Source organism: Marinifilum sp. D714 (genome assembly GCF_030851345.1).
Taxonomy (GTDB): Bacteria; Bacteroidota; Bacteroidia; order Bacteroidales; family Marinifilaceae; genus Marinifilum.
In genome coordinates, this window is the sequence record NZ_JALPNU010000007.1 from 115344 (window position 1) to 201072 (window position 85729).

The following is an 85729-nucleotide window of genomic DNA, read 5'->3' on the forward strand; positions in this document are numbered from 1 at the left end:
ATATTGAAATAAATAATAGATTTTGGAGCTCCGCACAAATACACTTTCAGGTTAATAATGCTACAAATATTGCGCAGCTAAGCTGCTTATTTTATCTTTTTTAATTGAATTTTTGTATGGTGCAGAGCACCGAAAATATTTGTAGCCATCAGAAAATATTATGGAAAGAGGTACAGCGTACCGAAATATATGTTTGACTATTTAATTCATAAAAGTCAATCATGAATTTTAGATGATCTTAGAAAAAATGAAGTTTTTGCACGTTTTTATTAGGCAAAGCTGACAGAATTCTGCACTTTTTTCACCTTTCCTGTCTTAATGTCATAATTATTGTAATGGCACAGGCTTTGACCAAAGGCAAGAGTAAAATTTAAAATTAATCTTTAAAAACAATATAACTATGTCAACAGGAAAAATTGGTGTTACCAGTAACGATCTGTTTCCGATTATTAAAAAATTCTTGTATTCAGATCATGATATCTTTTTGAGAGAGATTGTGTCAAATGCAGTGGATGCAACTCAAAAGTTGAAAACTTTAGCTTCAACTGGCGAATTCAAAGGAGAATTGGGTGACCTAACTGTTCGTGTGAACATTGATAAAGAAGCTAAAACCATTACCATTTCTGATAAAGGTATTGGTATGACTCAGGAGGAGATTGAAAAGTACATCAACCAGATTGCATTCTCGGGTGCTGAGGAATTCCTTGATAAATACAAAGATCAAGCGAATGCAATCATTGGTCACTTCGGTTTAGGCTTCTATTCTTCATTTATGGTATCAGATAAGGTTGATATCGTAACTCTTTCGCACAAAGAAGGTGCGAAAGCCGTAAAGTGGAGTTGTGAAGGGAATCCAGAGTATACTTTGGAAGAAGTTGAGAAGACAGAAAGAGGTACTGATATTGTAATGCACATTTCTGAAGAGGAGAAAGGTTTCTTGGAAGAAAGCCGCATTCAGGAATTGTTGAACAAGTATTGTAAATTCTTACCTATTGAGATTGCTTTTGGTAAAAAGAAAGAGTGGAAAGATGGTAAGGAAGAAGAAACAAACGAAGATAATGTAATCAACGATACAAATCCTGCATGGACCAAGAAGCCTGCTGATTTGAAAGAAGAAGATTACAGCAGTTTCTATCGTCAGTTATACCCAATGGGCGAGGATCCATTGTTCCACATTCACCTAAATGTTGATTATCCTTTCAACCTAACAGGTATTCTATATTTCCCAAAAATTAAGAATAGCGTAGAGATTCAAAAGAACAAAATTCAGTTGTACTGTAACCAGGTTTTTGTTACTGATTCAGTGGAAGGAATTGTTCCTGAATTCTTGACCTTACTACACGGTGTAATCGATTCGCCAGATATTCCATTGAACGTATCTCGTTCATACTTACAGTCTGATGGAAATGTGAAGAAAATTTCGAATCACATTACCAAAAAAGTGGCTGATAGCTTAATGGATATTTTCAAGAAAGATCGTACTGAGTTTGAAAACAAATGGGATGATCTTCGTTTATTCGTTCAGTACGGTATGTTGACTGAAGAGAAATTTTTCGATAGAGCGAAGAAATTCTTCTTGATCAAGAATACCGAAGGAAAGTATTTCACTTTGGAAGAGTACGAAGCAATCATCAAGGAAAATCAAACTGATAAAGACAACAATATCATTAACCTTTATGCTACCGATATGGATGCTCAGTTCTCATATGTTGAGGCTGCTAAAGCTAAAGGATATGATGTGTTGTTGATGGATAGCCAGTTGGATAATCACATCATCAACCATTTGGAGCAAAAAGAAACCAACAAGAAATATGTTCGTGTAGACTCTGATGTAGTTGACAAGTTGATCCAAAAAGATGAAGTAAAAGAATCGAAATTATCAGAAGAAGAAAAAACTGATTTGATTCCTGTATTCAACTCGCAATTGCCAACCGAAGGTGTGAACTATATGGTAACTTTTGAATCGTTAGGAGAGGAAGCACAACCTTTAATGATTACTCAGGCAGAGTTTATGCGTCGTATGAAAGATATGGCTGCCATGAATGCTGGAATGGGATTCTATGGTGAAATGCCTGACTCTTACAATTTGGTTGTAAATACCGATCACGATTTGGTAGGAACCATTTTGAAAGATAAAGATGCGAAGCTAAGCGATAAGCTTACGGAAGTTTCAGCGAAATTGACTCCACTTTTCGAAGAGAGAGATGCTTTGGAAGCTTTAAAGAAAGACAAGAAAGAAGAAGAAGTTCCTCAGGAGGAAAAAGATAAAATGGCTGATGTTCAGAAGCAAATTACTGAAGTGAATGCTGAGAAAGAAGGCTTGTTGAAAGAGTTTGGTAAAGACAACCAATTGGTAAAACAATTGATTGATCTTGCATTGTTGGCCAACAACATGCTAAAAGGTGAGGAGCTTGCTAAATTCGTGAAGCGTAGCGTTCAAATGATCAAGTAATTTTATCATTCGATAAATATATTGAAAGCCGGACTTTTAGTTCGGCTTTTTTGTGCTTTCTAGACGCAGATTGTCATGATTATTTATGATTTGGCTTGTAGCCTGCGAACATTATATGTTGTAATTGAGTTAAATCATAAATGTTGAAATGCTGTCTAGATTAACGCTGATTTTACCATGATGTTTAAGCGATCAGTGTTAATCTGTAAAGTCTAATTCAAATTAATAAACTGCTATTTACAAGTAAGAGGATTGCACAGCTCGTTCCCTATCATAAAAATCAGCGTCAGTCAATGAATACAAAAGAAAAAGCCCCAAACGGAGCTTCTGTTATTTCTTTTTCAACTTATTTCTTTTTTTCTGATTTCTCTTTTGAGCTTCCAATTGTTTTTGTCGGCCTTTCGAACCTGAAGGCGTTTTCATGTTCTTGGCTTTTTTCTGATGGAAGGCTCCGGTATCACGTCTTATCGTATTTTTTACCTTGATATTTCTAGTTTGCTTTTTCTCATCTTCCAAAAGTTGCGAAGTGATCTCAACATCCAAAGGAACAGATTCTAGAGAAACAGGCTTGCGGATCAAATCCTCGATTTTTTCCATCAATTCCTCTTCGCCTTCGTTTACAAAGCTTATTGCCGTACCTTCTTTCTCCGCACGACCTGTTCTACCCACACGGTGAACATACTCTACATAGTTGGTAGGAATATCAAAGTTGATTACATGACTTACATCTTCAATATCGATACCACGAGCTGCAACATCCGAAGAAACCATCACTCTTGCTCTACCTTCTTTAAAAGCATTCAAGGCATTGATACGAGTATTTTGAGCTTTATTGGAGTGAATCACACTTAGTTCTTCTCCTAAAATATCTTCTAACCTGTCAACAATCCTGTCAGCATTTTTCTTGGTTTCGGTAAAAACCATCACTTTGTTGAATTCCTCTTTGTCTTCTAAAAGGTATTTTAACAAGTTTACCTTACTCAAAATATTAGGAACACGATATTGAATTTGATGAATATTCTTTACGGTTGTTGCCTGCGGAGCAACTTCGATTCTTTCTGGTAAGAACAAGAAATCATCAGACATTTTTGCCACTGTATCCGAGAAAGTTGCTGAGAACAATAGGTTTTGATGTTTTTCTGGCAAGATATCAAAGATGGCATTCAATTGAGGCATAAATCCAAGATCCATCATCTTATCCGCTTCATCAATCACCAAAGTTCTAACTTGAGACATTTTCAAAACTCTTGTCATGTAGATGTCCATCAAACGACCAGGAGTTGCAACCAAAATATCTACACCTTCATAAACCTTTTCTTTCTGAGTATTGATATTTACACCACCGTAAACGCCCAATGTACGAATATCCATGTATGGAGTTAACAGCTCAATGGTTTCGCAAACCTGCAAAACCAACTCTCTGGTAGGAACAACGATCAATGCACGAGGATCCATTCCTTTTGCAAAATTCAGTTTCATTAATATTGGCATTAAGTAAGCCAAAGTTTTACCTGTACCGGTTTGCGCAATACCAATGATATCTTTTCCTGAACGAACAGGAGAAAATACCTGGTGTTGAATTTCAGTAGGTTTTTCAAATCCGGCTTCATCCAAAGCCATTCTAATTTGCTTACTTAGTTTGATATCGTCAAATGAAATCATTGCTCAATTTTTTTAGAAAAAGTTCCGCAAAAATAGGGAAATTTTAGTGAATGCGTAAATTTGTTAATGTGGAAATGTTTTCCATGGACTATTAATTGTAAATCAATGGTTTACTTCCAAATCGTACTTACTTCATTTTTTAAAGTGGCTATGGCTTTATCAATTTCCGGATTCTGAATCTGCATATGTGATTCAATTACGGCTTTGCTCAAGCCAAGAGAAGAGTCGGTTACTATCAATTGTGATGCCTCTGAATTGATAAGCTGAATGATATTTTCCTTTGCGCCTTTTATTTGTTTCCACAATTCACCAGTAACATACATTTGTTGTGATAAATTGTGTTCGAATTCTGTTCTAATGGCAGCAACCAACTTTTGCTGCAATTGCTGATTGTTCATTCCAACAGCATTTTCTCTTACAATTAACGATTCAGGATGAATTCTCTCTAAAAAGATAATTAATCTTTCATAAGCTTGTAATCGAATGGGAGTGATTTCCTTTTGATTGTTTAGGAATATTTCTTGTTTTCTTTTTTGTTCATCTCTTTTAAAAAATGCTTTTATTACAAAGTATGCTGTTGCAAAAACTACCAATGATGGCAATATATATTTACTTATCTCAAGAATACCTGTCATTTTTTTAGGTTTTAGTTTAAATTTTCGTTTTTAGTACATCCCCTGTATGTTTAAAAACAGTATCTTTACGTGCAGTAAGCAAAATTTTGTAAAACCACTATATTTTGTTTACAGGGGGACATTATTTTAACAAAAGTATTAACCAAATTTTTAAATCCCTAAATTAAATTTAGAATGTTGAAAGTTTCGGACCGTATTGCAGCGATGGAATTGTCTCCAACGCTGGCAATGTCACAGAAAAGTAGAGAAATGAAAGCTCAGGGAATCGATGTGATTAACCTGAGTGTTGGTGAACCTGATTTTGACACCCCTGATCATATCAAGAAAGCAGCGCAGAAGGCAATTGATGATAATTATTCGCATTATTCGCCAGTTCCTGGGTTTCTTGAGTTGCGTCAGGCTGTTGTAAATAAGCTAAAACGTGAGAATGGATTAGATTACACAGTAGATCAGATTGTAGTATCAAACGGAGCGAAACAGTCAATTGTCAATGCCATGATGAGCATTGTGAACAATGGAGATGAGGTAATCATTCCTTCGCCATTTTGGGTTAGCTATAGCGAAATTGTAAAACTTGCCGAAGGCAGATGTGTTTTTATTCCGACAAGTATTGATCAGGACTTTAAAATTACACCAGAACAGTTAGAAAAGGCAATCACACCCAAAACAAAGGCTTTTTTGTTCAGTTCTCCAAGTAATCCAACCGGTAGTCTTTATTCAAAAGAAGAATTAAGAGCTTTAGCTGATGTTTTCGTAAAACATCCAGATATTGTCGTATTATCTGATGAAATTTATGAACATATTAATTACGTTGGTGCACATGAAAGTATGGCCCAATTTGCTGATATGAAAGACCGTGTTGTTGTGATCAATGGTGTTTCGAAAGGATATGCAATGACTGGATGGAGAATTGGTTATATTGCAGCTCCAATATGGATTGCAAAAGCATGTGGTAAGTTGCAAGGGCAGATGACGTCAGGTGCATCTTCTATTGCACAAATGGCTTCGGTATCAGCATTGGATGGTGATCAATCAAGTGTAGTATCAATGAGAACGGCTTTTAAGAAGAGAAGAGATTTGGCATTGACACAATTAAAAGAAGTGCCTGGTTTTGAAATTCGCGAGCCGAAAGGTGCTTTTTACCTATTCCCTCAGGTGAACCAGTTGTTTGGAAAATCGAATGACAATATTACCATAAATAACGCCACCGATTTGAGTTTGTATTTGTTGGAATCAGCGAATGTTGCAACCGTAACGGGAGAGGCTTTTGGTGCTCCTGAATGTTTGCGATTATCTTACGCTACCAGCGAAGAGCAAATGGCAGAGGCGATTCGAAGAATTAAATCTGCTATTGAGAAATTGAAATAATATCTTAAGCATATAAAATGGAGCCAGTACAAAATGTACTGGCTTTTTTGTATATAATCAATTGTTAAAAAATCATAAAAAATAAAGATGATAGGTAGTGAGATGCATGATCAAATGGGTTTAGTAATAAACTATAATCATGAAAAACAAAAGCTTATCAACCTTAATGATTGTCTTATTGACAAGTAATTTTTTAATGGCACAACATGTTTATCATTCCCATGATAGACCTAAAACAAGTGACAATTTGGAATTTTCGGATAAAAAAGAGAAACATCGAACAAGTGATTTAGAAGTAGGTTTTCACTATGGACCAGCTTGGACATCTGGAGAAACAAAAAATTTTGCAAGTAAAGGAAGTTCGTTTAGTATGAATTTAGGTGCTAACAATGGATTGTTCTATTTTGGAACAGAGCTCAGTGTTACTCATTGGAAGGATCATAACAGTACGCAGGAATCCAAGGATTTGAACTTTAATGAAACTAATTTTTTATGGCTGATTCATACCAGAATTTTTCTGGGTGAGGGAAAAGTTCAACCATATCTGGGTATGGGTACAGATTTACTTAGTTTTGGAGAATATTTAATTACCAATGAAGAGGATGATGATGACTATTATTCCCGTTATGAGGATGAACCCAAAAATTACAATGCTTGGGTAGTTCCTAATTTTGGTGTTCGTTGGAAAATGGGTGAGGAGATTACTGGGAATGTAGGATTTAGTGCGGATTTATCTCAAAATTATAGCTATGTTAGATTACAGTTGGGCCTGGTGTTTTAATTAAACTCAGAAAGGTATTTATAAAGAAACTCCCCCAAAGGTTGGAGGAGTTTTGTATATCAGGTATTGATTTACTTACGAGTATAATTCTTTCAAGCGTTTTGCCATACCATCTGCTAAAGCTTCACATTGGTCGAAATCTTCTTCTCCAGGAGCACATAATGCTTCAGGAGTAATTTCGATGGTTTCCCATTTAATGTTTTCAGCAAATTTATTCAAACGCTTAAGGCCACCGCCTCCCCACGATTTAGAACCGAATACACCAAGAACGTGATCTTTAACACCCATGTGCTCTAATTCGTTGATCAAAGTTTCCATTGTTGGGAAAACATCACCATTATATGCGCAACTACCCAAAATTACTCCACGATATCTGAAGATATCATTGATAATGTATGATGGGTGAGTTTTAGATGAATCGTGAATACGGATTTTCTTGATTCCTTTTCTTACCAAATGACGCGCAATATTATCAGCCATTTTCTCTGTGTTACCATACATAGATGAATAAACGATAACACATCCTTCATCAGTTTTGTATTGGCTCCACTTGTCGTATTTGCCAACAATATCAGCAATGTGAGTTCTCCAGATTGGACCGTGAGTAGCACAGATCATTTTGATTTCCAAGCCACCTAATTTTTTCAATGCATTTTGAGTTGGACGACCGTATTTACCTACAATATTTGAATAGTAACGGCTAATTTCCTCTTCCAGGTAATCCAAATCAAGTTCATCGTCGAAAATACCACCATCAAGAGTACCGAAAGCACCAAAAGCATCACCCGAGAAAAGGATTCCATTGTTCGATTCGAATGTTACCATAGTCTCTGGCCAATGTAACATTGGAACCATGTAGAAGTTTAATTTGTGCTCACCTAAATCGATACTATCACCTTCTCTAACTTCCATTAAATTGTCTTTAACTCCGTAATAACGCTCCAACATAGGGAAGGTTTTCTTGTTTCCAACAATTTTCATTTCTGGATATCGTTCCACCAAAGAACGAATAGAACCAGAGTGATCAGGTTCCATGTGATTCACAATTAGGTAATCAGCTTTACGACCATCAAGTACTTCCTCAATATTGTCAAGGTATTCATCCATAGTACCTTTTTCAACGGTGTCAACAATGGCTACCTTCTCATCTACAATTACATATGAGTTATAAGCAACACCCTTTGGCAATGGCCAGTAGTTCTCAAAAATGTGGGTTCTACGGTCATTAGTTCCTACCCAATAAATCTTCTCAGTAATGTTGTTCTTATTGTGCATTTCTTATTGTTTTGAAATATTTTGCATTTTCAGACTTTAAAATCTTTTTGATAATCGTATTTTTTCGAGAATCAAAAAGGTTGAAAGACGAAGCAATTCTCTTAGTTAAAAACAAATAAAGAGAAGCCTTGTTTTCAGGGCACAAAATTAAGAATTAATTTTTTTCTTAAATCAGAAAAGAACATGTTCTTGAAAAAAAATGATCTATTGCTGAAGAAGTCGGATTAGTTGTTGTCTATTTAAGATTTTAATTTCTCTTCGATGAGTCTCAATTAATCCTTCTTGTTCCATTTCTTTTAAACTCCTGGCAAAGGACGGGCGGGTTACCCCAAAAAACTGTGCCATTTCTGATTGAGATTTCGGCAAGGTAACCTGTACCTTGTTCGGGGCAGCCAATTTTAAAATGTAATTGGCCAATTTACCTTTAATGGTTTTAAAATTTAAAAACATCAGTTTGTTGGCCAGAAACTGACTTCGATTTGAAATTAAATTCAGATAGTTGATAAGGAATACTTTATTCTTTTGAAACAAATCAAGAACCGACTCTTTTGCCAAAGTGAAGATTTCCACATCTTCATTTGCTGTTACATTTACTGGAAACTGATTTCTTTGGCCGAATAAAAAGGCGGAAGCAATGGGATAGGGCGCCATAATATCCTCAATTTTTATGCTCTTTCCTGATGGATCGAGCATTTCTCCTTTCACACTGCCTTTCATTACAATCATTAAATGTTCACAACGATCTTCACGAAAGGCAACCATGTCACCTTTTGAATATTTCCTAATTTTATACTGAGCACCCAGTAACAGAGATTCCATTTCTTCTGGTGTAATTCTTCTAAAAACTGGTGATTGAGAGAGTTGTTGAAATAGCATTTTGTTGTTCCAATTATTATTTTCTCAATGATACGGGTTTCCAAGCAATCTTCAAAAAATAAAAGAGGGTTTTGTCCTTTTCTGGTAAGTAAGGACCACGCTCAGAATTATCCTAAGAAAGACATATTTATTCATGCAAATTTCAATTACTCATTAATTTTTAGACCATTTTCAATAAATTTCTTCTAAAACTGATTACCGAAATCGTGGTAAGAACGGCACCAATTCCCAGTAGAATAATCATCTTAGGCAAAATATCGATAAGTGGCAATTGTCTCCAGAAAATATCAAAGAATCCTTCCATAGCCCAGTAGTTTACTGAAATTACAGCCAGTTTTTTCATGATTGCAGGCATAAAGAAAAGAGGCATCATACTTCCGCCTATAGCTGAAATCACAAGAATAATAAGAGTTGATAAACTTTCGACTTGTTTTCTACTTTTACATACCGATGCCATAAATATTCCGAAGCTTGAACAAGCTATGGCTGCACAAAGAATCATTAGAATAAGTGCGGGTAGGTTAATGAAAATATCTAAACCTAATGCCAACCAGGAATAAAGAAACATTACAGTTAATTGCAATACTGCCATGAAAAGGGTTGACAGCATTTTACCATACAAAATTCCAGAAGGACTAACAGGAGCGATTAACAATCGACGAAAGGTACCATCTTCCTTTTCTTTTAATAAGGATGCTCCACTGGCTGACACACTGAATAGCAGCATCATGATTGCTATACCTGCAATGGCTTGCACCAATCCAAGGTTTCCATTTTTCTTTTCACCAACAAGTGCTGTCATTGGAAGTTCAGAATTCTCTTCCATTTCAGACTGTTCTTCCGAATTGTTGAAGCCGTCGAATTGCTCTGCTACCTGGGCTTGTATATCTTCTAGTTCAGAATCCGATAAGTCTGGATTTTTATCTTTAATCCATGTATTTACTTTGCCTTTTATGCCTTTCTTCATGGTTATTCCAAAAAGATTCGACCATAAAGCCTGCTGCAATAATCCCATTTCAATCTCTTTGGCTTCATCATAAAACAATTCCATGGGTATTTTTTTGCCAGCTTCAACAGAATCCTGAAAGCCTTTGTACAATACTAAAACAGCAGTTCTTTTTCCTTTTTTGATTAATGTTTCGGCTTCTTCATAGCTTGTAGCTTCCAACTTTAGTCCATCTTCAGCGTCTAAAGTTGAGAAAACTTCTTGTGACAGATCAGTTTTGTCTTGATCTGAAAACAGTAAGTTAATAGGTCTCGATTTCTCTGATTCTCCTATACCGCCATACATCAGCGCAAAAATGGTAATTAATGCGATAGGTAAGAGAAGGGATAAGAATACTGCGGTTTTATCTTTAAAATATTGCTTGATATCTTTTAATGCGATTGTAAACATTTTGCTAGGTTTTAGAATGGAAAGAGATTAGTCGCGTAATGATTTACCAGTTAATTCAAGAAAAATACTTTCTAAGCTCAGACTTCTGATGTCTATCTTATCAAGCAGAAGTTCAGATTGTGAACATCTTTGAATTAACTCTGGTAACTCTGCATTAGCCTGCGATGAGGATAGAACTAAATGATTTTCATTCACAATAAGTTGTCCCTCGTATCGATCGATTAATTGATCTAATCCATTTTTATTGGGATTGGAATATTTTAAATGAATTTCTTCTTTTATGGAAGAATTGGCTTTCAGCTCATCCAAACTTCCTTCTGCAATGATTCTTCCTTCATCAATAATTCCAATTCTGTCACACAAACGCTCTGCTTCTTCCATATAATGAGTGGTATAAATCATGGTTAACCCACGAGAATGTAGTTCTTCAATGACTTCAAAAATCAAATTTCTACTTTGTGGGTCAATACCTACAGTAGGTTCATCCATAAATACGATTTTGGGGTCGTGAAGTAAAGCAGCGGCAATATTAATTCTTCTCTTCATGCCTCCGGAATAGGTTTTAACTTTGTGATTTTTTCTATCGGAAAGTCCAAGGAATTCCAATAACTCATCACATTTGTTTTGGAGCTGCTTGCCTCTAATTCCATACATGGTACCCCAGAAATTGAGATTCTCAGAGGCTGTTAAATCTTCGTATAGAGCAATTTCCTGAGGGACAACACCAATCAACCTTTTACATTCCGTTAGATTTTGATACAATGATTTCTCTTCATAGAATATTTCACCTTCATCAGGCTTTAGCAGAGAACTTAAAATACTAATGGTAGTGGTTTTACCAGCCCCATTGGGTCCAAGCATACCATATAATTCACCTTTTTGAATGTTCAGGTTTACATCAGTAAGAGCCTTAACTTCTTTGTAAGATTTTGATAGATTTTTTGCAACAAGCATAAGGTTTGTGTAAGGTTAGCGATGAACTAATTTACACAACTTAATTAGAATTATAAAATCATTTTTAGGAAATTAACGTAGCAAAGCAACATTGCCTTTCTTTAGCATTTTTTTGCCATCAAGGTAAGTAACCTCTAGTACGTAAATGTAAACATCGATATCCTGCAATTCACCTTTATATGATCCATCCCAACCAATATTTATACTATTGGTTTCGAATATTTTCTGTCCCAATCGATTGTATATTACCAGGGTTGCATTCTTGATATCTTTACCATAAATGAATAACTTATCATTATGACCATCGCCATTTGGAGAAAATGCTTTAGGTAGACCCACAAATGGATAATTTTCCAGAAACTCTATGGCTATTGTATCGTGAGCTATACAGTTGTGTTCATTTCGAACTTCCACCCAGTATTCTCCTGGTTTATTAATTGATATTTTCTGTGTAATTTCACCGGTTGACCACGTATAAATGCAATTTGGTATGCCAGCATCCAAATCTATTCCTTTATCAGGATATGAAATCAAATCCTGACCCAAATCCACATTAGGAGCTTCCTTAGTTGTTATTTCGATACAATCAGATTCTGTATTACCATTTGCATCAGTAACTTCCAGACAAAATTGTCCCTGCTTCTTAAGGTAAGTTTCAGGTGCGTCACAATTTATTCCACTCCAACGGTAAGTTAGAGGGGGAGCTGGATTTCCTTCAAGATTTACAGTGACAAATGTCGAATCCCCTTCACAAATACTTTGGTCTTCCCCAAGAAATACGCCAAACTTTTGACCATGTTTATAATCGATAAATAATGTATCTTTATTTGAACATCCATATTGATCAGAAACCTCAACAACAAATACTCCTCCAGTGTTAGCCACTATTGTTTGGTTTGTTTCTCCATTGTTCCAAAGGTAACCAGCCCCAGGGTTTTTTGCATCCAAGGTAGCAGTTTCGCCTTCCCAAAGCACCAAATCAGGACCTAAATTTACAATTGGGTTAGGATGATATTGAATAGTGGTACTTGCTGTTTTCTCAAAACCATCCGGATCTGTTACGGTAACAGAATATAATCCACCTTTTTCAATTGTTATTTCAGATTCTTTTATTCCTGTATTCCATTCATATTGATATTGCTGATCAATTGACAAACTGGGACTAAGAATCATCTTTTCATTGCCACACAGGTGAATAATTTCAGGTAATTCAATTTTAAATATCTCATTTTCAAGTTTAGCAGTAAATTCTTTAGTACTGGAACAGCCATATTCTGAGGTTTTGGTAACCGAATATTTCCCACTTTCAGAAAGGATAATTGAACTATTGGTGGAACCATCAGACCATAGGTAAGTGCAATTTTCCTCATAAATATCAATTGTATACTCCTGATTTTGAATCACCACCAAATCATCTATCAATAATAGGGGAGAGTTTTGAACTTTAACTTCTACCGATGCACTTACTTTTTGTTGGTCAGCTAAATCGGTAACAATCAATTTATATATACCAGCTTCGCTTACTTGGATGGATTTACTTGTTTCTCCATTGTCCCATTGAAAAGAATAATTCGAAGGTAAATCCATAATGGGAATCAATTCGCAGGATTCTCCTTGGCAAATATTTTGTGTTTGGCCCAAATCAACCTTAAAACTTTTTACAAATTCAATACCTGCATAAATGGTGTCGCTGTTACAACCCATAATATCTGTTTCAATTAATTTTATAATGCCTGTGCCTTCAGTTTTTGGCCATTCAATTGTTAAATTAATGTCTTTTGTAGTTGATTTAATGGCAGTGTTATTTTCGTGTAATATCGCACCATCTGGCAATACAACCTGATATGTAGAGTTTTTACCAATTTTTGCACTATAATTCAAGGTTGAACCTGTTTTGACCTTTGGAAAGTAATCATTGAATTCAGGGCCTGGTAAAGGTAATATTTGAATTGTGGCAGAGCGGGAATCTTCGGGAATATTCAGTGGGGTTAAGTCTTCTAACCAGGCTTCTTTTAATTCTATAGTGTAATACTGAGTCGAACCACTTAAGTTTCTTAACGATAGTGAAAAATCATATTTGGAAAACTCAATTGCGTTGTTATCATTAAGAATTACTGCAGGACTATTGTTTATTGAGTAACTGGCAAACCACTTTTTATCCTTAGGTCCTTCAATTGACAGATTTATTTCTTGTGTGGGTAGAATTTTTCCATTCGTTGCAGAGCAGTACATGGCTTCATAGTTAGCTATAATTTTAACCACATCAAGGGTTTCGTTATTATTATTGTCCTGGGCCAGTACAAAAAATGGCAAAATTAATGCAACAAAGATGATAGAAATCTTAGAAGAGAAATAGAATAATATGTGGCGTAAATTTGCCATGTGCAACAATTTTTCTCAAAATCAAGAAAAGTTTTCATTAAGTTTATCGATATAAAGATACTTCAAAATTATCAATCTATGAATTTTAATCAATAATTTAAATTTATTCGTCAGTAAAAATAAGGTTTTAGTCCGAAAGGAAATTTTTGTTGAGTTAAATAAAAATCTATTGTGATTGCAAAAAAATACAATGTGTAACATCGGTTACAATTTATTTTTCCTGAAGCATCTACATTTGCAATAGAAAATCAATAAAAATCGGTTTCACAATGGAGAATCAATATTTTAATAGCACAGATAGTTTGCTTGATATTTGTACCAAATATCCTGAAACAGTGAAAATTTTCGTTTCGAACGGATTCAAGCAATTAGAGGATGATAAGAAAAGAGCTCTTTTTGGAAAGTCTCTTTCCTTGGAGATGGCTTTGAAGATGAAAAAACTGAATGTGGATACTTTTTCAGCATTGCTAGTGGAAGGTATTGATTCTGTTCGTGGGCAGGTTGATGGTGACTTAAACCAGAAGACAAAAGAGAAAAAAGAAGATTCGGTTCATGTTCAAGGTTTGTTGCCTTGTCCGGTTCGAGTTCCTTTAGTAGAAGGTATCGATTCTTTCATTGCTGACTATGAGAAGAAATACAACAATGAAATTGTGTATGATTTAAAGGCTGCCTCAATGGGATTGGATTGGTTAATTGATGATGTAATCAACCAGGAGAATACCGATAAATTAGCAGATATATTTATTTCGGCAGGATTTGATTTATTTTTCGATGAAAAATTAATGGGTAAATTCAAAAAACAAGGTGTATTTAAAGATAGTACTGGCTTTGACCGATTAAATAAAGATTTTGACAATGAAGAGATTTGTTTGAAAGATCCGGAAGGACATTATTCAATGATTGGAGTTGTGCCTGCAGTATTTTTGGTGAACACAGCAGAATTGGGTGACAGACCTGTGCCACGCACTTGGGCAGATATCTTTAAGCCAGAATTTAAACGAAGTGTAAGTTTACCAATTAGCGATTTCGATTTGTTCAATTCCATGTTGTTGCATATCTACAAGGCTTATGGCGAAGAAGGTGTAAAAGGCCTTGGAGCTTGTTTACTGGAGAGCATGCACCCATCACAGATGGTAAAATCACATACCAAAAAGAACGAAAAACCTGCGGTAACCATTATGCCATATTTCTTTACCAAGATGGTAAAACAAGGTGGACCAATGATTGCAGTTTGGCCTGAAGATGGTGCCATTATTAGCCCAATATTCATGCTAACAAAGGAAGATCGTTTGGAAAAAACACAACCGGTTATCGATTTCTTTGCTTCGGAAGATGTTGGAGAGATTCTTTCTCACCAGGGATTGTTCCCAAGTATCAACCCGAATGTTGACAATAGGCTACCGGAAGAAAATAAATTTATGTGGTTGGGTTGGGATTACATTAATAATAATGACATTGGATCTTTAATAAAGAAATGTGAAGCGATTTTTAATAACTCTATTCGAGATGAATCCTTCAAAAATCTTGGACCATTGTCTTATACACCAGGTAACTAATCAGAGATTTTAATTTATTATTCAGACTTTAAACAACACAACATATGAACTTAGTTACAGTATCAGGACCTCCTTCATCAGGAAAAACAGCAGTGATTCTTAAAACCATAGATTCTTTCCAGAAGCGTGGTTTGGAAGTTGGAGTAGTAAAATTCGATTGCCTTTATACCGATGATGATATTTTATATGAAAAAGCGGGTGTTAAAGTGAAGAAAGGATTGTCTGGATCACTTTGTCCTGATCATTATTTTGTAAGTAATATCGAAGAAGTTACCCAGTGGGGAATTAAAGAAGGTTTGGATATTTTAATTACCGAAAGTGCTGGTTTGTGTAACCGTTGTTCGCCTTATGTGAAAAGTGTGACTGCAGTTTGTGTAATCGATAATTTGAGTGGTATCAATACGCCAAAGAAAATTGGACCAATGTTGAAATCTGCCGATATAGTAATTATTACCAAGGGTGATATTGTTTCGCAGGCTGAACGTGAGGTTTTTGCATCGAGAGTGAATACCGTAAATCCAGGAGCAAGCATTATGCACGTAAACGGATTAACTGGTCAGGGAGCTTACGAATTAAGTACTTTACTATACGATGAAAAAGTGGAGGTGAAAACATTGGTTGGTGAAAAACTTAGATTTTCTATGCCATCGGCTCTTTGTTCATACTGTTTGGGTGAAACCAGAATTGGTGAGAGTTACCAAATGGGTAATGTTCGAAAAATCGACATGGAAGATAAGAAAGGTAAGAAGTAATAAGTTTAAAGGAGAAAGTAAATAATCCAATGACTAGCCACTTGCTTTAGCTGGTGGGTTAAAAAGATCGACACAATGATTACAACACAAGATATACAACAACAAACAATTGCCGAGTTATTTGAGCAGTATCCTTTTCTACCTGGATTTTTCGAAGAAAACACCCTGGATGTAGATGGACAAATAAATGAAAAACTGGATGATTTTCTGAACATTTTGGATGATGAAGAGGAAAAAGAAAATCGTGCAATGGATAAGACTCAGGTAATGGAATCCATGGCCGAATACATTACCCAAATGTTGGCTTTCCTTGGCGAAGATGAGGATGAGGGAGTGAATAGCATTACACTTTTGCCTGGAACCAATAAGTCGGGGGAAAAGGAAAAATTTGAAGAGTTGACCATTAACAAAAGTGAGATTGTTTGTATTGTTGGTCCAACAGGTTCGGGTAAAAGTCGATTGTTGGCAGATATTGAATGGGTGGCACAAAATGATACGCCAACATCCAGAACCATTTTGGTAAATGGCGAGAAAGGCGATAAGAAATGGCGAGTTACTTCGGGGCATAAATTGGTTGCCCAGTTGTCTCAGAATATGAACTTTGTGATGGACCTTTCGGTTTATGAGTTTTTGGAATTGCATGCTCAAAGTAGATTGGTTGAAGATGTAGAAGGCATAATCAACAAGATTTTTGAACAAGCGAATAATTTGGCTGGTGAAAAATTTAGTTTGGATACTCCGATTACTAGCTTGAGTGGTGGGCAGTCGAGAGCCTTAATGATTGCTGATACTGCCATTTTAAGTAAGTCACCAATTATTTTGATTGATGAGATTGAAAATGCAGGTATCGATCGTAAGAAAGCATTGGAACTGTTGGTAGGTGAAGAGAAAATTGTATTGATGGCGACTCACGATCCAATTTTGGCACTAATGGGAGATCGAAGAATTGTAATCAAGAATGGTGGTATTCATAAGGTGATAGAAACCAGTGGCGATGAGCAAAACCTACTTTCAGAATTGGAAAGAATGGACAATGTGATTCAAAACATGAGAACTCGTCTTCGTCATGGTGAAATTATTCGACAGGAAGACATTGGGTTCTAACAATTAGTAATTATCAATTAAGAATTAATAATAGAAAATAATTATACTGGTTTTTGGCATTGCATACGAATGACCATTGACTAGGACGAACTAATCAGGAGGAAATAATTATGCATGACGGATGCGCAGGAAGCTTTGAGAACGGAAAACAAGTAGTTGATAAAATTAGAATGATGGGCTTTGCAGAGCAATTGATGCCAATGCCTATGGATATTGAATGTCATGGTTGTAAGGAAACTTTTACCATGGAAGAATTCGAAGGACACTGCCCTAAATGCGATATGGTGCATGGTGTAACACCTTGTCACGCTTTCGACCCTAACAATATTATGGCTGCAGGTATCGGTTACTAAGATTAATAAGAGAATATAGATTACCACGGGTTTAAACCCGTGGCAATTTAACCCAACAGAATTTCCTGTTGGGATTTTTTGTGTCAATAAATTTGTAATTTAGGTCACGTTATTCACATACAATTCTATAAAATATGAATCTTAACTTAGTTGATCAACTTACATTATTGGCATTGGATGATGAGAAAGGAAGCTTTATAGCCGACAGTTTTTCTTTTGCATATGGACTAGCGGGAGCTGTAATTCTGGAACTTTCATTGCAGGAGAGAATTGAGGTAGAAGGAAAGAAGATAAAGGTAAAATCAAAAGAAACTTGTGGTGATGCATTGTTGGATTATTTTCTGGACAAAATAAAGCACTCCAAAAAACAGAGGTCGATTCAAACTTGGGTAGAAATAATTGGAGAAAAGTTTTCCTATATTAAAGATGAAACACTTGCTAAACTTATCGACGAGGGGATTCTGAAAAAGGAGGAGAAAAAGATTCTTTGGATTTTTTCTGTAGATAAATTTCCAACTGAAAATGCAAAGCCAGAGAATCTACTCAGAAAACGCTTGAATGATATCCTTATCAACGATTGTGAGGTTGACATGAATGAAACCATGTTGATCAGCCTGATTGACATGTGCGAACTTAATCAGGAAGTTTATGGCAAGGAGAGAGCCAAAGAGTACAAGAAAAAAATAAAAGGAATTATAGAGAAAGGGCAGTTGAGCTCTTCAATAGGAAAGGCAGTAAAAGAAATACATGAAGCATTAATGGCGGTGATTGTTGTTTTAATTACCACTTCAGCGGTAACAACAACGATCTCTTCATAAATTAGATATTCTTTTTCAGCTCTGATATTCGTAAATTGAATGTCAATTCACTTAAATCAGTACAGATGAAAACAGCAAGATTAAAACCTGGAATTACACATAGGGAAATATTGATTTTTCTGATTTCCTCATTGGCAATTGTATTGTTTCTCTTTTATGTAGACGAAGGATACTATTCTTTTGATTGGATAAAAGAACCATTTGCTCTTGTGCTTGTATTGATTTGGCTCCTACATTTTTGTGTCAAATATTGCTTCATGTTTTACTGTGGAGAGTAAAAGATTCAGTAGTCAGAACAGTTTTAAGTACTTTTTTCGGAATAGTAACAGGTATTACGCTGGTTATTTCTGCTTTTTATTTTTTTTCATATTAAAGAGTTAGCTGAAGAGGTAATACAATCAGCGAAAATCATTAACATCATACGAAATCTGCGTCTGAATTATTTATCTTCACACTTCTAAAATTAAAGAATGTGAACATGAACAAAGAGCAGATCATAAATCAAACTGTAGAATTTGTAAAGCAAACATTGGCCAATGCCGAAGGAGGTCACGATTGGTGGCACATTTACAGGGTATGGAAAACGGCCAAGCATTTGGCACAAGACGAAAAAGTTGATCTGTTTGTTGTTGAATTGGGTGCCTTACTTCATGATATTGCCGATTCAAAATTCCACAATGGCGATGAGAGTGTTGGACCGAAAATGGCAAGAGAATTTTTATCTTCTCAGCAGGTTGATGAGGATGTAATTGTACATGTGGAGCAGATCATCAGCAATATTTCTTTTAAAGGAGGAGAGGCTCAAAAGTTCAAATCACCAGAGTTGGATGTGATACAAGATGCAGATAGAATGGATGCCATTGGCGCAATAGGCATTGCTCGCACCTTTAATTATGGCGGCCACAAAAACAGGGAAATTTATAATCCGGAAATTGAACCTAATCTAAATATGACAAGGGAAGAGTACAAGAACTCAACAGCTCCAACCATCAATCACTTCTACGAAAAACTATTGCTGTTAAAAGACAGAATGAATACCAAAGCTGGTAAAACCATGGCTGAACAACGCCATCAGTTTATGGTGCAATATTTAGAACAGTTTTATAGAGAGTGGGAAGGACAGTTTTATAATCTATAAATAATTTTTCCAGAGGCGGCCTTCTTACTGCCTCTGCTTGTATACAATTGGTAGAACTATACTGAAGGACAGCAAGCAAATTAAGCCATCTGTTTCTTTGTTTGCATTTTATTGTTTTGTAGATTCATAAATTTAAAACTAATAAGGCAATATTTTAAATTGTCAATATTTTATAGCTCCTAGTCTAGGAAAGCAAGGGATTTTATCATGCGAAAAAAGAAAAAAATAGAGATATTAAAAGAGTCATTTGGAGCGTTAAAAAATGATGCATTTAATTTTGATTCGATTGGTAGTTATTTTAAAAATAATAGCAATAGCGAGTCGTTTCATATTCTATCCGATAAGACCTGTAATGATCTGGATTTTGAAGAACTATTCATGTTTCTGGATCGTACAAATTCGAAAGTTGGTCAGCAGTATTTGTATAATAAATTAAGAAGCATCCCTGCACAATCGGAAGCGCTTGAGTTCAAAGAGAATTTGATTCATAAGCTTTCGCAAGATGAACAGCTTAGAGTTAATACTCAGTTACATCTTGATAAACTCAGCAAGACAGAAGCTTATTATATTGCCTCTTTATTTCAAGGAGAGTATGAGAAAGCTCCCTGGTGGTTCTTTGTTATTCGTTTGTTATCCTTTACCAGTTTGTTGTCATTATTAATGATTCCGTTTAATGCAAAAATGTTCTTTGTTTTTTTTGGAACTTTCATTGTCAACATCGGATTTCACTATTGGAACAAAAGGAATTTATACAAATACCTGGGGTCTATTCCGCAGCTTTTAAAATTGAATAGTATTGCGGCTAAGTTATTTAAAGTATCAGAATTTAAAGAAATTAATCAGGAGCTTAAAAGCTCAATTCAAGTGTTAAAGCAGGTTCGAAACAGAATGTCATTCTTTCGATTAGAAGCCAATCTGCAAAGTGAATTTGAAGCCATATTTTGGGGAATCCTCGAACTGTTTAAAATCGCTTTTCTTCTTGAACCACTGTTACTATTTGGTATTTTAAAACGATTAGATAACAAGAGAAAAGAAATTGAAAATGTTTATTGTTTTATTGGAGAAATAGATGCTTTGATTTCTATTGCCTCCTTAAGAAAAGGGATCGATTATTATTGTATACCTACAATTACCAAGTCTGAAATCAAGGCTGAAAAGGTTTATCATCCATTGATACCGTATTGTATTTCCAATACCATTGAGGTGAATGAAAAATCCATTTTACTGACAGGTTCAAATATGTCTGGAAAAACATCTTTTATCAGAACCATGGGGTTGAATATGATTTGCGGACTGACCATCAATACCTGTTTTGCAGAAGCAATGACTTTTCCTCGTTTGCGAATTTACTCTGCCATCAGAATTAACGATGATCTAATAAATGACAAAAGCTACTACTTTGAAGAAGTTTTGACCATTAAGGAGATGATTAATAATGCCTCAAATGGCAAAGCAAACCTGTTTTTGTTAGATGAAATTTTCAAAGGAACCAATACCGTTGAGAGGATATCTGCAGGGAAAGCTGTTCTTTCAGCTTTAAGCAAGAGCAATAATTTTGTATTTGTATCTACTCATGATATCGAACTTACCGATCTCTTGACAGATGAATATGAATTGTATCACTTTAGTGAAGTTGTAAACGAGAATAAGGTGGATTTTGATTACAAGTTGAAACCTGGGAAATTGAAGAATAGAAATGCAATTCGAATACTTGAAATTAACGATTATCCCGACGATGTAATAGATGAAGCAATTGCCATTTCAAAAAGTCTAGATCAATTAACAATCGAAAATAAACATACGGTATCATGAAAAACAAACTAATCATCTCACCCTTGTTTATAGCATTGGGTATCTTGATTAAATTTTTACTAAAAGAGGGACACATCCTCATTGATGAGGAAATTATGAACTTTTTAGCAGGCTTCTTTTTAGGGGTTGGAATTGGATTCTTGATAGAAAGCATATGGACCAGGTTTGGTAAGAAAAAAAAACATAAAAATAAGAACGAGGCAATTTCTTCTCGCTATTTCTTGATTTGAATTTTACTGTCAACTAAACTATATTTGAAAGGAAAGCAATTGATCATTCCAAAAATTCCAAAACACCACACCACTAAATTGAACCTTAAACTAAATTGTCATGTTTAAAACAAAACGATTAAGCTGCCTTCTGTTATTGGTATTTTGCCTTAGCAGTATCTTGGTTAAAGCCCAAGGATTAAGCTCATCTCAAATTGATTCCCTTGCCAATAAAACATTAGAATCCTTTCCAATGGCTGGATTTGCCGTATCGGTAGTTCACAATGGAGAAGTAGTACACGCCAAAGGTTATGGAGTAAGATCCATTGAAAGCAAACAAGCTGTGGATGAAAATACTTTGTTTGCTATAGCTTCAAACAGCAAATCATTTACCGCTGCAGCTTTGGCCATATTGGTTGATGAGGGAAAATTGTCATGGAAGGATAAGGTGGTGAAGCACATTCCTGAGTTTACCATGTACAACTCCTATGTGCGAGATAATTTTACTGTGGAAGACTTGCTGTGTCACCGTAGCGGGCTTGGATTGGGCGCAGGTGACTTGATGATCTTTCCTGATGGCAGCGATTTCACCATTGATGATATCCTGGATAGTTTTCAGCACCAAACACCAGTGTCGGACTTTCGTACCAAGTACGATTACGATAATTTGTTGTACATCGTAGCGGGAGAAATCATACATAGACTGAGTGGCATGAGCTGGGCAGAATTTGTAGAGGAGAAAATTATGAAACCACTGCAAATGAATGCTTCTGCAGGATCGTTCAAGAGAATTAAAAACAAGGATAATGTAGCATTGCCACATTCATCGGAGTATGGCGAGTTGGAAATTGTGGATGCCTACACCAATCCATTAATGGATGCTGCAGGTGGCATTTACGCCAGTGTAAATGATTTGAATAAATGGTTGATGATGCATTTGAATGGTGGAAAGTATGGGGAAGATGAGCAATTGTTTTCATCGCAAAACCAAAACAACATGTGGAGAGCTCACACCATGCTTCAGTTTTCGGCCAAAGGAAATGGCAAATACGAGAACCATTACAAAGCCTATGGTTTGGGTTGGGTGATCGAGGATTATAAAGGGTATACCATCATCAGTCATACCGGGGGATTGCCAGGCATGCTTTCAAAAACCGTATTGATTCCTGAGCTGAATGTGGGGATTGCGGTTTTAACCAATACACTACCTGGTGGGTATGCTTATTACATGATTCCGCAAGCCATTATCGATTCGTATATCGAAGCCAAACCAACCGATTGGAATGCCTTTGCAGCAGAGCGTCTAAAAGGAACGCAAAACAAGGTAGATTCAGTTGTGAATGCCGTTTGGAATACGGTTGATCTTGCCAAAGATGTAGCGATCCAAAAGAAAGACTACATTGGTTTGTATTGTGACAAGTGGTTTGGGAAAATGGAAGTGTATGAGAAGGATGGTGAATTGTGGATGCGCTCCCTACGATCGCCTAAACTAACTGGTAAGATGCATTATTACAAGGCCAACAGCTTTGCGGTAAAATGGGCTTATCGCGATATGAATTGCGATGCTTTTGCCATTTTTGCCCTGGATGAGGAAGGTAAAGCACAAGGATTAAAAATGAAAGGAATCTCGCCCAATATCGATTTCAGTTTCGACTTTCAGGATTTGAATTTGAAAAGGGTAGAGGAGTAAAGGAGAAAGGAGAAAGGAGAAAGGAGAAAGGAGAAAGTTGCAGTCATCCCGAGGAAACGAGGGATCTCTTTACAATATTAAAAGGCCAAGAGCCAAGGAAAAAGAGGCAAGTTACAAGGGCGGAAAAAGCATTCAGCATTCAGCAATTGATGCAGGCCCAAAGTCCCCCTTTAAATGGGATTTAGGGGGTAAGCCTAAACTAAGCCAATATGATTGACTATATAGACATTGAACCACAAGAAATCTCTTTGATTAAAGAAGTTTGGATATGCAATAAAGAATTTCATGAAGAGATTGATGAGAACTTTACCTCTCAGTATGCAAGTTTGGATTTTGAAACTCGAATGAACGCCATTGTTCAGAGTGGAAAGAACTTGAAAATAAGCATTGCAAAAAAGAACAATCGCATTTGCGCATATTGTATCTCAAGTATTGAAAATTGCAAGGGAGAAATAGAATCTTTGCATGTGTTGGAAAGTGAAAGGGGAAATGGAATCGGAAAAAAATTAACCCAGATGCACTTGGAGTGGCTAAAATCAAAGCAGTGTAAAGAAATAGGCTTGTATGTTGCTTCGTGCAACGAGAATACAATTGCCTTTTACAAAGAACTTGGTTTGCTACCCAACCTTACCTACATGCAATTAAAGGATTGGTGATGAACCTTATTTACATGTCTGGAATCTTTGAGATGCTGACATGTTCGTGAAAATATAGAGCCGCACAATGTTGTGGCTTTTTTTATTATGGAATGATTGGCTTACTTTCTATGGAATCGTAAACTGCATTTACATTTCAAGCATCTTGAAGATGCTTGACGTGTTTGTGAAATAAGAAAACAATATGCGCTTAATGGTGTTTTGATTTTAAAGCGGTAAATATCTGTGAATTAAAACGTGAGAAGTTTTTGATCAAGCTTACTTCTTTCGTAAATTATAGATTCGAAAAATCATTTTAAATTAAATATCATGGAAAATCATACAGGAAACACAGGCAAATGTCCGGTAACTGGAGCTGTAGGGAAGCACAGTCATGCAGGAGGAGGACCAAAAAATCGTGATTGGTGGCCCAATCAATTAAAGCTCAATATTCTTCGTCAGCATTCATCCTTGTCGAATCCTATGGGAGAGAAGTTCGATTATGCCGAAGCCTTTAAAAGTTTGGATTATAAAGCGCTTAAAAATGATCTTTACGAATTGATGACGGATTCGCAAGAGTGGTGGCCTGCCGATTTTGGACATTACGGACCTTTGTTTATCCGCATGGCATGGCATAGTGCAGGAACCTATCGCATTGGCGATGGAAGGGGAGGTGCTGGCGCCGGACAACAACGATTTGCGCCTTTAAATAGTTGGCCAGACAATGCCAATCTCGATAAGGCCCGTAGGTTGCTTTGGCCTGTGAAGCAGAAATATGGCAATAAAATATCATGGGCCGATTTGATGATTCTGGCAGGAAATGTAGCATTGGAATCCATGGGCTTTAAAACTTTTGGATTTGGAGGTGGTCGTGCCGATGTTTGGGAACCCGAAGAAGATGTGTATTGGGGATCAGAATCTGAATGGTTGGAAAATGACAAGCGCGATTTAGGCCTGGAAAAACTGGATAATCCACTTGCGGCAATTCAAATGGGACTGATCTACGTAAATCCCGAAGGGCCGGATGGAAATCCCGATCCTCTTGCTGCAGCAAAAGACATTCGTGAAACATTTGCTCGAATGGCCATGAACGATGAAGAAACAGTAGCCTTAATTGCAGGTGGTCATACCTTCGGGAAGTGCCATGGAGCAGCAGATGCGGAACACGTTGGGCCAGAACCAGAGGCTGCCTCGATGGAGGAGCAGGGTTTGGGATGGAAAAGCTCTTATGAAAGCGGAAAAGGAGGCGATACCATAACCTCTGGACTGGAAGTAATATGGACACAAACCCCGGCAAAATGGAGCTACTATTTCTTTAAGAATCTGTTTGAATACGAATGGGAGCTTACCAAAAGCCCGGCTGGAGCACATCAATGGGTGGCAAAAAATGCCAAGGAAGAAATGCCAGATCCTCATGATCCTTCGAAGAAACGCAAGCCTACCATGTTGACTACCGATTTGTCCTTGCGTTTCGATCCTGCTTACGAAAAAATATCACGACGATTTTATGAACGTCCGCTCGAATTTGCCGATGCCTTTGCACGGGCATGGTTCAAATTGACCCATCGCGATATGGGACCGAAAAGCCTCTACCTTGGGCCCGAAGTACCTGCCGAAGATCTGATTTGGCAAGATCCGATTCCGACAGTAGATCATGAACTGATTGATGAGAATGATATTGCAGACTTAAAATCAAAAGTTCTTGCATCGGGCTTAAGTGTTTCGCAAATGGTTTCAACGGCCTGGGCTTCGGCTTCTACTTTCCGAGGATCCGATAAAAGAGGAGGAGCCAATGGTGCCCGCATTCGTTTGGCACCGCAAAAAGATTGGGAAGTCAATCAGCCCAAGCAATTGCAAAAAGTGCTAAAAACTTATGAGGCCATTCAGGAAGAATTCAATGCCTCGCAATCGGGAAACAAGAAGCTATCAATGGCCGACCTTATTGTGTTGGCAGGTTGTGCAGGAGTGGAAAAAGCGGCAAAAGATGCAGGAGTTGATCTTGTGGTTCCCTTTGCTCCGGGACGTATGGATGCTTCGCAGGAACAAACCGATGTTGAATCCTTTGCCGTTTTGGAACCCATTGCCGATGCTTTCCGAAATTACCAGAAAAAGAAATATGCCGTATCTACCGAAGACTTGTTGATTGACCGGGCTCAGCTGCTTACATTAACAGCACCCGAAATGACAGTGCTTGTGGGTGGTTTGCGTGTGCTCAATGCAAATTACAATGGGGCGAAACACGGTGTGTTTACCGATAGACAGGAGGTGTTGAGCAATGATTTCTTTGTGAATTTATTGGATATGAATTTGGCATGGACAGCAAAGAATGAGCACTTTGAGGCTCGCGATCGCAAAAGTGGTGCAGTAAAATATACGGCTACACGCGCCGATTTGGTTTTCGGATCGAACTCGGAGCTAAGGGCAATCGCCGAGGTGTATGGCAGTGCCGATGCTCATGAAAAGTTTGTTTGCGATTTCGCTTCAGCCTGGAATAAGGTAATGAACCTGGATCGATTTGATTTGAAATAGAAGGAGCGTTCAGTATTTAGCAATCAGCTTACAGCATCCAGCAATCAGAATTTATTTGCAGCGGACAAAGTCCCCCTTTCAGGGGGGATATAGAGGGGTGTTAAGCGAAGCATCAACGAACTTGTAAATAATAAAATGCATGCACATGTCTGGTTTCTTTAAGATGCTTGGCATTTAAAAACAAAAGAGCCGCATTATTGTGTGGCTCTTTATTTATTAAAGAGTTTAAGGGAGAGAATGTAACAATTGAGGGAATGTTGATAGTACTTGTTATCTGATTAGCTGTATGTAAATGATAGTGAGGTGTATCTGTAGTTCAGTTAAGTGCATTTGGAGTAAGATTAATAGGACAAATTGATACATTAATTGAACTCGTAGGATAATTAAATGAATAGATTATAAGGCTAAAAGAATCTGGATATTGGTAAGGTTTAGCTGTAATTAGATTAAATGAATTTGAATAATTGGTAGGGTGATTTATAGGTAGTTTAAATGGACTTGTTTACCAATTAAATGTATTTGTATGATGATGAAGTGTATCTGTAAAGCAATTAAGTGTATCTGTATAACAATTTAGTGTATCTGGAGTAAGATTAAGGGGACAGGTTGACAGATTAAAAGGATCTGGAGAATGATTAAACGGACTGATTGTCAGTTGAAGAGTATCTGTATGATGGTGAAGTGTATCTGTAAACTGATTAAGTGTACCTAAATCATAGTTAAGATCATGAAATGAATGGTGAAATAAAACTGTAATATGTTTAAATGTATTTGTATGCTTATTAAGTAAGCTTGTGAATTGATCAAGCGAAATACAATTGACCTCTGGAATCCGTAATGAGACATGGAATTCAAACTTGAATGACTATCTGTTGTTGCCATAAGAATTAAGAGATGTAATTTATCTTTTATTTCGTTAAGCTATAAAAGCCTATAAATTAATCATAGGAATGCTTTGATTGAACTTTATTGTTTTGTAGATTAGAAGTTCATTATCACATTGCAATAATATAATTCTACTATTTCTTATTTTCTAATCAACTTTTTGCATGTGATTTTTACTAATGTGTTACTTAAACATACCCAAATGAAACTTGTAAAAATATTAGATCTTGTTAATTCGTTAGAGAAAAACTCTTTCCTCAAGATTATTGATTGTATTAAGTCCTCAAACCCTAAGAACGCTAAAGAGATAGATAAAATTTTATCTGATAGCAGTAATGATCTAAAGAATGTTGATAGTTTAAATATTTCAAAAGTATTTGACCTGGTCAAGTCTGAGTTTGCTGAAACTGTAAAATCAGAATTCGTTAATACTACCTCACAGCTTGATATTTTAATTGATATTATCATTAAGGATGGTAACTGTATTTTAAAGCAAGATTGGCTAGCTCGATTGTATGAAAAAGAACTAAAGAATATTAAAGAGAGAACAAAAAGTCTTAAAGTTCAACTAGAGGATGAAAAATCTGAAATTCCTGAACTGCTAAGGAGAGATTATGAGATTTATAGAGCATGTGTTGAAACAGCATATATAAATGATGGAGATAATAATCGAGATGCAAAAATCACGGATGACGAACTATCAATACTTTTGACCTTAGCTAATGCATTAGAGCTATCACAAGAAGAAGTTAAGATGATAAATTACTTAACTATTCCACCTGAAAAATTAGATATCGATTCTATAATAACATTTCTTAAAAATATTGGAGTAATCTTTTATTCAAGGAAAAACAATTTGGTTTATGTTGCGGATGAGGTTGTTGCAGTACTAAGAGAAATGAGACAAAAAGAGATTGCGGATAAATACTATAGAAGAGTATTGAAAACTTTTAAAGAATCGCAACTAAATCTTGTGTGTAGAAAGCACAATATCAATATTAAAGATTTAGATTATGAAGAAAAAGTAAATCGTATAATCACCAGTGGAATTTCATTTACAAACTTATTAAAAACGGGAATTTATAAGGATGGAGTTAATCTAACTGAGAAGAAAAAATTCTTAAATGAATTATGGGAGAATGGATTGAAAGTTGAATCTTCATTGAGAGGAACAACACTTGAGGATAAAATTGAGAATTTGATTTTATTCTTTAAGGAGCAGGAGAAAGATGAAAAAGTTGGTATTTCTATAGAAGGTTATGAGAGACTTTTAATTGATTTAATCGAAGAGTTAAAAACATTTAGAAAAACATTTCTAAAGAAGTTTGAAATGCCTGAAGAGACTGTAATAAACAGTTCTACTCTTCTGGATTGTAATATTAAACCAAGAGATATCTTAGATATACTGAATGCAGATGAACTCAAAGAGTTTGTTAATGTGAAAGGCTTAAAATCTAGAGGAGATCTAGTTTTAAATATTTTAGACGCATATAAAGATGCAGAAAACTTAATGATTGAAAATTACGAAGCTATTGGTTTCCGAAACCTGGAATTATTAAGAGAAAATGGAATAACAATTAAAGAGAGTGAATTAGGACTAAAGTTCGAAGATATCACTAAAACCATTTTTGAAAAGCTTGGTTTTAATGTTGATGAAACATTAAAGAAAAAGCTTAACAATGCAAAAAACAAAATGGATTTAGTTCTAAATCTGGGAAATGAAGATGTAATTATTGTTGAGTGTAAGACAGTAAAAGAGAGTGGATACAATAAGTTTAGCTCGGTTTCAAGACAAATGAAGTCCTATGTTAATGTTGCCAAAAATAATGGTTACAATGTTGTTAAATCACTTTTAGTAGCACCAGAATTTAGTGATGACTTTATAAACGAATGTGATTTAGAATTTGAAATAAACCTTTCACTTATTACGGCAAGTTCTATGGGTAACATTCTTGAAGGATTTAAAAATTCAAAACACAAACAATTTCCTTATCAATTATTATTAAAAGATGTGCTTATTAAAGAGGAGCGTATATTAAAGGCGATGGCTAAAAAGAATTAATCATGAAAAAAGATTATAAATCCCCATGCTGGTGCGCGATTCTATCGCGTTCCATTTTTAAACAGAGCCACATGAGAAGACTCATGCTGTAGTGAGGGGACATCAAATCACTACTAGACATCAATATGGAAATTCTATATTAATTTGATACATGACGTTTAAGTTTTTTTTATATAGCTACTTTTTTATAGTCTTTTTATTATTCGCTGTGATGCTTTGGCTTGATCGAAATATAAAGACAGTAAAGCAACGCTACATTAATAAATGGACATTATATATTCTCTTAGGCATACTGGTATCTATTATTATCTCAATGAAAATTTCAGTTAGTGCTGATATACCAGATTACTACGAGTTAGGTGCGATGGAATGGATTTTGGTTCCTCTATTCATTGGTATGATAACAATTCTAGTATACTTGGTACTCTTACTTTTCAGTAGAAAGTTGCGACTACATGCTGGAATTGGTTTGATTTTATTCAATTTAGCAGTAGGAATTTATTACTACCACTTGATATAAAGAAAAAACAGAGTAGTATAGTTGGTTATAGCTAATGCCGTGGTTCGGATCGGCTGGATACAGAAGTGAGATTTTAACGATAGAACTATAAACAAGCATAAAAGATCAAAAGCACTAAATGAAGAACTTAGATAAAATAAATAAAAATTTTACTGTGGATTCTAGTGAAGAATTAAAGGAACTTAATGTGAATAATTACCGAATTAAAAAAGAGCATCTGGCCAGCAAGTGGACTGGTGGAACAACTACCGAATTGTATATTTTTCCTGAAGACTCTCAATATAAAAATGGAGATTTCCTTTTCAGGATATCAAGCGCGACGGTGGAAATCGAAGAATCAACATTTACTCCATTGCCGGGAGTTGAACGAATCCTTATGGTACTTGATGGACAAATACAACTGGAGCATGAACATCATCACAGCAAGCTTTTAGCACCTTTGGATACGGATCATTTTCAGGGTGAATGGACAAGCTTGTCGAAAGGAAAATGTACCGACTTTAATCTGATGTGCAAATCGGACACCAAGGGCAAAATGAAAGGTTTTAATGTTCTGGAAAATACCGAGCAAAAAATTGATATGGATGGTAAAATGAATTTCATTTTCCTTTATAAAGGATTAATTGAAATTAACGGGGCCAGACTAAGCGATGGTGATTTGCTCATTGTAGAATCTCCATCCTTAAATAATACACTTAAAGCTTTGCAGCAAAGTAAATTTGTGGTGGTTAATATCACAGAGCTAAAATAAGCGTTTAAACCCGATGCTTTATAAATGATCTGGCTGGTGCGCGATTCAATCGCGTTCCATTTTTTTGAACAGAACCACACGAGAGGACTCGTGCGGTAGCCTTGGGGGTTTAATATTACAAATGATTCATTTCTTAAATAAAAAAGAATAAACTATGGAAAAAGCTTATAAATCATTAGGAATTTTACTTGTTATTTTTGGGGTAATATCCATGTTACTTTTATTAGCAAAAGGATTCAATTTTTATCAATTAGAAAATAGATATTTGTTTGGGGCCTTGGTTTTTGTGGCAATTACTTTTCCAGCTTTTGGAATCAAGTTGCTTAGGAAAAATAAATTATAATTTTTATTGTCAGTTTTAATTGAGATAAACAGACTACAATAAATGAATAATCAGGTAATAAATAACTTATACGAACTTTGGGAACAAATTGGCAATATCACCAATAGGATTTCAAAAACAAACAGTTATACCGCAGTTTCGATGGGTGATTCGGATTGGCCTAACAGAATTTTTAATTTGGAAAATAATGCTGAAACATTAAGTAAAATTGTACAATTAAGTAGGAGAGGAAAGACCCCTGAGATGATAACAATTCCAAAGCCAAATGACTTAAGTGGAAATCCCAATCTGGAATTTGTGATGGCGCAAAAAAATATGGCTCTTGATTTAAAATTATTCTCAAGTACTACAATTACCAATCCTAATATCAAACAAGTAGTAACAGAAGAGAATGCCTTAAGCTTTGCGGAAACAGCATCAAAATCTTTTGGATATAAAGTGGACGATCAAGTAATCAATGAAATCCTTAAAATCTCTAAGAGCATTAGATTATTTACATATCAAGAAAATAAGGAGAGTTTGGGCTGTGGAATTGTATTTTTTGATTCTCGTAATAATGCAGGGTTACACATGATTGGAACACTTCCGAAAGGCAGAGGAAAAGGAATCGGGAAAAATATGACAGAGTATTTATTAATGGAAGCGAAAGAAAATAATGCGAGAACATGTGTTCTTCATGCTTCAAAAATGGGAGAGCCAATCTATATAAAATTGGGCTTCAAGACCTATGGAGAACTTGAAACTTATAGGGTATTGAAGGAAAGAAATAACTAAAGCTAATACCCTTGCGGGTGCGCGATTCAATCGCGTTCCGTTTGTAAAATAGGACCATACGAGAGGACTCGTGCGGTAGCGGGGGCAATTTTTAAAATAAAACCCATACTAATGTGCAACACTAGAAGGACAAAATAAATGGAGAAACTTAAAACAATAGCCAGTTTTGATTTGCCGCATGAAGCTCATTTTGCCAAAGCGAAATTAGAATCTGAAGGAATAAAAGTCTTTTTAAAAGATGAACTTACCGTGCAGGTGGATAATTTTATTTCTAATGCCATTGGTGGAGTCAAATTACAAGTTTTTGAGAGAGATGTTATAAAATCAAATGAGATTCTGGTGGAAGCAGGATTTCTTAAACCTAAGAATATTGAATCTGATCTTTACGAATCTAATTTATCTAAGTTAACATCTAGAATACCACTAATTGGAAGATTAGGTTTTGAGATAAGAATGCTTGTAATATTGGCAGTTTTAGCGATTGCTGTATTAGTTCCTATTGTACTTTCATCTTTGCCCAGCAAAACAGAATTAATTACTCGTGAAACTTGGTATCTGAATAGGATTAGATACAACGGGAAATACTATAAGCCACAAACAAATGAATTAAAATTAGTATTGTCAAATGGATATTCAGAAAATATTAAATTCTATGAGGGAGGAACGGTTCGGATGCCTGGTTTTAATACGCCTTCAATTGAGGCAAAATGGAAATTGGAAAATAATAAACTCGTAATATTTGATTCGGACACATTAAACTACATTTATGATGGCAGTTATGATCTGAATGTGAATTCAAATTCAATTTCTCTTACATCTAAATCAACAAAAATAGTTGGGCGCATTGAGAGAGTTCATCTTTTTTGAAGAATCCCCACAGTTAGCAAAAGTTTGTAGCTCGTGTATTTCGAAAGCAAAAAGCGCTTAACGGTAAAACAAAAAACTGAGCGAAGCTAAATGCTTCGCTTTTCTTTTAAAATCTCTTAAGTAAATACTTGTATCGCAATTGGAATAGTGTGCAGCAAATGGATAAACCAACCGGAAAGCCAAACCATATTCCTACTGCACCAAAGCCCCATACAAATGCCGATAGGTAGCTAAAGGGCAAGGAAATCACAAAGTAAGATACAAAGGTGATGATTACTGGAATGCGAGCATCAGCGAATCCTCTAAGGGTGCCGGCAAGTACAATCTGAATGCCATCAACCAACTGAAAAATACTACAAACAACGAGCATTTGTGCTGCCAGGTTGATAACCGTGTGATTGTTGGTAAACATTAGTGGCAAAATGTTGCGAGCTCCTATAAATACAAGCATTAAAAGTGCACAATACAGGTACATCAGATGCATGGCCGTTTTGGTTGCTTTTTTAATTCCAAGGCTATTGTTCTCCCCCTTGTAATGACTCACGCGTATGGTGGTTCCGGCTCCCAATCCTTGATAGATCATGAAACCAAGAGTTGAAAGGGTTATGGCAACCTGGTGGGCAGCCAAACCTATTTCACTTACCCATCCCATCATAATGGCGCATAAGCCGAAAGCACTGGCTTCCATAACCAATTGACCTCCCAATGGAAGACCAAGCTTCACAATTTGTATGCATTTGTCCCAACAAAATCTGCTTTGCTGGTATAGCTTTACAAAGAATTTGAACTTCTCATTTCTATGGAAGAGTATGATAAAAGCAATGGCCATAAATGTTCTGGCCAATAAGGTTCCTACTCCGGCACCTATAAGACCCAACTCGGGTAAACCCATTTTTCCATACATAAACAGGTAATTTCCTACTACATTGATTAAGTTGGCCCAAAGCATAATCTTCATGGCTGTTTTGGTGTCACCAACCCCTTCAGCAAATTGCTTAAAACCATAAAATATCATCATGGGCACTACCGATATCATAAGAATTGCCAAATAATCTTGTGAGGCTTGCAATATAGATTCAGGTTGTCCCATATGTGGAATCAGAAAATACAGAATCAGCAATACCACAGCCAAAGCTACGCCCATAAATGTATTGGCCAGTAAGCCATTCTTAATCCATGATCCTATGGAATCATAGTCCTTCTCTCCATAGTTTTTTCCGATTAATGGAGTTAATGCAAAGGAGTAACCCATTCCAAATATCAAAACCAGGCTAAACAGGGTGTTGGTAAATGATGCCGCAGCAAAGGGAGTGGTTCCCAATTGACCAATCATTACATTATCGATTAAACCAACTGTAATTTGTCCTGCTTGTGCGATAATAACCGGAATGCTAAGCGATAGTGTTTTTTTATATTCGGTGGAATGTTGCTTCCAAAATTTCATAGTAAGTATATAATTGATTTGTGTTTCGATACTGATTGTTCAGTATTGAAATTCAGTTTTCTGATTTTCCGGCTGCAAATATATTTCGGTCAAAAGGCAAATTGCTTTACATTTGTTAAGTCAGAATCAAAAAATGTTTTTATGAGAAATGCAATTTCCGCTATCGATAGGTATTACAAACTGTCGAAACAAAGCAAAGATTTAATCATTCATGAATTCGAAGAAGTTCGGATGAAGAAAGGAGAGGTGTTAATTCATGAAAACATTCGCTCGCCTTACCTGTATTTTATCGAAGAAGGCGCAGTAAAGAATCATTATATCGATGAGAAGGGAAACAAGAAGGTGGTTTGGTTCGGATTTGAAGGCAATATCTGTTTTTCAATGAATTCATACATTGATATGAATTACATTCATGAAACAACGGAATTGCTGGAAGATAGCTTGTTTTACAGGGTGAAAATAAATCATGTAAAAGCATTGTTTAAAGATCATTGTGATTGGGCAAATTGGGGCCGATGCTTTATGGAAAGTGTTTTTATAAATACCATTCATGAGTTGGATGAATTTAAATCGCTTGCTACCAAAGAAAAATACATGAAGCTCATTGAGAACAATCAGAATGTGAAGGAAAGGGCTCCTTTAAAGGATATTGCTTCCTATTTGGGTGTTTCACCGGTAACCATAAGCAGGTTGAGAAAAGAATTGGGATTTCAGGAAAACAAGGATTTTTAATATTTGAAGCATATGCATAGAACCTATCACATTGTAAACGGTGATTGTTTAAAAGAGATGTTTCCCAAAAATATCGAGGGAGAAATAATTGTGGCTCGTGAATGTTTGGTGGATGGTGAGGTATCTGGTGACAGTTTGGATGAGTTATTGCAGGTTCGGGCAAAGTTTATTTGCAGCAAGTATCCTATAGATAGTGAAGAGGAATATCATCAGGGAACTTCAGCAGAACTGAAAAAAATACTGGAGATAAATGAGAAGGATGAGGTGAACCTATGGTTCGAAGATGATCTGTTTTGCCAGGTGAATTTTTGGTTTTGCTTGAATCTTCTGTTCGAGAACCATAAGAAACAGAACATTTTTCTGGTTCGACCCAATAAAGGCAATGAATACAGCTTTGGCAGAATGAATCAGGAGGAACTATCCGTGGCTCATGAGCACAAAATGTCAATTGAAGGCAAATCATTGGAACTGTTGGCCAAATTGTGGAGGATGTATCAGCATGAGAATTGGATGGAGATGCATGCACTTGCTGAACAATTGAAAGACCAATTCCCTTTTTTACTTCCTGCTGTAAATGCACAAATTGATCGTTTGTCAAAGGAAAAGTATGAAGGCCGACCAAAGGAAAGTTTACGAAAAATTATAAGCGATTTAGAAACTACCGAATTTGCACCCGTATTTCAGGAGTTTTGCCAAAGAGAAGAAGTTTATGGTTTCAGTGATTTACAGGTGCGTGCTCTGCTGGATGAAATCTTAAAGAATAAATAACTCTTTTTGTCACTGCTACTTATAATGATAACCCCTAAGAAGTATTAAAAAAATGCCTTAATCCCCATAAAGCCACTTTTTGTCAAGAGTGGGCTAAGAATGTGAATCTAAGTTTTAATGTCTGCGTAACAACCCCTAGCTTACTGCTACCAAAATATGTGTATGAAGAATTGTTGGGAGATAATGAAGTGTGGACGGGAAGAGAATGGTGAGAATGTGAAGGATTTGGGAGTTTGCCCAGCCGCGCTTCCCAACGAATATGATGGAGTTCACAATGGACATGCCGGAGGTCGATTTTGTTGGACGATAACAGGAACTTTATGTCATGGCAAGCCTGGTGGAACTTTTGCACAGAAATTTCTTACCTGCCTGACTTGTAAGTTTTTTAAGCATGTGCAAGAGGAGGAGGAGCGGTATTTTATGGTAACTCCAACACAGGCAAAAGCAAACGCTAAGTGTAAACTACTAAATGCGAAATAAAATCAAGAGACAAAAATGAAGAATTGACTTCTTTTTGTCTCTTTTATATTTTAGTCCAAGTTCAATCTGTATAGTCCTATTCAGAACCATTTGTAACATCCCTTAGCTAGAGAAAGATAATTAATGATTTTTTGTTCCTCTTGTAAAGATCCAAGAGGCAATGATTGCAGTAAACGGTGCAACCAATACCAATCCAAAACTACCAACCAAGGTATGAAGGATTTCTCCTGAAACATAGTTCAGGTTTAGGATGTTAATCATTGGAGTTCCCTGTGCAATAAATACCATCAAAAGAGCAGAGAAACCACCTGAGTAGGCAAGAAGAAGAGTGGTTGTCATGGTTCCTACAACAGCTTTTCCAACTTCGAATCCTGAACGACGCAATTCCTTTCTGCTAATCTCTTTGTTTGCCTGGTATACTTCTGCTTGCGAGGCTGAAATGTCCATAGCAATATCCATTACAGCACCCGAAGAGGAAATGAAAATCCCGGCAAGGAAAATTTCAGTAAGGTTCAGGTAATTGTATCCCGAGTAAAGCAAGGTTTCCGAAAAAGGTTTAATGGCACCATGAATATTAAAAAGCGTACCAAACAATATGGCCATGATACAGGTAACTGCAACTCCACTCATTGCACCTAAAAAAGCGCTTAAACCTTTTTTATTGGTACCTGCTACCAAAAATATAATTACCGATGTTAGTAAGGCTACAATAGCCAATGAAAGTGGGATAGGAGGAAAACCTTTTAGCAATCCTGGCAACAGTAATTTCCATATGGCAATGCCTGCAAACATAAAGGATAGCATGGCTTTAATGCCTGTCCATCCTGCAAAAGCTACCAAGATGATTACAAATAGAGCCAAAAGAAATGCTTCCAATCGAATGCGATAATGATCCACCACTGTGGCACTAATAATTTGTGAGTTATCCTCGTTTAAATTGAGCACAGTAAGCGTTTTGTCTTTCGGCAGAAAGAATTTGTCGAACTCCATTCTTCCTACCAGCTGATTAAAAGCATTTAGCTCTTCTCCCTTAAACTTACCGTTTAGGATTCTGATTTTTAAGCTTTGTGTGCCTGTCTTAATAATACCTGTCTCAACAATTAAACTGTTATCGGTTTCTAAAACCAATGCTCTTACACGAGTTGTGTTTTTGTCTGCTTGGGTTTCGAAACCATTTGGGAGTAGTACAATTATCGAGCTTAACACGATTAAAAGTACAATCAGAATTAAATCGGATTTTTGAGGAATGCTGAATTTAAACATTTGGCAAAGTTAGAAAAGAAAAATGTAGGAGACGCAGATCATTATGACTTTGTATGATTGTTTATGATCTGGTTGGCTGTATTCAATTGGAGCTTTTGGCTTATGGATTTGAATCATCATTGATCAAGTTGATTTGTGTATTACATAGGACGAGATTTCAGTATGAAAATGTGCATTTGGTGTTCACTTCTCCTCAAGGAGAAGGATAGGATGAGGTATATTGAAAAGGATGAAGCAGATTAATTACGATTTTGTATGATTGTTTATAACCTGGTTAGATGAACACATTCAAAGGCGTTGAAAATTTACGATTTCAAATCATAAATAATCATGATGATCTGTGTCAAAGTAAAAAAAAGCCCCGCATTTGCGAGGCTTAAGAATTATTTGTTCTCTATTAATTTCATTAAGTTTTTTGGAACATCGGTATTGTCGAAGAATCCGGTAAACAAATCGGCTCCAACCCCAATGGAACGAATTGGAATTGGCGCAGCTGTGTGAGAAAAAGATGTCCAACCAATACCAGCTTTTTGCGATAAAATATGACAGGCAGTTGTTGTGAATGGATCGTAACTACCATATAGCAAATAAAACTGATCGTCTTTCTTCATTTTCTTGTTGTAGTTCATGCTTTTTTCAAAGGCAGTTTTTAGTTGCTGCATCTCGAATTCACTTAAATCAAGACCTTTTTCAGTACAACCTAAACCAAAGTGTTTTTTCGCCAATTCCAAACCATCTTCTACTTTGTAGTTTCCTTTGTTGTTCTTTTTGTAGTCTGAAATTAAGTTGGAGAAACTTTCGTAAGAAACATTTTGGTGTTTTAGAAGTGCAAAGGCTGAATCGTAATGACTACCTGCAAATCCTAATGCCATACCTCCGGTTTCATGATCGCCGGCAACCAAAATTAAAGTTTCATTTGGATGTTTTTTGTAAAAATCCAAAGCGACGGAGACAGCATTATCGAACTGAATGACTTCCTGAATTGCAGTTGCAGCGTCGTTGGCATGACACGCCCAGTCGATTTTACCACCTTCAACCATCATGAAGAATCCATTTTTGTTATTTAATAGTTCAATTCCTTTTTCGGTAAATTCGGCAAGAGAGATATCTGATTTTCCATTTTGATCGATGAAATAAGGAAGAGATTTTCCACCAACTAATTTTGGTGCAATACTGATGATTTTATCATCACCTTTCTTTAATGCTTTAAATTCTTCTATAGAATTGGTAAATCTATACCCTCTGGCTTCTGCAATTTTTATAGAATTGCTTTCTTTTTGTTCTAAATCAACGGCTCCTCCCATGCCAAAATTGGCCATGGTGTTTTTGTTATCAATTTTGCCATCGCCTTCAGGATGCTTAATTCCTCCACCAGCAAAGTAGTTAAAACCACTTTTACTTAAATCAAGGCTTATATTATAGTACATACTTCTACTAGGTTGATGAGCATAGAAGGAAGCAGGGGTTGCATGATCAATCGAAACAGAAGATACAATTCCTACTTTATATCCATTATCTCTGGCCATTTCAGCAATTGTCTGCAAAGGTTTTTGCCTTTTTGCATCCATGCCTATTGTATTAATTGATGTTTTTTCTCCTGTAGAGAGTGCAGTTCCTGCTGCTGCAGATCCTGTAATAAATCTGTCGGTAGCATAAGTGGTATAAAAACCTTGCTTTGGTAATGTGTTTAGTTTTAATTTTTGGATTCCATTGGTATTGTTAATGGCTCCCAAATAGGCTTCAGCAGTGTTGGTTTGTGATAAGCCCATACCATCTCCAATAAAATAGAAAATGTACTTTGGAGATGCCCCCTGATAGTTGTCTCTTTCGCTAGGTTGTGCAAAAACACTGCTAATGCAGAATGTAAAAGCAAGAATCAGGTAAATAGTGATTGGTTTTAATCGTGTCATGTTTTTGGTTTAAATTTTTTCAAAACTACAAAAAAACATTTATCTGTAATGATTTTAAATAGTAAAAGAAAGTTAAATCTATATTAGATTTTATTTCATGCGTTCAATGCTTTGTTTGTTCTTCTCGTTAAAGAAGTTTTTGCCTTCTGGAGAATACAAATGGTCTACATATTCTTTGAAATAAGCAATTACCTTATCGCGAACCACTTTCATGGTAGAGTTCAATAATTTATTCTCTTCGGTAAATCCTTCAGGCAAAATGGCAACTGCAGTAGGCAACCAGCGATGCGGAAACATTTCCTCATATTTTCCACCTGGACGATATTCGTTCAGTTCTGATTGTAATAAATCCAAGGCAACTTTCTGACCTTCTTCCGAATCAGGAGTAAGATTTTGCTCTTTCAGTTTGGCTACAATTGCTGCTTTATTAGGAACTATAAGAGCTATGGTATAAGGATCCTGATTGTTATACAAGATACACTGATCCATCAATGGCGATTGATCAACAAAAGCTTCTTCGATTCCTTCAGGACTGAATTTTTCTCCGTCGTTTGCAATAAGTAAAGACTTGAATCGTCCAAGTACATGCAAGAAACCATCTTTGTCCATATAACCCATATCACCGGTATGCAACCATCCATCTCTAAGTGTTTCTGCTGATGCCTTTTCATTCTTCCAGTAACCTTTCATTACGTTACTGCCTTTTATTACAATCTCACCTTTCTCACCAACAGGTAGGGCATTGCCATCATCATCACAAATGTTTAGGTCCATATTGCTAACCAAAAATCCCGATGAACCCAATTTGTGCTTGTGATGAGCATTTGATGAAATAATAGGAGAGGCCTCTGATAATCCGTAGCCTTGGTACATTGGAATGCCGATGGCATAAAAGAATTTCTGCAATTCAATATCAAGCAATGCGCCACCTCCAACAAAGAATTTTAAGTTGCCTCCAAAGTTCTCTCTAATTTTCGAGAATAGTATCTTATCGTAGAACATGTACATTGGTTTCAGGAACATTCTGCTTCCCTTGCCTTTGTTCCATCCATGATCGTTATACTTGTAGGCCAGTTTTAATGCTTTGTTGAATAATTTCTCAACTTTAGGACCTTTGGCTTTTATTCCTTTCTCAATGTTTTTTCTGAAGTTCTTAGCCAAAGCAGGAACACTCATTAAAATGTGAGGCTTAATTTCCTTGATGTTTTTAGGAATGTTTTTCAATGCCTCCATTGGCGATTTACCTTGTTGCACGGCAGCAATAGATGCCCCTTTCAGCATAAAACTATAGATTCCGGCAGTATGAGCGAAAGAATGATCCCATGGTAAAATCAACAAGGTCTTGTAATACTCAGGAATGTGCATTAAGCTCGACGATTGAATTACATTGCTTGTGTAATTGTTATGCGTTAGAATAATTCCTTTAGGATCAGCTGTTGTACCAGAAGTATAGGAAATATTAGCGTTATCATCAGCTTGTATTTCTTGTTGAATTTTATCCAAATCATTTTTGTCATCTTCGGCAAGTATTTCACCCAAGCTCATGATATCCGAAAGGAAAACTTCAATTCCATCTACTTCAATATCTTCATCAATTACTATGATTTTTTCCAGAGTTTTGATTTCATCCTTAATCAAACGAATTTTTTCCAGATGATTTTTTGATACAATAACGTACTTTGCTTCGGAGTGAATTAATCTGAATTTTAATTCATTTTGTGCGTCAAGTTTTACAGATAAAGGCACATTTACAGCACCAGCAAATAATATTCCTAGTTCTGAAAGAACCCAAGCATTTCTTCCTTCCGATAAAAGACCAATTCTATCTCCTTTATCAATACCGGAAGCATACAAGCCATAGGCTAAAAGTTTAACTTGTTTATGCAGTTCCTTGTAGCTCAGTGATTCATATTTCTCTCCTGTATGCTCCCACAAATATGGATTGGAACCATATTTTTTTACACTTTCCTCAAAAAGTTGAATTATAGTATTCATCGATATATTATGTCAGTCTGATGTATAATGAATTAAGAAAGCCAAAAGTAATCGATTCGGGAGTCAAAACAAATAATCCATTTAAAATTAATTAATGTTTAAATTGATTGAATTCTATTCTTATGCGATTTGGTTTTAGGAATTGCTTTGCCAATACTTTTCAGAAATGTTTAAAGCCAATTGATGCTTAAATTTAGACACTGCAACTTGCAGGACAAGGACTGAAGCTTTAAATTGTATTTTTTACATGTGTTTGATAGGAGTTTAAACCTTAAATGTATCCCTGCAAGTTGTGGTAGGTCGATTAAAGATTAAAATATCTCTTTGCTAAAGGTTTTTGTATGCCTTAAGGGTTTGGAATGGGCATTGTTCTTTTTTATTGTTCATTTTGATTGGTAATTAAGGATGATTCTAATCTTTTAACCCCTTAAAAAAGCTGATATTTCTTCTTGTTTTTGCAGGTGCAAATATCTATTTTGAAGCCGATTATCAAAAAAGCAATAAGATTAATATCTAATTTCGTTTTCACCCTAAACGAATACAAGATTGTCTTAATAGAAAGAAACCTAAAAACTAACCCTAACCCAATGAGTAGTTTAGAAAAATATTTTAAAAAGTTTCGAAAGAATACAGTTGGTTACGATGCTAGCTTTTATTCCCCTTTTGGAAAGCAAAAGATTGTATATGCAGATTGGATTGCCAGCGGACGTTTGTACGCACCCTTGGAAAAGAAGATGTTAAAAGAGTTTGGCCCTTATGTTGCCAACACGCATACGGAAACCAACGAGACCGGAACTTTAATGACTCAATCTTACCATAGAGCTCAGGAATTAATCAAAGAACATGTTAATGCAGGTCCGGACGATGTAATCATTCATGCCGGATTTGGGATGACGGCTGTTGTAAATAAACTGCAGCGTATTCTTGGACTGAAAGGTTGTGGTATGATTGGTAGATATCAATGTCAAAAAGAAAGAGAAAAACCAGTGGTTTTTCTGACTCATATGGAGCATCATTCCAATCAAACTTCCTGGTACGAAACCAATGTTGATGTGGTAGTGGTTCCACCAGGCGAAGATTTAACCATTAGCCTGGATAACCTGAGAGCCGAGTTGGAAAAATATAAGGATAGAGAGATGAAAATTGGTTCATTTACGGCCTGTTCCAATGTAACTGGTATTGTTACTCCATATTATGAGATGTCTAAAATTATGCATGAATATGGTGGAATCTGCTTTATTGATTTTGCCGCATCGGCGCCATATGTTGACATTGATATGCATCCTGCCGATCCAAAAGCAAAACTGGATGGAGTTTTCTTTTCACCTCATAAATTTCTGGGAGGTCCTGGATCTTCAGGGGTAATGATTTTTGATTCGAAATTGTACAATTGTGAGGTTCCCGACAATCCGGGAGGAGGAACGGTTGATTGGACAAATCCTTGGGGAAAATACAAGTTTGTTGATAATATTGAAGCTCGTGAGGATGGTGGAACTCCAGGTTTTCTTCAAGCCATACGTACTGCTTTGGCAATTGAGGTTAAGAATCAAATGGGCACCAAGAATATTGCAGATAGAGAAGAAGAACTTTTAGATTTGGCTTTTGGTAAATTAAAGGCAGTTAAAGATGTTCATGTCCTTGCCGACAATGTTCAGAAGAGATTGGGAATTCTTTCATTTTACGTTGAGTACATTCATTACAATTTGTTGGTAAAGTTATTGAATGATCGATTTGGAATTCAGGTAAGAGGTGGCTGTGCTTGTGCCGGTACTTATGGGCATTATTTGCTGGAAGTAAGTCAGGAACAATCGGATGCCATTACCAGTGAAATTACTTCGGGCGACTTATCGCATAAGCCAGGTTGGGTGCGTTGGTCTTTACATCCAACAACAACAAACAAAGAGGTACTTTATTTTATCGACTCTTTGGAAAAGGTAATCGAAAACTATGAGGAGTGGAAAAATGATTACACTTACAATCGTAAAGTGAATGAATTTTACTACAGCGGAGATAAGAATATCAAGAAAAAAATAGAAGTGAACGGTTTATTCGATCTATAAGACAGAGTTCTTTAAAAATATTCAATGCTTATCTGATTTTTGGATAAGCATTTTTTATGTCGATTAAGTCGAAGATTCTAATTTTACATTCACTTATTACGAAAACTTCATCCAAAAATTTATAAATGTGCAAATACAAATATTTTTATATTTTTGGTAAAGATTAACCAATCAGATCAAAAAGTGTACGATATAATAGGAGACATTCACGGAGAGGCGGAAACACTAAAGAAACTGTTGAATTCCTTGGGATATACCGAAGGAGAATTGGGATATACTCACCCCGAAAGAAAGGCTGTATTTGTTGGTGATTTTGTAGATAGGGGACCTGAGATTTTTAAGACCCTAAGCATTGTGATGAAGATGGTGACATCGGGAAATGCTTACGCGGTAGTAGGAAATCATGAGTTGAATGTTCTGGCTTATTATACAAAAGATAATGATGGTATATTTTTACGCGATCATAACCTAAAGAATAAGACTCAAATCAAAAAAACTTACGAAGAATTTAAGCTTGATAAGGCAAAGCGTAAAAAATATCTGAAATGGTTGCGTTCTCTTCCAATTTTCCTGGAGTTGGATGGGTTTAGAGTGGTTCACGCTTCATGGGACGACGAGGCTGTTGAGATTATAAAGAAAGAAAATCCTGAAAACAGGCTTAGCAAGAAGTTTTTAAGAAGAATCTATTTCGAGCGTGGAAAAGTATTCAATGCTTTAATGTTATTGCTAAAGGGCAGGGAGTTTACTATGCCCGACGATATGGTGCTTAAAGATGGTTATGGTTTTAAACGTACCGCATATAGAATAAAATGGTGGGAACCAATGCAAGGAAAGGGCTTTGAGGATATTTCATTTGGGAATAAATTTCAACTTCCCAATTACACGATTCCTCGCGAACTTTGTTATGATATTCCTCTTTATCCTAAAGATGAATTACCTGTGTTTTTTGGGCATTATTGCCTAAATGGGAAAGCAGGTGTAATTCGTGAGAATCTTTGCTGTGTGGATGGTTGCATTGCAAATGGAGGCATAATGGTGGCCTATCAATGGAATGGTGGACCATTGGATTCTGAGAACATCGTAAAAATAGAAAAGGTAAAAAAAGTAGAGATTTTATAGGTATATACCGATTGTGAAAATATATGAGTCATTGCTTCGCAAGCTCACACTGCCTAACATTTTCTACATCGCCATTATACTATTTTCTATAATAGCTCATTAAATATTACATTAGGTATTACTTACCCATTTTCTTTGAATAGATTAAAAATAGGATTCCTGAAAATGACAAAGGAATCAGAATTAGGAATACCGCCCAACTCATTGTATCCAAAAATCCATAAAGAGCGATTGCCACACTGCTTACAATCATGATGTAGGCACTGATTTTGATTTTCCAGAAGGAGAGAAGAAAACCCGCACCATATAGCATAGAAAGGACGTAAAATACAAAAATCCAGAATTCGGTATACTCAGATTTGTTGTCAAGAATTTCAATAAATTCAGGAACCATAAACAACAGAAAGACTCCGGCAATTAAAAATCCTATAATCCTTGCGATCAGTAGAAAAAATCTCGATGGATGATCTTGATAATTCGTTCTTCTTTCCATGATTCGTTTTTGAATTGTTGAGAAAAATAGCAATACTTCGCGGTTACAATTAAAATTAATCAATTGTTAAGATAAAGTCAAGCAAAGCGAGTGATGTTGGATTTTATGGGATTGTTCGTAATTTCGCACAAGATTAAATACTTCTTTTATGGATAAGATTAAGGTAATTGGCTTTGATGCAGATGATACGTTATGGGTTAACGAGCCATATTTTCGTGAAACAGAAATGAGATTCTGTGAGTTGTTAACCAATGGAATGAGTCTTGATGAAGTTACAAAAGAGCTTTTCAAGATTGAAATAGGCAACATTCCTTTGTATGGTTATGGCACTAAAGCTTTTATTTTATCCATGATTGAAACAGGTTTGAAAATTACCAATGGCAATCTATCTTCGGAAAAAGTGCAAGCGATTTTAGAGTTGGGGAAGGAACAAATCAATAAACCTGTTGAATTAATAGATGGAGTAGAGTCCGTTCTAAAATCCTTGTTTGGAAAATATCGTTTGATTGTAGCAACAAAGGGAGATTTGCTCGATCAGGAGCGCAAGCTTAAGAAATCAGGATTGTTAAAATACTTTCATCACATCGAGGTATTGAGTGATAAACAAGAAAGTGATTACGAGAAACTAATCAAGCATCTGGACATTGAACCTGAGGAGTTTTTAATGGTTGGGAATTCTTTAAAATCAGATATTCTGCCTGTTTTGAATCTTGGAGGCAAGGCTGTTCATGTGCCATTTCACACTACCTGGGTACACGAAATGGTTGAAGAAGAAGAAATTTCCAATTCAGACTTTCAAAAGATCGAGAAGATTGAAGAATTGATTAGTTGCGTTTTATAGATAGGATTTTAACTCGTTTACTCAGCATTTGTCCCTGGTCTTTTTGTGTTTGGATTTTTTTGACTACATCCATTCCTTTTGTGACTTTCCCAAAAGCAGCAAAACCTTGTCCATCGGGGTTCCGCATTCCGCCAAAATCTAGTTCTGGTTGATTGCCAATACAAATAAAAAACTCGGTACTTGCCGATCCGGGTTCTAATCTGGCCATGGAGATTACTCCATTGGTATGCAGAATACCAGTTTCTTTGGTGGTTTCGTGATTTATGGTAGGCAGCTTATTCACGATTGAATCATGGAATAAGCCTCCTTGTATTACCTGAATCTTTATATCATTGTGCGGCTGATTGTCCAATCTGACAACTCGGTAAAAACAAGCATCTTTAAAAACATTTTCATCAATGTTTTGCATGAAATGTTTCGCCGTAATGGGCGCTTTGTCCTCAAATATTACCAATTCAATTTCACCCAAATCAGTATTAATGGTAACGGTTGGGTTTTGCGAATTGCAAGCAAATACCGTTAACACAAAGGCGATAATAATGATGCTATATTTTTTCATGGTTGCGAGAAATTAAATCAAACCTCTGGATTTCAATTCCAAATATTTATTCAAACTGTTTATCGTTAGATCTTTTGGATCAGTCAATATCGTATGAATACCATACTTTTCCAACTCTTTTGCAATTAGTTTTTTATCGAATAAGAACTTTTCTCCAATGGTTTTTACGTAAATATCTTCAATGCTATCAGCTGTTTTTCTAGTCATTTCTTCAATTTCCGAATTGTTAAAGAAAATCACAACCAAAAGATGATCTTTAGCCAAACCCTGTAAATAGGGCAGTTGCCTTTTCATGGAATCCAAACTTTCGAAGTTCGTGTACAGCATAAGCAAACTTCGGCCTCTAACAAAGTGCTTTACCGATGAATAAAGCAGCTCATAATTGGGTTCAGGATAATCGGTTTCCTGATTGTACAAAACCTCCATGATTTTCTTTACTTGTGTTCTTCTTCCTCCTGCACGAATATTGGAATGAACATTTTTACCAAAGCAAAGTAAACCTGCCTTATCGTGTTTTAAAATTGCAGTGTTCGATATTACCAAGCTTGTATTTATGGCATAATCCAACAGGCTAAGTCCATAAAATGGCATTTTCATGGATCTGCCACAATCAATAATCGAATATACAGGCTGTGCCTTCTCATCCTGGTATTGATTTACCATGATCTGTGATTTTCTCGCTGTTGCCTTCCAGTTTATGGTTCTGTAATCATCTCCTTTTACATACTCACGAATCTGATCGAATTCCATTTGATGCCCAATTCTGCGAATTTTTTTGATTCCAAAATCAGTTAATCGGTTCGAAATAGCCATTAGTTCGTACTGGCGCATTTGCATGTATGAAGGATAGCAAGGAACCATTTCCGAATTACCCAACTTAAACCTTCGTTTGATGATTTTTAAGAACGAATAGGCATAAACATTAATTACACCAAAATGATACTCTCCGCGACTCAAAGGTCTAAGCGAGTAATTAAGCAATTTTTCTTCTCCTGCTTTTAGCGATAGTGAATAGTTAAAATCCCTCTTTTGAAACTGAATTGGAATTTCATCAATCAAATCAATATTAACTGTAAAACTGTAGTTGTGCTGTAGCTTAATTTGAATCGGATTTTCATCTCCATTTGAAAGCTTTTCCAGGCAAATTCGTTCTGCCTGAACAGCATCTTTAGTCCGATACAACAGAAGAATATCAAAGCCCAAAGCTATCACAAAAAACAGGCAGGCAAGTTTTGCTATGGTATATAGTACTGGGATAAAAAAGCCCAATACAGATATTACAGCAATAGCACTTATCAGCCAATAGAAAAAAGGGTGTAGGTATAAAGATTTTATAAACTTCATTATCGTGGGATTTCAATACCTTCCAAAATGTGATGAATGATTTCCTTTGGTTTAATTCCTTCCATTTCCTTCTCAGGGGTTAAAATTAAACGATGATGTAAAACCGGAGCAATAATGTTTTTGATATCGTCAGGAGTCACAAAATCGCGTCCATGAATGGCAGCGAATGCCTTGGCTGCTGTCATTACCGAAACCGATGCACGAGGAGAGGCTCCCAAAATAATTCCAGGATGATTTCTGGTCTTTTGAACAATCTGCACAATGTATTTTCTAAGGTTTTCATCGATATGAATGGACTGAACTCTATCTTGCATTTCTTTAATTTGATCAGCAGATATTACCTTGTTTATGATTTGAGTCTCTATAGCACCTCTTCGTTCATGTTTGGTTTCAAGAATACTTAATTCTTCCTCTTCGCTTGGATATTCAAACTCAACTTTCATTAAGAATCTATCCAATTGCGCTTCAGGCAATCGATAAGTTCCTTCCTGTTCGATTGGATTTTGTGTTGCCAATACCCAAAATGGTTCACCCATTTTATAGGTGTTTCCATCAATACTCACCTGGTATTCTTCCATTACTTCAAACAGGGCAGATTGAGTTTTGGCAGGAGCACGGTTGATCTCATCAATCAACACAATGTTCGAGAAAATTGGACCTTGGTTGAATTCAAATTCCGATTTGCTCATGTTAAAGATGGTAGTACCCAAAACATCCGATGGCATTAAATCAGGTGTAAACTGTATTCTTGAAAAATCAGAACTGATTGCTTTTGCCAATAGCTTTGCCGATAAAGTTTTTGCAATTCCCGGAACACCTTCAATTAAAATGTGCCCTTTAGAGAATAGACCAACAAGTAGTAGGTCTATGTTTTTTTCTTGTCCAACAATTACTTTTTGGATCTCAAACTTAATTTGATTGATTAGCTGATTTAATTCACCTAAATCAATTCTATTTTCGAATTGTGTGTTTCTTTCCATATGATGTGATTGTCTTATTTGCAATTATTATAGATGTACTCAATTTTGGAGTGGAAATCTTCCAAACCCTCCTGAGTTAAATGTGTTAATGTTTCGATTGATTTGGATTGATCGAACAGCATTCGCAAGGTTTTTTCCGGTAAACCAGATCTACTGCTCAATTCTTTGATGTTTTCCTTCTTGAATTCGATGTGATATCGAGATCGAATGAATTCTTTAAAGTATTTGAGTTTCTTATCTGCAATATCTTTGTGGTTCTTCTTGGTATAATACAAAGAACCTAAAGTTTGAATAAATTCAAGAGAAGTGTTTCTCAATGGTTGTATTATTGGAATAATTCTCTGTTGTCTTTTTCCTTGAAACAGAAGCAAGAATATCAAACAGAAAAACAATAGGTAAAAACCCAATTTTAATGGCGGATGGGTTAATAGGTACCTTAGTGGCGAACTGTGTCTTAATGCTCTTGTTGGTTTGTAATACTCATCCCAAACAATTGATAGGTTAGGAAGATAGCTAAAAGCCCCTGCAATGTAATCTGCATTATTAGCTTCAACCACGTTGTAATTGGTAAATGCCAATGGTTGGCAGCTATAAAAGATATTTCCTTTGCCAAATTGTTTTTTAATAAATTGGATATTCTTATCTACATCTCTTCCCAGTACAATTAAACTGTCTCTGTTAAATTTTTCAATGCTTACAACATCAAAAGCCTTTTCGTATTTATATTTTTTATTTAAGGAGATATTCTGGTTTTCCAATTTTTGAATACGCACCGTTTTTCCTAGATTGGAAAACATTACATTGGGCGTAAGGCTAAGGTCAAGTGTATCTGCTAAGGGATGACTAATTGATGATGCTGCAATAAAAATTTGATTTCCATTCTCGGCAAGTTTCACCAACTTATCGACGTCCCATTTTTGCATTTCCAGATTGTTGGTAATGAAAATGTAGTTTTTAAGAGGATCTGATATCCCGCTTTCGGGATAATTAAAAACAGGAATTGTTTTGAATTCTACTTCATTGTTTGGAAACAATTCTGTTTTAATCAGGTCCATTAACAGATAGGAGCCAAAAGGTCTTTTGTCATCAGAATTGAAGTTTTGCGTCCAGTCGATTGGTGTTGGAGCAAATAGTTCAACAAGAAACAACACTATGAGTATGATGATAAACGGATAAGTTGATTTTGGAATTATCAGTTTCATATTATTGGTTTCTTGTATTAAACAATGAGTTAAATTTTTCGAAATCCTGCCCAATTAAGGCATATTCTTCTTGAATTATCGAAAAGTTTCCATACCAAACAGCTTCGTACAGATTGCTTAGCTTATTAAAGTCTGTTTTTACTTGCTGGTCTTTTATTTCGTTGATGTAATCGTAATTGGTTTTTTCGGCCTTCCAGTTGATGAAATTATTTTTGCTAAGTGATTTTAAAGAGGACAAGAACTGGTAACGAACTGCAAGTCTGAATTCTCCCATTTTAACGGCTTTTGCAATTTCCTCGTCCCAATTCACACTTTCAGGATTTACATCATCGGCAAAGGGAATATTCATAATTTTTTGATGCGGACTGAACAGTCCACTTGAGTTACTTTTGAGGATAATGTAAATGAGAAGAATTATTAGTCCGCCTAGGATGATGTATCGCAAATACCATACTACTCCAAGGCTTTTCACTAAAAAGACATACCACCGGTTCAGCATCAAGCGTATTTTATCGAATAGGCTGATGTTTTCAACTTCAGAAAACTCGTAGTTAAAATCCTTTTGTTGGCGATAGTTTTCAATTCTACTTTTGGTAATGTCTTTTTTATAAATCTCTACTTGACCTTTATCAAGAATTAAGGTATCTGCCTCATTGGTTTGGACAGCAAAGAGTTTGGTTCCCGATAGTATCAGGAACCAAGTTATTAAAATTAATATTCTAAACGGGTTATTCATCTGTTTATAATTAGATATTTTAGGCCAGATGTAACTTACCAATTCTAAATAATTATTTTCATGTGTGAGGTAATAATTATTTAGAAATGGACGTTTCATTATTACCAACAGTTTCCAAATCCTTTAATAAAGCCGGGCTTTGTTTTCTTTCAATTAAATTAAAGTACAATATAGAAATTGCAATCATAGGTATTAATTGTACAAATGCATATCCAATGGTTTGAATAATTGAGAAAATAATAGTGACCGATTTGCTTGGAGTTATATTATCTCCTGTATTCGTAAGATATTCTATAATAAGTGTATGTATTCCTGAAGGTAGTTTAAAAGTTAGATTGAAAATATAGCAAATGATACTAATTACGAATAAAAATGCAAAGGCATTCCACCAGTTGTTTTTGATTAAGTTGAAGCATCCACTCAATGCATTACCAATACTTTCATTCTCAAAAACGATAATTGGCATAACTAAACTAAGACAAATGGATAAATAAATTCCTGGGATTAATACAACTACAAAACCTAATGTCATCAAAATTCCACATAGAATCATAGCACCAAAAATTTTCCCAATATTGCCAAGAATGGCCTTTCTTACCTCATTTAATTCAAAATTATTAGAACCTTTTTCGCGATATAATTTAATGTATTCTAAAGAGAACGATATTGTTATGGTGTAAGTTAGTAACATCATAATCATCATTCCTACTATAATTCCTGCAATCTCTGTATAATTTGTTAGGAAGGGATTATTATCCTGTTGTGGTATTAATACTCGATATTGAAAAAGTCCAAACAAGATACCATACAATAAACTAAATGGTAGAACATAGTACAGCATTCCTTTTGATAAGTTTTTAAAGTTGTACTTTATAAAAAGAAAAGTGTCGCTAAAAAGAAGCCCAAAATCTCTTACTTTTTCAAGTCTAAAATTCTCTGTAGTCATTTTTTATAATTTATGTTGATTCTTATATACTTTAACAGGATTAATAACAAAATACCAAATGATAAATGAAAAGGAGCTGATGATTATAGCCCAGCTCAGTGCCATTGGCATGTCGGTGTGTCTGGTTACGAAACCTTCCAAAAAGCCTGCAACTATGAATATTGGAAAGATTCCAGCAATAATTTTTACTCCTTTTCTAACACCCATTTGTATTGATGTTTTTCGAGGCAGAGTTCCTGTAAATATTAAGCTATTTCCTAAAACAATACCTGCAGCGCCCGCAATTACAATAACCGATATTTCCAAGGCTCCATGTATCCATATTACCCGGGTCGATTCCCAAAATAAATCGTGTCGCACAAAGAAGTATGTGAAACTACCCAGCATAACTCCATTAGAGAATAACACATATCCAGTTCCGAAAGCAGTGAAAATTCCCAGTACAAATGCCAGTATAGATACTTTTACATTATTAATTGTGATGCCCAGAAACATTAAGGTTTGTCCATGTTGTTTGTAAACAGCCATTGGATCACTCTTTTCAATGTTGTTCAAAGTCATGTTTACATAGTCATCTCCTAAAATGGTTCTAACAAATGCTTGATCTCCTCTTGAAGATAAAATTCCAATTAGAACAGATACAGAGAAGATCAAAAAAGCATATAGCAATTGCTTTCTTATGTCGTACAGTGTTAAAGGAAGTTCGGTAGTCCAAAAATTTCTGAATGCTCCTTTTTTTGCCTTTTTGTTCTTGTAAATTTGTTGATGAACCCGCATACTTAACTGATTAAGGTATGCAGTAGTTGAAGACTTGGGGAAAAATGTTCTGGAGTAAGATAAATCATCAGTAATTTGGATGTATAAGTTAGCCAAAGTATCTGGATTACTTACTGATTGATCCTTAATTAACAGCTCAAATTTTTCCCATTTATCCTTATTTCGATTAAGAAATACAATTTCTTTCATAAATATTAGAGCCAATAGTCTGTGTTAGATCGCTAAAGTTATTTTAAATAGTTTAATAAACAATGGTGCTTGTTGATAATTTACATCATATTTATTTAAGTTGTAGAAAAACAGTAGTGTATGAATTCTGGTTAATAAATTATGCTTGTAAATTTTCATCTTTTGTTTGCGATGGGTATATTCGTTCTGTATTAAACAAAACTACCTATGTCTAAAATTGGAATTGAAACTACTCAGAATGTACAATTAAATTTCCCACTGGCGAGTGTTGGAGAAAGAATTGCAGCTTATCTGCTTGATGCTGTATTTATTGGTGTTTGTGCTTTTTTTATAGCCATGATGATTGGACTATTGGGAGAGGCATTTGCAATAGGATTTGTTTTTTTGGTACCAGTTTTATTTTATAGTTTACTTTTTGAAACCTTTATGAATGGACAAACTCCAGGAAAGCGTATCATGAAAATAAAGGTTTGTAAGATTGATGGAGATGCTCCGGGATTTATTCACTATTTAATTCGTTGGATGTTTCGTTTGGTAGATATTACTTTGACTAATGGTGTAGCAGCAATACTTACTATTGTTATTGGTGAAAAAGGCCAAAGAATTGGAGATATTCTTGCAAAAACAACTGTGGTTAAAACGAACCATACCTTGAAACTTACCAACACCATATTATCTGAGATACCAGATAATTATCAATTGGTTTTTCCGGAAGCAAGAAAAATTGAGGATAAAGATTTGGAGCTTTTCAAAAGAGTGATACAACAACTGAAATCGATGGACGATCCTGTAGAAAAGTTGACCTTTGGTTTAAAAGCTCGTACAAAAGTGATGGAGCAATTAGGCATAAAAACAGAAATGAAGCCAGAGCAATTTTTCCAAACCTTGATAGATGATTATAACTTTATTCATAAAAACTTATAAATCAGTAGAAATCGACAAAAATTAATTTTTGTCGATTTTTTTTGCGTCCATTTTTCATATTCTGCGTCTACCTGATTGAGATTAAAATTTAAATGTAGAAAGTAAAAAATTAAAGAATATGAATAACGAATGTTGTGGATCTCAAGTGTATCATACAGGGGCGTGTTGTAATGATGATAATGTGAAGGCCGAATTGGTAGACCAGGTTTTAAATGCTCAGGAAGAAAAGCCTTTAAAAGATTGTGCTTGTAAGGGACTTGGCCCATGTCAGTGTCCGCCAGAAAATAAGGAAAAGAATGATATTGCTGATCAATTTAAAGATATGAAATACGTTATTGATGCGTGTGGCTGTGGTGAGGGTTGTGGCTGCTAAATCAACAGAAATATATTTGCCTTTCTATTCAGAATAACCACTACTAATTAATTTTCACAAGACCATTTATTTATTATTTCGTGTGAGCGGAGAAATAAGTAAGTGGTTTTTTATTTAGAATAGTTATAGATAATTTTTCAAAATTTATATTTTTGCTCTATAGTTTAATTTGAGAATGTATGGTAGAGCATATATGGAGAACATATCACAAACAATTGCTTTCTTTTATTCGAAAAAGAGTATCCGATTCAGCTTTGGCAGAAGATTTATTACAGGAGGTTTTTATAAAGATTCACAATAATATTGATACTTTACAAGAAGGAAAGAAGGTAAAAGCATGGTTGTTTCAGATAACCAGGAATACCATAATTGATCACTATCGTCGCTGTGAGCATCATGAAGAATCAGAAATTCAGCTTCTTGAGTTAGAAGATGAAAATGATGTTGATGCAATGGCCGATATCCAATCTTGCATTGTGCCTATGATCAAATCTTTGCCCGAGGATTATCGAAATGCACTTTTGTTAAGTGAGTTGAATGGCTTGAGTCAGAAAGAACTTTCAGAAAAACTACAAATTTCATATTCTGCTGCTAAATCGAGAGTTCAGCGTGGAAGAAATCTTTTAAAGAAAGCACTAAGTAAGTGTTGTAGTTTTCAAAAAGATTCTAAAGGAAGAATCATCGACTATGAAAAGAAAGCATCAAGCTGTAACAATTGCAGAGAAAATTAAAAAAGCCATTAGCTTCAAAACTAATGGCTTTTTTAAATCTATTAATACCTGTTGTAAAATCTTCTCAACTCCTGTGTGAGATCTGTATAAATTGGTTTGGTAAATTCAATAAATAAATCTTGGTGTGGAGGTGGCAATATTGGTTCTTGTTCGCAAATTTCCAGCTCTTGCTTGGTCAATGCTCTTTCATCTCCATTAAAATGTCCCCACTCGTGGAACCAATTGAACTGACCACCAAATTGCTTGTCGTTGATGATTTTTTGGTTGCCAAACTCAATCACCTTCAAGGAAAGCAATCCTTTCGAAATGACTTCTCTTTTGTGAAGGTGTAATTTTGCTTTTACTTTATTGTATACTTTAATTTTCTCTCCATTTTTTAGCGTTGTGCTTCCTACTTCTACACTATCGGTACTAATTACTTCTTTCTCATAATTGGTGTCGTGAGTTTCTCCAACAACAAAATCTTCAAATCCCATGGAAATAATTTGATCTGGATATTCAAGTTTTTCAAGTTCAGCTTGCTTAGGAGTGTAAAAACGCACAAATCTTCTTTTGATATTGTGGAAAAGGTATTGAGTTACCTGATCCTGGAAAAACTCTGAACTTAGCTTGTACTTTTGAGAATTAACCGGGATGTGCTCAATGATCACTTTTAAGGTTGCCATGTATTCTGCCTCCTCAAGTTTGATCTGAACATCTTTGTAATTGGGAACAAAACCATTGGCTTTTTGGAAGTGGTTGTAGGCATTGATTCCATCTTGTCGGCCACCTTTTGCCAATGCATTTAAGCCAGCCTGGTAACATTCAGGTGCAGCATTTAGCTTTGCCTGTTCCAATTCATACTGGTATGATTTTGGATTTGGAATCAAGCGAATGGCTGCCGGACATCTGTTGATGTCGTTGTACATTCGATTCAACAACTGATATTTATCCACAGACCTGGTATTCTTAAAAGGATCGGCAGACGCCTTTAAATTATTAATTTCTCTCTCGTACCATTGTACTGCTAACGGGTAGCTTGAAAGTAATGTTTCCTGCGCTTTTACTTTATCAGGATTTGACCTTAAACGATCAACTGCTTTTGTAACTGCTGTAAAATAATTTCCCTGTTGTAATGCTTTTTCACCAGAACTACAGGCCGATAAGCTAATAATAAATACTATTAAAATGTAGTGTAAAGTTTTGTTCATGTTTAGTGGTTTTATTCATAGGCAAATTTAAATTAGTACTACGACAATGCCATGGGATTGTTTCTATTTATTTGCCATACTTGTTTAGAAAACTTAAACAAATAGCGAGCCATTTTTTTACAATGGCAAACTTTAGCAATAATATTTTAACATTCGAGCATGGATTATTACAATTTCTTAACTCCACATAAATTACAATTTATCATTTCATAAACTTTCTTATCAAATAAGTTAACAAGCGGAAAGTACTTTTACCTATAATCAAGTAGATGAATTTATGACAAAAATTAAGCGAAAGGTAGAAGTTGTAGTTTTATCTGATATACATTTGGGAACAATAGGATGTAGAGCTGATGAACTACTGAAATATCTAAATTCGATCCAACCTAAAAAACTAATATTGAACGGTGATATTGTGGATATCTGGCAATTTAAAAAAAGATATTGGCCTAAATCCCATATGCGTATTATTAAACACATTACATCTTTATTGTCAAAAGGAGTTCCAGTTTACTACGTAACTGGTAATCATGATGAATTGCTGAGGAAATTTGAGGGATTTACTTTAGGCAAATTACAAATTGTAAACAAGTTGATTTTAAATCTAAATGGCAAGAAAGCATGGGTGTTTCATGGCGATGTTTTTGATGTTACCATGCAATATGCCAAATGGTTAACAAAGCTTGGTTCAATTGGATATGACCTGTTGATCATGATCAATTCAATGGTGAACTACTTTGCAAAACTAATTGGGCGTGAGAAAGTTTCTTTATCAAGAAAAATAAAAAACAGTGTAAAGTCTGCAGTAAAATACATCAATAGTTTCGAGCAAACTGCAGCAGAAATTGCTATTGATAAGGGCTATGATTACGTTGTGTGTGGTCATATTCATCATCCGGAATTTAAGGAAATAAAATCTAAGAACGGATCGACATGTTACCTGAACTCAGGTGATTGGATTGAAAGTTTAAGTGCATTGGAGTATCATAAAGGAGAATGGAGCATTTATGAATACAATAAAGATCAGAATGCGAAATCCTTAGAGCCTGATTTAGAAAGTTATAAACTGGAGGATGATGAAAAAATTTTTAAAGAGATGCTTGTGGATTTTACATCTATGTCTGGAAAAACAATTTCAGTTTCATAACAAGCACAATGCAAAAAAGATCTTGGAAATTATTAAGAACTGTTATTTGATCTAGAATTATTTAATGAAAATATTATACGGAATTCAAGGAACTGGTAACGGACATTTGAGTCGTGCCATTGAACTTATACCGCATCTTCAGAAAGAAGCCGAAGTTGACATATTAATATCAGGATTGCATCATGACTTGGAGTTTAATCATCCCATCAAATACAAAAAGCAAGGGTTGGGATTTTTCTTTGGTAAGAATGGTGGAATTGATATCTGGAAAACCATCAGAAAATTTAATATCTATAGATTTTTAAAAGATATAAAATCATTGCCTGTAGAGGAATATGATTTGGTAATTAGCGACTTTGAGCCCGTTACTTCGTGGTCCTGTAAACTCAAGAAAGTGTTTTGTTTAGGATTGAGCCATCAATCGGCCATGTTGAATTCAAGAACACCAATGCCTGAGAAAATTGAGTTTTTAGGTTATCAGGTTCTGAAAAATTATGCGCCATGCAACCACAATGTGAGTTTTCACTTTAAGGAGTATGGACATAACATGTTTACTCCTGTTATCAGGAGAGAAATAAGATTATTGGAGCCCGAGAATAATGGCTACTATCTTGTTTATTTGCCTGCTTACTCTGATGAGAAACTGATTTCTGTACTTTCGCACTTCCCGAATTATAGATGGGTGGTTTTTTCGAAACACTGCAAAAACAGATATCGCTTCGAAAATGTTGAGATTAACCCGGTAAATGGAGAGGCCTTTATCAAGAGTTTGAAAGATTGTGCAGGAGTTCTTTGCGGAGCTGGATTTGAAACTCCTGCTGAGAGTTTGTTTTTGGGAAAGAAGCTTGCCGTGATTCCAATGAAAAATCAGTTTGAGCAAGTTTGTAATGCTCACGCATTAAAAGAATTGGGAATTCCTGTAATTGCAGATTTAGAGGAAGATGGCCCTGCCAAAATAAAAGAATGGATTAATGATGGAGTTGCAATTGAGAAATTAAACTATCCTGATAATGCAAGGTCGGTGATTGAATTTCTTTTGCATCATTATGCAGGTCAGGAAAAGGTGGAGTAATCCATTTTAGGCTTGTTCGAAAGTGACATTTGTTGTATTTTGATCTGACCAACAGAAAATTATAACTATGTCAGAATTTATTAATAACAATGCCGCTCGCATTGATTCTCTTTTTCAGTTTTGTTTAGACCTTATTAATGGGAAAAATGGGAAAGAATTAATCAGCACTCATCAGGAGGCGATTGATCATTTATGCCCCAACGATATTATTCAGGTGGTTCATAGGTTGGTTGAGGAAGATTTACCAATGGAAGATCTGAAGATAGGGATCAATAAATCATTGAATGTCTTCCACAATGCTATTATTGATCATGAAACGCCAGAATTAGAACCCAATCATTTCCTGGGGATTTTAATGCGGGAAAATGGAGAGTTGGAAAAACGATTAGTGGAAATCAAGCCTTTGGTTAAATCTTTTAATAAGGCACAAACTGAGGAGCAATTAAAGAACGATCTGCAGGAAATTCGTTATAGAATTGAGGAGTTTGCAGAATTCGAAAAGCATTATTTACGAAAAGAGAATATCTTCTTTCCTTATTTTGAGAATCAGTATCCCGAGTACAAATGTTTGGGCGTTATGTGGTCTATTCATGACGATATCAGACGCATAAGGAAGGAATTGTTGCAGGCCCTTGCCACCGAACAAGCGGATCTGAAATTGATTAACAAACTGATTGGAGACCTGTTCTTTTTAAAGTATACCATCATTTTCAGGGAAGAATATTTGCTATTCCCCGTTGCATTGAATGCCGTATCATCTGATTTATGGGATGAAATGAACCAACAAAGCATGGAAGTAGGATTTAGCTTTATCGATCCCCCGGTTTTTACTCCAGGTCGAAAAAGTAAAAAATCCAAGTCATTTTCATTCGAGGGAAAAGAGCTCGATGCAAAGCAATTGGGCAACACCTTACTGAATTTTGATACTGGCTTAATGAGCTTGGACCAGGCAATGATGCTTCTGAATCATCTACCTGTTGACATCACCATGATTGATGAAAATGACAGGGTGAGGTTCTTTTCTAACCCTAAGGACAGGTTCTTTACCCGCTCTAAAGCCATTATAGGCAGAACAGTTCAGAACTGTCATCCACCCGAAAGTGTACATATTGTTGATGAGTTGCTGAAAGCCTTTAAATCGGGAGAAAAGGATAGCGAACCCTTCTGGATTCAGATGCAAGGCAGGTTTATTTTAATTCAATATTTTGCTTTGCGCGATGATGAAGGAAGCTACAAAGGTTGTATTGAAGTAAGTCAGGATTTAACTGAGCTTAAGACTTTGGAAGGAGAGAAGAGATTGATGGAGTAAATTGAAGGCAGATATTTCAAACAATAAGCCCTGAAAGAATTTTCCTTTCAGGGCTTAATATTTAATATCGATTTATTTACAATCTGCTCATGAATTTTACAGGATCGATAATATAGCGAACGTGGAAAGCAGAACCAATTTGTCCATCTTCGTCAGCTGCTTCAATTTCGAAACTTAATTTTTTACCATCTACTTTTACCAATTTTGCAGTGCAAGTAATTTTAGCACCAAGCTTGCTGGCTTTGATGTGTTTGGTATCAATTTGAATTCCAACAGAGTCCATTCCTTCTTCAAGATCAGCATCGATGCAAGCCACTGCAGTTCCTTCCATAAAAGCAACCATTGCAGGAGTTGCATAAACATCCAATTTTCCTGATCCGTGATATTTTGCTGTATTTTGTTCGCCAACAATCATTTCTTGTGTGGCAGTTAATCCTTCTTTTAAAGCCATATTCTGTCTGATTTAAAATTCTGATGTAAAATGGAATTCAAGATTCGGATAATTTGATTGTGCCATTTGAAGCATGTACCCTGAATCTGCAAGGAAAACATCTCTACCATGCTTGTCTTTAGCCATGTACTGATATTTTGCCTTTTTGAATTCTTTTAATTGTTCCTCATCCTCGGTTTTAATCCAACAAGCTTTGTGAAGCATGATTGGTTCCCAACGACAGGATGCACTGTACTCGTGTAGCAAACGATACTCGATTACTTCGAACTGTAGAGCGCCAACGGTTCCAATTACTTTTCTTCCGTTGAACTGAGAAACAAACAACTGCGCAACCCCTTCATCCATTAACTGGTCAATCCCTTTTGCCAATTGCTTCGATTTCATCGGATCAGCATTTTCGATGTACTTGAACAATTCAGGTGAGAAGCTTGGAATTCCTTTAAAGTTGATTTTTTCACCTTCAGTAAGAGTATCTCCAATTTTAAAGTTACCTGTATCGTGCAAACCAATAATGTCACCAGGGAAAGCTTCCTCTACAATTGATTTTTTCTCGGCCATAAATGCTGTTGGGCTCGAGAACTTCAACTTCTTGCCATTTCTTACATGCAGATATGGTTTGTTTCTTTTAAAAGTTCCCGATACAATCTTTACAAAGGCAATTCTGTCTCGGTGGTTTGGATCCATATTCGCATGGATCTTAAACACAAAACCAGAGAATTTTTCTTCTTCCGGTTCGATTACTCTTTCAACCGTCTGACATGGCAGTGGAGAAGGAGCTACCTTAATGAAGACATCTAATAATTCGCGCACCCCGAAATTGTTCAAGGCTGACCCAAAGAATACCGGCGCAATTTTAGCATCCAAATACTCCTGAACATCAAATTCAGGATAAACTCCCGATACCAAATCCAACTCCTCACGAAGTACTTCTGCATCTTCTCCAATGTACTCTTCCAATTTCGGATTGGAGATATCATCAAATTCGATACTCTCTTCTACAGTTTGAGTAGCAGGAGTAAACAAACTTAAATTTTTGTGATAGATATTGTAAACACCTTTAAAGTCAGGGCCCATGTTAATTGGCCAACTCAAAGGATTTACACTCAATTGCAATTCTTTTTCAATTTCATCAAGCAAATCAAAAGCATCTTTACCCAAGCGGTCCATTTTGTTAATGAATACGATCACAGGTGTTTTACGCATTCTACAAACCTTCATTAGCTTTCTGGTTTGTGCCTCAACTCCTTTGGCAACGTCAATTACAATAATTACACTATCGCAGGCTGTTAAGGTACGGTAAGTATCCTCTGCAAAATCCTGGTGACCTGGAGTATCAAGGATGTTTATTTTATGTCCTTTGTATTCAAATCCCATTACCGATGTTGCAACCGAAATACCTCTCTGACGTTCAATTTCCATGAAGTCAGAAGTTGCAGTTTTCTTAATCTTGTTTGATTTTACAGCACCTGCAACATGAATTGCACCACCAAAAAGAAGCAATTTTTCGGTTAGTGTAGTTTTACCAGCATCCGGGTGTGAAATAATTCCGAACGTACGGCGTCTTTTAATTTCTTCTTTGAAACCCATTTATAGAATTGTATTTACTTTCAAAATTTAGCTTGCAAAAGTAATAATTAATACCGACAACTTATAGAATATATTGCGTTTAAAACTTTAATTCCCGGTTAATAATTGAATCTTTTTCTTATCTTCACGCTTCCAAAATTCAAAACACACTTAAATGAAGCAAATTGGGTTACTTTCCGATACACATGGGCATCTTGATTCAGTTGCATTAAAGCATTTGAGTGATTGTGATGAAATTTGGCATGCTGGAGATATTGGAAATATTGAAACGGCAGAAACTCTTGATCAAATCGCACCTCTCGTTGCAGTTCACGGCAATATCGATGGTCAGGAAGTTCGTTCCAAATATCCAAAGCATAATCGATTTACCTGCGAAAATGTGGATGTATGGATGACTCATATTGGAGGATATCCTAAAAGGTATGATGTAAATGTGAAGCCGGAAATTTTTAACAATCCGCCACAACTTTTTATTTCAGGACATTCCCATATTTTAAAAGTAGTATTCGACAAGGAGTTGAACTTGTTACATATTAATCCTGGAGCATCAGGATTACAGGGGTTTCACAAGGTGCAAACATTAGTGAAATTTATAATCGATGGTAAAGACATTAAAGACCTTCAGGTGGTCGAATTCGGAGCAAAGGGTAGATCTCTTTAGCGGAATTAAAATTCAAACCTGAAATCAAATTTATTAGGGGGAATTTTTCGGGGTATGCTAAAATTATGCCAAAGGTGTAAATTTTGAGTTTTCTTAAACAAGAAATTTACCGTCATCTTTTTAAAATACCAAGTTTTTGTTATATTTAGATATCTAAATTTGATCTTGTTTAACACTTGTTTATAAGTTTTGGATGAGGCTAAAATATTGAGATTTAGAAATATCAGCATTTAGAAATATGTGTCAAAAATACGCATAAAAAGATCGGGAAATCTGAAAAGGCATATCCAAATTTTAAGATTTTCGATTGTTAAGTGTTGAAGGGCCAAAATTTGAAATAAAAATTAATCAAAAAATTCACTAGACATGCTATTTGATTTTGAATTGATAAAATCTGTTTACGAGAAGATGCCCGAAAGGGTGAATAAAGCCAGAAATGTTCTTGGCAAACCACTAACTTTAAGTGAAAAAATATTGTATTCACACTTATCTGTTGAAGAAAAAGGTGAAAAATTTGAAAGAGGAGTAGATTACGTAAATTTTGCTCCAGATAGAGTCGCTATGCAGGATGCTACTGCTCAAATGGCTTTGCTTCAGTTTATGAATGCAGGTAAAGCAAAAGTAGCGGTTCCATCTACAGTGCATTGTGATCATTTAATTCAGGCATCAATAGGAGCAGAAAAGGATTTAGCTGATGCTAAGGATCAAAACAATGAAGTATATAACTTTTTGGAATCTGTATCTAATAAATATGGTATTGGATTTTGGAAACCAGGAGCTGGTATTATACACCAGGTAGTTCTTGAAAACTATGCATTTCCTGGAGGTATGATGATTGGTACCGATTCGCATACTGTAAATGCAGGAGGATTGGGTATGGTAGCCATTGGTGTTGGAGGAGCTGATGCGGTTGACGTGATGGCAGGAATGCCTTGGGAGCTAAAAATGCCCAAGTTAATTGGCGTAAAGCTTACAGGTAAATTAAGCGGATGGGTTTCTCCTAAAGATGTAATATTAAAAGTGGCTGGTATTCTTACCGTAAAAGGTGGTACTGGTGCAATTGTAGAATATTTTGGCGAAGGTGCAGATGCCATGTCATGTACTGGTAAAGGAACCATTTGTAATATGGGTGCGGAGATTGGTGCTACCACTTCTATTTTTGGTTACGATCAGAATATGAGTAACTATTTGCGTCACACAGGTCGTGAACAAGTTGCAGATTTGGCTGATGTAGTGATGGAGCATTTGCGTTCGGATGAAGAGGTTTATCAGAATCCAGAAAAGTATTACGATGAGTTGATTGAAATTAATCTTTCAGAATTGCAACCTTACATTAATGGTCCATTTACACCTGATTTGGCTCATGAATTATCATCTTTTGCCAAAGCTGTTAAAGAGAATGATTATCCACAGACTTTGGAAGTTGGTTTGATTGGATCTTGTACCAATTCATCTTACGAAGATTTATCGAGAGCAGCATCACTTGCAAAGCAGGCAAAAGATAAAAACCTTAAAGTGAAGGCCGAGTTTGTAGTAACTCCAGGTTCAGAATTAGTCCGTTATACAACGGAAAGAGACGGAATCCTGAAAGAGTTTGAGGATATTGGAGGTGTGATCATGGCCAACGCTTGTGGTCCTTGTATTGGACAATGGAAACGCCATACTGATGATCCTACAAGGAAAAATTCCATTATAACTTCTTTTAACAGAAATTTTGCAAAAAGAAATGATGGAAATCCAAATACGCATAGTTTTGTAGCTTCGCCTGAATTGGTAACGGCTATGGCTATTGCCGGTGATTTGTGTTTCAATCCAATGACTGATACTCTGATTAATGAAGATGGAGTAGAGGTGAAGTTGGATGAACCAACAGGATTGGAATTTCCCCCAAATGGATTTGATATGAAGGATTCTGGTTATCTGGCTCCTCAGGCAAATGGTTCGGAAGTCGTGGTAGATGTGAAACCGGATTCGGAACGTCTTCAGTTATTGGCTCCTTTTGGAGAATGGGATGGTGCGGATTACAAAGGATTAAATCTGTTGATAAAAGCCAAAGGAAAATGTACTACAGATCATATTTCTATGGCTGGTCCATGGTTGAGGTTCCGTGGTCATTTGGATAATATCTCGAACAATATGCTGATTGGAGCTGTTAATTATTTTAACGAAGAGACCAATTCCATTTTCAATCCGGTGAACGGTACTTACGACGAAGTTCCTGCTACAGCAAGAGCGTTAAAGGCTAAAGGAGTAGGTTCTATTGTAGTTGGCGATGAAAACTATGGTGAAGGATCATCAAGAGAACATGCAGCAATGGAGCCGCGTCATTTGGGTGTTAAAGCGGTTATCGTGCGTTCTTTTGCTCGAATTCATGAAACCAATTTGAAAAAACAAGGTGTATTGGCACTGACATTTGCCGACAAAACGGATTACGATAAAATTCAGGAAAAAGATCAGATCGATATTAATGGTTTAACCGATTTTACTCCTGGACAACCATTAACACTTGTTGTAACACATGAAGATGGTACAAGCGATCAAATTGTTGCGAATCATTCGTACAACAAGGTTCAAATTGAGTGGTTTAAAGCAGGAAGTGCACTGAATTTAATCAGAAAACAAAACAACTAAAACAATAAACATTTCATAATTCTGGAATCAATTACCCCACTTGATTCCAACTCTAAAGTATAGACCATATGAAGAAAACACTAAAACATACTTTGTCTGAAAAGATTGAAGAACACAGACCAAGAACGAAACGCCTGTTAAAAGAATATGGAGATGTGGTTGTAGATAATGTAACCGTATCTCAGGTGATTGGAGGAATGAGGGGATTGAAATCACTGGTTACTGATATTTCTTATTTAGATCCTGAAGAAGGTATCCGTTACAGAGGATATACATTGGGAGAAGTAATTGAAAACTTACCAAAACCCAAAGGTGGAACAATGCCTTATGTAGAAGGTTTGTTTTATTTACTGCTAACTGGAGATTTTCCTAATCAGGAAGAGGTAATGCAGGTGGTAGATGAATTTAGCAAAAGAAGAATTGTTCCTCGCTATGTTTATGAGGTAATTGACTCTTTCCCATGTTGCAGTCATCCAATGGCAATTTTCTCTACTGCAATTTTAACACTGAATCGTGAATCGGTATTCAATCGCCAATATCATGCAGGTTTGAATAAAAAAGATTATTGGGAAGCTACATATGAAGATGCGCTAAACCTATTGGCTAAACTTCCGGAAATTGCTTCTTATATCTATAACAAATTGTATCGACAAGGACCAAGAATTCAATCAAACCCTAACTTGGATATGGGAGGGAATTTTGCTCACATGATGGGAATTGATTCTCCTTATGATGATGTGTCTCGTCTTCACTTTATCATTCATAGTGATCATGAAAGTGGTAACGTTAGTGCTCATACAGGTCATTTGGTAGCGAGTTCCTTATCTGATATCTATCTGTCAATATCAGCAATGATTAATGGTTTGGCAGGACCTCTTCATGGTTTAGCTAATCAGGAAGTGTTAAGATGGCTGCAGGATGTGATGGATAAGATGGGTAATAAATTGCCTACCGAAGATGAGATGAAACAATTTGTTTGGGATACTCTAAATTCAGGACAGGTAATTCCAGGTTTTGGTCATGCGGTATTGCGTAAAACAGACCCTCGTTACATGTTGCAGCGAGAATTTAGTTTAAAGCATCTACCCGATGATCCAATTTTCAAATATGCAGATTTACTTTACAATGTAGTGCCTCCAATTTTGAAAGAGCATGGTAAGGCGAAAAATCCATGGCCGAACGTAGATGCTCAGTCAGGTGTAATCCAATGGCATTATGGTGTTACCGAATATGATTTCTATACGGTTTTATTTGGTATCGGTAGAGCTATTGGTATTTGTGCCAATATTATTTGGGATAGAGCATTAGGATATCCTCTGGAAAGACCTAAATCTATTACAACTGATATGCTTGAGAAAATAGCTGGTATTAAAAAAGAGGTAGTAGAAACACAACAAAGTTAAACGATTATAAAACAAGGCAGAAAGCTGATTTCAATTTATTGATTTCAGCTTTTTTTTATAAAAAAACTGTAAAAAAGTCTGGTGATAACTTTTTTACAGTTTTGAAGCAAAAACTAACAATATGGAAAAGTTCCAATAAATACGATTTAATAAGTGGGAAATACTTCAAATCCTACTAAACTCTAACCCTTACCTAAACAATGTAGGATTTGAAGTATATTTCGCAGTTGAAAATTAAACTACCTCTCTACTCACTCACAATGATTGTATGGTTAAACATTGTGATTTCCCTTTCACATTACAAATATGGTTTCTTTTGTGACAGAAAAATAGATTGAATTTACCCAAACTGCTCTGTTTATATACTCAAAATGCAATGGGTATTTTACGCCATAGGAGACATAAGTAAAGGTAAAGTTTAATGAGGTTGTATTGTAGGTAAGAAAAAAGCCAATCTTTTTATGACTTGTAAAGATTGGCTTTTGTATGGTTTATGATTCTGTTTTTATCAGAATACTCTTAATTTCTCCTTCTAATTTTTCCAGATCTTTGGAGACTTGATTTTTCATGTCATTGTACTTATCTGAAAACTTTTGAGAAAGGCCTTTATAGTAATCTACACCACTTAAAAGATTTTTCTTAAATCCTTCGAGAGATTTAACTTGCTTAGGAATTGGATTCTTGATTTCCGATACTTGCTCTTTTAAGTAATCGTAATACAAATTCAATTCTTTAATAAACATGTGAGGCCTGTCTTTTCTATCGATCAAATTGGTACGATTGTAAATGTGATCAATCATTTCCTTTAGCTTCACCTTTTTAGTGAAATATGCAAGGTTTGGCCCAGGACAAATTGAAACACCATCACCATCTTTCTTCGTATCAATGTCATTCACCAAATAGGAAGCAGTGGATAATCCCTTACACAAGCAAGTTTTTTGAAGTAAAAGATTTATCTCCTTCTCAAGTTCTTCTTTTGGTAAGTTTTGTTCTCTTAAGTGAGCTAACTTTAACTTCTGATACTGTCGAGAAGCGGTACAAATTGGTTCCTTGGTAAACTCAGTGTTTGCAATCATGTATCGCTTGGTACAAGGACTTCCTGGTTTATTTTGCTTCAATCTGTCCCAAACATCGGCATCTCTTGTGTTGCTATTCAAATTATTGAATCTTACTCCTAGAGGAGAAGCGTGACTTAGAGACAGATCTTCTTCATTGGCTTTTTCAAGCAATGACAATGTTTTTTCATCAACATCGCAAGCTTCTGGAACCATTAAAAACGGAGAACCCCAGCCAATTGAATCCAAATTGTATTGCTGCATTAGGAATTCATGTTCTTCTGCAGTTCCTACACCTCCCTGGGCGGTAACTTTAATACTTAGTGGCTCGGAAGGAACAGTTTTTCCCTTTTCTTTTAAGGTGTCAAAAAGAACAGGATTAAGACTATCTCTTAGTTCATCTCGCTTCTCTTTGAACTCCTGCAAAATAGGCCCCATCAAAAAACCATCAGTGGCAAATGCGTGCCCACCACAGTTCAAGCCTGATTCAATTCGATATTCCGAAATCCAGATTCCCTTTTTGGCAAGAAAGCGTCCTTGAATTAGAGCCGATCGGTAATCGCTCACTTTCAGAACAATTTTTTTCTTGATATATCCATTTGTATCTGGATAGAAATCATCGAACTGCTCAAGGTAGCCATACAAACGTGGGTTCATTCCAGCAGAAAGGACCATGGAGCTCTCCAGGTTACTCATCGCAAATCCACGAAGAGCTGCATGGGCATCATTGAATTCTACAGGTAAATCTTCACCTTCATATTGGTTTCCTTTGTCTAATTTGGTCATGATATTTACATCAATAGACCCAAGAGGAAGGTTATTGCTTAACCATTCTTTTGCTTCTTTCACATAAGGATTATCAGCAAATTTTTCTTTGAACTCTTTCTTTACTTCCGAGAAATCAGGTAGTAGGTCAAGATATTCTTCTAATTCTTTTCCTTTATCCTGAATTGATTCTTTAAGATTTTCAAACTTCTCCTTCACCAAATTATCTAGTAAATTTAGATAAGATGTAATTCTTTCTGCACGAAAATCTTTGGTCTTTTCTGTAATAGGCTTAAAAGGAAGACTTAATTTCTTACAGTACATTTCTCGCATTTTCTCTACAAGAACATCATCTACGATTGATACTACCGAAGAAATTCCCAAATGAGCCACTTTTACAGGAGTATCCACTGTAAATCCTGTACCCATAACAGGAATGTGGAAACTATGTCCTAAAATTTTACTCATGAATTGTTTTTATTGATTTAATGATACTTTAGCAATGTTATGCATTGACTTTTTTATCGTGTGGCAAGTTAGATCAAATAGCCATCAAATCAAAGATAATTCAAGAGAAAGTGCTTCATATTAAAGTTAAAGCTTATGAAAGTTGAATAAGAAGTGTTGTGATGTTTTTCAAAAAATAAATTAATCCTTAAAATAATTCGAATTGTTGTGAATCATTGCCTAAATCAATACCTTCTATTTGTAATAGTTTGGCTTTAATATCAAGTCCTCCAGCATAGCCTGTCAGTTTTCCATTTTTACCTATTACTCTATGACATGGAATGATTATTGGAATTGGATTTTTTGAGTTGGCCATTCCAATTGCTCTACAAGCATTGGGTTTTTCAATGGAATTGGCGATGTCTTGGTACGATTTGGTTTCTCCAAAAGGAATTTCTTCCAATTCTTTCCAAATTTGTTTTTGAAAAACCGTTCCATCTGGATCCAATTGCAATTCAAATTGAATTAGTTGATTATTGAAATAGGCAAGGAGTTGTTCTTTTGCCTCTGAAAGTTTCTCAGTACTTTGTTCCCAAGTGCTTGAAATTTCGAAAGGTTTCAATTGATCTTCAAAAAGAATCTTTTTCAAGCCTTTATCGCTCGCTAAAAGTAACAGGTCTCCAATTGGAGTGTTGATGATATCGAAATAGAGCATATGCTTTTAATCTTCAAATTTAAGAATCAGCCAATAATCCTTTAACTACTACCGATGAAATGAAACAACCAAACAAAGGAGGCATGTATGAAATGGTTCCTACATTTGATTTTTTGTTTCTGCTTTCATCCAGAATCACTGCATCTTTAGAAACATCTTCAGGAGAGAATACTACTTGTACTCCTTTGTATAGACCAAGTTTATGAAGGCGTTTTCGTAGCATGCGAGCCAATTTACAATTGTATGATTTTGATATATCGGCAATTTGAATCTTACTTGGATCTGTTTTGCCGCCAGCACCCATTGCACTTACAATTTTTAAATTGTTTTGCAGACTATGGTAGATCAAGAAAATTTTTGGGGCTAGTGTATCAATGGCATCAACCACATAATCATATTCCTCTTCCTTTAATACTTCAATCATTCTATCATCTTTAAGATATTCATTAAGAATTCTTAGGTCCAAATTAGGATTGATATCTAAAAGACGAGCTCCCATTACCTCAGCTTTGTCTTTGTTCACATTTGATGTTGTTGCTGGTAGTTGTCTGTTAATATTCGATGTGTCAATGGTATCGCCATCAACAATGGTCATTTTTCCTACTCCGGCACGACAGATCTGCTCTGCTGCATATGCTCCAACTCCTCCTAATCCAACCACAAGAACATGCGAATTCTGTAATTTTTCTAGTTTTTCACTTCCCAATAACAGATTCGTTCTGCTCAACCACTCTTCACTCATATTTTAAAAACACTTTAGGTAATTTAATAGAATTTGCTTTTTTAATACTTCAATATCAATTCCTTTTATTTCTGCCGCTTTTTGATAAATTTTTCTAATATCGATTTGCTTATCATCAGTTTCTAGAAATATTTTTTCCAAAGGGATTTCACGAAAAACGCTTTGAAGTTTTTCGTTTCTTAACAAGTTTTCTCCAAATGAAAGGAAAAATCCAAACTTTAATAAATCCTTTGCCAATTGCAAGCTCTTATTATAGCCATGAAAAACCCATGCAGTTCCAGTGTCGTTTTCTTGTTTGATTCTAAGAAGCTCTTCTTGAGATTTAACGCAGTGAATAATTACTGGTTTTTGCTTTAATTTGGCCATTTGAAGTTGTGCGATAAAAACCTTTTCTTGAATGGAAATATCTGTATCCATCAATTTATCAAGACCAATTTCACCAATGGCTATGTTATTCTTGTCGGCAGTTAATACTTCTAAATAGTTATCTATAGAATCGATCTCTAATTTTTCAATGTCCCAAGGATGTATCCCTTTGGAATAGGCTTGATCTTTATTCAATTCAATTTTAGATTCACCAATATTCATATTAAAAATAGAAAGGATTTCTGGATCCGAATCCACTTGATGTGTATGAATATCTATGTAAGGAATTGATGCCATATTTATGAATTAATAAACGCAAAAATAAGAATATTGCATGGTAAGCCAAAGTGAAGAGAATATGTGATAAATAAAATTTTTAATAAGCTTTTAATTATTTGAATGTTGCAATTACTTCTGGCTGCAATTCGTCAAAAATGTATGAAAAAATCACTGAAAGCCTTGTTTAATGGTAGATTCTTGCTTACTTTGCAAGTAGAAACAGAACGTTCTTTGCATATAGAATAAAAGCATTCCGCATTAATTAGCGATTGTTAAACTCAACAGTTATCACATACCGAGAAAGCAACATGCTTGCAAAAGCAGGCCCCAACCTTCGGGTTGCTTCGGCACAGGGGAAACTTGACCAAGCAGGCACTCAAATCCTGTCGTACAGGAGTTTAAAATCCCATTAATTAATGCGGTTTTTTTATGTCCTTTTGTGTGATTTGCTTTAAATAGAATTGCTTTCTACCTGTTTCAATTTATAGTTGGTACCTTTTTCTTCAAAATTGGGTTCCAATACTTCCCAGCATATTAATTTTACAAGAATTCGCTCCGCTTTATATCTGCTTATTTTCGCCAGTTTGCAGAATTTATTCAAACTAATGTTTTCATTAATTTTTAGGTGTTCCAGCAGTAAACTTTCAGTTTTGGTATATTCCAGGTAAGTGCCAGTTGGTTTCGATTTGCGTTTCCAAACTTCCAGGAGAATTCGGTTTGCTAGTTTATTTTCATCATCTTTTCGTACGTATGCCAGCCACTTTCCATTTTCATTTTGTGCATAATGGGGCATATTACTTGATGGTTCTATTGTAATTTCAAGTACATTTTTACCATGAACGGTCCAAACCTTACTTTCAAATTCGATTTTAGGTTTGGAATACATTTCAGCTGCAGCCTGAATCATATGAAACTCTTCATCAACCTTGGTTCCAGCAATTTTTCCATTGTCTTTAACACCAATAAGTAGTCTGCCTCCATCGGTATTGGCAAAGGCTGATAATGATTTGGCAATTTTTCGTGAATCGGTAATGCAAAATTTGAAATCTTGCTGTTGGTGTTCGCCTTCACGAATCAGTTTTTCTATATAGTGAACCATAATCAAAAAACTTTAACGGTTCGTAATATCTAATAAATTAATTAAGCGATTATCCAAAAATAATCTTCATTTCGCAGCGTTGACAGTTGAATTCCAACTTGTAGCGATTTTTATTATCGACCAAAAACAGTGCCTGATTTTTCTTTTTTTCTGTCTTGGTTAGTTTTTGGCACATTCCAAACTCATGACGCAAACAATGCTTGGTAGTCATGATGGCTTTACCTGAATGATTTTTTTGTAGTTCGAATCCTTTTTCGATTTTTTCCACTCCGCATTTATGATAGAACTCTTCGGCCTTGCAATTTACCACATTTCCCATATAAGTTAATTCTTTTGCAGGATATTGTGGATGAGCGATAAGTAATCTGTTTTCTTCCTGTTTTGCAGCTTCTATTCTAATCTGTGTTAATTGTTCCAAGCATTGTCTGCGCAGATCATTTAATCTCTTGGCTTGGATAAAAGGAACTCTCTCAAAGTTGATTTCGATATTGTTGATTTCAAAGATAGAATCACCACTTTTTTGAAGTTGCTTTTTGATATTGCTTAAAGCCAATTCTTCATTTTTTGCACTTTCAAAGTCTTCCTGAATTTGAATATTTGCTGAGATTTCATCTTCATCAATCGCAGTAAGATTTACACACCCATCGAAAATATCCAGGTAGAATTCAACGCCAATTTTTCTAATGGCATTGTCCTTTTTCAAAAGCTTCGCAAATTTATGATCGTTGTTACGAAACAAGCTAACTCCTCTCTGAAGCATGCCCATGTCATTGGGAAAAATCTTGTTTCCTTGAACGCCATTTACCTGAAATCCTTTTAAGAGCTTGTTTTTGTTGAAGAAACAAAGTCCATCACCATTGTGTAGTTTAAATTTGCTATCAACAACAATGTGATCTTTTTTCACTTCTCTGATTTTCCCAATTTCTTTACCCATCGATTTTGGCGTATGGAAATTGGCAATTTCAGGAATTCTTCCCGTAAAAAAGTAAGGAGTATAACCACGATTAAAAGTAACATCAGGATCGGGTTTAAAACCAGGCTTTATTGTTCCCGATGAAGCTTGTTCGTACTCCCTTTTCTTATTAAATATTTTATCCAAAGATTGTCGATAGTGGCTCGTAACATTCTTTAGGTAAGAACTATCTTTTAATCGGCCTTCAATTTTTAAAGAACAAATCCCAGCGTCTACAATTTCACTTAAATGATCAGTCAAATTCAGATCCTTTAGAGACAGAAGGTGTTTATCCTTGGCGATTACTTTTCCCTCATCATCAACCAAATCATATTTCATACGACAAGCCTGACTGCATTCCCCTCGATTTGCTGAACGTCCGCCAATAGCATGGGAGAAATAGCATTGTCCACTTAACGAAACACAAAGGGCACCATGTATAAAATACTCCAGCTCTACACTTGTATTTTTTCTAATATTTTTAATCTCTTCAAGAGATAATTCTCTTGCAAGAATGATTCTTTTGAATCCAACTTTCTCTAAAAATTGAATTCTTTCTAAATCGTAGTTGTGAGTTTGGGTACTGGCATGCAATTCGATAGGAGGTAAATTCATTTCCAGTATTCCCATATCCTGAACAATTAGAGCATCCGCACCCATTTCATGCAATTTATGAATTAACTTTTCAGCCTCGTTTAACTCATGATCGTACAGAATGGTATTCATGGTAATAAATACTTTAGCCCAGTATTTATGAGCATATTGTATTAGTTTACCAATATCTTCCAGAGTATTTCTGGCAGCAGATCGTGCACCAAACTTAGGTGCTCCTATATATACGGCATCGGCTCCATAATTTATAGCTGCTATTCCTGTTTCCAGGTTTTTAGCAGGAGCCAGTAGTTCAATTTTCTTCATGCTTATCGCTAATTTCAAACGAAGATACAAAGCAATGTTGAAAGCACTCAACATTCTTCCAGCTTATTTATTTGATCTATGAAAATAGTTCTCTTAGGATTTTAATTAAGAATTTTTTAAGAAAACTTTTTTCAGATGAATCGTTCTTATTTATATCTTGTATAAATAAAAATAATAAAAGAATATGACTAAAAATACATTGCTTAGCGATTTCTCTATGGGAGATTTGAAGCTAAAAAACAGGATGGTAATGGCTCCAATGACAAGAAATAGAGCTGGTGAAGGGAATGTCCCAACTGAATTAATGGCTGAATATTACAGACAACGATCAGGTGCTGGTTTAATCATTACCGAAGCAAGTCAAATTTCTCCTCAGGGAGTTGGATATCCGGCAACACCTGGAATATATTCCAAAGAACAGGTAGAAGGATGGAAGGTGGTTACCAATGCAGTTCATGAAAAAGGAGGAAAAGTGTTTATTCAGTTGTGGCATGTGGGAAGAATTTCTCATTCGGATTTTCACAATGGACAATTGCCCGTGGCACCTTCAGCCATAAAAGCGGCCGGACAAGCTTTTACCTATGAAGGATTAAAAGATTTTGAAACACCAAGAGTTCTTGAATTGGAGGAAATCAAAAAGATTATAACAGATTTTAAAATTGCAGCAGAAAATGCAAAAGAGGCAGGTTTTGATGGAATTGAAATTCACGCTGCCAATGGATATTTAATTGATCAGTTTTTGACAGACAAAACCAATCATAGGAAGGATGAGTATGGCGGTAGTATTGAAAATCGAGCTCGTTTTTTATTCGAAGTGTTGGATGCGGTTTGCGAGGTTTGGCCAAATAATCGAGTAGGAGTCAGGTTATCGCCAAGTGGTTTATTTAATGATATGGGTGATTCTGATCCAAGAAGCTTGTTCACCTACGTAATAGAAAACCTTAATACATACAAGCTGGCTTATTTGCATTTAATTGAGCCGTTGATGCCAATTGAAGAATACCCACAATTGGTTCAGGATGTAGCTACTGAGTTTGGCAAGTTGTACCAAGGAATTAGAATGGTAAATGGTGGATTTTCAAAAGATAGTGGAAATAAGGTCATTGAAAACAATATTGCCGAATTGGTTTCTTTTGGAGTTCAATATTTGGCAAATCCGGATCTGGAAAAGAGATTTGAATTGGATGCAGAATTAAATTTTCCAAACCAGGATACTTTTTATGGAGGAAATGAGATTGGATATACAGATTATCCGAGTATGAAGTAAAAATAAAATAGCGGCAGTTCAAACTTGAACTGCCGCTTTATTCTAATCATTTATTTCGATAGAATATTCTGCTGAGAATTTCTTTCCCGGTTCTAATTTCTGTAACAACTCTTTGCTTGAAAACTCTCTGTTGGTATCAGCACTGTCTGCAATTCCAATCCAAGGTTCGATGCACACGTATGGCGCATGTGGTTTTGCCCATAGTCCTAGATAAGGAAAATCATCAAAGTGCACTTTCAATTCAAAATTGGATTTCTTGCATTTTAAGCTTACTGCTGAAGATTTTAAGTTTTTCAATATTAAGGCATCGTTGGCAAAGATCTTTGGATGAAGATTAATGATGTTTGAATTGTTTAAGACTTGTTTGCCTTCAGATCCAATTAAACCACCGTCGGCCAAATTCCAGGTGTTTAGCGTTTCGTTTTGCTCGAATTCCAAATAGTAATCGCTGTACTCTTCACCATTTTTCAATTGATAATTGAAGGCTGGGTGTCCACCTAAATTGAACAACATTTCATTGTTTCCGGTATTGGTAATCTCATGAACGATATTCAACTTATTTGCTTCCAGAATGAAGTGAATTTTGAACTCAAATTCAAAGGGATATATTTTTCGAGTATTTTCATTTGAAGATAGAATGAAAGTCAGGCGATCTTCACTTTTTTCAAATAGTTTTACATCTGTATTGTTGCGAACAAATCCATGTTTAGGCATGGCATATTCTTTACCTTCATGATTAAATGCATTTTCTTTTAGACATCCGATAATAGGAAATAGGTTAGGAGCGTGGCTTCCCCAAATGTCAGGATTTGCTTGCCAAATGTATTCGGTTCCATTTTCAATGGATTGTATGCTGCATAATTCAGCTCCTTTTTCAAGAACACTTACCTTTAGGTGATCATTTTGTATGGTGTGTTTCATTTTATTCTGTTTGATGCATAAAAAATGCCACTAGTAAAACTAGCAGCATATATTATAAATTGAAAACTTCTATATCATTTTAATGTCTTCTTTCTTTAGCCAGCCTTCGTTTCCATCACTTAACTGAATGTTTCTCCAATCTCCCAATTGATCAATTACTTTAACCTTGGTTCCTTCGTGTAAAAGGAATAGTTCTGTACCGCTCACATCTGGTGAACCTTTAATGGTAACGCTAGGGCTAAAAATAATTGCATACTCACGATTTGTAATTTCATCGGTTCTGGTTGATGCAAAGGAGTAACTAACAATGCTTAGTAATAAACTGATTCCTGCGAAAAAGAAACCTAGTTTTTTTAATCCAACTTTGTTGCTGTACAAGTAGAAACATGCAAATAGCAAGCACAAAAAGAATAATCCGATGGACAGGTATGACCATAAATCTGCTGAGAAAGCATTTCTAATTCCTGAAAACCATCGCTTAATGAATAATTCTGGTAATACTTCCAGCTTGTCTAAAATATGAGCCTGAGCCATTTTTAAATTGTACTCCACATCTTTGTCTTGAGGTGCAAGAAGTTTGGCTCTCTCGTAGTTTAAAATTGCAGGTGCAATTTCTCCTGTTTTGTAATATGAATTGGCAAGATTGAAGTAAATCTCAGGAGCTTCGATATGTGTTTCCAATACGAACTCGTATAATTTAATTGCCTTTTCGTATTCTCCTTTTTGGTAAAAATCGTTTGCTTCACGAATAGGATTATCCTGCGCCTGAGCGGCAGAAACAAATAGCAAAGCAATAAGGATATATAATAATTTCTTCATTTCTATTCTATTTTACTAGATGCTCTTTTCTAATTTGGTTATGGTATCCATCGTTTTTTTGTACAATTCATCCATTTCAGATGATCCTGAAGAAGGAGCGTAGCGTGCGAACTCACAAGTATCCAAAATATTCAGGAAGTCTTGGATTAGTTCATCTTCTACATTCTTTCCTTGTAGAATTTCAGTAATGTTTTCCTTGTTCAAATCAGCCAACGGAAGGTTCAACTTATCAGAAGTATAACCCCAAAGAGCTTTTAATATTTCATCGTAGAATTCTTCTTTCTTCTGTGCTTTTAAACTTGCCGAAGCAGCTTTCAATCTCTTCATGGCAACTCGGTTGGCACGTTTGTTTTTAACACGAGCAAGGTCTGCATTCTCTTTAATTCGTTTTCTGTTGAAAACAAAGGCAAGAATGAATACCAAAAATGGAATTACATAGGCAAGGTAGAAATTGGTGGTACCAAAGAATACTTGACCTTTCAATCTTGGAGTAAAATCATTGGTTTTGATAAAACGAATGTCCTTCCCTATAAACTTCACATCTTCTTTCGAGAATGAACTGATAACAGCACTGCTTGCATCACCACTTCCTTTTCCAACTTTAATATTGAATTTTGGTGTTGATCGGGTACGGTAAATTCTAGCTTTAGGATCAAAGAAACTAAAGTCTACCGGAGGAATTTCATAATTGCCAGCATGACGAGGAATAATCAAATATTCAAATGTGGTCGATCCTGTCATTCCTTTTGCAGTACTCTTTAAATCCTGGTTGGTTTTAGGATCATAAACTTCAAAATCTGCTGGGAAGTCAAATTCCGGTGGGTTAATTAGTTTCAGGTTACCATTCCCCGAAATTTTAACTTTTAAAGTGATTGCTTCATTTGCTTGAAGAGAATCTTTATCAACATTGGCTGACATTCTAAAGCTACCAACTGCTCCATCAAAACTTGCTGGTTTGTTGGCAGGAAACTCTTTCACACGAATGGTAACAGGTTTACTTTTTCTTGGCACACGAATGTCCTGATAGTTATCAAAGAAATCATCAAAGAAGCCTCTGTTACCACTTGATCTGCGTTGACGAATGATGCATTCCAATTCAAATGGATCTATGGTAATGTTACCTGTATGCTGAGGGAATAGAATCAATTTACGGATTACACCAGTATTGTAAATGGTGCCATTCACATTTTCTCTTTGCAGAGAAATTTGTCCTGGTGTTGGAATTTCTTGGCTCAGAAATCCATTGAACGAAGGAAATTTTGAATCACCAAATCCAGCAATGTTTAAACGAGTATAAACTTTAATGGTAGCAACAACATGTTCGCCCATGTAAACGCTCTTGCGATCCACATCCACCTTTACAAACAAGTTGGCCTGTGTAATTTTATTGGCAGCAGCCTGTGAAGATTGATTGCTTTGATTGTTTTGAGGTTTTTCGTTGGCTTTAACTACTTCTATACTCACCGAATTGGAGCTGAACTCATAGCCTTTTACCTTAATTTTGGCTGGGTTTACTGTGTACTTCCCTTCTTTTTCAGCCAGTAATACATATGTGTAGGTATAGGTAGTTGACGAACTCCATTTCCCATTGATGTACTGAGAGCTGGAATTGCGAGAGGTAGAAGGCCCCATCAAAACTCTAAAGCCTGATAAGGAAGGCAACTGAATGTCCTTGGCTTTTTCGTTTACCGTATAAACCAATCGAAATTGTTCGCCCACTTCAACCACGCGAGGTGCTGCAGCCGTAAATTTAACTTCTTCTGCAAACGAGGCAGAAGTAATGAATAATGTTGCTAATAGTAAGAAAAATATTTTCTTCATCCGTAATGTTCTGTTTTTCAGATGTATTTATTTTGTTTTTTCTTGATGAAAAATCTCGCACAAATGTACTTATAAATCATCAGTTAAGACCATGATTGAACAAGCAATTACCAATCCTTTTTGATTTTGGTCTTTTTCGCTTTCATTGCTTTGGCTTTGGCTTTTTGAACTTTCTCCTGAACTTTTTTCTCATCGTTCTCTAAAGCCTCTAGCAAGCGTTTGGCATCTTCTTTCGAGATTTTAGGTTGTTGCTGCTGTTGTTTTTGCTTGTCTTTATCCTTATCTCCTTTTTCTTGTTGGTCTTTATTTTTGTTCTGATCCTTCTTATCCTGATCTTTTTTGTCTTGATCTTTCTTGTCCTGGTCCTTCTTATCTTGATCCTTCTTGTTCTGGTCTTTTTTGTCCTGATCTTTCTGATCCTTATTTTGATCTTTGTTCTGATCTTGTTTTTTCTGCTCTTCTTCCTGTTTCTTTTTCATTTGGCGAGCATATTCCAGGTTGTATTTGGTTTCCTGAGAATTTGGATTGTATCGCAAGGATTGCTTGTAAGCCTCGATACTTTCATCAATCTTTTTGCTTTCCAAAAGTGTGTTTCCCATATTGTGAAACAAGTGACCAAGCTTTTCAGGATCCTTTTCGTTAACAGCCAAAGTTTGGAACTGCTTTAAAGCTTCTTCGTATTTTTTTTGCTTGTACAATGCATCACCCAGGTTGAATCCAGCTTCGTAAGAATTGATTTTCTTATCCAAAGCTTTGCGGTATTCAACTTCCGAATTCTCAAATTTCTCTCCCTCAAAAAGTTCATTCCCCGAGCGAATAAACTTTCTTTCCTTTTGGGCTACTGCCTCCATGCTTAGAAGACAAATCAAGCTAATGAATATCAATAATACTTTTTTCATTTGTGTGGATTTGTATCGTTCTACTTCGATGGATTAAATAAATTAATGTCTTTTAAATGACGGTTCTTACGTTCCAAAACAAGGAATTCAATGAATAAAAGCAACAAACCGATTGCCAGGAATATCTGAAACTTTTCGTCGTATGCAGTATAAACCCTGGCTTCCAATTCTGTTTTATCCATTTTATTGATTTCTTTAAATAGAACGTTTAAACCCGTGGTTGTGTTGTTGGCAATTACAGCTTTTCCACCTCCGGCGGTTGCAATTTCCTCCACCATTTGCTGATCCAGTTTCGAAATCACAATGTTGCCTTCGTCATCTCGCCTGAAATCACTGGAACCAGCTCTCACAGGAATAGGAGCACCCTCAGGCGAACCCATTGCAATGGTATGAACAGCAATTCCCATCTCTTTAGCCATGCTAGCGGCTTGTACTGCATCATCTTCATGGTTTTCACCATCGGTAATTACAATAATGGCTTTGCTGGCTTCGCTATCTGGTGTAAAGCTTCTTGTTGCCAATTCAATGGCAGAACCAATGGCGGTTCCTTGTATAGGAACAATATCGGTACTAATGGAAGACAAGAACAGTTTTGCCGAAGCATAGTCCGTTGTAATTGGCAATTGGGTATAGGCTTCACCTGCAAAAACAATCAGACCTACTTTATCGTTGTTAAGCTTGTCAACCATTTTCGAAATGGCACGTTTTGCACGCTCCAAACGGTTGGGTTGAATGTCTTGTGCCATCATCGAGTTGGAAACATCCAATGCAATGATTACCTCAACACCTTTTCTTTTTATCTTCTGAAGCTTTGACCCAAATTGCGGACCTGCTACACCAATAATGATAAAGCTTAAAGCCAATATCAAAATTGAAAATTTGTAAACAGGTCTGGTAAATGATGCATAAGGCATCAAATGAGAGATGATGTTCATCTCACCAAATTTTTGCAAAGCTTTCTTTTTAATTACATGGCTTACCCAGTACAACACCACCAATATTGGTATGAGTACGAATAAGTATAGAAATTCAGGATGATCGAAACGAAACTGATCCATTTATCAATGATTTTCGGTTTATCAAATAATTACAATTAAGGAATGTTCCTTAAAATTGAATTGCGTAATGCAATCTCCAATAGCAAAAACAATGCGGCAAGCATCGCAAAGATTAAGAACTCTTCACTTTTGGTGCTGTATTGTTTTACTTCAATTTTACTTTTCTCAAGCTTATCGATTTCAGCATAAATTGCCTTTAGCTTGTTGTTGTCTGTTGCACGGAAATATTGTCCACCAGTCATTTCTGCAATCTCTTTCAGTACAGATTCATCGAACTTAACCGGCATATTTCTCATGCTGATACCAAAAGCCGTTTGCACAGGGTAGGGAGCAGTTCCTCTGGTTCCAATCCCAATGGTGTACACGCGAATGCCAAACGATTTGGCCAGCTCTGCAGCGGTTAAAGGTGCAATTTCACCTCGGTTGTTATCACCATCGGTAAGTAGAATTACCACTCTCGATTTTGCTTCACTGTCTTTTAATCGGTTCACCGCATTTGCCAGGCCCAAACCAATGGCAGTACCATCTTCAATCATACCACTTTGGATATCCTTGAACAGATTAATCAATACTGCATGATCGGTGGTTAGCGGACATTGCGTAAAACTTTCTCCACTAAAAATTACCAATCCAATTTTATCTTCAGGGCGACCTGTAATAAATTCTGTAGCCACCTCTTTGGCAGCTTCCAAGCGGTCTGGCTCAAAATCGCGAGCCAACATACTACTCGAAATATCCAAAGACATTACAATGTCGATCCCTTCGGTAATGGTATCCTGAAATTTGTTGCTCGACTGCGGACGAGCCAGTGCTATAACGATAAATGCTATTGCCAAAACACGAAATACAATTAGCGCATGACGCAAATAGTATTTGTAGGTTTTGGGAGCAGCATTAAAACTTTTTACAGTTGAAACCTGAATACTTGCATGTGCATTTTTGTCCTTCAGAATGTACCATACGATTACTGGTACCAGAAGCAACAAAAGGTAGAAATATTCCGGATTTGCAAATTCTATAGAACTCATAGTCTATTGTTTCAATGTTTACTTGTTATCCTCAGATTTATTTTCTTGTTCCGATTCTTCCTCTTTTTTCTCTTCTTCCTTTTCTACCAAAATAGTTGATTCAATAATTTGGTAGGCATATTTCAAACTTTGTTCGTTTTCGTTAGGAAGAGGTTGGAATTTTGCGAATTTAGCCAAGTCGGCGCGTTCAAGAACCTCTCTAAGATTTGCATGCCACTTGCTGTTTACTTCAACCGAGTTTACTGCCTCAAGAATTTCATCGGTAGTAGACTCTTGAGTAGACATGTTATATCTTTCATCAAGATAAGTTCTAATGGTATCCGTTAAATCTGAGTGGAACTGTTTTACTTTTCCTCCTTGCCATAATTTTTGCTGTTTGATCTCATCCAATTTCTTCAGCGCAATCACATGAGCTGGCTCAATTGGTTTTGATATTGCAAATAAAGGCTCATCTTTCTGACGGAATCTGAAATACCAGATTAGGAATACAATTAGTGCAAGTACCAGTAAACCTCCCAATAGCCATGGAGCAATTTCTGCAAATGATACTGGCGTTTGAATCGGCATTACGATGTCAAAATTTCCTTTTGTGGTATCAATTTGCATGGTTTTAACGCCCAATAGCAAAGTATCGGTACGCAAAATCTGATTTACGCTGCCATAAACCTGAAATTCGAAAGGTTTTAACTTGTATACACCGCCATCGAATGAGGTAATGGTGTAATTCTTATTCACCTTAATTACGTCATTGTCAAGTGCAGTAGTATCCTGAGGAGTTTGCTTTATAATTTCAACTCCATTTACAATGCTATCGGAAAAAACAGGGAAGCCAATTTTAAGCTCCTTTGGTTGCTCCACCGATAATTGCAAATTAATCTGATCTCCAATTACAATTACATTGGTATCTAGTTTTACTCCGTAATTGATTCCTCCATCGTTTTGTGCAAACGAATTGTGAGAGAATAATACCGAAGCAAATACCAAAGTAAAAGCAAAAGCCTTTGTCAGGAAGTTAATATGTTTTTTTATTTGATTTGCCATAGTTCTCAGTTACCTGATTTTAGTGTCCTCTGCGTTGGAATAAGTTGATCAGTGATCTTACGTAATCCTGATCGGTTCTGATGTTCGCCACATCCACTCCCGAACGCTTAAAAACTTCGGTGGTATTTTCTTCTTGCTTGCGCCACCACCCGGCATATTTTTCACGAACTTTTTTGTTCGATGTATCTACCCAGGAATATTCTCCTGTTTCGGCATCTTTAATTTTAATCAGGCCAATGGAAGGAAGTTCCGTTTCGCGTTGATCGTAAATTTTAAGTGCCACCACATCGTGCTTTTTGTTCGCAATGGTCAAAGCATTTTCATAATCCTTATCATCGATAAAATCTGATATCACGAAAGTGGTACAACGCTTTTTAATAGCATTGGTAAGGTATCGCATTGCATTGCTGATATCGGTACTTCGGTGTTCAGGTTGAAAATCGATTAACTCACGAATAATTCTCAGGATATGAGTTTTCCCCTTTTTAGGAGGGATAAATTTCTCGATGGTATCCGAAAAGAAAATCACCCCAATTTTATCGTTGTTTTGGATTGCAGAGAATGCCAAAACAGCGGCAATTTCGGTAATCTGATTCTTCTTCAGCTTCGACATGGTACCAAACTCACGGCTACCACTCACGTCAATCATCAACATTACGGTAAGCTCACGTTCCTCTTCGAACAGCTTAACGTATGGATTGTTGTAGCGAGCCGTAACATTCCAGTCGATGTTTCGGATATCATCACCATACTGATATTCGCGAACTTCGGCGAAAGTCATTCCTCGACCTTTAAACGCAGAGTGATACTCACCCGCAAAAATATTGCGGGAAAGACCCCTGGTTTTGATCTCAATTTGCCTTACGCGTTTTAATAATTCACTAGTCTCCATAAAATTTAATTACGAATTGATAATTACGAATTAAGAATTCTGTATTGATAATTAAGAAATACGTATGTGATATTATTCGTAATTCTTAATTGATCATTCGTAATTGATTACGGTACTTCAACAGTATTTAGAATTTCGCTAATGATATTTTCGCTGGTAATATTATTCGCTTCAGCTTCGTAAGTCAAGCCAATTCTGTGACGCAATACATCGTGAGCTACTGCACGAATATCTTCAGGAATTACATATCCTCTGCGCTTTATAAATGCATAGGCTTTAGCAGCAGAGGCCAAAGAGATACTTGCACGAGGCGATCCACCAAATGCAATCATTTCTTTGTATTTTTCCAATCCGTAATCTGCAGGGAAACGAGTTGCGAAAATAATATCAACAATATATTTTTCAATCTTTTCATCCATGTACACATCCTTAACCACATCGCGTGCTTTAATGATATCTTCTGGCTTTAAGATTTGTGATGCTTTAGGAAATGCCTTCAAAAGGTTCTGACGCATGATTAATTGCTCTTCCTCTTTTTTAGGATAGTTGATCACCACCTTAAGCATGAAACGGTCAACCTGTGCTTCAGGAAGCGGATAGGTACCTTCTTGCTCAATCGGGTTTTGGGTTGCCATTACCAGGAATGGTTCTTCCAGTTTATAAGTGTTGTCACCAATGGTAATCTGACGTTCCTGCATAGCCTCCAATAAAGCAGCCTGTACTTTTGCAGGAGCACGGTTGATCTCATCGGCAAGTATGAAGTTGGCAAAGATTGGTCCTTTTTTCACCACGAACTCCTCTTTCTTCTGGCTGTAGATCATTGTACCCAATAAATCGGCAGGCAAAAGGTCTGGAGTAAACTGAATACGGCTAAAGTCCGCATCGATAGTTGTTGAAAGTGTATTAATGGCAAGTGTTTTTGCCAAACCAGGAACCCCTTCCAATAGGATGTGACCATTGGAAAGCATACCGATTAAAAGGCTTTCAACAAGGTGTTTCTGTCCAACAATAACTTTGTTCATCTCCATAGAAATCATATCCACAAAAGAACTTTCTCTTTGGATACGCTCATTTAGCTCTTTGATATCAACAGTTTGGATCATAGAAATATTTATTTGTTTACTTAAATTTTGACATAAAATGTTCCGGTTTCCCGAAAAACCTCTACAAAGATAAATTTTTGAAGATTTTATAAAAGTTCTGGGCCGTTAAAAAGTGTTAACGTTTGGAATGAAGGTGCATGAAGAAGGAATGAACTGTTGATATAAATAAATGAGTAAATTACTGAATGGTTTTGGTTAGAGACGGGATTAATCCCGTCTGTACGGTTGAACTAATAGAAGTAGAGCCAAGACATGCCTTGGCTTTATCGATTATTGTGATTAGCCATTGTAGAGACAGCATTAATGCTGTCTTTAACATACACACAAATGCAAAGAGTAGAATTAATCTTGCTAGAATTAATAACATTTATAGAATTGTGTATTTTTGTCCCAGATTAAAGAAAAACTCTACGATTTGAACAAACGATATTTTATCAGGTTAAGCTATAAAGGCACAAATTATCATGGATGGCAGATACAGCCCAATGCAATTACAGTGCAGGAGGTGTTGAACAAGGCGCTATCTACCATTTTAAATTGTGAAATCAATGTGGTGGGTTGCGGTAGAACCGATACAGGGGTTCATGCCAGCGATTTTTATGCACATTTTGATGTGGATGAGCAAGTGACTTTTGATTGCGATAAATTAAGCTTTCGTTTGAATCGTTTTTTGCCTCACGATATTGCCATTAAGCAAACTTTCCGGGTGAGGGAAGAGGCACACACTCGTTTCGATGCTACAGCCAGAACTTACCATTACTTTATCACTAAGGAGAAGAATCCTTTTCGATTGGAATCGCACTGGAAGCTGGCTTACGAATTGGATGTGCAAAAAATGAATGAGGCGGCTAAAATTCTGTTTGAATTCGAAGATTTTACCAGCTTTAGCAAGCTGCACACTGATGTAAAAACCAACAACTGCAAAATCTACCAGGCAGAATGGAAGGATAATGGCGATGAGTTGGTGTTTACCGTTAAGGCCGATCGTTTCCTTCGCAATATGGTTCGTGCCATTGTGGGTACTTTGGTTGAGGTGGGCCGAGGAAAAATGAATCTGGAAGATTTCCGCCAGGTAATCGAAAGCAAGAACCGATCAAATGCTGGTTCATCGGTTCCTGGTCATGGATTGTTTTTGGCGGCAATAGATTATCCTGAATCCGTAAGGGATTTGTAAGACTCCTTTACATGACTTTGTTGTTTCGCAAAACCTTTTTGTTATTCCGTAACATTAGGTGATTAGTCCGTTCGTGAAAATAATCTTTCAGAACGGTATTTTACCCTTTCCGTTACAAAGGTGAGTATTTCCTTTATGCAAAGGAAGCAGTGATTGGGTGTGCGGAAGGGCTTCCCTCGTGTGCTGAAAAACCAAATTTGTGCGCGGAAGAACTTCCACTGTGTGCGGAAGGCTCACCTTTGCGTGCTGAAGAAGAAAATCGGCGTGCTGAAGGGGTATCTGGCTGTGCGGAAAGGGTACCTTGGTGTGCAGAAACAATTTCTTTCCGTGCGGAAGCTGATTTTTTGTCTGCGGAAAGGCTCCCGAATGAACGGAAGCTGACCCTTCCTAAAATAGCTTGACAGATTATTACTTAAATTTGGGGAATATTAGATTGATTATTCCCTAATAGGTACTGCAAATATATACTTAA

The 85729-nt window shown here is 36.0% G+C and carries 74 protein-coding genes; 37 read left to right on the plus strand and 37 right to left on the minus strand.

Annotated features, from left to right (window positions below; genetic code table 11):
- Positions 1 to 400: 400 nt before the first annotated feature.
- On the plus strand, positions 401 to 2452 hold the full coding sequence (gene htpG, locus M0051_RS09210; protein ID WP_306741241.1) for a molecular chaperone HtpG: 2052 nt from the start codon (positions 401 to 403) through the stop codon (positions 2450 to 2452).
- 330 nt (positions 2453 to 2782) lie between these two features.
- Here htpG and M0051_RS09215 read toward each other — a convergent pair whose 3' ends face one another.
- The gene (locus M0051_RS09215) at positions 2783 to 4114 is read right to left on the minus strand and encodes a DEAD/DEAH box helicase (RefSeq protein ID WP_306741242.1); all 1332 of its coding nucleotides are present in this window, start codon (positions 4112 to 4114) and stop codon (positions 2783 to 2785) included.
- A gap of 110 nt (positions 4115 to 4224) precedes the next feature.
- Entirely contained in the window at positions 4225 to 4749 is a 525-nt protein-coding gene (locus M0051_RS09220; RefSeq protein ID WP_306741243.1) for a hypothetical protein, read from the minus strand.
- Positions 4750 to 4923: 174 nt separating this feature from the next.
- Between M0051_RS09220 and M0051_RS09225 the strand changes: the two genes are divergently transcribed.
- On the plus strand, positions 4924 to 6117 hold the full coding sequence (locus tag M0051_RS09225) for a pyridoxal phosphate-dependent aminotransferase (RefSeq protein WP_306741244.1): 1194 nt from the start codon (positions 4924 to 4926) through the stop codon (positions 6115 to 6117).
- 139 nt (positions 6118 to 6256) lie between these two features.
- The gene (locus M0051_RS09230; protein ID WP_306741245.1) at positions 6257 to 6898 is read left to right on the plus strand and encodes a hypothetical protein; all 642 of its coding nucleotides are present in this window, start codon (positions 6257 to 6259) and stop codon (positions 6896 to 6898) included.
- Between the two features lie 75 nt (positions 6899 to 6973).
- Here the strand turns inward: M0051_RS09230 and M0051_RS09235 are convergent, their stop codons facing one another.
- From M0051_RS09235 to M0051_RS09255, 5 genes are all read right to left on the minus strand, one after another.
- Positions 6974 to 8173 carry an FprA family A-type flavoprotein gene (locus tag M0051_RS09235; protein ID WP_306741246.1) on the minus strand — a complete coding sequence of 400 codons (1200 nt, stop codon included), beginning with the start codon at positions 8171 to 8173 and terminating at the stop codon, positions 6974 to 6976.
- A gap of 204 nt (positions 8174 to 8377) precedes the next feature.
- Positions 8378 to 9049 (minus strand): Crp/Fnr family transcriptional regulator, encoded by a 672-nt coding sequence (locus tag M0051_RS09240; RefSeq protein ID WP_306741247.1) that lies wholly within the window; start codon positions 9047 to 9049, stop codon positions 8378 to 8380.
- Positions 9050 to 9209: 160 nt separating this feature from the next.
- Positions 9210 to 10445 carry an ABC transporter permease gene (locus M0051_RS09245; RefSeq protein ID WP_306741248.1) on the minus strand — a complete coding sequence of 412 codons (1236 nt, stop codon included), beginning with the start codon at positions 10443 to 10445 and terminating at the stop codon, positions 9210 to 9212.
- Positions 10446 to 10472: 27 nt separating this feature from the next.
- Positions 10473 to 11399, minus strand: a complete 927-nt coding sequence (locus M0051_RS09250; RefSeq protein ID WP_306741249.1) for an ABC transporter ATP-binding protein — start codon at positions 11397 to 11399, stop codon at positions 10473 to 10475.
- A gap of 72 nt (positions 11400 to 11471) precedes the next feature.
- Entirely contained in the window at positions 11472 to 13781 is a 2310-nt protein-coding gene (locus M0051_RS09255; RefSeq protein ID WP_306741250.1) for a gliding motility-associated C-terminal domain-containing protein, read from the minus strand.
- Between the two features lie 269 nt (positions 13782 to 14050).
- On the opposite strand from M0051_RS09255, the gene M0051_RS09260 reads away from it, so the two are divergent.
- The 17 genes from M0051_RS09260 (at position 14051) to M0051_RS09340 (ending at position 32579) form a co-directional block, all read left to right on the plus strand.
- A complete protein-coding gene (locus M0051_RS09260) occupies positions 14051 to 15337 on the plus strand; it encodes an ABC transporter substrate-binding protein (protein ID WP_306741251.1) in 1287 nt (428 codons plus the stop codon).
- Positions 15338 to 15381: 44 nt separating this feature from the next.
- Positions 15382 to 16089 carry a GTP-binding protein gene (locus tag M0051_RS09265; protein WP_282014588.1) on the plus strand — a complete coding sequence of 236 codons (708 nt, stop codon included), beginning with the start codon at positions 15382 to 15384 and terminating at the stop codon, positions 16087 to 16089.
- Between the two features lie 75 nt (positions 16090 to 16164).
- Entirely contained in the window at positions 16165 to 17193 is a 1029-nt protein-coding gene (locus tag M0051_RS09270) for an ATP-binding cassette domain-containing protein (RefSeq protein ID WP_306741252.1), read from the plus strand.
- 110 nt (positions 17194 to 17303) lie between these two features.
- A complete protein-coding gene (locus M0051_RS09275) occupies positions 17304 to 17546 on the plus strand; it encodes a hypothetical protein (RefSeq protein WP_120239788.1) in 243 nt (80 codons plus the stop codon).
- Between the two features lie 134 nt (positions 17547 to 17680).
- Positions 17681 to 18364 carry a GPP34 family phosphoprotein gene (locus M0051_RS09280; protein WP_306741253.1) on the plus strand — a complete coding sequence of 228 codons (684 nt, stop codon included), beginning with the start codon at positions 17681 to 17683 and terminating at the stop codon, positions 18362 to 18364.
- A gap of 478 nt (positions 18365 to 18842) precedes the next feature.
- A complete protein-coding gene (locus M0051_RS09285) occupies positions 18843 to 19502 on the plus strand; it encodes an HD domain-containing protein (RefSeq protein ID WP_306741311.1) in 660 nt (219 codons plus the stop codon).
- Positions 19503 to 19709: 207 nt separating this feature from the next.
- A complete protein-coding gene (locus M0051_RS09290; RefSeq protein WP_306741254.1) occupies positions 19710 to 21314 on the plus strand; it encodes a hypothetical protein in 1605 nt (534 codons plus the stop codon).
- Entirely contained in the window at positions 21311 to 21544 is a 234-nt protein-coding gene (locus M0051_RS09295) for a hypothetical protein (protein WP_306741255.1), read from the plus strand. The genes M0051_RS09290 and M0051_RS09295 overlap by 4 nt, the downstream gene beginning before the upstream one ends.
- 100 nt (positions 21545 to 21644) lie before the next feature.
- Positions 21645 to 23213, plus strand: coding sequence for a serine hydrolase (locus M0051_RS09300; protein WP_306741256.1), 1569 nt, complete (start codon positions 21645 to 21647; stop codon positions 23211 to 23213).
- A 209-nt stretch (positions 23214 to 23422) separates the two neighbouring features.
- Positions 23423 to 23869, plus strand: coding sequence for a GNAT family N-acetyltransferase (locus M0051_RS09305; protein ID WP_306741257.1), 447 nt, complete (start codon positions 23423 to 23425; stop codon positions 23867 to 23869).
- A 309-nt stretch (positions 23870 to 24178) separates the two neighbouring features.
- On the plus strand, positions 24179 to 26377 hold the full coding sequence (katG, locus tag M0051_RS09310) for a catalase/peroxidase HPI (RefSeq protein ID WP_306741258.1): 2199 nt from the start codon (positions 24179 to 24181) through the stop codon (positions 26375 to 26377).
- A gap of 1087 nt (positions 26378 to 27464) precedes the next feature.
- Complete coding sequence (locus M0051_RS09315) at positions 27465 to 29324, plus strand: hypothetical protein (protein WP_306741259.1); 1860 nt, start codon at positions 27465 to 27467, stop codon at positions 29322 to 29324.
- A 313-nt stretch (positions 29325 to 29637) separates the two neighbouring features.
- Positions 29638 to 29844 (plus strand): hypothetical protein, encoded by a 207-nt coding sequence (locus M0051_RS09320; RefSeq protein WP_306741260.1) that lies wholly within the window; start codon positions 29638 to 29640, stop codon positions 29842 to 29844.
- Between the two features lie 118 nt (positions 29845 to 29962).
- Positions 29963 to 30595 carry a HutD family protein gene (locus M0051_RS09325; protein ID WP_306741261.1) on the plus strand — a complete coding sequence of 211 codons (633 nt, stop codon included), beginning with the start codon at positions 29963 to 29965 and terminating at the stop codon, positions 30593 to 30595.
- A gap of 154 nt (positions 30596 to 30749) precedes the next feature.
- Positions 30750 to 30938, plus strand: a complete 189-nt coding sequence (locus tag M0051_RS09330) for a hypothetical protein (RefSeq protein WP_306741262.1) — start codon at positions 30750 to 30752, stop codon at positions 30936 to 30938.
- A gap of 42 nt (positions 30939 to 30980) precedes the next feature.
- Positions 30981 to 31712, plus strand: coding sequence for a GNAT family N-acetyltransferase (locus M0051_RS09335; protein WP_306741263.1), 732 nt, complete (start codon positions 30981 to 30983; stop codon positions 31710 to 31712).
- 138 nt (positions 31713 to 31850) lie between these two features.
- Positions 31851 to 32579, plus strand: a complete 729-nt coding sequence (locus M0051_RS09340; RefSeq protein ID WP_306741264.1) for a putative signal transducing protein — start codon at positions 31851 to 31853, stop codon at positions 32577 to 32579.
- 106 nt (positions 32580 to 32685) lie between these two features.
- Here M0051_RS09340 and M0051_RS09345 read toward each other — a convergent pair whose 3' ends face one another.
- Complete coding sequence (locus M0051_RS09345; protein ID WP_306741265.1) at positions 32686 to 34023, minus strand: MATE family efflux transporter; 1338 nt, start codon at positions 34021 to 34023, stop codon at positions 32686 to 32688.
- A 141-nt stretch (positions 34024 to 34164) separates the two neighbouring features.
- On the opposite strand from M0051_RS09345, the gene M0051_RS09350 reads away from it, so the two are divergent.
- From M0051_RS09350 to M0051_RS09360, 3 genes are all read left to right on the plus strand, one after another.
- Positions 34165 to 34755 (plus strand): Crp/Fnr family transcriptional regulator, encoded by a 591-nt coding sequence (locus tag M0051_RS09350; protein ID WP_306741266.1) that lies wholly within the window; start codon positions 34165 to 34167, stop codon positions 34753 to 34755.
- 12 nt (positions 34756 to 34767) lie between these two features.
- Positions 34768 to 35523: a DUF1835 domain-containing protein gene (locus M0051_RS09355; RefSeq protein WP_306741267.1), complete on the plus strand. Its 756-nt coding sequence runs from the start codon at positions 34768 to 34770 to the stop codon at positions 35521 to 35523.
- 162 nt (positions 35524 to 35685) lie between these two features.
- Positions 35686 to 36003 carry a two-CW domain-containing protein gene (locus tag M0051_RS09360; RefSeq protein ID WP_306741268.1) on the plus strand — a complete coding sequence of 106 codons (318 nt, stop codon included), beginning with the start codon at positions 35686 to 35688 and terminating at the stop codon, positions 36001 to 36003.
- 120 nt (positions 36004 to 36123) lie between these two features.
- Here M0051_RS09360 and M0051_RS09365 read toward each other — a convergent pair whose 3' ends face one another.
- From M0051_RS09365 to M0051_RS09375, 3 genes are all read right to left on the minus strand, one after another.
- On the minus strand, positions 36124 to 37266 hold the full coding sequence (locus M0051_RS09365; protein ID WP_306741269.1) for a YibE/F family protein: 1143 nt from the start codon (positions 37264 to 37266) through the stop codon (positions 36124 to 36126).
- A gap of 383 nt (positions 37267 to 37649) precedes the next feature.
- Positions 37650 to 39176, minus strand: coding sequence for an alkaline phosphatase (locus M0051_RS09370; RefSeq protein WP_306741270.1), 1527 nt, complete (start codon positions 39174 to 39176; stop codon positions 37650 to 37652).
- Positions 39177 to 39266: 90 nt separating this feature from the next.
- Positions 39267 to 41171, minus strand: a complete 1905-nt coding sequence (locus M0051_RS09375; RefSeq protein ID WP_306741271.1) for a long-chain fatty acid--CoA ligase — start codon at positions 41169 to 41171, stop codon at positions 39267 to 39269.
- Between the two features lie 587 nt (positions 41172 to 41758).
- Between M0051_RS09375 and M0051_RS09380 the strand changes: the two genes are divergently transcribed.
- Both M0051_RS09380 and M0051_RS09385 read left to right on the plus strand, forming a co-directional pair.
- Positions 41759 to 43231, plus strand: coding sequence for an aminotransferase class V-fold PLP-dependent enzyme (locus tag M0051_RS09380; RefSeq protein WP_306741272.1), 1473 nt, complete (start codon positions 41759 to 41761; stop codon positions 43229 to 43231).
- Positions 43232 to 43414: 183 nt separating this feature from the next.
- Positions 43415 to 44350: a metallophosphoesterase gene (locus M0051_RS09385; RefSeq protein WP_306741273.1), complete on the plus strand. Its 936-nt coding sequence runs from the start codon at positions 43415 to 43417 to the stop codon at positions 44348 to 44350.
- 118 nt (positions 44351 to 44468) lie between these two features.
- On the opposite strand, the gene M0051_RS09390 is transcribed toward M0051_RS09385, so the two are convergent.
- Positions 44469 to 44843 (minus strand): hypothetical protein, encoded by a 375-nt coding sequence (locus M0051_RS09390; RefSeq protein ID WP_306741274.1) that lies wholly within the window; start codon positions 44841 to 44843, stop codon positions 44469 to 44471.
- Between the two features lie 148 nt (positions 44844 to 44991).
- Here M0051_RS09390 and M0051_RS09395 point away from each other — a divergent pair, with 148 nt between their 5' ends.
- Positions 44992 to 45684 carry an HAD family hydrolase gene (locus M0051_RS09395; RefSeq protein WP_306741275.1) on the plus strand — a complete coding sequence of 231 codons (693 nt, stop codon included), beginning with the start codon at positions 44992 to 44994 and terminating at the stop codon, positions 45682 to 45684.
- On the opposite strand, the gene M0051_RS09400 is transcribed toward M0051_RS09395, so the two are convergent.
- From M0051_RS09400 to M0051_RS09430, 7 genes are all read right to left on the minus strand, one after another.
- Positions 45668 to 46243, minus strand: coding sequence for a peptidylprolyl isomerase (locus tag M0051_RS09400; protein WP_306741276.1), 576 nt, complete (start codon positions 46241 to 46243; stop codon positions 45668 to 45670). The two genes, M0051_RS09395 and M0051_RS09400, sit on opposite strands and share 17 nt — an antisense overlap.
- A 12-nt stretch (positions 46244 to 46255) precedes the next feature.
- Positions 46256 to 47587: a DUF58 domain-containing protein gene (locus M0051_RS09405; protein ID WP_306741277.1), complete on the minus strand. Its 1332-nt coding sequence runs from the start codon at positions 47585 to 47587 to the stop codon at positions 46256 to 46258.
- A complete protein-coding gene (locus M0051_RS09410; protein ID WP_306741278.1) occupies positions 47587 to 48567 on the minus strand; it encodes a MoxR family ATPase in 981 nt (326 codons plus the stop codon). The genes M0051_RS09405 and M0051_RS09410 overlap by 1 nt, the downstream gene beginning before the upstream one ends.
- A gap of 14 nt (positions 48568 to 48581) precedes the next feature.
- Entirely contained in the window at positions 48582 to 49769 is a 1188-nt protein-coding gene (locus M0051_RS09415) for a DUF4350 domain-containing protein (RefSeq protein ID WP_306741279.1), read from the minus strand.
- A gap of 1 nt (position 49770) precedes the next feature.
- Entirely contained in the window at positions 49771 to 50505 is a 735-nt protein-coding gene (locus M0051_RS09420; protein WP_306741280.1) for a hypothetical protein, read from the minus strand.
- A gap of 76 nt (positions 50506 to 50581) precedes the next feature.
- Positions 50582 to 51451: a glycerophosphoryl diester phosphodiesterase membrane domain-containing protein gene (locus M0051_RS09425; RefSeq protein ID WP_306741281.1), complete on the minus strand. Its 870-nt coding sequence runs from the start codon at positions 51449 to 51451 to the stop codon at positions 50582 to 50584.
- Between the two features lie 3 nt (positions 51452 to 51454).
- Positions 51455 to 52417, minus strand: coding sequence for a stage II sporulation protein M (locus tag M0051_RS09430; RefSeq protein ID WP_306741282.1), 963 nt, complete (start codon positions 52415 to 52417; stop codon positions 51455 to 51457).
- A 207-nt stretch (positions 52418 to 52624) separates the two neighbouring features.
- Here M0051_RS09430 and M0051_RS09435 point away from each other — a divergent pair, with 207 nt between their 5' ends.
- The 3 genes from M0051_RS09435 (at position 52625) to sigZ (ending at position 54445) form a co-directional block, all read left to right on the plus strand.
- Complete coding sequence (locus M0051_RS09435; protein ID WP_306741283.1) at positions 52625 to 53341, plus strand: RDD family protein; 717 nt, start codon at positions 52625 to 52627, stop codon at positions 53339 to 53341.
- 118 nt (positions 53342 to 53459) lie between these two features.
- Complete coding sequence (locus tag M0051_RS09440) at positions 53460 to 53714, plus strand: hypothetical protein (RefSeq protein WP_306741284.1); 255 nt, start codon at positions 53460 to 53462, stop codon at positions 53712 to 53714.
- Positions 53715 to 53893: 179 nt separating this feature from the next.
- Positions 53894 to 54445, plus strand: a complete 552-nt coding sequence (gene sigZ, locus M0051_RS09445) for an RNA polymerase sigma factor SigZ (protein ID WP_306741285.1) — start codon at positions 53894 to 53896, stop codon at positions 54443 to 54445.
- Between the two features lie 41 nt (positions 54446 to 54486).
- Here sigZ and M0051_RS09450 read toward each other — a convergent pair whose 3' ends face one another.
- The gene (locus M0051_RS09450; RefSeq protein WP_306741286.1) at positions 54487 to 55635 is read right to left on the minus strand and encodes a hypothetical protein; all 1149 of its coding nucleotides are present in this window, start codon (positions 55633 to 55635) and stop codon (positions 54487 to 54489) included.
- 277 nt (positions 55636 to 55912) lie between these two features.
- On the opposite strand from M0051_RS09450, the gene M0051_RS09455 reads away from it, so the two are divergent.
- From M0051_RS09455 to M0051_RS09465, 3 genes are all read left to right on the plus strand, one after another.
- Entirely contained in the window at positions 55913 to 56782 is an 870-nt protein-coding gene (locus M0051_RS09455) for a UDP-2,3-diacylglucosamine diphosphatase (protein WP_306741287.1), read from the plus strand.
- 64 nt (positions 56783 to 56846) lie between these two features.
- Complete coding sequence (locus tag M0051_RS09460) at positions 56847 to 57854, plus strand: glycosyltransferase family protein (protein WP_306741288.1); 1008 nt, start codon at positions 56847 to 56849, stop codon at positions 57852 to 57854.
- Between the two features lie 67 nt (positions 57855 to 57921).
- The gene (locus M0051_RS09465; RefSeq protein WP_306741289.1) at positions 57922 to 59163 is read left to right on the plus strand and encodes a DUF438 domain-containing protein; all 1242 of its coding nucleotides are present in this window, start codon (positions 57922 to 57924) and stop codon (positions 59161 to 59163) included.
- A 76-nt stretch (positions 59164 to 59239) separates the two neighbouring features.
- Here the strand turns inward: M0051_RS09465 and M0051_RS09470 are convergent, their stop codons facing one another.
- The gene (locus tag M0051_RS09470; RefSeq protein WP_306741290.1) at positions 59240 to 59614 is read right to left on the minus strand and encodes a thioesterase family protein; all 375 of its coding nucleotides are present in this window, start codon (positions 59612 to 59614) and stop codon (positions 59240 to 59242) included.
- Positions 59615 to 59626: 12 nt separating this feature from the next.
- Positions 59627 to 61201: a peptide chain release factor 3 gene (locus M0051_RS09475; RefSeq protein WP_110359196.1), complete on the minus strand. Its 1575-nt coding sequence runs from the start codon at positions 61199 to 61201 to the stop codon at positions 59627 to 59629.
- Between the two features lie 154 nt (positions 61202 to 61355).
- Between M0051_RS09475 and M0051_RS09480 the strand changes: the two genes are divergently transcribed.
- The 3 genes from M0051_RS09480 (at position 61356) to M0051_RS09490 (ending at position 65896) form a co-directional block, all read left to right on the plus strand.
- Positions 61356 to 61862, plus strand: coding sequence for a metallophosphoesterase (locus tag M0051_RS09480; protein ID WP_306741291.1), 507 nt, complete (start codon positions 61356 to 61358; stop codon positions 61860 to 61862).
- Between the two features lie 366 nt (positions 61863 to 62228).
- The gene (locus M0051_RS09485; RefSeq protein ID WP_306741292.1) at positions 62229 to 64493 is read left to right on the plus strand and encodes an aconitate hydratase; all 2265 of its coding nucleotides are present in this window, start codon (positions 62229 to 62231) and stop codon (positions 64491 to 64493) included.
- Positions 64494 to 64561: 68 nt separating this feature from the next.
- On the plus strand, positions 64562 to 65896 hold the full coding sequence (locus M0051_RS09490; protein WP_306741293.1) for a citrate (Si)-synthase: 1335 nt from the start codon (positions 64562 to 64564) through the stop codon (positions 65894 to 65896).
- A 491-nt stretch (positions 65897 to 66387) separates the two neighbouring features.
- On the opposite strand, the gene M0051_RS09495 is transcribed toward M0051_RS09490, so the two are convergent.
- The 6 genes from M0051_RS09495 to M0051_RS09520 form a co-directional block, all read right to left on the minus strand.
- Positions 66388 to 68184: a hypothetical protein gene (locus tag M0051_RS09495; protein WP_306741294.1), complete on the minus strand. Its 1797-nt coding sequence runs from the start codon at positions 68182 to 68184 to the stop codon at positions 66388 to 66390.
- A 187-nt stretch (positions 68185 to 68371) separates the two neighbouring features.
- Positions 68372 to 68878 (minus strand): methylated-DNA--[protein]-cysteine S-methyltransferase, encoded by a 507-nt coding sequence (locus tag M0051_RS09500; protein ID WP_306741295.1) that lies wholly within the window; start codon positions 68876 to 68878, stop codon positions 68372 to 68374.
- Between the two features lie 19 nt (positions 68879 to 68897).
- Entirely contained in the window at positions 68898 to 69620 is a 723-nt protein-coding gene (locus tag M0051_RS09505; protein WP_306741296.1) for a tRNA threonylcarbamoyladenosine dehydratase, read from the minus strand.
- 3 nt (positions 69621 to 69623) lie between these two features.
- On the minus strand, positions 69624 to 70283 hold the full coding sequence (locus M0051_RS09510; protein ID WP_306741297.1) for a TatD family hydrolase: 660 nt from the start codon (positions 70281 to 70283) through the stop codon (positions 69624 to 69626).
- A 433-nt stretch (positions 70284 to 70716) separates the two neighbouring features.
- A complete protein-coding gene (locus tag M0051_RS09515) occupies positions 70717 to 71364 on the minus strand; it encodes a helix-turn-helix domain-containing protein (protein WP_306741298.1) in 648 nt (215 codons plus the stop codon).
- 49 nt (positions 71365 to 71413) lie between these two features.
- Positions 71414 to 73234: a U32 family peptidase gene (locus M0051_RS09520; protein WP_306741299.1), complete on the minus strand. Its 1821-nt coding sequence runs from the start codon at positions 73232 to 73234 to the stop codon at positions 71414 to 71416.
- 184 nt (positions 73235 to 73418) lie between these two features.
- On the opposite strand from M0051_RS09520, the gene M0051_RS09525 reads away from it, so the two are divergent.
- On the plus strand, positions 73419 to 74501 hold the full coding sequence (locus tag M0051_RS09525; protein WP_306741300.1) for an alkene reductase: 1083 nt from the start codon (positions 73419 to 73421) through the stop codon (positions 74499 to 74501).
- Between the two features lie 42 nt (positions 74502 to 74543).
- Here M0051_RS09525 and M0051_RS09530 read toward each other — a convergent pair whose 3' ends face one another.
- The 9 genes from M0051_RS09530 to M0051_RS09570 all read right to left on the minus strand — a co-directional run bounded on the left by M0051_RS09530 (position 74544) and on the right by M0051_RS09570 (position 84017).
- Positions 74544 to 75422, minus strand: a complete 879-nt coding sequence (locus M0051_RS09530) for an aldose 1-epimerase family protein (RefSeq protein ID WP_306741301.1) — start codon at positions 75420 to 75422, stop codon at positions 74544 to 74546.
- Between the two features lie 69 nt (positions 75423 to 75491).
- A complete protein-coding gene (locus M0051_RS09535; RefSeq protein ID WP_306741302.1) occupies positions 75492 to 76241 on the minus strand; it encodes a tetratricopeptide repeat protein in 750 nt (249 codons plus the stop codon).
- Between the two features lie 15 nt (positions 76242 to 76256).
- Positions 76257 to 78062 (minus strand): BatD family protein, encoded by a 1806-nt coding sequence (locus tag M0051_RS09540; protein ID WP_306741303.1) that lies wholly within the window; start codon positions 78060 to 78062, stop codon positions 76257 to 76259.
- A 107-nt stretch (positions 78063 to 78169) separates the two neighbouring features.
- Positions 78170 to 78961: a tetratricopeptide repeat protein gene (locus tag M0051_RS09545; RefSeq protein ID WP_306741304.1), complete on the minus strand. Its 792-nt coding sequence runs from the start codon at positions 78959 to 78961 to the stop codon at positions 78170 to 78172.
- Positions 78962 to 78981: 20 nt separating this feature from the next.
- Positions 78982 to 80019: a VWA domain-containing protein gene (locus tag M0051_RS09550; protein WP_306741305.1), complete on the minus strand. Its 1038-nt coding sequence runs from the start codon at positions 80017 to 80019 to the stop codon at positions 78982 to 78984.
- A 35-nt stretch (positions 80020 to 80054) separates the two neighbouring features.
- Positions 80055 to 81047 (minus strand): VWA domain-containing protein, encoded by a 993-nt coding sequence (locus tag M0051_RS09555; RefSeq protein WP_306741306.1) that lies wholly within the window; start codon positions 81045 to 81047, stop codon positions 80055 to 80057.
- Between the two features lie 18 nt (positions 81048 to 81065).
- On the minus strand, positions 81066 to 82088 hold the full coding sequence (locus M0051_RS09560; RefSeq protein WP_306741307.1) for a hypothetical protein: 1023 nt from the start codon (positions 82086 to 82088) through the stop codon (positions 81066 to 81068).
- A gap of 19 nt (positions 82089 to 82107) precedes the next feature.
- The gene (locus M0051_RS09565) at positions 82108 to 82869 is read right to left on the minus strand and encodes a DUF58 domain-containing protein (protein WP_306741308.1); all 762 of its coding nucleotides are present in this window, start codon (positions 82867 to 82869) and stop codon (positions 82108 to 82110) included.
- 218 nt (positions 82870 to 83087) lie between these two features.
- A complete protein-coding gene (locus tag M0051_RS09570; protein ID WP_373568309.1) occupies positions 83088 to 84017 on the minus strand; it encodes an AAA family ATPase in 930 nt (309 codons plus the stop codon).
- Positions 84018 to 84468: 451 nt separating this feature from the next.
- On the opposite strand from M0051_RS09570, the gene truA reads away from it, so the two are divergent.
- Positions 84469 to 85257 (plus strand): tRNA pseudouridine(38-40) synthase TruA, encoded by a 789-nt coding sequence (truA, locus tag M0051_RS09575; protein WP_306741310.1) that lies wholly within the window; start codon positions 84469 to 84471, stop codon positions 85255 to 85257.
- Positions 85258 to 85729: the final 472 nt, after the last annotated feature.

Coding starts and splice junctions, on each gene's coding strand:
- htpG (WP_306741241.1), top strand. CDS start 401: ATGTCAACAGGAAAAATTGGTGTTACCAGTAACGATCTGTTTCCGATT.
- M0051_RS09215 (WP_306741242.1), bottom strand. CDS start 4,114: ATGATTTCATTTGACGATATCAAACTAAGTAAGCAAATTAGAATGGCT.
- M0051_RS09220 (WP_306741243.1), bottom strand. CDS start 4,749: ATGACAGGTATTCTTGAGATAAGTAAATATATATTGCCATCATTGGTA.
- M0051_RS09225 (WP_306741244.1), top strand. CDS start 4,924: ATGTTGAAAGTTTCGGACCGTATTGCAGCGATGGAATTGTCTCCAACG.
- M0051_RS09230 (WP_306741245.1), top strand. CDS start 6,257: ATGAAAAACAAAAGCTTATCAACCTTAATGATTGTCTTATTGACAAGT.
- M0051_RS09235 (WP_306741246.1), bottom strand. CDS start 8,173: ATGCACAATAAGAACAACATTACTGAGAAGATTTATTGGGTAGGAACT.
- M0051_RS09240 (WP_306741247.1), bottom strand. CDS start 9,049: ATGCTATTTCAACAACTCTCTCAATCACCAGTTTTTAGAAGAATTACA.
- M0051_RS09245 (WP_306741248.1), bottom strand. CDS start 10,445: ATGTTTACAATCGCATTAAAAGATATCAAGCAATATTTTAAAGATAAA.
- M0051_RS09250 (WP_306741249.1), bottom strand. CDS start 11,399: ATGCTTGTTGCAAAAAATCTATCAAAATCTTACAAAGAAGTTAAGGCT.
- M0051_RS09255 (WP_306741250.1), bottom strand. CDS start 13,781: ATGGCAAATTTACGCCACATATTATTCTATTTCTCTTCTAAGATTTCT.
- M0051_RS09260 (WP_306741251.1), top strand. CDS start 14,051: ATGGAGAATCAATATTTTAATAGCACAGATAGTTTGCTTGATATTTGT.
- M0051_RS09265 (WP_282014588.1), top strand. CDS start 15,382: ATGAACTTAGTTACAGTATCAGGACCTCCTTCATCAGGAAAAACAGCA.
- M0051_RS09270 (WP_306741252.1), top strand. CDS start 16,165: ATGATTACAACACAAGATATACAACAACAAACAATTGCCGAGTTATTT.
- M0051_RS09275 (WP_120239788.1), top strand. CDS start 17,304: ATGCATGACGGATGCGCAGGAAGCTTTGAGAACGGAAAACAAGTAGTT.
- M0051_RS09280 (WP_306741253.1), top strand. CDS start 17,681: ATGAATCTTAACTTAGTTGATCAACTTACATTATTGGCATTGGATGAT.
- M0051_RS09285 (WP_306741311.1), top strand. CDS start 18,843: ATGAACAAAGAGCAGATCATAAATCAAACTGTAGAATTTGTAAAGCAA.
- M0051_RS09290 (WP_306741254.1), top strand. CDS start 19,710: ATGCGAAAAAAGAAAAAAATAGAGATATTAAAAGAGTCATTTGGAGCG.
- M0051_RS09295 (WP_306741255.1), top strand. CDS start 21,311: ATGAAAAACAAACTAATCATCTCACCCTTGTTTATAGCATTGGGTATC.
- M0051_RS09300 (WP_306741256.1), top strand. CDS start 21,645: ATGTTTAAAACAAAACGATTAAGCTGCCTTCTGTTATTGGTATTTTGC.
- M0051_RS09305 (WP_306741257.1), top strand. CDS start 23,423: ATGATTGACTATATAGACATTGAACCACAAGAAATCTCTTTGATTAAA.
- katG (WP_306741258.1), top strand. CDS start 24,179: ATGGAAAATCATACAGGAAACACAGGCAAATGTCCGGTAACTGGAGCT.
- M0051_RS09315 (WP_306741259.1), top strand. CDS start 27,465: ATGAAACTTGTAAAAATATTAGATCTTGTTAATTCGTTAGAGAAAAAC.
- M0051_RS09320 (WP_306741260.1), top strand. CDS start 29,638: ATGAAAATTTCAGTTAGTGCTGATATACCAGATTACTACGAGTTAGGT.
- M0051_RS09325 (WP_306741261.1), top strand. CDS start 29,963: ATGAAGAACTTAGATAAAATAAATAAAAATTTTACTGTGGATTCTAGT.
- M0051_RS09330 (WP_306741262.1), top strand. CDS start 30,750: ATGGAAAAAGCTTATAAATCATTAGGAATTTTACTTGTTATTTTTGGG.
- M0051_RS09335 (WP_306741263.1), top strand. CDS start 30,981: ATGAATAATCAGGTAATAAATAACTTATACGAACTTTGGGAACAAATT.
- M0051_RS09340 (WP_306741264.1), top strand. CDS start 31,851: ATGGAGAAACTTAAAACAATAGCCAGTTTTGATTTGCCGCATGAAGCT.
- M0051_RS09345 (WP_306741265.1), bottom strand. CDS start 34,023: ATGAAATTTTGGAAGCAACATTCCACCGAATATAAAAAAACACTATCG.
- M0051_RS09350 (WP_306741266.1), top strand. CDS start 34,165: ATGAGAAATGCAATTTCCGCTATCGATAGGTATTACAAACTGTCGAAA.
- M0051_RS09355 (WP_306741267.1), top strand. CDS start 34,768: ATGCATAGAACCTATCACATTGTAAACGGTGATTGTTTAAAAGAGATG.
- M0051_RS09360 (WP_306741268.1), top strand. CDS start 35,686: ATGAAGAATTGTTGGGAGATAATGAAGTGTGGACGGGAAGAGAATGGT.
- M0051_RS09365 (WP_306741269.1), bottom strand. CDS start 37,266: ATGTTTAAATTCAGCATTCCTCAAAAATCCGATTTAATTCTGATTGTA.
- M0051_RS09370 (WP_306741270.1), bottom strand. CDS start 39,176: ATGACACGATTAAAACCAATCACTATTTACCTGATTCTTGCTTTTACA.
- M0051_RS09375 (WP_306741271.1), bottom strand. CDS start 41,171: ATGAATACTATAATTCAACTTTTTGAGGAAAGTGTAAAAAAATATGGT.
- M0051_RS09380 (WP_306741272.1), top strand. CDS start 41,759: ATGAGTAGTTTAGAAAAATATTTTAAAAAGTTTCGAAAGAATACAGTT.
- M0051_RS09390 (WP_306741274.1), bottom strand. CDS start 44,843: ATGGAAAGAAGAACGAATTATCAAGATCATCCATCGAGATTTTTTCTA.
- M0051_RS09395 (WP_306741275.1), top strand. CDS start 44,992: ATGGATAAGATTAAGGTAATTGGCTTTGATGCAGATGATACGTTATGG.
- M0051_RS09400 (WP_306741276.1), bottom strand. CDS start 46,243: ATGAAAAAATATAGCATCATTATTATCGCCTTTGTGTTAACGGTATTT.
- M0051_RS09405 (WP_306741277.1), bottom strand. CDS start 47,587: ATGAAGTTTATAAAATCTTTATACCTACACCCTTTTTTCTATTGGCTG.
- M0051_RS09410 (WP_306741278.1), bottom strand. CDS start 48,567: ATGGAAAGAAACACACAATTCGAAAATAGAATTGATTTAGGTGAATTA.
- M0051_RS09415 (WP_306741279.1), bottom strand. CDS start 49,769: ATGAAACTGATAATTCCAAAATCAACTTATCCGTTTATCATCATACTC.
- M0051_RS09420 (WP_306741280.1), bottom strand. CDS start 50,505: ATGAATAACCCGTTTAGAATATTAATTTTAATAACTTGGTTCCTGATA.
- M0051_RS09425 (WP_306741281.1), bottom strand. CDS start 51,451: ATGACTACAGAGAATTTTAGACTTGAAAAAGTAAGAGATTTTGGGCTT.
- M0051_RS09430 (WP_306741282.1), bottom strand. CDS start 52,417: ATGAAAGAAATTGTATTTCTTAATCGAAATAAGGATAAATGGGAAAAA.
- M0051_RS09435 (WP_306741283.1), top strand. CDS start 52,625: ATGTCTAAAATTGGAATTGAAACTACTCAGAATGTACAATTAAATTTC.
- M0051_RS09440 (WP_306741284.1), top strand. CDS start 53,460: ATGAATAACGAATGTTGTGGATCTCAAGTGTATCATACAGGGGCGTGT.
- sigZ (WP_306741285.1), top strand. CDS start 53,894: ATGGTAGAGCATATATGGAGAACATATCACAAACAATTGCTTTCTTTT.
- M0051_RS09450 (WP_306741286.1), bottom strand. CDS start 55,635: ATGAACAAAACTTTACACTACATTTTAATAGTATTTATTATTAGCTTA.
- M0051_RS09455 (WP_306741287.1), top strand. CDS start 55,913: ATGACAAAAATTAAGCGAAAGGTAGAAGTTGTAGTTTTATCTGATATA.
- M0051_RS09460 (WP_306741288.1), top strand. CDS start 56,847: ATGAAAATATTATACGGAATTCAAGGAACTGGTAACGGACATTTGAGT.
- M0051_RS09465 (WP_306741289.1), top strand. CDS start 57,922: ATGTCAGAATTTATTAATAACAATGCCGCTCGCATTGATTCTCTTTTT.
- M0051_RS09470 (WP_306741290.1), bottom strand. CDS start 59,614: ATGGCTTTAAAAGAAGGATTAACTGCCACACAAGAAATGATTGTTGGC.
- M0051_RS09475 (WP_110359196.1), bottom strand. CDS start 61,201: ATGGGTTTCAAAGAAGAAATTAAAAGACGCCGTACGTTCGGAATTATT.
- M0051_RS09480 (WP_306741291.1), top strand. CDS start 61,356: ATGAAGCAAATTGGGTTACTTTCCGATACACATGGGCATCTTGATTCA.
- M0051_RS09485 (WP_306741292.1), top strand. CDS start 62,229: ATGCTATTTGATTTTGAATTGATAAAATCTGTTTACGAGAAGATGCCC.
- M0051_RS09490 (WP_306741293.1), top strand. CDS start 64,562: ATGAAGAAAACACTAAAACATACTTTGTCTGAAAAGATTGAAGAACAC.
- M0051_RS09495 (WP_306741294.1), bottom strand. CDS start 68,184: ATGAGTAAAATTTTAGGACATAGTTTCCACATTCCTGTTATGGGTACA.
- M0051_RS09500 (WP_306741295.1), bottom strand. CDS start 68,878: ATGCTCTATTTCGATATCATCAACACTCCAATTGGAGACCTGTTACTT.
- M0051_RS09505 (WP_306741296.1), bottom strand. CDS start 69,620: ATGAGTGAAGAGTGGTTGAGCAGAACGAATCTGTTATTGGGAAGTGAA.
- M0051_RS09510 (WP_306741297.1), bottom strand. CDS start 70,283: ATGGCATCAATTCCTTACATAGATATTCATACACATCAAGTGGATTCG.
- M0051_RS09515 (WP_306741298.1), bottom strand. CDS start 71,364: ATGGTTCACTATATAGAAAAACTGATTCGTGAAGGCGAACACCAACAG.
- M0051_RS09520 (WP_306741299.1), bottom strand. CDS start 73,234: ATGAAGAAAATTGAACTACTGGCTCCTGCTAAAAACCTGGAAACAGGA.
- M0051_RS09525 (WP_306741300.1), top strand. CDS start 73,419: ATGACTAAAAATACATTGCTTAGCGATTTCTCTATGGGAGATTTGAAG.
- M0051_RS09530 (WP_306741301.1), bottom strand. CDS start 75,422: ATGAAACACACCATACAAAATGATCACCTAAAGGTAAGTGTTCTTGAA.
- M0051_RS09535 (WP_306741302.1), bottom strand. CDS start 76,241: ATGAAGAAATTATTATATATCCTTATTGCTTTGCTATTTGTTTCTGCC.
- M0051_RS09540 (WP_306741303.1), bottom strand. CDS start 78,062: ATGAAGAAAATATTTTTCTTACTATTAGCAACATTATTCATTACTTCT.
- M0051_RS09545 (WP_306741304.1), bottom strand. CDS start 78,961: ATGAAAAAAGTATTATTGATATTCATTAGCTTGATTTGTCTTCTAAGC.
- M0051_RS09550 (WP_306741305.1), bottom strand. CDS start 80,019: ATGGATCAGTTTCGTTTCGATCATCCTGAATTTCTATACTTATTCGTA.
- M0051_RS09555 (WP_306741306.1), bottom strand. CDS start 81,047: ATGAGTTCTATAGAATTTGCAAATCCGGAATATTTCTACCTTTTGTTG.
- M0051_RS09560 (WP_306741307.1), bottom strand. CDS start 82,088: ATGGCAAATCAAATAAAAAAACATATTAACTTCCTGACAAAGGCTTTT.
- M0051_RS09565 (WP_306741308.1), bottom strand. CDS start 82,869: ATGACTTTCGCCGAAGTTCGCGAATATCAGTATGGTGATGATATCCGA.
- M0051_RS09570 (WP_373568309.1), bottom strand. CDS start 84,017: ATGATTTCTATGGAGATGAACAAAGTTATTGTTGGACAGAAACACCTT.